At 39.3% G+C, this 92,536-nt stretch carries 83 protein-coding genes and 2 pseudogenes; 38 read left to right on the forward strand and 47 right to left on the reverse strand.

The annotated features are described in order from the left end of the window. Nucleotides 1-178 precede the first annotated feature (178 nt). A complete protein-coding gene (locus I6F53_RS06300) occupies nt 179-2,608 on the reverse strand; it encodes a zinc-dependent metalloprotease (protein WP_197238925.1) in 2,430 nt (809 codons plus the stop codon). Between the two features lie 153 nt (nt 2,609-2,761). On the opposite strand from I6F53_RS06300, the gene I6F53_RS06305 reads away from it, so the two are divergent. After that, the gene (locus I6F53_RS06305; protein ID WP_197238926.1) at nt 2,762-3,730 is read left to right on the forward strand and encodes a class 1 fructose-bisphosphatase; all 969 of its coding nucleotides are present in this window, start codon (nt 2,762-2,764) and stop codon (nt 3,728-3,730) included. 96 nt (nt 3,731-3,826) lie between these two features. On the opposite strand, the gene I6F53_RS06310 is transcribed toward I6F53_RS06305, so the two are convergent. Further along, on the reverse strand, nt 3,827-4,153 hold the full coding sequence (locus I6F53_RS06310) for a hypothetical protein (protein ID WP_197177979.1): 327 nt from the start codon (nt 4,151-4,153) through the stop codon (nt 3,827-3,829). Nucleotides 4,154-4,196: 43 nt separating this feature from the next. Here I6F53_RS06310 and I6F53_RS06315 point away from each other — a divergent pair, with 43 nt between their 5' ends. After that, entirely contained in the window at nt 4,197-4,556 is a 360-nt protein-coding gene (locus tag I6F53_RS06315) for a DUF5522 domain-containing protein (protein WP_197177980.1), read from the forward strand. A 286-nt stretch (nt 4,557-4,842) separates the two neighbouring features. Here the strand turns inward: I6F53_RS06315 and I6F53_RS06320 are convergent. The 8 genes and pseudogenes from I6F53_RS06320 to I6F53_RS06355 all read right to left on the reverse strand — a co-directional run bounded on the left by I6F53_RS06320 (nt 4,843) and on the right by I6F53_RS06355 (nt 12,746). Further along, nucleotides 4,843-5,676: pseudogene (locus I6F53_RS06320) on the reverse strand (sulfurtransferase). Nucleotides 5,677-5,679: 3 nt separating this feature from the next. Then, complete coding sequence (locus I6F53_RS06325; RefSeq protein ID WP_004335499.1) at nt 5,680-6,105, reverse strand: adenylyltransferase/cytidyltransferase family protein; 426 nt, start codon at nt 6,103-6,105, stop codon at nt 5,680-5,682. Between the two features lie 76 nt (nt 6,106-6,181). Next, a complete protein-coding gene (locus I6F53_RS06330; RefSeq protein ID WP_197177981.1) occupies nt 6,182-7,246 on the reverse strand; it encodes a CDP-glycerol glycerophosphotransferase family protein in 1,065 nt (354 codons plus the stop codon). A gap of 64 nt (nt 7,247-7,310) precedes the next feature. Next, nucleotides 7,311-7,730 carry a group I truncated hemoglobin gene (locus I6F53_RS06335; protein WP_197177982.1) on the reverse strand — a complete coding sequence of 140 codons (420 nt, stop codon included), beginning with the start codon at nt 7,728-7,730 and terminating at the stop codon, nt 7,311-7,313. Next, a complete protein-coding gene (locus tag I6F53_RS06340) occupies nt 7,730-8,563 on the reverse strand; it encodes a DUF3034 family protein (RefSeq protein ID WP_197177983.1) in 834 nt (277 codons plus the stop codon). The genes I6F53_RS06335 and I6F53_RS06340 overlap by 1 nt, the downstream gene beginning before the upstream one ends. Continuing rightward, nucleotides 8,550-10,865 (reverse strand): bifunctional diguanylate cyclase/phosphodiesterase, encoded by a 2,316-nt coding sequence (locus I6F53_RS06345; RefSeq protein WP_197238927.1) that lies wholly within the window; start codon nt 10,863-10,865, stop codon nt 8,550-8,552. The genes I6F53_RS06340 and I6F53_RS06345 overlap by 14 nt, the downstream gene beginning before the upstream one ends. Further along, nucleotides 10,858-11,520: a methylamine utilization protein gene (locus tag I6F53_RS06350; protein WP_197238928.1), complete on the reverse strand. Its 663-nt coding sequence runs from the start codon at nt 11,518-11,520 to the stop codon at nt 10,858-10,860. Before I6F53_RS06350 ends, I6F53_RS06345 begins: the two co-directional genes overlap by 8 nt. 122 nt (nt 11,521-11,642) lie before the next feature. Next, a complete protein-coding gene (locus tag I6F53_RS06355) occupies nt 11,643-12,746 on the reverse strand; it encodes a phosphoribosylaminoimidazolesuccinocarboxamide synthase (RefSeq protein ID WP_197238929.1) in 1,104 nt (367 codons plus the stop codon). Nucleotides 12,747-12,924: 178 nt separating this feature from the next. Here I6F53_RS06355 and I6F53_RS06360 point away from each other — a divergent pair, with 178 nt between their 5' ends. The 4 genes from I6F53_RS06360 to I6F53_RS06375 are packed head-to-tail and all read left to right on the forward strand — an operon-like array spanning nt 12,925 to nt 16,517. Then, nucleotides 12,925-13,995 (forward strand): CDP-glycerol glycerophosphotransferase family protein, encoded by a 1,071-nt coding sequence (locus I6F53_RS06360; RefSeq protein WP_197238931.1) that lies wholly within the window; start codon nt 12,925-12,927, stop codon nt 13,993-13,995. A gap of 7 nt (nt 13,996-14,002) precedes the next feature. After that, nucleotides 14,003-14,701: an ABC transporter ATP-binding protein gene (locus I6F53_RS06365; protein WP_197238932.1), complete on the forward strand. Its 699-nt coding sequence runs from the start codon at nt 14,003-14,005 to the stop codon at nt 14,699-14,701. Further along, complete coding sequence (locus tag I6F53_RS06370) at nt 14,698-16,002, forward strand: ABC transporter permease (RefSeq protein ID WP_197238934.1); 1,305 nt, start codon at nt 14,698-14,700, stop codon at nt 16,000-16,002. The genes I6F53_RS06365 and I6F53_RS06370 overlap by 4 nt, the downstream gene beginning before the upstream one ends. Before the next feature lie 14 nt (nt 16,003-16,016). Then, entirely contained in the window at nt 16,017-16,517 is a 501-nt protein-coding gene (locus tag I6F53_RS06375; RefSeq protein ID WP_197238935.1) for a DUF3299 domain-containing protein, read from the forward strand. 93 nt (nt 16,518-16,610) lie between these two features. On the opposite strand, the gene mutM is transcribed toward I6F53_RS06375, so the two are convergent. Next, the gene (gene mutM / locus I6F53_RS06380) at nt 16,611-17,420 is read right to left on the reverse strand and encodes a bifunctional DNA-formamidopyrimidine glycosylase/DNA-(apurinic or apyrimidinic site) lyase (RefSeq protein WP_197238936.1); all 810 of its coding nucleotides are present in this window, start codon (nt 17,418-17,420) and stop codon (nt 16,611-16,613) included. Between the two features lie 14 nt (nt 17,421-17,434). Next, on the reverse strand, nt 17,435-17,935 hold the full coding sequence (locus I6F53_RS06385) for a hypothetical protein (protein ID WP_197238937.1): 501 nt from the start codon (nt 17,933-17,935) through the stop codon (nt 17,435-17,437). A gap of 118 nt (nt 17,936-18,053) precedes the next feature. On the opposite strand from I6F53_RS06385, the gene I6F53_RS06390 reads away from it, so the two are divergent. Next, on the forward strand, nt 18,054-18,980 hold the full coding sequence (locus tag I6F53_RS06390; RefSeq protein WP_101216007.1) for a manganese-dependent inorganic pyrophosphatase: 927 nt from the start codon (nt 18,054-18,056) through the stop codon (nt 18,978-18,980). Between the two features lie 400 nt (nt 18,981-19,380). Here the strand turns inward: I6F53_RS06390 and rpmG are convergent, their stop codons facing one another. The 3 genes from rpmG to radC form a co-directional block, all read right to left on the reverse strand. After that, a complete protein-coding gene (gene rpmG / locus I6F53_RS06395; protein ID WP_004335545.1) occupies nt 19,381-19,536 on the reverse strand; it encodes a 50S ribosomal protein L33 in 156 nt (51 codons plus the stop codon). 11 nt (nt 19,537-19,547) lie between these two features. Further along, nucleotides 19,548-19,784 carry a 50S ribosomal protein L28 gene (rpmB, locus tag I6F53_RS06400; protein ID WP_004335549.1) on the reverse strand — a complete coding sequence of 79 codons (237 nt, stop codon included), beginning with the start codon at nt 19,782-19,784 and terminating at the stop codon, nt 19,548-19,550. Nucleotides 19,785-20,058: 274 nt separating this feature from the next. Continuing rightward, nucleotides 20,059-20,733 (reverse strand): RadC family protein, encoded by a 675-nt coding sequence (radC, locus tag I6F53_RS06405; RefSeq protein ID WP_024598926.1) that lies wholly within the window; start codon nt 20,731-20,733, stop codon nt 20,059-20,061. Between the two features lie 143 nt (nt 20,734-20,876). Here radC and coaBC point away from each other — a divergent pair, with 143 nt between their 5' ends. The 3 genes from coaBC (at nt 20,877) to I6F53_RS06420 (ending at nt 25,720) form a co-directional block, all read left to right on the forward strand. Next, nucleotides 20,877-22,070: a bifunctional phosphopantothenoylcysteine decarboxylase/phosphopantothenate--cysteine ligase CoaBC gene (gene coaBC / locus I6F53_RS06410; protein ID WP_197238938.1), complete on the forward strand. Its 1,194-nt coding sequence runs from the start codon at nt 20,877-20,879 to the stop codon at nt 22,068-22,070. A 111-nt stretch (nt 22,071-22,181) separates the two neighbouring features. Beyond that, nucleotides 22,182-22,769, forward strand: a complete 588-nt coding sequence (gene slmA, locus I6F53_RS06415) for a nucleoid occlusion factor SlmA (protein ID WP_007581932.1) — start codon at nt 22,182-22,184, stop codon at nt 22,767-22,769. 152 nt (nt 22,770-22,921) lie between these two features. Continuing rightward, entirely contained in the window at nt 22,922-25,720 is a 2,799-nt protein-coding gene (locus I6F53_RS06420) for a S9 family peptidase (RefSeq protein ID WP_197238939.1), read from the forward strand. A gap of 68 nt (nt 25,721-25,788) precedes the next feature. Here the strand turns inward: I6F53_RS06420 and I6F53_RS06425 are convergent, their stop codons facing one another. From I6F53_RS06425 to I6F53_RS20790, 4 genes are all read right to left on the reverse strand, one after another. Further along, nucleotides 25,789-26,946 carry an ROK family transcriptional regulator gene (locus I6F53_RS06425; protein WP_197238940.1) on the reverse strand — a complete coding sequence of 386 codons (1,158 nt, stop codon included), beginning with the start codon at nt 26,944-26,946 and terminating at the stop codon, nt 25,789-25,791. 74 nt (nt 26,947-27,020) lie between these two features. After that, complete coding sequence (locus tag I6F53_RS06430) at nt 27,021-28,262, reverse strand: glycerate kinase type-2 family protein (RefSeq protein WP_197238941.1); 1,242 nt, start codon at nt 28,260-28,262, stop codon at nt 27,021-27,023. A 10-nt stretch (nt 28,263-28,272) separates the two neighbouring features. Continuing rightward, a complete protein-coding gene (locus I6F53_RS06435) occupies nt 28,273-29,853 on the reverse strand; it encodes a sodium:solute symporter (protein WP_165727166.1) in 1,581 nt (526 codons plus the stop codon). 196 nt (nt 29,854-30,049) lie between these two features. Next, nucleotides 30,050-32,491, reverse strand: coding sequence for a TonB-dependent receptor (locus I6F53_RS20790; protein WP_197238942.1), 2,442 nt, complete (start codon nt 32,489-32,491; stop codon nt 30,050-30,052). A 195-nt stretch (nt 32,492-32,686) separates the two neighbouring features. Here I6F53_RS20790 and I6F53_RS06445 point away from each other — a divergent pair, with 195 nt between their 5' ends. The 4 genes from I6F53_RS06445 (at nt 32,687) to I6F53_RS06460 (ending at nt 37,689) form a co-directional block, all read left to right on the forward strand. Further along, nucleotides 32,687-33,988, forward strand: coding sequence for an MGH1-like glycoside hydrolase domain-containing protein (locus I6F53_RS06445; protein WP_197238943.1), 1,302 nt, complete (start codon nt 32,687-32,689; stop codon nt 33,986-33,988). A gap of 16 nt (nt 33,989-34,004) precedes the next feature. After that, nucleotides 34,005-34,982: a carbohydrate kinase family protein gene (locus I6F53_RS06450; RefSeq protein WP_166419668.1), complete on the forward strand. Its 978-nt coding sequence runs from the start codon at nt 34,005-34,007 to the stop codon at nt 34,980-34,982. Next, on the forward strand, nt 34,979-36,178 hold the full coding sequence (locus tag I6F53_RS06455; RefSeq protein WP_197238944.1) for an AGE family epimerase/isomerase: 1,200 nt from the start codon (nt 34,979-34,981) through the stop codon (nt 36,176-36,178). Before I6F53_RS06450 ends, I6F53_RS06455 begins: the two co-directional genes overlap by 4 nt. A gap of 236 nt (nt 36,179-36,414) precedes the next feature. Then, nucleotides 36,415-37,689 carry a purine-cytosine permease family protein gene (locus tag I6F53_RS06460; protein ID WP_197238945.1) on the forward strand — a complete coding sequence of 425 codons (1,275 nt, stop codon included), beginning with the start codon at nt 36,415-36,417 and terminating at the stop codon, nt 37,687-37,689. Between the two features lie 23 nt (nt 37,690-37,712). On the opposite strand, the gene I6F53_RS06465 is transcribed toward I6F53_RS06460, so the two are convergent. After that, complete coding sequence (locus I6F53_RS06465) at nt 37,713-38,243, reverse strand: Lrp/AsnC family transcriptional regulator (RefSeq protein ID WP_197238947.1); 531 nt, start codon at nt 38,241-38,243, stop codon at nt 37,713-37,715. A gap of 195 nt (nt 38,244-38,438) precedes the next feature. Between I6F53_RS06465 and I6F53_RS20795 the strand changes: the two are divergent. The 4 genes and pseudogenes from I6F53_RS20795 to I6F53_RS06480 form a co-directional block, all read left to right on the forward strand. Further along, a pseudogene (locus tag I6F53_RS20795) lies at nt 38,439-38,849 on the forward strand (TonB-dependent receptor plug domain-containing protein); the annotation flags it as partial. Nucleotides 38,850-39,541: 692 nt separating this feature from the next. Further along, nucleotides 39,542-40,579: a TonB-dependent receptor gene (locus tag I6F53_RS20580; RefSeq protein ID WP_331460760.1), complete on the forward strand. Its 1,038-nt coding sequence runs from the start codon at nt 39,542-39,544 to the stop codon at nt 40,577-40,579. 77 nt (nt 40,580-40,656) lie between these two features. Then, a complete protein-coding gene (locus I6F53_RS06475; RefSeq protein ID WP_197238948.1) occupies nt 40,657-41,763 on the forward strand; it encodes a DUF917 domain-containing protein in 1,107 nt (368 codons plus the stop codon). A 180-nt stretch (nt 41,764-41,943) separates the two neighbouring features. Beyond that, nucleotides 41,944-43,062 carry a GGDEF domain-containing protein gene (locus I6F53_RS06480; RefSeq protein WP_197238949.1) on the forward strand — a complete coding sequence of 373 codons (1,119 nt, stop codon included), beginning with the start codon at nt 41,944-41,946 and terminating at the stop codon, nt 43,060-43,062. On the opposite strand, the gene I6F53_RS06485 is transcribed toward I6F53_RS06480, so the two are convergent. Beyond that, nucleotides 43,059-44,243: an NAD(P)/FAD-dependent oxidoreductase gene (locus I6F53_RS06485; RefSeq protein ID WP_197238951.1), complete on the reverse strand. Its 1,185-nt coding sequence runs from the start codon at nt 44,241-44,243 to the stop codon at nt 43,059-43,061. The genes I6F53_RS06480 and I6F53_RS06485 overlap by 4 nt on opposite strands. Nucleotides 44,244-44,571: 328 nt before the next feature. Here I6F53_RS06485 and I6F53_RS06490 point away from each other — a divergent pair, with 328 nt between their 5' ends. Next, a complete protein-coding gene (locus tag I6F53_RS06490; protein WP_197238952.1) occupies nt 44,572-46,698 on the forward strand; it encodes a S8 family peptidase in 2,127 nt (708 codons plus the stop codon). A 104-nt stretch (nt 46,699-46,802) separates the two neighbouring features. Here I6F53_RS06490 and I6F53_RS06495 read toward each other — a convergent pair whose 3' ends face one another. The 7 genes from I6F53_RS06495 to rplU form a co-directional block, all read right to left on the reverse strand. After that, complete coding sequence (locus tag I6F53_RS06495) at nt 46,803-47,276, reverse strand: peroxiredoxin (RefSeq protein WP_024593606.1); 474 nt, start codon at nt 47,274-47,276, stop codon at nt 46,803-46,805. A gap of 188 nt (nt 47,277-47,464) precedes the next feature. Beyond that, nucleotides 47,465-48,349, reverse strand: coding sequence for a UTP--glucose-1-phosphate uridylyltransferase GalU (galU, locus tag I6F53_RS06500; protein WP_024593607.1), 885 nt, complete (start codon nt 48,347-48,349; stop codon nt 47,465-47,467). A 292-nt stretch (nt 48,350-48,641) separates the two neighbouring features. Next, nucleotides 48,642-49,019 (reverse strand): DUF3718 domain-containing protein, encoded by a 378-nt coding sequence (locus tag I6F53_RS06505; RefSeq protein ID WP_007586082.1) that lies wholly within the window; start codon nt 49,017-49,019, stop codon nt 48,642-48,644. A gap of 78 nt (nt 49,020-49,097) precedes the next feature. Continuing rightward, complete coding sequence (folA, locus tag I6F53_RS06510; protein ID WP_197238953.1) at nt 49,098-49,589, reverse strand: type 3 dihydrofolate reductase; 492 nt, start codon at nt 49,587-49,589, stop codon at nt 49,098-49,100. Between the two features lie 73 nt (nt 49,590-49,662). After that, on the reverse strand, nt 49,663-50,820 hold the full coding sequence (cgtA, locus tag I6F53_RS06515) for an Obg family GTPase CgtA (protein WP_007586086.1): 1,158 nt from the start codon (nt 50,818-50,820) through the stop codon (nt 49,663-49,665). A gap of 140 nt (nt 50,821-50,960) precedes the next feature. Further along, a complete protein-coding gene (rpmA, locus tag I6F53_RS06520) occupies nt 50,961-51,218 on the reverse strand; it encodes a 50S ribosomal protein L27 (protein WP_002957747.1) in 258 nt (85 codons plus the stop codon). A gap of 16 nt (nt 51,219-51,234) precedes the next feature. Continuing rightward, a complete protein-coding gene (rplU, locus tag I6F53_RS06525; RefSeq protein WP_002957748.1) occupies nt 51,235-51,546 on the reverse strand; it encodes a 50S ribosomal protein L21 in 312 nt (103 codons plus the stop codon). A 422-nt stretch (nt 51,547-51,968) separates the two neighbouring features. Here rplU and ispB point away from each other — a divergent pair, with 422 nt between their 5' ends. Next, on the forward strand, nt 51,969-52,940 hold the full coding sequence (ispB, locus tag I6F53_RS06530) for an octaprenyl diphosphate synthase (RefSeq protein ID WP_007586099.1): 972 nt from the start codon (nt 51,969-51,971) through the stop codon (nt 52,938-52,940). 86 nt (nt 52,941-53,026) lie between these two features. Here ispB and mdh read toward each other — a convergent pair whose 3' ends face one another. Beyond that, entirely contained in the window at nt 53,027-53,959 is a 933-nt protein-coding gene (mdh, locus tag I6F53_RS06535) for a malate dehydrogenase (RefSeq protein ID WP_007586102.1), read from the reverse strand. A gap of 225 nt (nt 53,960-54,184) precedes the next feature. On the opposite strand from mdh, the gene argR reads away from it, so the two are divergent. Beyond that, nucleotides 54,185-54,652, forward strand: coding sequence for a transcriptional regulator ArgR (gene argR, locus I6F53_RS06540; RefSeq protein ID WP_002957753.1), 468 nt, complete (start codon nt 54,185-54,187; stop codon nt 54,650-54,652). A gap of 7 nt (nt 54,653-54,659) precedes the next feature. On the opposite strand, the gene I6F53_RS06545 is transcribed toward argR, so the two are convergent. Genes I6F53_RS06545 through I6F53_RS06560 form a run of 4 tightly spaced genes read right to left on the reverse strand, consistent with a single transcriptional unit; the run spans nt 54,660 to nt 59,293 of the window. Then, nucleotides 54,660-55,559 (reverse strand): Dyp-type peroxidase, encoded by a 900-nt coding sequence (locus I6F53_RS06545; protein ID WP_165727152.1) that lies wholly within the window; start codon nt 55,557-55,559, stop codon nt 54,660-54,662. Between the two features lie 48 nt (nt 55,560-55,607). Then, on the reverse strand, nt 55,608-56,657 hold the full coding sequence (locus tag I6F53_RS06550) for an ABC transporter ATP-binding protein (protein WP_197238955.1): 1,050 nt from the start codon (nt 56,655-56,657) through the stop codon (nt 55,608-55,610). Further along, complete coding sequence (locus I6F53_RS06555) at nt 56,658-58,289, reverse strand: ABC transporter permease (protein WP_165727150.1); 1,632 nt, start codon at nt 58,287-58,289, stop codon at nt 56,658-56,660. After that, the gene (locus tag I6F53_RS06560) at nt 58,289-59,293 is read right to left on the reverse strand and encodes a Fe(3+) ABC transporter substrate-binding protein (protein WP_197160337.1); all 1,005 of its coding nucleotides are present in this window, start codon (nt 59,291-59,293) and stop codon (nt 58,289-58,291) included. Before I6F53_RS06560 ends, I6F53_RS06555 begins: the two co-directional genes overlap by 1 nt. A 937-nt stretch (nt 59,294-60,230) precedes the next feature. Between I6F53_RS06560 and I6F53_RS06565 the strand changes: the two genes are divergently transcribed. Then, nucleotides 60,231-60,746 carry a hypothetical protein gene (locus I6F53_RS06565; RefSeq protein WP_165727149.1) on the forward strand — a complete coding sequence of 172 codons (516 nt, stop codon included), beginning with the start codon at nt 60,231-60,233 and terminating at the stop codon, nt 60,744-60,746. A gap of 10 nt (nt 60,747-60,756) precedes the next feature. On the opposite strand, the gene I6F53_RS06570 is transcribed toward I6F53_RS06565, so the two are convergent. The 7 genes from I6F53_RS06570 to ampD form a co-directional block, all read right to left on the reverse strand. Then, nucleotides 60,757-61,437 carry a tRNA-uridine aminocarboxypropyltransferase gene (locus I6F53_RS06570; protein ID WP_197238956.1) on the reverse strand — a complete coding sequence of 227 codons (681 nt, stop codon included), beginning with the start codon at nt 61,435-61,437 and terminating at the stop codon, nt 60,757-60,759. A gap of 323 nt (nt 61,438-61,760) precedes the next feature. Then, the gene (gene lpdA / locus I6F53_RS06575) at nt 61,761-63,185 is read right to left on the reverse strand and encodes a dihydrolipoyl dehydrogenase (protein WP_007586124.1); all 1,425 of its coding nucleotides are present in this window, start codon (nt 63,183-63,185) and stop codon (nt 61,761-61,763) included. A 175-nt stretch (nt 63,186-63,360) separates the two neighbouring features. Further along, nucleotides 63,361-65,280, reverse strand: a complete 1,920-nt coding sequence (gene aceF, locus I6F53_RS06580; protein WP_197238958.1) for a pyruvate dehydrogenase complex dihydrolipoyllysine-residue acetyltransferase — start codon at nt 65,278-65,280, stop codon at nt 63,361-63,363. A gap of 10 nt (nt 65,281-65,290) precedes the next feature. Continuing rightward, on the reverse strand, nt 65,291-67,957 hold the full coding sequence (gene aceE / locus I6F53_RS06585; RefSeq protein ID WP_010553346.1) for a pyruvate dehydrogenase (acetyl-transferring), homodimeric type: 2,667 nt from the start codon (nt 67,955-67,957) through the stop codon (nt 65,291-65,293). Between the two features lie 90 nt (nt 67,958-68,047). Next, the gene (pdhR, locus tag I6F53_RS06590; RefSeq protein WP_008170672.1) at nt 68,048-68,797 is read right to left on the reverse strand and encodes a pyruvate dehydrogenase complex transcriptional repressor PdhR; all 750 of its coding nucleotides are present in this window, start codon (nt 68,795-68,797) and stop codon (nt 68,048-68,050) included. 1,123 nt (nt 68,798-69,920) lie between these two features. Beyond that, nucleotides 69,921-70,772, reverse strand: a complete 852-nt coding sequence (gene ampE / locus I6F53_RS06595; protein WP_165740943.1) for a beta-lactamase regulator AmpE — start codon at nt 70,770-70,772, stop codon at nt 69,921-69,923. A gap of 13 nt (nt 70,773-70,785) precedes the next feature. Next, the gene (gene ampD, locus I6F53_RS06600) at nt 70,786-71,340 is read right to left on the reverse strand and encodes a 1,6-anhydro-N-acetylmuramyl-L-alanine amidase AmpD (protein ID WP_197238959.1); all 555 of its coding nucleotides are present in this window, start codon (nt 71,338-71,340) and stop codon (nt 70,786-70,788) included. A gap of 233 nt (nt 71,341-71,573) precedes the next feature. Here ampD and nadC point away from each other — a divergent pair, with 233 nt between their 5' ends. The 3 genes from nadC to I6F53_RS20765 all read left to right on the forward strand — a co-directional run bounded on the left by nadC (nt 71,574) and on the right by I6F53_RS20765 (nt 73,779). Next, nucleotides 71,574-72,419 (forward strand): carboxylating nicotinate-nucleotide diphosphorylase, encoded by an 846-nt coding sequence (gene nadC, locus I6F53_RS06605; protein ID WP_197238960.1) that lies wholly within the window; start codon nt 71,574-71,576, stop codon nt 72,417-72,419. A gap of 489 nt (nt 72,420-72,908) precedes the next feature. Beyond that, nucleotides 72,909-73,334 (forward strand): pilin, encoded by a 426-nt coding sequence (locus I6F53_RS06610; protein ID WP_197238962.1) that lies wholly within the window; start codon nt 72,909-72,911, stop codon nt 73,332-73,334. Nucleotides 73,335-73,347: 13 nt separating this feature from the next. Continuing rightward, nucleotides 73,348-73,779: a pilin gene (locus I6F53_RS20765; RefSeq protein ID WP_197238963.1), complete on the forward strand. Its 432-nt coding sequence runs from the start codon at nt 73,348-73,350 to the stop codon at nt 73,777-73,779. On the opposite strand, the gene I6F53_RS06620 is transcribed toward I6F53_RS20765, so the two are convergent. Beyond that, entirely contained in the window at nt 73,760-74,371 is a 612-nt protein-coding gene (locus I6F53_RS06620; protein ID WP_197238964.1) for a fimbrial assembly protein, read from the reverse strand. The genes I6F53_RS20765 and I6F53_RS06620 overlap by 20 nt on opposite strands. Before the next feature lie 123 nt (nt 74,372-74,494). Between I6F53_RS06620 and I6F53_RS06625 the strand changes: the two genes are divergently transcribed. From I6F53_RS06625 to yacG, 5 genes are all read left to right on the forward strand, one after another. Beyond that, complete coding sequence (locus tag I6F53_RS06625; RefSeq protein WP_197238966.1) at nt 74,495-75,721, forward strand: type II secretion system F family protein; 1,227 nt, start codon at nt 74,495-74,497, stop codon at nt 75,719-75,721. Between the two features lie 148 nt (nt 75,722-75,869). Further along, on the forward strand, nt 75,870-76,763 hold the full coding sequence (locus I6F53_RS06630) for a prepilin peptidase (RefSeq protein ID WP_197238967.1): 894 nt from the start codon (nt 75,870-75,872) through the stop codon (nt 76,761-76,763). 1 nt (nt 76,764) lies between these two features. Continuing rightward, nucleotides 76,765-77,406 (forward strand): dephospho-CoA kinase, encoded by a 642-nt coding sequence (gene coaE / locus I6F53_RS06635; RefSeq protein WP_197238969.1) that lies wholly within the window; start codon nt 76,765-76,767, stop codon nt 77,404-77,406. Between the two features lie 126 nt (nt 77,407-77,532). Then, entirely contained in the window at nt 77,533-79,209 is a 1,677-nt protein-coding gene (gene pilB, locus I6F53_RS06640) for a type IV-A pilus assembly ATPase PilB (protein ID WP_197238970.1), read from the forward strand. A 128-nt stretch (nt 79,210-79,337) separates the two neighbouring features. Next, nucleotides 79,338-79,568, forward strand: coding sequence for a DNA gyrase inhibitor YacG (yacG, locus tag I6F53_RS06645; RefSeq protein ID WP_197238972.1), 231 nt, complete (start codon nt 79,338-79,340; stop codon nt 79,566-79,568). A gap of 71 nt (nt 79,569-79,639) precedes the next feature. Here the strand turns inward: yacG and I6F53_RS06650 are convergent, their stop codons facing one another. Then, complete coding sequence (locus I6F53_RS06650; RefSeq protein WP_197238973.1) at nt 79,640-80,128, reverse strand: periplasmic heavy metal sensor; 489 nt, start codon at nt 80,126-80,128, stop codon at nt 79,640-79,642. A 165-nt stretch (nt 80,129-80,293) separates the two neighbouring features. On the opposite strand from I6F53_RS06650, the gene I6F53_RS06655 reads away from it, so the two are divergent. Genes I6F53_RS06655 through I6F53_RS06665 form a run of 3 tightly spaced genes read left to right on the forward strand, consistent with a single transcriptional unit; the run spans nt 80,294 to nt 83,327 of the window. Further along, a complete protein-coding gene (locus I6F53_RS06655) occupies nt 80,294-80,983 on the forward strand; it encodes a response regulator (RefSeq protein ID WP_197238974.1) in 690 nt (229 codons plus the stop codon). Further along, a complete protein-coding gene (locus I6F53_RS06660) occupies nt 80,961-82,376 on the forward strand; it encodes an ATP-binding protein (protein WP_197238976.1) in 1,416 nt (471 codons plus the stop codon). Before I6F53_RS06655 ends, I6F53_RS06660 begins: the two co-directional genes overlap by 23 nt. 3 nt (nt 82,377-82,379) lie before the next feature. Further along, complete coding sequence (locus tag I6F53_RS06665; RefSeq protein WP_197238977.1) at nt 82,380-83,327, forward strand: alpha/beta fold hydrolase; 948 nt, start codon at nt 82,380-82,382, stop codon at nt 83,325-83,327. Here I6F53_RS06665 and I6F53_RS06670 read toward each other — a convergent pair. Next, nucleotides 83,287-84,153, reverse strand: coding sequence for a cation diffusion facilitator family transporter (locus I6F53_RS06670; RefSeq protein WP_197238981.1), 867 nt, complete (start codon nt 84,151-84,153; stop codon nt 83,287-83,289). The genes I6F53_RS06665 and I6F53_RS06670 overlap by 41 nt on opposite strands. Nucleotides 84,154-84,313: 160 nt before the next feature. Here I6F53_RS06670 and trmL point away from each other — a divergent pair, with 160 nt between their 5' ends. Beyond that, entirely contained in the window at nt 84,314-84,778 is a 465-nt protein-coding gene (gene trmL, locus I6F53_RS06675) for a tRNA (uridine(34)/cytosine(34)/5-carboxymethylaminomethyluridine(34)-2'-O)-methyltransferase TrmL (RefSeq protein ID WP_007582820.1), read from the forward strand. 69 nt (nt 84,779-84,847) lie between these two features. Here the strand turns inward: trmL and gpsA are convergent, their stop codons facing one another. Genes gpsA through I6F53_RS06695 form a run of 4 tightly spaced genes read right to left on the reverse strand, consistent with a single transcriptional unit; the run spans nt 84,848 to nt 87,099 of the window. Beyond that, complete coding sequence (gpsA, locus tag I6F53_RS06680; RefSeq protein WP_007582822.1) at nt 84,848-85,855, reverse strand: NAD(P)H-dependent glycerol-3-phosphate dehydrogenase; 1,008 nt, start codon at nt 85,853-85,855, stop codon at nt 84,848-84,850. A gap of 3 nt (nt 85,856-85,858) precedes the next feature. Next, nucleotides 85,859-86,344 carry a protein-export chaperone SecB gene (gene secB, locus I6F53_RS06685; protein ID WP_166420933.1) on the reverse strand — a complete coding sequence of 162 codons (486 nt, stop codon included), beginning with the start codon at nt 86,342-86,344 and terminating at the stop codon, nt 85,859-85,861. 34 nt (nt 86,345-86,378) lie between these two features. After that, nucleotides 86,379-86,636 (reverse strand): glutaredoxin 3, encoded by a 258-nt coding sequence (gene grxC, locus I6F53_RS06690; protein WP_165740928.1) that lies wholly within the window; start codon nt 86,634-86,636, stop codon nt 86,379-86,381. 31 nt (nt 86,637-86,667) lie between these two features. Continuing rightward, nucleotides 86,668-87,099, reverse strand: coding sequence for a rhodanese-like domain-containing protein (locus tag I6F53_RS06695; RefSeq protein ID WP_007376037.1), 432 nt, complete (start codon nt 87,097-87,099; stop codon nt 86,668-86,670). Nucleotides 87,100-87,379: 280 nt separating this feature from the next. Here I6F53_RS06695 and gpmM point away from each other — a divergent pair, with 280 nt between their 5' ends. Genes gpmM through I6F53_RS06715 form a run of 4 tightly spaced genes read left to right on the forward strand, consistent with a single transcriptional unit; the run spans nt 87,380 to nt 92,180 of the window. Beyond that, complete coding sequence (gene gpmM / locus I6F53_RS06700) at nt 87,380-88,924, forward strand: 2,3-bisphosphoglycerate-independent phosphoglycerate mutase (RefSeq protein ID WP_197238978.1); 1,545 nt, start codon at nt 87,380-87,382, stop codon at nt 88,922-88,924. A gap of 3 nt (nt 88,925-88,927) precedes the next feature. After that, entirely contained in the window at nt 88,928-90,067 is a 1,140-nt protein-coding gene (locus I6F53_RS06705; RefSeq protein WP_197238980.1) for a murein hydrolase activator EnvC family protein, read from the forward strand. Between the two features lie 35 nt (nt 90,068-90,102). After that, the gene (locus I6F53_RS06710) at nt 90,103-91,368 is read left to right on the forward strand and encodes a S41 family peptidase (RefSeq protein WP_197178023.1); all 1,266 of its coding nucleotides are present in this window, start codon (nt 90,103-90,105) and stop codon (nt 91,366-91,368) included. Between the two features lie 50 nt (nt 91,369-91,418). Then, nucleotides 91,419-92,180, forward strand: coding sequence for a divergent polysaccharide deacetylase family protein (locus I6F53_RS06715; RefSeq protein ID WP_197178024.1), 762 nt, complete (start codon nt 91,419-91,421; stop codon nt 92,178-92,180). Nucleotides 92,181-92,536 lie beyond the last annotated feature (356 nt).

Below are 92,536 nucleotides of genomic sequence, written 5' to 3' on the forward strand. Positions count from 1 at the left end.
TGCATTACTTTTGATAAGACATTCCATGTCGCGTCTGTTAACATTAATCTTGGCATGAGGGTTCGGTGTAACGTTTTTTAGCGAATTCAATTATACCTTATTCTCATGCTGTTTGTTTTTTATACCGCAAAGATCAACACGCCCTAATATTAAAGCTAAGCGCTTCTATTTTTTTATTCTAAATTGGTGAGCCCGGTGGGATTGGCAGCACTTTAAAGTTGTTTGGCCATTGCCCTTTAATTAAAAACTGATTTACTTGCTCAGCTAAATATTGCTTAAACGCACTCTCGCCAGTACTGGTATTGCTAAGCATTGAGTTTTGATTAAAGTCTTCACTCAACTTAACTAAGTAGTAACGTAGCTGCGCTTGCACTTCAGGGCTTGTGCTATCGCTTGCGACTAAATCAGCAAACGTTTTTGCAGTTAAAAATTGCACGCGCTGAGTTATTTTACCTGTCATTGTATTAGGCGATGACACGTTAAACACTTGGCTATATAGCTCCTCAAGTAACTCATCTAAACTATAAAAGTCGTTACTGCGTGCTTGCTGCTGCGCTAGGCGGTTTAAACGCTGTGCATTTAATAAAAGCGACAAGCTGTGCTGCACTGCAACCTCGGGTAATGCCATTGCATCGAGCGTTAACCCTGTGCGCCCAACTATGCTCTCGCGCGATTTAGACTCGCCATACGCTTTTGGCGGAATTAGCGATAATACTGACTCCGGCAATAATAAGTTACTTGGCTTAAGCGTTGCAAAAATAGCGTTTACCGCTTCTTGCTGTGTTTTTTTATTAACGACTTGTGCGCCTTTTACGGCTGAGCCGTCGCGTGTTTCGTATTCGTAATCAACACCGGCTATAAGCTTGACCGCAGCCTCAACCTGAAAACGGTGAAACAGATAAAGCGGGACTAGTTTCTCTTCTAATTGAGATAATGCATCGCCCGTTTTAATATTATTAATACCAAACTGCGAAAGTGCTTTTTTACGTACGTCGAGTACGCGTAAAAGCTCCTTAGAAGGATTAGTGCCGTTATCCCATAAATGAGCTGTTGGATGCGCGCCACCTTTAGCACGAGCGTCGCTATCTGATATAAACTCAAGGCCTTTAGTTTTGTTCTCCTTTAAAATAGCGGCAAGTTCTGCACTTTCATCTTGGTTAGTAAAATCGCTGTAGCCATATTTAATTACTTGGGTATCCCACACGCCCATACCTGTTGCATAGCCGCGTGTTACATCAAGCTTACCTTGTTCATTAAAACTAAGTAGCGGGTGTGGGTAGTCCATTACTGAGGCTCTATCCCCTACCGATGCCGCAAAGTTATGAGAAATACCTAACGTGTGGCCAATTTCATGTGCACTTAATTGGCGAATACGATCAAGCGCCATTGCTTGTAAGTTTTTAGCAACTTCATTGCCTTTTAAATAAGGTGCAGCAAGTGCTTCGGCTATTAATATATCTTGGCGAACACGCAATGAGCCAAGTGTTACATGCCCCTTAAGTATTTCACCCGTGCGTGGGTCAATTACCGAGCTACCATATGACCAACCACGCGTTGCACGGTGTACCCATTGAATTACGTTGTAACGAATATCCATCGGGTCGGCGCTACTTGGCAGTACTTTTACTATAAATGCGTTTTTATATCCTGCAGCAGTAAATGCGTCGTTCCACCATTTTCCACCTTCAAGTAAAGCACTTTTAACAGGCTCTGGAACGCCAGGATCAAGGTAATAAACAATTGGTTTAACAGCTTCGCTAATAGGTAAGCTTGAATCTTTTTTAGTTAAACGGTGGCGCGGTATATAACGCACGTACATAGAGTCACCAAGCGGCGCTGCGTAATCTTTATGTTCTATACTCCAAAAGCCAGATTGTGGATTAAACTTGCGCGGTGTGTAGTTATCATCTGGTAATTGAATCAGTGAATGATGCATGTGTACGGTAAGTGAGTATGGGTCGGCACTTACTTGACGAACAAACTCACCTGGTTTTGTGCCTTTAAATGTAAGTACAGCTTCAAGCTCGGTGTTTTTTACAAATGCTTTTGAGCGATTCATATAAACGGCGCTACGTGATTCATCAAGGCTAAAGTTACCTTGCTTACGTGCAGCAAGCGTTCGGCTTACGCCATGTACATCACTTAACAAATAAGGTGTGTAATCAATAAGTGCTGTGGCTTTATCTTCTGCGACTACTTTAAAACCAGCAAGTATGCTTGATGCAAATGCTTCTTTAATACTTTGCTGCTCAGCCTTATTACTTGTATTAGCACGATAGTAAGTGTTTACAGCACGTAGCATTACTTTGTCGCCAAAACGCTCAAACTGTACAAGGTGAGTATTACCAAGCTGCCCTCTATCAAGACCTATGTCGTTAGAGCCAATACCGTATGGCAAGCTTTGTTGCAGTAAAAATTGTTGTTCAAACTTATCAACTTTTAAATATACTTTTCCGTTTTGGGTATCGTAAAAAAACGAATAATAGCCCGGAAAATGATTCATTTGCGTAGTAAATTCATCAATTGACTTAATTGCTGCGTGCGCTTGGGTTATGATAGAGCACAGCACAGTAAAGAATATGTAACTTAGTAGTGGTATTTTTTTCATAATCTTATCTTTGTTATTTGTGTTTTAAGTACGATTAGGTGGCCCATTATAGGGTGCTATTTAAACAATACAGTTATTTAAGACGAATTTCAGCGCTCTAAGCTAATCTCTCTCACATTATGATTGGTTTTAACACGTTATCAGGAAAATAGAATGCGTAGACTCCCTCCAGTATTACTTGAAGATGGTTGTTCAAGAGAACTTTTATCATTAATTCGAACAGTTTTAGCGGCATGTAAAGAAATTTCGTTTCGCGTTGGTCAAGGCGAGCTTTCTGGCGTGCTAGGTTCAACACTTGATGAAAACATTCAAGGCGAAACTCAAAAAAAGCTCGATGTATTATCTAATCAGCTGTTAAAAGATATTTTACTGGAATCAGGCACGGTTAAAGCAATCGCCTCTGAAGAAGAAGACTACACAGTAGCAGGTAACCCAGACGCTAAATTTATAGTGGCATTTGACCCACTTGATGGCTCCTCAAATACCGATATTAACTCGCTTGTCGGTACTATATTTTCTATTATGGAAGCGCCTGAAGGCTCAGATGCCGCTGACGAAAGCATATTTATGCAGCCAGGTCATAAACAAGTTGCAGCAGGTTACGTACTTTACGGCCCGTCAACTATGCTTGCGCTGACTACAGGTAAAGGCACGCGCATGTTTACCCTTGATAAAACACAAGGCAGCTTTTTACTTACACAAGATTTTGCAAGCATTCCTGCTGATACTAACGAATTTGCAATTAATACGTCTAACCAGCGCCATTGGCAACCAGCGATGCAAAGCTATATAAATGATTTGCTAGCAGGTGATACTGGTCCTCGCGCTAAAAACTTTAACATGCGCTGGATTGCAGCAATGGTGGGCGATGTGCATCGCGTACTTAGCCGTGGTGGTTTATTTACTTACCCTACCGATACAAAAGATCCTAAAAAGCCAAATAAATTACGCTTACTTTACGAAGCAAACCCAATGGCTATGCTAGTAGAACAAGCAGGCGGTATCGCTTCAACCGGTACCGAGCGTATTATGGATATTCAGCCTGATGCAATCCACCAGCGCGTAGCCGTTATTTTAGGTTCTAAAAACGAAGTAGAAACGTGCTTGGGATATCATAAATAATCGCTTAAAACGATTGTCCTTAATTGTAAAAAAACCGCATTTAAATTAAATGCGGTTTTTTGTAAGTGAGGTTTTATACCTCGTTTTTTAAACAAATCAAATTTTTACTAACGCAACTATTTGAGCAAGCTTTTGATGATTAAGCTCTCCCATTTGCTCACTATTACTGAGCGCATAAATAACACCTTCGTACTCAGTGCAATCAATATCGCCTCGCGATTCAATTACGTTTGCCCAAAGTTCTAAATCATCTAAGTCTATTTCACTACTCAAACATCGCTTTAGCACATCAACTAAAACCTCGGTTGAGAGAGTATAATGAGCTTTATTGCTATCAGCAGGGCTTGAAACGATAACCGATATAGCTTCATCTCTTTGTTCACCAAACGTAATAAATTCAGCTAATGCTTTTTGTGTATTCATAATATTTGTTATTCTTGGCTCACTGTTACTAAAAAGAATTATAATGACTCAACTTAACTGCACTCAATGCCACAGTACTCTAATGTGTAATGTAGACGATATATCAGCGTGTTGGTGCAATGAGCTGCCAGCTATTTTACCGCTTGATAGTGCCGCAACAAGTTGTTTATGCCGCAAGTGCACACTTAATAAAATAAATACTTTTTTAGAGGGTGTTTATACACAACCTATTAAAATCCAAATAGACTTTGCAAAACAATTTAGAGGTAACGACAATTTAATTGAAGAGCTCGACTACACCATGCAAAACGGCTACATGGTATTTAGTAAGTGGTTTTTTTTAAAGCGTGGTTCGTGCTGCAAAAATGGTTGTAAAAATTGCCCTTATGGTTTTAGAAAGTAAAAACTATTTAATACAAATACGAGCAAACATTGGTTTTTACCTTCACTTTCACTTCTCCTTGTGAGTAATATTTTAAATACTGTTATTCACAAAGAGGTTTAGAGGCGCTGCGCTTTTAGAGTAAGCGATTGTGTAAAAATAGTATTCAAATACGAGTAAGCACTGATTTTTATCTTCTCATTTTCTTCACTTCTCCTTGTGAGTAATACTTTAAATGCTGTTATTCACAAAAAGGCTTAAAGGCGCTGCGGCTTTAACGTGAGCAGGCTCTAAACCCACAACACGTCTACTTTTCTCCCGTGGCGATGGGCAATGAATCACTTGCGCCCCACTCACTCCACGAGCCATCGTAAACACTTAAATTTTTATACCCACATTCAGTAGCAAATAACGCTAAAACACACGCCGTAATACCTGAGCCACAGCTAAATTGTAACTGCTGCGCATCACCGACTACGTCATTAAATATCGCTTTAATTTCGGCAAGTGGTTTTGCTTCACCTTCATTGAGTAAATCCATAAAAGGCAACGAGCGACTATTAGGGATATGCCCACTTCGCATGCCTTTTCGGGGTTCACTTTCTTCGCCAGTAAAGCGAGTGCAAGCACGTGCATCTAGCAATACAATGTTAGGCTCATCTACTGCGTCAAGCACTTGCTCGCTATTAATAAAGTAATCAGAATTATAGTTTGCCGTAAAATCACCTTTACCTAACGATTAGCTATAACCCTGCTGTGTGGCGTAACCGCTCTCTAACCACTTTTTAAGGCCACCACTGAGTACTTTAACATTGTGATGCCCCATAGCTTTAAACATCCACCATGCTCTTGCTGCACTAAATAAACCGCCATCTTCGTATACAACTATAAACGACTCGTTATTTACACCTGCATTTTGCATCACGTGGGTAAACTGCTGCTCACTGCATACCGTACTTGGTAAGGGGTTTGATCTATCAGCCAACTCGTTTTTTATGTCAAAACGTTTAGCGTTAGGCAGCACAGCTTGCGGCGAATAAGTACCCAAAACACCAGGGCGCAGCATACCTGCATCAAATATCACTAATGCAGGATTATTAAGTTGCTCGTGCAATTGCTGACAGCTAATTAGGTTTTTCATTAATTATTTAGCACTACATATTTTGTCTAATACGTTTCTTAATTTTGTACTAGATGTATGAGAGGTATAAGAGAAATAACATATTTCAACATTAAACTTTTTAAAGTCAGCTTCTATTTGGTTCCACTTATCGGTGCCCTTCCAATCATCACCCACGAACATTTTATCAAACTTTAAATTGTTCCAGGCTTCTTCTTTGTCATAATTAACCTGGGGAACAACTTCATCAACAAATTTTATTGCTTCAACTATTTCCATACGCTCCTGAAAAGGAATCACTGGCTCTTTATTTTTAGCTGACTTGCTTAACTCATCGGTAGTAATACCCACAATTAAGTAATCACACTCTAATTTGGCTCTTTTCAGAATATTTAAATGACCTATGTGGAATAAGTCAAAAACACCCGTTGTATATCCAATTTTTTTCATTTCTAAAGCCCAATTATAATTTAGAGTTTATAAATCCTTTTAGTAGTTCGATTACATCCAAATACTTTTGTAATAGTTACTTATTTTTTATTAAATATTGAACAATTCTGTTACTTGCTTTACCGTCCATTTTACCCGCTAACTTTTCTGATAAAGACAATCTAATATTAGCTAAGCTTTCTGGTTCAGCCAGTTGTTGTTCAACTAACTTTTTAAGGTTTTTATATTTTTTGGCGTGTATAGCAACATTCGCATACTCACCATAATCTTGATCCATTCGCTTTTTAAAACGATATGAAAATATTCCTTTGTATCCCCACCGCAACTTCAAAAAATCGCACCAAATGACCGGCTTGTTTAACAGAGCAAATTCAAATAAAGCTGATGATGCATCACTAATCAATAAATCTGCTTTATCTAAAAAAGGCACTAACGAATAATCTTCTACTTTTGCTAAATATACATTGGGATACGTTGACCAATGATCTAGCAATTTCACGTGTTTTTTATAACGCTCTTTACTAATAGAAAAGTAATGAGGTTTTATTAAGATGTTGTAATCGCCAAAATGTTCCGGCCAATTTTCAGGAAATAACTCTAAGCTGCTTGGATAAAATGTAGGAGCGTATAAAATAGTTTGTTTTTTATTATCAAAGTTAGTTAATTCTAACGTGCCATCAATTTTTTCTTTATTGAAAATAGGGTCTAATTTGCAAAAGCCTACATCAACAAATTCATCACTTGGATACATTGATTTTAAACGGTTTAGTCTGTACTGTCCTTCAACAAATCTAACCGTCATTGCTTGACTAGACTTAGTATAGTAGCTTGATTTAGGGCCTATTCCGTGTCCAAGCTGAGCGCTTTTAGATACTTTATGTAAGCGGTCTAGGTAACAAAAAGAGTTAGCAAAAAACACCCAATCAGCTTTTTCATTTTCGTAATAAGCAATTGATTGTTCTTGTTCGTTAACCCAGATATGATCTAAGTCATAGTCATCTATAACACGCTGGATTAAATGTTCATGGCTATTTTTATAAAATACAAATTTACCTTTGATGCCATTTTTACATAATTCTTTATAAACAGGGATATACTGAGGAAGATAGTAAAGGCTTTGTGTATCAAAAATTATATTCATATGGGATCACTATTATTTTTTCTTTATATTCTACCTTGAAAGCAGCATAACAAAAACAAAGTGATTACATTTTTATAATTTCACCACGAAGTGGCGCCATTCTAGAAAGAATATCGTTTTGTAAGCTATGGCTAATGTTCTGCTCATTCATTGCATTTATAAGTAAATCAACTACACGGTTAAAGTCTTTCTCTGTAATATGCATACCGGTATGAATTGCCACCATAGAGTCGCCATCGTATGTACATGGGCCTTCTACTAACATACACATATGAGTAATAAACCCTTGGCGAAAGTACGCTATATTACTGTGTTCAAAGTAATGAATAACTTGCTCATCATTACCTATCTGATAAATAAAACTATCGACTATTCGAGCCAAGCCCGCTTTACCATCCAGCTTTTGATAAAGTGATAACTGAGTTGAGCTCGCGCACCCGCAAAGTAATCCTACACAGATTAAAAAAATACCAACGCTTTTCATTACCAATACCCTGTTACCGATAGGTACCAACCTGTTTGATCGTCAGCCCCTGCAATGCTCCCTAAATCAAGGTAAGCAGCCGTTACACTCACATGCTTATTGGGCATCCACGCTACAAATAAGTCTTTCCAATCTTGCTCGCCTAAATTTAGGTTATTTGATTTTTGACGATACTCAACGCCAACGGCAACTTGGCGACTAAAAAATATAGCTGTACTACCTTCAAATAATACTTTGCCGCTACCATTTACTCCGCCGTAACCCAGTAAACCAAGCTGATTAGCCTCGCTGTATCGTGTGGTTACGTTCCAAAACCAGTTATAGCCAGCAATAGCCCCTAAATGTAATTTACTAGCAGCGAGATAGTAGTCAGTGCCGCTGGTATCTTGTGCGCCTACGAGTGTTGCAATGCTGCCATCATCCAGTGATTTATGCTGAATACCTAAGCTAAGTTGTGGCCAATCACTGTAAACAATATCGCCGTATAAACGTATTTTAGCACCTGTAATTGACTGCTCTATTTCAGCATCAAGTGCTGGTACATCAAAGCGCTGTTGGGCATAGCTCAGTTCAACACGATTAAATAAATTAAGCTGTGCACCACATACATCAAGTGTGTAGTCGGTTACATCTGCGCGGCTACAAAAGCCATTTACCGAAAACTCATCATCACTTGCGTATCCAGCAAGCTGTGCCCATGGCACAATCCCGCCGCCACCGCTGCCTTCTATTTGAGAGACTCCCGGCGTAGCTAGCAGTTTTCCATTGCTTGCAACACTCGGTAAAGTAAATATTAATAACAGGCTAGCTAATAAACATTTAATTTTTTTCATAGTATTCCTCTAGCCATTTCTCTAATAGCTCTGCTTTTAGAGGCCTACTTAGGTAATATCCTTGTGCATGGTCGCAATGCATACTTTTAAGTAGATTTAACGAGCCAAGCGTTTCAACCCCCTCAGCTACAACCGAGAAACCTAGCTGGTGCCCCAGCGTAATTGATGATTGCACTATAAATTGATCTTTTTGCGATTCATCAAGTTTTAGGATAAAGCACTTATCTAGCTTAAGCTCATCAATAGGTAACATTTTTAATCGACCAAGTGATGTTTGCCCTACACCATAATCATCTAATGATATTTTAACGCCAATTGCCTTAAGATTTTCGAGCGCTTTAATACCTTTCTCTTCGTTTTCGATCATATCGCGCTCAGTAAGCTCAATAGTGATCAATCTAGGATCTACTTTATACTTTTTAAGTGTGCGTACTAATGCGGAATGAAAACCTGGAAATGCTATATCTTGCGCAGATACATTTATTGCAGCCTGTAAGTTTATATTTTTAGATTGCCAATCAGCGACTTGTGCAATAACCGTATTAACTACCCACGCGGTTAGCTCAACGATAAGCCCCGACTGCTCCGCTAAGTCAATAAATAGCTCGGGATTAACCCAGCTTCCGTCTTTTCGTTGCCAACGAATAAGTGACTCAACTTTATCTATTTTTTGCGTTTTCATGTGTAGTTTAGGCTGATAAGTCATAAATAACTGGCCATCGTCATCACTAATTGCCTGCTTTAATTCATCAAGCATTATTAAGCGTTCTAAATGCGCTTCGTCCTCACCATTTTGATAGTGATGTATGCTTTCTTGATTATTGGCTGCACTTTCTACTGCGATCAGTACACGGCGCATTAAGTCATCACTCGCAATACCTTGCGTAGGATACTGCACAATACCCGCACTGAAGCGTAAATTAATTTTAAGTGTTTGAATTGTATAGCACGCTTGTAATTGTGCCATTAAACCCACAATACCGCTTTTTTGCTCACGTACTGCAGCAGTCGGAAATACCGTTAAAAACTCATCGCCACCAATACGTGCATGAAAGCCCCCTAACTCATCCGAAAACTCACTTATTCTGCAAGCAACCGCCTTTAGGCAGTCATCACCAATGCGCGGACCGAGCTTATCGTTTATATGGCGAAGACCTTTTATGTCTATTGCAACGAGCGTGTACTCGGCTGATAAATCTAACTCATCATCAAGCACCTCAAGCATGGCTGAGCGGTTATAAAAGCCTGTTAGGGAATCGTGCCTGGCTTGAAAGCTAATTTGTTGCTCGCGCTGATTAATATCATTACCCATGCTATCAAACGCTGCGACTAGCGTGTCTATTTCGGTACTTTGCCTTTGGCCTTTAAACTCAAAGGCATAATTACCTTGTGCAAATTGCCTTGCAATTACAGCTAGTTGAGTAAGTGGCGTAGTTAAATTATTTGCAAATATGCTGCTCGTAATAACACCTACAAACATAGTTAAAATAGCTAAAATAATAAGTGTAAATAAGAGCTTATCAAAGTCATTATAGCTTTGTGTTAAATCAGCACTCAGTAAAATAATTATGGGATGGGTCAATAACGATGGTAGGTCTATATCGCGGTTACGATACACCAAGTACTCACCAAAAAAACGCGATGTGGTTACGGTACTAAAATAGCTAACAGGCTCAAATTGTTCAGGGCGATTAGCTAATGAGCTAATAACAATATCGTCAGCACTGCCTATAAAACTTACATCCATGCCTGTTAAGCTTTTTAGTTCATGGGCTACATTGTCATCAATTTTAAAGCCGACTAAACTATAGGCCACTGTACGTGGCGCTTTTACAGGTAATAAAATAATTTGATACAGATCGTTATTAAGCACCACAAAACTAGACTCTTCTGGCGCACTTAAAAGCTCCTCCATTAGCGGTTTTAAGTCATGTGCAAAAGCACCTTCATTTGTATTAGCCGAAATTAACTTACCCGATAAATCAAGTAACAGCATTAATTCGGCATCAATACGCTGGCTATGATTAAACAACACACTGCTGATTGTACCTGCATCTCGCGTAGCTACAGCTTGCTTAAAACCAAAATCGGAGGTGAGTACTTTTGCTGCGGTTAGTAGTAGGCTTTCTTTTGATTTTAAATACTGCTTATAAACATTTTGCGCTACGGTAATATCTTGATTTACTTTTTGTTCTTGAAATTTACTCGTAGACCACCAAAAACTAAATAAGCTGACCATAGTAGTTAATAACACTAAGCCGACACATAAAATGGTTATTCGATTTCGTAAACTATTAGTCATTACCAGCCTTAAACTTACTACCAAAAGTGTTTCTAGGTGCTGGAGAGGATGTATTTACAGTTATCTGTAACTGTTTTTGAGAATTAATTGTTATCATTTTTTTATTCTCCAATGGCGCTGTTTGCAAAGGGTGCCACACACTCACTTGTGCAGGTAGTGTATTAATAGGCAAACTTACATGGCCTTTTTTATCTGTTTTATATACGGATTCACTACTCGCTACATAAATATAGCCCACCATAGAATCATGAATATTACACCCTAAAACAACAACCCCTTGTTGCTCAAACGTAATGGGCTCTTTTGGTTGCCCTGAATATAATCTTAGTTGAAAAGGCTTAGCTTGTGAAAAAGAATAAACATGATGGCGAATATTATCGCTGTTAGGAAAGTTAACTTTTTGACCCTGTTGTACAACTAATAATTCGGGTAAAAACTGCTTATGAACTTGATCCATTATAGCAATGGGCAAATTTGATGGTGTGGCTTGTTTGTCAGCAATATTAAGCTCAACCACTGCACCTGATAATTTTTGGCCATGTTGATCTTCTATTACTAAATCAATATTAGCACTTAAAGCAAACTGACTAAAAAACAAACCTATAGCTAAAAAGTAACTGCTTTTTACAATTTTTTGCAATGCCCGTTCAAACATAACAACACCTAAATATTAATGTTAGGTTAAGTTAATTAGAGACGAGCACTAATTGCAAGAATTATAACCCAGTAACTAAAAATAAAGACTTAGTTACTGGCTTTGTTAGCACTTAAGTGCTGCTATTTAACAATTAATCCGTAATCGTTATCTAAAATAGTAATTACTTCTTGGCGAGGATCTTCAGGGATCACAATATCTTTACCCACAATTTTACTCGCTATGCCAACATAGGTATTTGACACTTCAAGCATTACTGATTCTGGTAAAATATAATCTTTAGCTAACTGCTCACGCTCACTCATGCGATCTTTATTTAATAATACGTCGCTCTCTGGCACATTATTAATAAGTAATTGGCGAAAGCCTTCTTTAGAGTTTTCAACAATTTTACCGTCTTGATAAGCCGCTTCATCCCAAATACGTGATGAATCTGGCGTGCCTACTTCATCAATATAAATAAGCTGCTGTGCGCCATTTAAATCCTCTACATAACCAAACTCAAATTTCGTATCTACAAAAATCTGGTCAAGCTTAGCAAGCTCATCGCTAATTAATTTAAAACCTTCAACTAACAGTTTTTCGTATTTGGTTACGTCATCTGCTGACTTAAAGTTAAATACATCTAAATTATTAGTAATGTTAGCGCGGGTAATATTTACATCATCAACTGGCGGAATATCGGCAACACCTTCAATAATACCTTTTGTTGATGGCGTAATTAGAACGTTATCAAGTTTTTGATTGGCTTTTAAGCCCTCTGGTAAATCAATACCACAAAAATTACGTACGCCTTTAGCGTAATCGCGCCACATGCTACCTGTAATATACTGGCGAGCAATTGCCTCTACTTTTACAGTACTGGCTTTGCGCACAATCCATACATATGGATGCGGAATATCAACAATGTGATTACCCGCAAGGCCTGCTTTATCAAATAGCTTAAACCAATGGGCTGCAACCGAGTTTAACGCTATACCTTTACCTGGTACGCCATTTAAACCATTTTCAGCTTGCCAAATGCAATCAAATGCAGAGATTCGGTCTGAAATAACCATAATCGCAAGCTCAGTACCCTGTGGCACTTTGTAGCCTTTATCTTTAATTAGTCGCGCGCTATCTTCATCAGTTAACCAATAAACTGAACGAACTTTACCGCTGTGTACTTCACCTTTGGTACGAATGGGTAAATCATCGTTTACGTCTAAAACTTTATAGCTAGTCATGCTATCTCCGGGGTTAGGGATGCTCTTTGAGCAAAGTATGGTATGGGGTTATATAGACTGTATAATAATCTAGCCAACCTCAAAGCTCAATCGGATGCTTAAAACAAATAAAGGCATATATTTATAAGCGGGTCGCAATGGGGTAAACTTAATGCGCTAACCAGCCTGAGGAGATAGCTTGAACTACTTAACTGCCACTAAAAATAAAAAATACTTAATGTATATTTCTCAAAATTACTCGTACGCTATTTTGAGACCGTTGCAGGCGCAGATATTGGCACATGGTGGTGAAGTACGTTGGTTTTTAGCTGGTAGCGAAGTAAACCCCAACTTTTTAGCCGCAAACGAGCAGCGTTTAGATACAATTAAAGATGTTAAAAGCTGGACTCCAAACATTACATTTATACCAGGAAATATAGTCCCAGGCTTTATTCCGGGTAAAAAAGTAGCTGTATTTCATGGTTTTAATTCTGAAAAACGCAGCTCTGAAGGTAATCGTGGGCATTTTACTATTCGTGGTTGTTACGATTTATATTGCACGCAAGGGCCAAATACAACAACCCGATTTAAAGAGCTAGCTAAGCAGCATGGTTTCTTTAAAGTAGTTGAAACCGGTTGGCCAACACTCGATCCGCTTTTTAACGATACCTTAAATAACCCTTATATAAGTGACGACTCTCGCCCCACTTTACTTATATGCTCTACTTTTTCACGAAAGCTGTCACTTGCTCCTAAACTATATGAGCAAATAAAACATTTTAGTGAACAAGGTAAATGGCGTATTTTGATGCAGTTTCACCCTAAAATGCCTGCCGAATGGGTTAATAAATACAAAGCGCTGAGTAACGAAAATCTAACATTTATTGAAACCGATAATGTATTGCCGTTACTCCAAGCAGCCGATGTTATGCTGTGCGATACATCGTCAGTTCTTTTAATGTTCTTACTACTACGTAAACCGGTAGTCACGTTTTGTAATCAAAAGCCCCTTCCTCATTTACTCGATATTACCGACGCTGATGAAGTAGAAGCAGCTATTGAACATGCGCTTACTAAACCTAGTGATTTAATGCAAAACATAGAAAGCTATTGCCAAGAACTTCATCCGTATACCGATGGTCAATCTAGCCAGCGCGTATTAAATGCAGCTAATGAATTTTTACAAAGTAACGATAAACTAAAATCCAAACCACTAAATATAATAAGACAGCTTAAAATGCGTAAAGATCTAAACTATTGGGGTTGGTAACCAGATAATGATAAATCTAAAAAACGTTACTTTTAAATGGCATAAAAGCGACAGTTCACCCACGCTCAGTATAAACGAGCTAGTTATTGAAAAAGGTGAGCATATTTTTTTACACGGTCCTAGTGGCTCTGGTAAATCTACATTATTAGCGATTCTTGCAGGTATTAATACCGCTACCAGCGGTGATGTATCAATTTCAAATCAAAACCTCAGTACGCTAAGTAATACTGCCCGTGATGCATTTAGAGCCGATCATATTGGCTACATTTTTCAAAACTTTAACCTGCTTCCTTACTTAACTCCTATTGAAAATATAACGCTTGGGTGTGAGTTTTCAAAAAGCCGAAAACAAAAAATATTAAAGCAATCATCAAATAAAAACTCTGCCTTACAAAAAGAAGCGATGCAGCTATTAAATGCTTTAGGTCTTACTGTGCAGTATCACCATAAAGATGTTGCAACACTGAGTATTGGACAGCAACAGCGCGTTGCTGCAGCTCGCGCATTTATAGGCAGCCCTGAATTAATAATTGCTGATGAGCCCACCTCCGCACTCGATACAAATAACCGTGAAAGCTTTATAAAGCTACTGTTTGAGCAGGCAACGTTATCTGATAGTACGCTGGTATTTGTGAGCCACGATGAAACACTAAAGCCTTTATTTAACCGCTCTATTGACCTTATAAGCTTGCAGGAACAAGTATGATTCTCGCTAAACTCGCTTACAAAAGCTTATTAAACCGTCGTGCAAGTGTACTATTAACACTATTTACTATCGCAATTAGTGTAATGCTACTTTTAAGTATTGAACGTGTACGAATTGATGCTAAAAGTAGTTTTAGTAATACTATTTCGGGCACTGATTTAATTGTTGGTGCACGTACCGGCGACATACAGTTGCTGCTTTCGTCAGTATTTAGAATCGGCCATACTAATAACGGCGTAAGCTGGAAAAGTTATGAATACATAACAAGTCAGCGAGGCGTAAAATGGAGCATACCTATAAGCCTAGGCGACAGCCATAAAGGCCAAGCGGTACTAGGCACAACACTTGATTATTTTAGCCATTATCGTTTTGCAAAAAAACAAAATTTAACCTTTAACAAAGGCCACCCTTTTGCTGCAATTAACGAAGTGGTGCTAGGTAGTGAAGTTGCAAATAAATTAGGTTATAAACTTAACGACTCTATTGTTATATCCCACGGTATGGGGAACACCAGCTTTCATCATCATGACGACAACCCATTTAAAATCGTCGGCATTTTAAATCCAACAGGCACGCCTGTTGATAAAACATTGCATATACCTTTAGCTGCAATCGATTTAATTCACGGCGGTTCAAGTCTAGCTCCCGCTGAACACGCTGAACACGCTGAACACGCTGAACACGCTGAACACGCTGAACACGCTGAACACGCTGAACACGCAAAGCATAATGATTTAACAGGTCATCCTAAACAAATTACGGCATTTTTAATGGGGTTTAATTCGCCTTTATACACACTACAAATTAGGCGCAATATAAATCAATATAAGCAAGAAGCCCTGCTTGGGATTATGCCAACCGTAACACTTAAAGAGTTGTGGGAAATGCTCGCCATAGTAGAAAAGATACTGTTACTATTCTCAGCTGTTGTCGTGTTAGTAAGCCTACTTGGCATGCTAACGACATTGCTTGCAAATTTAAGTCAGCGTCGTCGCGAACTTGCTATATTACGTTCGGTAGGCGCTCGCCCTTGGCATTTATTTACACTTATAAGTATTGAGTCACTAATGACCACTTTACTTGGTTGCCTAGTAGGTAGTGCACTTTACTATTTAGTTATTTTTTCAGCCAGCGGTTACTTACAAAGCCATGCCGGTATAAGCGTAAATATCACTATGCTCTCTTACTATGAACTGGGCTTAATCGGCGTTATTATGGCAGCCGGTTTTATTATTGGCTTAATACCCGCTACTCGCGCTTATTTTTATTCACTCAGCGATGGCATGAGTATAAAAGCATAATTTTTAGGTACTCTATGACATTTTTTAAAACAGCAGTTAATTACAGCTTGTGTATTAGCTTATTATTTATAAGCTTTATAAGCAGTGCCAATCCACCAAAAGAAATTTTTTGGGAAGACTTAATCCCTAAAAACCACGTGCAAATAGACACTCAAGCACAAGCTAATCACGAAGGTAGTGATCAAAACTGGGTGCAACCCGATTTAGATGCACCAGTAGTAAAAGCACTTGATGGGCAATCGGTAAGCTTACCCGGCTTTGTTGTACCGCTTGAGGGCGATAGCGAAGTCATTACCGAGTTTTTACTCGTCCCTTATTTTGGCGCCTGTATACACGTACCACCACCACCGCCAAATCAAATAGTCCATGTAACAATTAAAGGTGGAGTACCAATAGATAGCCTATACGACGCAATTGTTGTAACTGGAATAATAAGTACACAAACATGGTCGGGCGAAATAGCGCAGGTAGGATATAAAATGAAAGCGGTCGGTGTAGCACCGTTCGAGCTTTAAACTAAAGGGCCAGCTTTAAAAGCTGGCCCTTAAATATCATTAAATTTAGAATCGATAAAATTCAAATAACTAAATATTCAAATAACTAGATAACTATTTTTGGCAATTTGAGCAAAAAATAGTACTGCGCTGCCCCAATCTAATTTCTTCCAATTCGTTTTCACACGTCATACATGGCTTGCCTTTGCGCCCATATACTAATAACTCTTGAGCAAAATACCCTGGCTTACCATCACTTTGTGCAAAGTCTTTAAGCGTTGTACCACCTTGTATTATAGCCGCAGCAAGCGTGTCTTTTATAATAGGGATAAGTGCTTGATAACGTTTGAGCGATACTTTTCCCGCTTCTCGCTTTGGATGTATACCCGCTTTAAATAACGATTCATTCGCGTAAATATTACCAACACCAACCACCACTGCGTTATCCATAATAAACTGTTTTACGGGTACTTTTTTATTGCGCGATTGCTCATACACACGTTTAGCAAAAAAATCATCAGTAAGCGGCTCAGGACCAAGCTTAGAGAGTAGCTTATGCACTTCACCTGGCTCTTGCCATAAGCAGCAACCAAAGCGACGAGGATCGTTTAAGCGCAGTGCTTTACCGTTGCCAAAAATAAACTCTACATGGTCATGCTTTTTAAGCGGCTCACTTTTATCTACAACACGTAAATTACCTGACATACCCAAATGTAAAATAGCGCTCCCAAGCTCACAGTGTAAAAGTAAGTATTTAGCTCGTCGTTCAATACTAGTAACAATTAGCCCTTCAAGCTGATACACGTCATCAGGCACTGGCCAGCGCATACTGGCATTGTAAATATTTACCTTAGTAACTACTTGGTTTTGTACGTGGGGAGTGATGCCCATTCGGCTCACTTCTACCTCTGGTAATTCAGGCATTAATTAGACTCACTTTATGAAAAATCAAAAATAGGAAATAACTGCTGTGCAGTTTTTAAATCGAGTGCGAGTATTCGTTGGCTACTCTTTTCGAGTAAGTAATATTGCCCATCACCTTTATAAAGCAAATAAACCCAAGGTAAACTCTCGCCAGCCAACTCAAATGTAGCAACATATAAAGGCTCATTAGGATTAAAAACAACAGATTCGCTAACGCCCATTAACTGCGCGCTTTGCCACTGATTAATTAAATCACTAAGTTGCTGCTCAGAGGCTTGCCACACAAGCGGTATATCTTTTTGTAGCGGGGCTGTACGCCAGCTTGTTCCTATGCGCTCAATTTTTTGATCAACAAATTGCAGTGTGAGTACAAAACTTTGCTGGGGGAGTACGGCTTGTAATGTTGGTTTATCCTCCCCTCCAAAAAGTTGCTTATGCCAGCCATTTAAGAAGAAGATCATAATCAACATCGAAAATATTATAACGTTGTTCCAACCTTTACGGCCCAGTCGCATATTAATACACCTAGTAAATTCAAGATTTTAAAGTGTAACTAAAACTTAATTGCGCTGTCTATATGTTAAAGGCCGCAGACTTTGTTAGAATATCGGCAAATTTAAAGGAGTTCCGTCAATGTCTATGTATGTAGTGGGCCATAAAATCCCAGATTCAGATTCTATTTGTGGTGCAATTGCACTGGCTTATTTAAAAAACCAAATCGATGAGCCAGCAATTCCAACTCGTCTTGGTGAAATTTCACCTGAAACCCAATTTATCCTTGATAAATTTGGCTTCGAAGCACCAGAGCTTAAATTAAGCTACGCGGGTGAAGATGTGTATATTGTAGATCACACAGAAAAAACACAAGCACCTGATGATATCGACCAAGCTCGCGTTGTTGGCGTGGTAGATCACCACAAATTAGGTGACTTAACATCATCTACTCCGCTTGAATGCTGGATTCGTCCTGTTGGTTGTTCAAACACCATTATTAAAATGATGTACGACTTCTACAGCGTAGAAATCCCTAAAGACATCGCGGGTATTATGATGTGTGCAATTTTAAGCGACACAGTCATATTTAAATCACCAACATGTACCACTGCCGATATTAAATGTGTTGAAGCGCTAGCTGAAATTGCAGGCATCGAAGACTTTAAAGAATTGGGTATGGATATGTTCCGCGTTAAATCTGCGGTAGAAGACACACCAGCACGTGATTTAGTAATGCGTGACTTTAAAGATTTCAACATGAACGGTAACCTGGTAGGCATTGGCCAACTAGAAGTAATCGACCTTGCTGTTTTTGACGATATTAAAGCAGACCTTGCAGCCGATATTGCTAAGCTAAAAGTTGAGGGTAATCGCCACTCGGTATTTTTACTGCTTACCGATATAATGAAAGAAGGCTCAGAAATGCTAATTGTATCTGACGATGCAAACTTAGTTGAGCAGGCTTACGGTGTAAAACCAGAGAATGATAAAGTATGGTTAGATGGTGTACTGAGCCGTAAAAAGCAAGTAGTTCCACCACTACAAGATGCATTCACAAAAATCTAATGTGTTTTCGCTAATTAATTTAAAAGCCTTGTTGGTTATGCCAACGAGGTTTTTTTATATCAATTTGTTAGGGCGTGTTGTTCTTTGGTGGTTGAATTTGCAGCAGCATGTTTGGTATCAAGGCAAGGCAGAGCCTATCGTGTGTGGTTGCTCCCCATAAATAGGCGATAACGCAGCATAAATGCCAAACATGCGCTGCCCGGAGGGTTCTTTCTAGGGACGATTAACTCCTTGTTGCTCGATTTTTACTTAGCCCACTAGGTTACAAACCTCGCGCCGCGATTTAATTGCCCCTAGATTGAACAAATTTCAATCCACAAAGATTAACACGCCCTAATCATATTTTTAAAAACAAAAAACCCAGCCTAAGCTGGGTTTTTAAATTCTAAAAGAACTAAAATTACTTAATTTTAGCTTCTTTAAAAAGAACATGTTTACGAATCTTTGGATCAAACTTTTTGATTTCCATCTTCTCAGGCATGTTACGTTTGTTTTTGTCAGTAGTGTAGAAAAAACCAGTACCGGCAGTTGAAACTAAACGGATTTTATCGCGCATGATTCAGATCCTTAAACTTTAACGCCGCGAGCACGGATTTCTGTAAGAACCGTGTCGATGCCTTTTTTATCGATAATACGCATACCTTTAGTAGTAGTGCGTAATGTTACAAAACGTTTTTCACTTTCAACCCAAAAACGGTGTGTTTGTAGGTTAGGTAGGAAACGACGTCTAGTCGCGTTTCTCGCGTGTGAACGGTGATTACCAACCGCAGGACGCTTACCTGTAACTTGACATACTTTAGACATGTCTATATATCTCCAATAACTTCGCTCGAGCTTAATTTAATCTAAGGCCGTGTATTTCCGCCCTAGAGATAAATCGAAGGGCGCTCTTTATACAGCTTTTACAGGCAAAGATCAAACACTGATCTATCCAATCAGCTCATATATGTAAATTTGATAGCGGCTAATTATAAAGATCGAATGCCCTTAGGGAAAGTAAAAACTGCATTTAAATTAAACTAATTTGCCAAAACACGTTAAACAGCTCATTTTTAACACACTTCTGTATCTAACAAAGCTAAATCAGGCCTCGCTCGGCAAACGAAACACACGTTTCTCCACCAACAATGATGTGATCAAGCACACTTATGTCGACCAATTGCAGTGCTTGCTGCAATTTATTAGTAATAAGTTTGTCTGCTTGACTCGGTTCTGCAATACCACTTGGATGATTATGCGCAAAAATAACAGCGGCTGCATTATTTTTAAGCGCTGCTTTTACCACTTCACGCGGGTACACACTGGCAGAATTAATAGTGCCATAAAAAAGTATCTCGTCTTTTACTAATCTATTTTGACTATCTAGGTATAACACCATAAATACTTCTTGCTGCAAGCCTCGCATTTGAATAGTCAGGTAATCGTAAACTGAGTTTGGCGAATTAAACACGGCGTCTCGTTGGCAACGCTCCTGCATATAACGTTGGCTTAGTTCTAACACAGCTTGTAGCTGAACATACTTAGCGGTCCCTAACCCCTTTTGAGAGCAAAACTCCTCAATGCTGGCATTAAACAAATTATGCAGTGTTTTATTCTCGTTTAATAAATGCTGAGCCAACTCAATTACATTCATTCCTGGCAACCCTGTTCGTAAAAATATAGCAAGAAGCTCTGCGTCACTGAGTGCTTTAGCCCCTTTTGCGATCAATTTTTCACGAGGTCGAAGTGAGTTTGGTAGTGAAGTAAGTTGCATTATTCATCCTTGAGAGGCGAAAGTGTCTTATAAATGTAATGCAAATTTGAAATTTAGCCTGTTATTTCGAATTAAAAAACTTCGCTGTACGGGTAAAGATTTGTTATTTTAAGCGCAATATTTAATAAGACTGATGAACAACCATGACTAACTTAACAAACAAAAAAATTGTACTAGGCATTACCGGCGGCATTGCAGCTTATAAATGTGCAGAGCTCGTTAGGCGATTAAAAGACTCTGGTTGTGAAGTAAAAGTAGTTATGACTGAATCAGCTAAGCACTTTATTACCCCTTTAACTATGCAAGCCGTTAGTGGCGAAACAGTCTCAGACTCGTTACTTGACCCTTCTGCTGAAGCTTCAATGGGGCATATTGAATTTGCAAAATGGGCTGACTTAATTTTAGTCGCCCCAGCGACGTGTAATATTATTGCTAAAATGGCAGCCGGCATTGCTGACGACCTACTAACAACGTTACTGCTAGCAACGCCTGCAAAAGTAGCCGTTGCACCAGCCATGAACCAGCAAATGTATGCACATGCAGCTACACAAGCTAATTTGGCCGCATTAAAAGCACGTAACGTACTAATTTGGGGCCCAGGTAAAGGTGAGCAAGCGTGTGGCGATGTAGGCGCTGGACGCATGTTAGAGCCACATGAGCTAGTTGCGCTATGTACAGCGAAAGAGCGACCGCAATTACTTGCAGGAAAAACAATTACAATAACGGCAGGCCCAACGCGAGAGCCTCTCGACCCGGTACGTTTTATATCAAACCACAGTTCAGGGAAAATGGGTTATGCACTGGCAGAAGCTGCTTTGCAACTCGGTGCAGAGGTTAATTTAATTTCAGGCCCTGTAAACATTAAAGCCCCTACTGGCGTAAACCTTATTAATATAGAAAGCGCTGAGCAGTTATTAAATGAATCATTAATTTATGCACCACAATCAGATGCATTTATAGGCTGCGCTGCTGTTGCGGATTATCGAGCTGCAAACATTGCGACTCAAAAAATGAAAAAGCAAGGCGACGAACTCACTCTTACTTTAACTAAAAACCCTGACGTAATTGCAGCTATTGCCAACCTTACACAAAACCGCCCTTATACGGTTGGATTTGCCGCCGAAACTCAAAATGTAGAAAGCTATGCTAAAGGTAAACTAAAAAATAAAAATCTAGATATGATTTGCGCTAATGACGTATCACAAAGTGGCTTAGGGTTTAATTCAGATCATAATGCTTTAACACTGTACTGGCATAATGAACAACTAGAATTACCAACAACAAGTAAAACAGAAATAGCGCTCAAGGTGATCGAACAGCTGGCTAAACATCTATAAAAAGGCTGGAAACAAACTGAATAAAACATTAACATACGCCATTCATTTGAACAAAAAATGACTAGGGTTCTTAACTGCGCCACTAAGAATAACTAATAAAAAGGAATGTTCATGCCTGCGACAAAAAGAAGTAATCGCAAAGAGCAAATACTGCAAGCACTCGCACAAATGTTAGAAACTAATTTAGGTCAACGCATCACTACAGCAAAACTAGCTGCTGAAGTAGGCGTATCTGAAGCCGCGCTATACCGCCATTTTCCTAGCAAAGCGCGTATGTTTGAGGGCTTAATTGAGTTTATTGAAGATACCCTTTTATCGCGTATAAATATTATTATTGAAAACGAAAAAGAAAGCCAAACGCGTATTTACAACATTTTATTATTACTTCTAACCTTTGCTGAAAAAAATCCAGGCATTACCCGTATTTTAACCGGCGACGCATTGCAAGGTGAGCAGGAACGTTTACGCGAGCGGGTACAAAGCTTGTTTGAAAAACTAGAAACTCAGTTTAAACAAGTACTTCGTGAGCGTAAATTGCGTGAAGGTAAAAACTTCCAAAGTGATGAGCTTACTCTTGCAAACTTTTTACTTGCCTACGTTGAAGGCAAAATGAATCAGTTTGTACGTAGCGACTTTAAAGCAAAGCCAAGTGTTCAATTTGAAAAACAATGGCTTGAGCTACAAAAAATTTGGCTGTAATTACTGCTAAATTAATAAATTAAATACTAAATTAAATACTAAAAAACGACCTACGGGTCGTTTTGTCGTATATAGCTGCCATTTATCTGATCCGCTCGAATTATGAACCAAACTCGTTACAATGAAACCATGTCATAATACGAGAATCAATAATGAAAACAAAACTCACCCTATTAAGCACAGCACTCATTGCTAGCTTAACTAGCGCCGCCATACACGCTAAAGAATCGCTACAATTTAAAGATGTATTTGGTTTTAAATCAGCTAAAAGCACGCAACTGTCTGACAATGGTCAAGTACTCACTTTTAGTGCAACGCCGTATCGTGGTAATGCAACAGGCCAAGTTTACTCACTACAAAGCAATACACTCATTGCAGAAGTAGAGCGCGGCACTAAACCTCATATTAATAAAGCAGCAAACTGGGTCGCTTTTACACAAGTACCTACCTTACTTGAAAAAGAAACAACCAAAAAAAAAGACACCCTTAAAAATAATTTGGTACTCGTAAACACACAATCAGGTGTCCTACAAAGCTTTGCTGATGTAAAAGATTACACGTTATCTGATGACGGAATGTGGCTTGCTTATCGTTTAAATAAAAAAGACGATGACAAAAAAGCAGACGATAAAACCGAAGGTACTAAAAACGATAATACTAAAAGCGATAGCACTAAAAACGAAGAAGATAACGCTATCACGCCCGATAAAAAAGATAAGAGCTATGCGCTTGTTATTGTAAATTTATCTGATAAACGTAGCCATACAATCGAAAACGTATTTAGCTACGCTATTAACTCAGCTAACAGCCAACTATTAGTGAGTCAAAGTTACAGCGACGGTAATAACAACCAAATAGCGTTAATTGAGCTAGGTGACTTTAATAGCAGCGTATTAATTGACGAACCGGGCGTAATCGCAAATAAAATAGCGTGGCACCCAACTGACAACATTGCAGCGTTTACATTGGGTAATTATGTAAATGATGACACGCGTCGCCGTAGCTACAGTTTACAGCTATATAAAAACGATAAACTTTCAACAATAACTTCACCAGATAAAACATGGACTCTAGGTAAAACAGCTTCCCTTAAATGGTCAGAAAATGGCGAGCGCTTATATTTTGAAAACCATCCAAAATTAGCAGCTAAAGTAAAAGCCAAAGAATATACCGACGAGGCCTCATTGTACGACTTTGATACCATACGTGAGCATAAAGGTTTAGATGTATGGCATAACAACGATGCGCAAATAAAACCGCGTGAAGAACAACAATGGAACGAAGTTAATAAAAATCGCCATTACAGCGCGGTATATCACGTTAACTCGCAAAAAGTGGTACAGCTAAGTACCACTAATATGCCTGAGGTTGCACTGAACCCTGAGCGAGATGCCTCTTTACTTGGCTCATCTAACATCCCCTATCTAGAAAAAATAATGTACGGCGGTTTTTTTGCTGATTACTTTGCAGTAAATATAAATACAGGTAAGCAAACACCCATTATTAGCAACTACCCGTTTAGACCAAGCCTTGCACCAAGTGGTGAGTTTGCGGCTTATTTTAGCGATAGCCAAATACAGTTAAAAGATTTAAAAAATAATAAAGTAACACCGCTTACAAAAGCTATTCAGGCAACCTTTGCTGATGACAAACACGACTACCCATCTACCCAACCTGGTTATGGTTTTGCTGGTTGGATGACCGATAGCAGCCAAGTGCTTGCTTATAGTAAGTACGATATTTGGGCATTTGACGTAAAAACGCAGCAAGCTAAACGCCTAACTAATGGTAAGCAAAGCAATACGCAGTACCGTGTTATTAAGCTTGATAAAACCCAAGTGGGCTTTAAAAAAGGCGATACATTACTTGTCTCTGCTATTAACTTACAAACTAAACAAAGCGAAGTTGCAAAGCTCGACTTAACCACTAACACACTAACTAAGGTGCTTAGCGGTAATAAACGCTTTGATATGGTTAAAAAAGCCAAAAAGGCTGACAAGTACTTATTTACCTCGCAAACTTATAGCCAATTTCCTGATTACTACCAAACAGATTTTAGCTTTAGCGCACCAAAACAAGTGACCACGCTAAACCCACAAATTAATAATTTTGCGTGGGGCGAAAAGCCAGAGCTGATAAGCTATAAAGGTTTTGATGGCGAAGACTTACAAGGCGTACTTATAAAACCAGCGGGCTATAAAAAAGGCGATAAAGTACCTGTGGTTGTGTATTTTTATCGTTACATGAGTCAACGCATGTTTGATTTTCCTAAGATGGAATTAAATCATCGCCCTAACTTCCCTATGTTTACCTCAAACGGTTATGCGGTATTTTTACCTGATATTCGCTTTGAAATAGGTCACCCTGGTAAATCGTCAACGCAAACCATGATAAACGCTACCCAAAAATTAATAGATTTAGGCATAGCCGACCCAGATAAAATAGGCTTACAAGGTCACTCTTGGGCGGGTTATCAAAGTGCGTTTATGATCACCCAAACAGATATGTTTAAAGCAGTTGTATCGGGTGCGCCAGTATCTAACATGACCAGCGCGTATAGTGGCATTCGTCTTAAATCGGGTCTTGCACGTCAATTTCAATACGAAACAGGGCAAAGCCGTATTGGCAAAAACTTATTTGAAGCACCAGAGCTTTATATAGAAAACTCACCGGTATTTTTTGCAGACAAAGTTAATACGCCTATTTTAATCATGTCTGGCGACAAAGATGATGCAGTGCCTTGGCATGAAAGCGTGCAGTATTACCTAGCGCTACGCCGTGCAGGAAAAGACGCTACATTTTTACAATACGAGGGTGAACCACACCACTTGAAAAAATTTCCTAATCAGGTCGATTTTTCAGTGCGTATGATGCAGTACTTTGATCATTACTTAAAAGGCAAACCAGCTGCTAAGTGGATGACACAAGGTGAGGCATTCGTTGAAGAGTAAATAACCCACACTAAAAAGCCGATATTGCATAAACAATATCGGCTTTTTGTTTTTAAATTCCTCTTAAACTACAAACACAGCTCTCTAAATGGCAAAGTAGCTGCGCCAATTGATACCGGAAAATTATTAATATTAGATACCACCAACTTAGGCATTGGCCGCTTGGCGCCACGTCTAAATTGTGCATAAACCTCAGTACGTGCAATAACTTTTTCAGCCAACTCTTTTGGAATATGGCCACCAATAATAATCGCTTCAGCATCTAATAATGCAGAGCAACAAGTTGCCACTAAATCAAATGAGTCTTGAACTTTAAACAGCCACTCTTCAACGCCGGGCCAATCGGGGTCAAAGTTGTCGTGCAGATCGTAAATAGAAGTAACGGCTACGCCATTTTTTTTCAAAATACGTTTTAGTAATTCAAGATTAGGGTGCGCATACAATTTAGGCGGTAGCATGTCGCCAAGCTCACCTGCGTTTCCGTAAGTACCACGCAGTACATCGCCATTATTTACAATACCGCCACCAAATGCGGCCGACACAAACATATAAACAAAGTTTTTGTACTCACGACCAATACCAGCAACGCCCTCGCCTGCAGCTGCGCCTGTTGCATCGTTAACAACCCAAGTAGGAAGCTGAAAATGCTGCGACACAATATCGATAATATCAACCTGCGACCACTCTTCTAGCATATGATGGGTATTCATTTTCCCATCCATTGAGCTAAAAAAGCCAGAGATACCCACGCCCATTCCCAGCACTTTTTCACTTGGGATGTCCCGCTCAGCACTTATATCTTCCACCAGCTTTTGTGCGCATTTAAGCACATTATTAATGCTCATATCCGACATTAGCTGCATATGGGTGTAAACCACCTTGCCGGTAAAATCCATTACAGCAATCGAAATGGCATCAAGCAAAATAGCTAAGCCAAAGGTAAATCCGTAATCGGGGTTAAGAGCAATGCCAAACCCCGGCTTACCTTTTTTATTTGGAATTAGCGTATCGCTTTGCACTATTACGCCGTGCTGGGTTAACGACTTAAGTAAACGCGACACAGTTTGTTGTGGAATACGAGTGGCGCTCACAATATGGCTTTGTGTTACGCACTTCTCCCAAAACACCACTTTTATAATATCGCGCTCAATATCTTGAAATAGCTTTTCGCCTTTTCCAAGTTCAAAACCAGAGCGTAATAAGTTACTGTTGTTTAACGAAAACATAGGTATTAACCCTAACAAAATTGGAGCACAAGATTACGTGAAACCATTATAAAGAACAAGTAGGTAAACTGCGCCTATTCAATCACTATCACTCTAAAATCATTCACATTTGTGTTAGTTGGCCCAGTAATAATTAAATCATCAATGGCTTTAAAAAACTGATGGCTATTATGCCCTTCTAACTGTGCTTGAAGGCTCTCTCCGGCGTTTTGAGCGCGTGTAATTGTGGTGCTATTTATGTAAGCACCCGCTACATCTTTACTACCATCTACACCATCTGTATCACAAGCAAGTGCGTAAATACCCGCTTCGCCATTAAGTGCCTCAGCCAGCGCCATTAAGTATTCTTGATTTGGCCCGCCATCTCCATAAACATCAGCAACGGTTACGGTAAGCTCGCCACCGGAGAACAACATAACGCGCTTGCCTTGGGCTTTTTGCTCAAGTGCGATAGCCGCATGTTGCTTTGCTACCTCTTTAGCCTCGCCTTGAATATCATATCCTAGTACCAGGGTTTCCCAGCCTTGATGCTGTGCAACACTTATAGCGTTATCAATAGCATGCTGCGCGTTTGCAACAACAAAGTGCTCACCTATAGTATCGGCAGCTCTTTCTTGCTCAGGTTTTAATAAATGCGCTTGAACCTCTTTAATTACCGGCCAATTGTACTTTTGTAAAATAGCCAGTGCATCGGCTTTAGTACTGCCATCGCTAATAGTAGGACCAGACGCTATATCACTTGGTTTATCCCCTACTACATCTGAAATAATGAGCGTAACGTAATCCGACTTAGCGGCCTGCGCTAACTTGCCGCCTTTAACAAGTGACAACTGCTTACGCACTACATTAATTTCATCAACGCTTGCACCACTTCTCAGTAAAAATTGGTTAAGCTTTTGCTTTTGTGAAAAAGGTACATCATCAACAGGTAGGCACATCAACGACGAACCGCCACCCGAAATAATAAACAAAATAGGAATATCAGCCGGATTGTTTTTTACAAGATCCAATAACTCTTTACCTGCAGCTAAGCTGTTATCATCTGGTGTTGGGTGATTTGCACTAAGCACTTTAATTCGCCCAGTATCGCTGCTACTTTCGTATCCGTAACGCGTTACCACTGCGCCAAAACATCTATCACCATAAAAGCGATTAACTTCAGCGGCCATTTCGGCGGCGGCTTTACCTGCCCCCACTACACACAAACCTTTACTTGCATCTATATTTTCTAAATACTTACTCATGCAAGCACTCGGTTTACAGGCATTTACCGCAGTGGTAAATAAATCAATTAAAAACGATTTTTTAGAATCCATTAGTCACAGCTCACGAAAAAATTGAAGGAATAGCTAAACAAATTAATATCATCACAATAAACATGCTAAGTAGCATAACGATATCTTTGCCAGTTAAAATTGAGTTTGACACTGTCTCGGCATTTTGTACTTTTGTTACTTCGTTTACTTCTCGTGGAATTAAACGACTCGTCACATAAATAATCACAGCGGCGCTTACAAAACCTATAAAGTTCCACCAAAACCAGAAAATATCAGGCGCAAATACCGACACCAACAAGTTAATTAATACACCACTAATTAAGCCAATATTGGCATGCAATGCAGCACTGCGTTTACTTAGTACAGCAACTAAAAATACCGCCAGTATTGGGCCATAAAATAACGAACCTACCTTGTTAATCGCTTCAATAATGGTTGGTGCAATATCGCCAGCAAAAAGTGATAGCACAAGTGTAATTGCGCCCCATGCTAAACCTAAGTATTTAGCTAACTTTAAGTAAGATGGTTGGTCGAGCTCTTTGTTAGATATACGGCTGTAGTCTTCAATACTTACCGCCGAAAGTGAATTAATCGCAGAGCTTAGTGACGACATCGCTGCCGACAAAATAGCAACAACTAACAAACCAATTAAGCCATGCGGTAGGTAATCTAAAATAAATATAGGCATCATCCAATCAGGGTTATCTGCTGGAATTTTTGCTAAAAATTCAGGGTTACTCATTGCCAGTGTGCCAACAATTAAACCCGACACACAATATAAAATGGTAATTGGGAAGCGCACTACGCCATTTGCTAAAATCATGTAGCGTAGGTTTTTAGGATCTTTTGCACTAAGCGCACGTTGCGCTTGCGTTTGGTCACACCCATAGTAAGAGGCGTAAAGTACCACACCACCAAAAATCATCGGTAAAAAGCCAAAGCCATCACCACTAAAACCAAATGAATCAAACTTAATCGCTTCTAATCGGCTCGAGTCAACATTACTAATAAACGAGTCAACCCCACCCAAGTGATATAGTCCAAACCCAATACAAGCAATAGTCCCCAGAACAATGATGATCATTTGAATCGCATCACCATATACTACGGCTTTCATCCCGCCTTGCAGTGAATATAAAACAGTTATAACACCAGTTAATACAATGGCCTGCCATGCTTCTATTCCCATGGTGCCTTGTAGAATAAGCGATACCGCGTAAATCATAATACCGGTGGCAAACGCACGACTAAATTGAAACACCACACTAATAAGTACACGGGTTGAGCGACCAAAGCGCATTTCTAAATAATCGTAAATACTAACAATGCCGCTTTTATAAAGCTTGGGTAAAATAGTTGCTAAAATTAAAATCATCGCCAGCGGAACACCCAGCTCATACGAGAGCCATTGCATACCACCACCTTCACGCAAACCAACAAATGCAGGAGCCGAAATAAAACTAATAGCCGAAAGCTGAGTGGCCATTACCGACAAAGCCAAAGGTTTCCAACCTAAGCTTTTACCCCCTAAAAAGTAATCATTTTTATTGGTTTGTTCGCGTAGCATAAATCCCATTACCAATAAGGCACCAAGATAAAGAGCAACTATTGAAAAATCTAATATATTCATAATTAATTCGCGTATTCACAATATGAAAACACTGCGCCTTTTCAAAAATAAAATACCAAATGGTTACCTGCCCTTATCTTTTTAATAAACGAGCCTAGTCAAAAAGATAAACCTGTAGCTAACTTAGCTGAAAAATGCATCACAATGCAAAAAACCTATTAACCCCAAAGTGAGTTAATAGGCATAAAGCATTTATTTAAAAGTCGTATTTAACTCTTAAAGTAACGCGTCGTGGGAGAATCGGGCGACCTACAAAGTATGGATTATCTGCCGTTTGGCTATTGCCTAAACGTGGCGAACCTTCAGTAACACCGTCAGAATCAAACAGGTTAAATACCCCAACGCTCAAGCGTACTGTTTGCTCTGGTGCAACTTGCCAGTTATAACCTGCATCAAATCTAAATAAATGGAATGAATCAAGTTCTACAGAGTTTGCATCGTTAGCAAAGTTTTTACCTGTAAAGTTATGATAAATAGAAGCATCCCAATCATCTGTGGTATAGCTTATAGATGTATTGAATAGTATTTTTGGTTTACGACGTAACTCGTTACCAATAATAGAAGGGTCTGAATCAAATTCAGTAAATTCGTGATCGGTGTAGGTCATGTTGGCATCAACAGCCCACTCATCGGTAATATCGTAACGACCTGTAAGCTCAACACCGGTTGCTTTAGTTGACTGCATTACTGGCAGTTCTAATACGCCACCGTTACCATCGTTTACAAAGTCTACGCTGCGTCTATCTTTTAAGTCAGTTCTAAATAACGCAACACTGCCGCTAAAGTCGTTATCAAAAAACTTAACACCTAGTTCGCCCTGCTCTACAATTTCAGCTTCGTAGCTGGCAGGCTCGCCTAAGTCATTAAACTGAATACCTCTAATTTCTGGGAAGAAAAACCCGCGTGATGCATTGGCATATACATTTAAATTATCAGTTAAGCGATATAATGCCGCACCCGATACAGCAAATTCAGACGTATCTACTTCACCGTAGGTCATTACACCACTACCGGTTGTATTTACTTGTAAGTTAGATGCGAGTGATGGGTCATTATTTATTTGTACAACTTGGCTGCCTTCGCGGCTAATTTTTCCTTCAATTTCTTCGTAGCGAACACCAAAGTCAAAAATCCAATCGTCACTTTCCATTTGATCCGCTATATAAAGTGCTCGGCGGGTAGCGCTAATGGTTTGGTTAGTATAAGAAATACCTGGCCCACTAATGCCATTTTGTGTGTACTGAATTTCGTCGCCATTAACATCGGTATACGTTAAGTCGATTAAGCGAGGGTTGTTATTAAATTCACCTAAGTAAGTCGTAATAACGTTATCGTCGTCGGCTTCACTGTGAGAGAAAAATGTACCGACTGTAATATCATGGCTAAAATCACCTACATAAATACTTTTGATGATATTAAATTCTGCAGAAAAATCTTCAGCTGGGCGGTCGCGGTCTAAAATGCGGTTAGCAAATAGTAAGTCATCGCTTGCAAGTGCGATACCTGAATTAACATAAGAAAACTCAGCGCCGCTTGCATCACCTAAGCCACGGTTAGCTAAAAAGTCGTCTTGGCTTTCAGGTACATTAATAATACCGTCGCCATCTAAAAATAAATTAAATTCGTGTTGATACTTAGCGTACTTACTGCGCATGTTAATAGCAAAATCGTTAGCGAGTTCTTTTTCAAACACCACTGACACAGAGCCACCTTTAGTAACCACACCATCGCTGATTGGCGATTCATAACGACCATTTGCTGTATCGTACGTTAAGTTAGATACTTGCGCTGTTTGCAGTGATTCTACTTCACGACCATCGTTACCAATTAAGCGCTCACGGCTTTCGCCATCAAGTGGAATAGGTAAATAAAACTGAGCTTGGTCGTCAATGTACTGTCCGTAAATCGTAAATGATCCAGAGCCATCATCAAATTCTTTACGAATATTACCACGTAACTGAGTACCTTTAGTCTCAAGGCCTGTATCTAACGGGCCCTCGTCGTAACGGTAAAAACCAGAAAGTGCGTAATATAAGCCGTCTTCATTAAGCGGACCGCTCGTTGCAAAATCTAAGCGTGTACGCCCTTGATCAGAAAGCTCCATTTGTACGGTACTTTGCGGATCATCACTGCCCGTTTTAGAAATATAGTTAATAATGCCGGCCACAGAACCTTGGCCAAATAAATTAGATACACCACCACGCACAAACTCTACGCGTTCAATACCCAGATCGTTACGGTAATACACATCAAACGCCGATGAGTTCAAACCAAAAACACTCAGTGTAGGTGAACCATCATACGACAGCGGCGTAAATTGAAACTGACCCGATGAAGGTAAGCCTCTTACTTGTAGGTTAGTAGCGACTTCACCGCCACCGCCTTCTACTTTAATACCCGGAATATAGCGAAGCACATCTGCTTGGCTACTTGAAGAAAGCTTTACCAGCTCGTCTTCGCTAATAGATGTTACTGATTGTGGAGTGTCTGAAATAACACGCCCTTTACTGGTACCAGAGACGATAATACGCTCAACGTTGTTAGCTTTTTTTGCTGTATCTGGTGCAGTTTCTTCTGCTGCATAAGCGCCCTGTGCAAGGCATAAAGATACAATAGAGGCGATCGTAGTTTTATTCACGGGTATTCTCCATTTGTGCTAGTTGTCTGTGTGTATTTACTTAGAGTGTGGCTAAGTAAAGCCGAAATAATCAAGTGAACATGTTAGTTTTTTGTTACTTCGAACAGAATTTAAGCACAGAAAAAAACATTTACAACCCATAATGAGTGCTTTAATATTATCCAAATCGAAAATAACACACAAAGAGCACCCAATATGACTACTATAAACAGCGGTAAAATTGACTCAGCAACGGCTTCATCGCTTGCAGACCTTGCTACTAAAACACTTATAGCAAACGACTTAGGTGGCTATACAGTACCAACACATGGCCTATACCCGTTTCAGTGGAACTGGGACTCAGCCATTACAGCGCTAGGTTGGATGAAGTCTGACGAAAGCCGCGCATGGCAAGAAATTGATGTGTTATTTTCAGGCCAATGGGATGATGGCATGGTGCCGCACATCTTGTTTCATAAAGATTCAGATACTTATTTTCCAGGTCCTGACGTATGGGGATCAGATAAAAAAATCAAAAGTACCTCTATTTCTCAGCCGCCAGTAGTTGCTACTGTAATGAAGGAGATGCTTACCAGTGCGAAAGACAAAACACTTGCAGAACAAAAAGTTAAAGCATTATTTCCACAAGTAGTTGACTATCATTTATGGTGGTACAACGACCGAGATCCTGAAAGTACTGGTTTAGTAGTGACATATCACCCGTGGGAGTCGGGCATGGATAACAGCCCATCATGGGATGACGCTCTTCAAGCTGTGCCATGTGTGGATTGGGAATATACGCGCCGTGATACAAGCCATGTAGACTCTTCTCAACGTCCACATAAAAGTGAATACGACCGCTTTTTATACCTTGTAGACTTTTTTAAACGTAACAACTTTGACAGTAAAGTAATTTACGAAACCAGCCCGTACAAAATGAATGACCTAGGTATTATTGCTATTTTGCACCGTGCAACCAAAGATTTACTCAAAATGGGTGAACAACTTGGTTTAAACGATGCCCGCACTGATTACTTAGCACAGCGTTTACAAAAAACAGAGCAAGCCATAAACACTTTATGGTGTGAGCAAAGTCAGTATTTTTATTGTCGTGATGTATTAACTAACAGCTTAGCGAAAGTTAAAACATCAGCCGCGCTATTAACTGTATATGCAGGCTTAACAAGCGATGAGCAAACTAAAATAATTAATACAGCCACTGAAGATTTTATTGAGTCGAGCCAATTTAGTGTGGCTTCTACCCACCCTAAAGAAGAAAAATACGAGCCACAACGCTACTGGCGCGGCCCTATTTGGTTACACATTAACTGGATGATAGCCACAGGCCTTAAAGAAGCCGGCTGTGTAACAACGGCTGAAAAAATTCAAGATGATACGCGCAACCTCGTTGTTAAGTCAGGCTACTACGAATACTTTAACCCAGAAACAGGCGCAGGCTGTGGTGGTAAAGACTTCTCGTGGACAGCTGCAATAGCATTACATTGGCTACTTGACTAACAACTAAGGCAACATCATGAAACACACAATATGCTTTGGTGAAGTACTGGTTGATTTACTTTCAAATAAATTGAGCCAAAACAGCAACGAACACGAAGCGTTTACAAAGTTTGCAGGCGGTGCGCCTGCAAACGTAAGCGTAGCTATTGCAAAGCTAGGCGGTAATGCCTACTTTGCAGGAATGCTAAGCACTGATAGCTTTGGCGACTTTTTACATAACGCATTAAAAGAGCAAGGTGTAAAAACCGACTTTATGCGCTTTACTGATCATGCTAAAACGGCGCTTGCGTTTGTGTCACTTGATAACGACGGCGATCGTACGTTTGAGTTTTATCGTGATAACACCGCCGATCTGCACTTTAGTAATAATGACTTTAGTAGCGAATGGTTTGAGCAATGCGATATTTTTCATATTTGCTCAAACACGTTAACCGACGAAAACATCAGAAACACCACCGCTTACGGTGTTAAATTTGCAAAACAAAATAACTCAATTGTGAGCTTTGATATTAACTTGCGCCTTAATTTATGGCCAAGCGATGCTAACCCTCGCGAACATATTTTACCATTATTAAAAGACTGCTCAATTATTAAAGCCTCAAAAGAAGAGCTTGAATACCTTGCGGGTGAGCAATCGAGTGATGAATTTATTGCCCAAACACTGAGTAACGGCTGTGAGCTATTTGTAGTCACAGATGCAAGTAACCCAATGTATTGGTTTACTAAACACGGCAAACAAATGCTTATCCCTAAAAAAGTAACTATGGTTGATGCTACTGCCGCCGGCGATGCCTTTGTAGGTGGCCTATTATATCAGCTAGGCTTACAAGCACTTACACCTGTGAGCTTTAGTACGCTTTGTGAAAATAATTCAAAGCTAAATACTATTTTTGAATTTGCTTCGTTATGCGGTGCCCACGCCGCATCTTACAAAGGGGCATTTAACTCCTTACCTAACCAAAAGTCTCTACACGATTTTAGGAGCGAACTATGAAAAGTACACCTGATAACTTTAAAAGCCATGAGTTTTTAACGCAGCACATTAGCGACACCTTAGCGTTTTACGAGCCAAATATTGACGACGAACACGGTGGTTTTTACCAAAACTTTTCTGATAATGGTGAGGTGTTTGATAAACAAACGCGCCATTTAGTAAGCTCTACTCGTTTTGTATTTAACTATGCACGCGCGTATCAAACCTTTAATGACGAAAAATACCTTACCCGTGTTAAATCGGGTATTGAGTTTATTCGTAAGCATCATCTTGTTGAGCAAACTGGCGGCTACAACTGGTTATTAAAAGTTGAAAACGGCCAAGCAACCGTACTTGATAACACTAACCATTGTTATGGCTTTGCGTTTGTTATTTTAGCGTACAGCTGGGCATACCGTGTGGGCGTTACAGAGGCGCGTGAATACCTCAACGATACATTTCAAACAATGGAAACACATTTTTGGGATGCAAAAGCCGGGTTATATAAAGATCAGCACAACAGCGACTTCACAAAGTGCGATTCATACCGTGGCCAGAACGCCAACATGCACACTTGCGAAGCACTTATTGCTGCTTATGAAGCAACAAAAGACGAGATATTTTTAAACCGTGCGCTTACTCTTGCCGACAACATGGTTAACCGCCAAGCTAATTTAATGGGCGGATTAATCTGGGAGCATTACGATATAAATTGGCAGGTCGATTTAGAGTACAACAAAAACGATCCTAAAAATTTATTTCGTCCGTGGGGCTTTCAGCCTGGTCATCAAACAGAGTGGTCAAAACTGCTTATGTTTTTAAATAAGCATAAGCCACAAAAATGGCTTATTGAACGCGCTCAAGCATTATTTGATAACTCAATAGATGTAGCATGGGATAAAAAACACGGCGGTATTTGCTACGGTTTTGCCCCAGATAAAACTATTTGCGATGACGATAAGTACTTTTGGGTTCAAGCCGAAACACTGTGTTGTGCTGCCTATCTTTATCAAGCAACAGGTGATGAAAAATACCAGCAATGGTACGACAAAATTTGGCAGTATTCGTGGCTGCATTTAGTTGATCATCAATACGGTGCGTGGTTTAGAATTTTAACCGTAGATAACAAAAAAATGGATACCGAGAAAAGCCCTATTGGTAAAACTGATTACCACACTATGGGTGCCTGCTTTGATGTGTTGGCGTTATTAAAATAACGAAAAAATAGTTATATTTTGTTGTGTTGTGTAGACCTTTTAACCGCCATTTTGGCGGTTTTTTTTTGCCTAATTGGTAGTGCCTTTGAATACACAATAATAATTACTACAAAATATAATTTTGTACACGCCCTACTTTTAAAACCTAATATTTTTAATAACACGCCAATAGTAAAAAATTTTGCACGCCAGCGGCGTATAGTAATATTAAAGATAATAAAAAAGAGAAACAGGTAATGCCTAACGGGAACGACCGCCACACAATTAACGCCAAAGAACTTGTTGCTTGGCCGCGCATTGCAGCCATAGCCGCAATGCTAAGTTTTTCACTGCCCACCTTTATTACCGGCTTAGAAATTCATCAAAATTCGAGTGTAAGCAATACGCTTTGGGCATTAGTTATTGGCTCAATTATTTTAACCATCATTGGCGGTGCCATGGGCTCGATAGGTGTAAAAAGCCGCTTAAGCTCTTATTTGTTAGTAAAAATAGCGTTTGGCAATGCCGGTGCTGGCATTGTAAATATAGCCTTTGCTTTGTCATTAATTGGCTGGTTTGGGGTAAATATAGACTTATTTTCGAATGCAGTAGTACGCCTACTAAGTGCTGAATTTAATATTATTATGCCTGAGTGGCCAATTGATATAGCTGCTGGCTGCGCCATGCTTATAACCACGTTATACGGATTTAAAGCTATTAATGTATTGGCTTCTATTATGATCCCCATTTTAGCTGTAGTGACCGCAATGATGCTATTTGGCGCATTAGATAACATGCCATTCGTTGATTTTATAAACTTAGAAAAGCCGGCTGACTTATCACTTGAAGATGCTGTAGCCGCTATTGTTGGTGGCGTTATTATTGGCGCAATTATCTTGCCCGATATAACCCGTTTTTCTAAACAAAAACGTGGCGGCGTATACACCTCTTTTATTGCTTATATGATTATTGAACTGCTCGTTATTTTTGTTGCTGTATTTGCAGCAGCCGCCATGCAAGAAACCGAAATATTGAGTTTAATGCTAGCGCTTAATTTAGGTTTTTCGGCATTTTTTATAGTAATTGCAGGAAGTTGGATTTTAAATTCGTTAAATCTATACAGTACCGCACTCAGTGTGGAGGCTACTTTTCCGCACTGGCATAAAAAGTGGGTTATTGTTTTATTAGGGCTAGTAGGAATTGGTGCCGCTTTTATAAATATTTTAGATATGTTTATTAGCTTTTTGGCTTTTTTGTCAGATATTTTTGTGCCCGTTGCAGGCGTTATTATTGTTGATGCATTATTTATAAAACCTCACGCGTACAACGCAAATACGCTCACTAATAACGCGCGCTTTTCTGTACCTGCATTTACGGCTTGGTTTGTAGGTGCGGCATTTGCAGTGTGTAATGGGGCGATATTTAACGTGTCATTGAGTGGCATTACCGTTATTGATGCCATTATTTTAACCGCAATTATTTATACTTTTTTTGTAAAATTGATCAAGCCAAAACCAGTTAACAAACCATAAGCACTTATAACTAAACAAGGCGCTTAATCAGCGCCTTGTTCGTCTTCTTCTATTTTCATTTCGTCTCGCCACTTTAGTTTTTCAAGCGGGTAGCCCAAAAAGAACTTGGCTCGCTCAAGCACGATACGTGTAGTTAATTTTTTAATCGTATAATTACTACTGCCCGTTAACTTATCGCACATTGCGTTAAGCGCCTGAATATCGGCAAAACAACAAAACGAAATATAATCAATATCACCACTTAGCTGCATGCAATCCATTATTTCGGGGATATCGTGTATTTCGGCTAAAAACTTACGCCTAGCTGCTAAGTTGTTGTCCTCAAGTGTAAATTCCATATAAGCAAATACATGTTCACATATTTGTTCAAGATTTATATCGGCATGAAATGTACGAAAATACCCGGCTTCTTTTAATGCTTTAACGCGTTGAAAACACGCACTAGGAGAAAGGTTTACTCGCTCAGCTAACTCTACATTAGTGAGATCGGCAGTAAGGTGCACTATCGCTAATATTTTTTGGTTATATCTGTCTATTTTTATTGTTTTTTTCATAACTGGTTTCACATTGAAAAATAATTAATTTTGTAAACCTATTGTCAAAATGTACATAAAACTTAGCGCCTGTTAGGTATTTTCACAATATGTTTGTGCTCATTTAAGGTTTTACAAAATATTATTTTGTCTGAAAAAGCGACAATGTTTGTACGTTAAAAACATTACCTTAGTCGTGACATTAGGACATATAACATGAGCAGATACAATAGAACAAAATTCCATAAAACGCTTTTAGCATCGGCGGTGAGTTTATCGTGCTTGTCACACGTTAATGCACAAGAACAAAATAATACAGCCAGCACTATCGAAAAAATTTCTGTTATTTCTCGAGGACGTGTTGAGTCAATTCAAAACGTGCCAGACTCTGTTACCGCCTTTAGCGCCGATACTATTGAAAAATCTCGTATCACCAGCTTTCGTGATGTTGCTAATTTAACGCCTAATCTATCGCAACTTGATAACTTTAGACCCGGCCTTGCGCGCATAACTATTCGTGGGTTAATTACACCGCAAGTAGGCGATCCGCCACTCGCATTTGTTGTTGATGGTGTAACCGCCCCCGATTTAGAGTTTATTAACCAAGACTTAGTAGATATTGAACGCATTGAAGTTATGCGTGGCGCACAAGGTGCGTTGTACGGCAGAGGCGCAATTGGTGGTGCGGTGATTGTTACGACAAAAAAACCGATTGAAGACTTTGAAGGTAAAATTAAAGGCTCAATTGGTAATGGTAATACCTATAACCTAAATGCAGTTGTGTCAGGGTCGTTAAATGATGAAAACACCGCTTATTTTAGAGCCGGTGGTTATATAAAAGATACCGATGGCCTTATTAAAAATACTTACACGGGCGATAAAGCCGATCCATTAAAAGAACAGTCTGTATTTTCGCAATTAGAATTTGAATTAACTGAAGACACATCAATAAATCTTAAAGGCAAATACACGTCAAGCGAAGCGGGTTTTGCTTACTATCAAGGCGTAAACGATGACACCATTGAAGACTTCTCAATTAATACCTCGCAAAATATTATTAACGAAGACGAGCGCGATGTATATGAGCTAAGCGCTAAGCTGACCCAGCATTACGATCTGGGTAAATTTGAATTTGTAACCGCCTACAGTAACTCTGAAAATGAGCATTTTTACGATGGCGACTACTCAGCCGATGCGACGTTTATAGATGAAGATGGCTTGTTTAGAGCCCCATTTGGAACTGAGGGATTATACGATGTTGAATCATTAACTGTTGAGTCTCGTTTATATCTCAGTCAGATCAGGAATTTAGATGGTCTGTGTCGGCATTTTATCAACAGCGCGACCGCGACACTGCGGTACTTTTTTATGATGACTTTACTGATGCACAAATACTCACCCGTAAAGATTTTGCAAACGATGAATCTTACTTATCTATTATCGATAATAACAGCAGCGATGCATGGGCCCTTGCGGGGCAATTTAACTACGACATTACCTCGCAGTTAGAGCTAACCGCGGCTCTACGCTACGATCATGATACGCGAGAATCGTTTGACCCAACCAATAAAACAGATACTTACGCTAAAAAGTCGTTTAGCCAATTACAGCCAAAAGTAACTTTAGGATATCAAGTTACTGATGACTTTTTGCTATATACGGGTTATTCGCACGGATTTAGAAGTGGCGGTTTTAACGAACCAGCAGAAGGGATTAGCCGTACATTTAATCAAGAAGTGTCTGATAGTTACGAAATGGGCTTTAAAACGTCCTTGTTTGATAACAAAGTAACACTCAATGGTGCCGCGTTTATAATTGATCAAGACGATGCCCAATTTACGCAATTTAACGTAGATTCCTTCACCCTCGAAAACTTATCAATTGATGAAGTACAAACCAAAGGCCTAGAGCTAGAGGCGGCCTATGCAGCCACCAGCAACTTAAGCATAAACCTAAGCGCCGGTATTATTGATTCAGAAATAAAAAGTTTTGAACTACGTCCCGACCTAGCTGGCAAACCACAGTTTTGGGTACCTGAATACAACTACAGTATATCGGCCAATCATAATACGCAATTAAACGGCCAGTGGTCATTGTTCTCCCGCACCGAACTATTAATTGAAGGCCCTAAAACCTTTAGCATTGATATTCCAGATGTAGAGTCATCACGTTACACCTACCTAAATGCAGGTATTGGCGTTAAGTCTGAGCAGTGGACGGTGCAAGTTTACGTCGAAAATCTCACTGATGAACGTGCCATTGAAGATATATTTTTATATGGCGACGGGATTACTGAACTTGCGCGCCAACCTAATAAACCACGTAGTTACGGCGTAGAGCTAAGCTACGACTTTTAATCTCAATTCTCAAATAGCTGCTTTAAATACCCTTAAAGCAGCCTCTTATTTTTTATATAACTAATAGCGATACACACATGCAAATTCTTAATCGTGAACAACTTATAGATATTTTATACGGCTGCGCCATTTTAGGTACTGGCGGTGGCGGTGAGCTAAGCGAAGGCATAAATTATATTGACGAAGCCCTTGCACTTGGCAAAACGTTTAAACTTATTAGCGCAGATGAAGTACCCGCAGGCGAACTTGTATGCACGCCTTATATTTTAGGGGCTATATCGCCTCTAACTGATGATGAAGAACACGCTTATGCTAACCTCCCACGTACAGGTAGGCATTCTATTTTAGCAGCTTACGAACGCACCCTTGAGTACATGAATAAAGAGTCTATTTACGGGACTATTTGCTGCGAACTAGGTGGTTCCAATACTGCGGTATCTTTTTATTTAGCGGCTATGTTTGACGGTTATATTATTGATGCAGACCCTGCTGGGCGAGCAGTCCCTGAAATAACCCACTCAACCTATTATTTAAACAACTTACCTGCAGCACCAATTATTACCGCTAACGAATTTGGCGAGTGCTTTATTTGTGAAAACGTAATGGACGACTTACGCGCCGAGACCGTAGTGCGAGCATTGGCTAAAATAAGCCGTAACGACATAGCAGCTATCGATCATATTCTTCCTATTGAACAAATGAAAGATGCAGTTATTCATGGCACTATAAGTAAAGCATTAAAGCTTGGAAGAGCAATGCGTGAAGCCAATAACTCAAATGACAATACGATTAATGTAGTTGCAGAACAAGGTAAAGGGTTCGTTGCGTTTGAAGGCGTTGTTAGTGCCTTTGAATTTAAAACACTTGAAGGGTTTACTATAGGTGAAGTTATTCTTACTGGTACTGGTGAGTTTGTTGGTAATAGTTATAAAATTACAGTTAAAAACGAAAATATGGCAGCGTTTTTAAATGATGATGTCCACGTTACCATCCCTGATTTAATTTGTTGCCTAAACACACAAGCGGGTACGCCAATCACCAACCCAAATTATGAAGTAGGTATGCCTGTATCCGTTATTATTTTGCCAGCACCTGTTGAGTTTACAACGCCAAAAGGGCTTTCTATATTTGGCCCTAATTACGCAGGCGTTAAGAGTGATTATCGCCCGGCTATAAAGAGTTAACTATTCAGCTATAACCTGAATTATTATAAAGCTTAGCGCGGTTAGCACTTAACCCGTTAAGCTTTCATATAAATAACTCGCTTCCAATCTGTAATACCCTTTTTATCAAAGTAAAAAACTATAATAAAAGCCTAATATAAGTAATAATCACTAAATTCAGAGGTTAAAGAGTCTTTCATTATGCTAGGTTTTTGGTACAAAGAGTTTCCACAATACCCAAAAGACCATAAGGATTTTTGGCGTACTCGCTTAATAGCCCACTCTTTACTAATAACTACATGTTACTTTTTAGTTTTAACACTCCTCAATCTTTTTTATTTTGAAAGCTATGACATTGCTTTAATTGATGCCTTAGGACTTACTGTATCGTTAGGTATTTATACCTGGTTTAATAAAACAGCCAATGTAAATGCAGCAGCGTGGGCCGTTACATTAATGGTCGTTAGCTTAATAATGATGTTTGTAGTTTCTGTAGGTGGGCATGCGCATTCTTTATTTTGGGCAACGTTAATCCCGCCTTTTAGCTTTTTTTTAGTTGGAAGAAACTGGGGAAGCCTATTTAGTGCAGTCGCCTTTACTATTTGTGCGTATCTTGTGTATTTACAACAACAGCAAACCGTAACAATTGGCTTAGGCTCTTTATTTAATCTTATAGAGGTAAGCCTTGCTCATATTTTAATTTTTAGATTTTACGAAAAAACACGGTTTTCGGCATACACTCGATTATCTATCCGTAACTTGGAAATTCAACACTTAGCAGAAACCGATAAGTTAACGGGGCTTTATAACAGACAAAAATTTGATTCTGAATTATCTCAGTTAATTGCTAAAAATGAAGTGTCAAAAGCATCTAACTGCTTACTTATTTGCGACATAGATTACTTTAAAAACATTAACGATACTTATGGTCATTTAGTAGGTGATAGCGTTTTGAGTGAATTTGCCAATATACTAAAAAATAAAATGCCAAAGAGCTCTCTAATTGCACGATGGGGAGGTGAAGAGTTTACTGTTATTTTATCAGGCACCTCCATAACCGATGCGATGGCACAAGCTAATGAGCTAAAAGAGTATGTGGGCACTCATCCAATTGTAAATATATCTCTTACTATCAGTATAGGTTTAGCCCCTATTCAAACGGGTGATACTGTACTAAAGATATTGGAACGGGCTGATAAAGCACTATACGAAGCTAAAAATAATGGCCGTAATTTAGTCTGTTGTAGCGATAACAATTTAACTATTACCGCTTATCCAGACTATATAAAACAGCTAAATCTAAATAAAGTTAACGCCTAAGCATACTGCCCACAAGCAAATCCACAGCTCCAGGCGTACTGAAAATTGTAGCCCCCTAACCAACCCGTTACGTCGGTTACTTCACCTATAAAGTATAGGCTTTTGGCTTTTTTGGCTTCAAAGGTTTTTGAGCTCAACTCATCGGTATCTACACCGCCTAATGTTACTTCTGCTGTTCTATAGCCTTCAGTGCCATTGGGTTTAATTTGCCAAGCGTGAATATAATTTACTAACTCATCTATTTGAGCATGTGTGAGCTGATTAATATTACAATCTGGTATCGCTTTGCTTTCGTGCAGTATTTCTATAAAGCGTTTAGGTAAAATAGTCGCAAGGCTATTTTTTAACGACTTTTGGGCTTGTGTTTCACGCCAATCAGCAAGTTGTTGCCTTAAATCTATTTCAGGTAATAGGTTTATAGTAACAGCCTGCCCTGCTCGCCAAAATGAGCTTATTTGTAATATTGCAGGGCCCGATAACCCTCGGTGAGTAAAGAGGATATTTTCTTTAAATACGGAGCCGTCTTCGCTTGAAACTTCACATGGGATACTAATTCCCGAAAGTCCTTCAAAACGGTCTTTATCGTGCTGGTGCAAAGTAAATGGTACAAGTGCAGCCATGGTTGGCAATACATTTAACCCAAACTGCTCTGCAACCTTATAGCCAATTGGTGTTGCACCCAGTTTAGGCATAGTTAAGCCACCCGATGCAATAACTAGCGACTCACAGCTTAAGGTTTCTTGCTCTGTGATAACGCTATAGCCGGTTTCGGTTTTTGATACGCTGATCACTTCGTTGCGTAGCTTTATATTTACTCCGGCCCACTCACATTCGGTCAGTAAAATATCAACAATATCTTGTGCATTGTTGTCGCAAAAAAGCTGGCCTAGTGTTTTATGGTGATACGCCAAGCCATGCCTGTCTACAAGCTCAATAAAATCATGCTGTGTATAGCGACTTAAACATGATTTAACAAAATGAGGATTGCCGCATAAGTAGTTATCCGGTGTTGCGTTTTCATTTGTAAAATTACAACGCCCACCACCACTTATTAAAATTTTACGACCTGGTTTTTTCCCCATATCAAGTACTGTAACGCTTCGGCCACGGTATCCAGCTTGCGCTGCACACATTAATCCTGCTGCTCCCGCACCTATTACAATTACATCTACTTGGGTCATTTATTTATCTCATTAAAAAATTTGCTCGATTATAGCAAAGTTTGATAGCTAACAACGCAGCATTTGAATTATTAGCAATAACACAACAAAAGCGCATCAGTAATAAGTGGGGAATAATTACCCGCACAAAAAAACAGTCCTTTATGCTTGTTTTTAATTTATACGACAAATACTAAACAACGAGTAAACCGCTAAAACCCTGAGTTATAACCAAATGAAAGAGGTACATACTAAATTGATATTTTAACCTTATTAACAGGTCGTTTACTTTCGTTCCCGCATCGTGATCTTACATCACGAAATAATAAATAAAAATCTAGGGATAATTATGACAACTAGTAAAACTTTTAAAAAATGCGCAATTGCACTTACAGTTAGTACGCTTTTTGCTGCAACATCAGGCATCGCTCAATCGGTTTCAAGCTCAATGGCTGAAACATCAGCTAAGCTACAAAGCCAAGGCGGCTTTGAAACTCAGTTCATTATTAAATATAAAAATAATAACGAAATGGCGAGTTTTTCAACTGCAGACGCAAGCCCGTCTAGCATGAAAAAGCGCGCACAAAGCTTTGTTAAAAACTTCGCTTCTAAAAAAGGCAAAGTAAAAGCAAAATATATTCGTGCAATGGCACTTAATAACCACCACGTCATGCGTGCTGATAAAAAATTAAGTACAGCAGAAGCGCAAGAATTTATGCAAGAAATGGTTGATTCAGGCAATGTGGAATACATTGAAGTAGATCAAATGTTAAAGCCGTTTTCAACTCCTAACGATCCACGCTTTGATGACCAATGGCACTACTACGAGCAAGCCGGTGGTTTAAACTTACCTACTGCATGGGATACCGCAACGGGTAGCGGTGTAGTTGTAGCTGTACTAGATACGGGTTACCGCCCACATGCCGATTTAAATGCTAACATTTTACCGGGTTACGATATGATCTCTAACCTATCGGTAGCTAACGATGGCGGTGGTCGCGATAGCGATGCACGTGATCCTGGTGATGCAGTTGCTGCGAATGAATGTGGCACTAACGGTGCACAAAACTCTAGCTGGCACGGCACGCACGTAGCCGGCACAGTTGCTGCGGTAACCAATAACGGTGAAGGTGTTGCAGGCGTAGCTTATAACGCAAAAGTAGTGCCTGTTCGTGTACTTGGTAAGTGTGGTGGTTTAACCTCTGATATTGCAGATGGTATTATTTGGGCATCTGGCGGAAGTGTTTCAGGCATTCCTGCTAACTCAAACCCTGCAGATGTAATAAATATGAGTTTAGGTGGCAGCGGTTCATGTAGCTCTACAACTCAAAATGCAATTAACACCGCGCGTAGTAACGGCACTGTGGTAGTTATTGCTGCAGGTAACGATAACGATAACTCCGCAAACTACAACCCAGGTAACTGTAATGGTGTAGTAAACGTAGCATCAGTAGGTCGTAATGGCGGTCGAGCTTATTACTCAAACTACGGTAGCAATATTGATGTTGCAGCACCGGGTGGCGCGCAAAGTTTTGCAAACGACTCCGAGGGTGTTCTATCAACTTATAACTCAGGTTCGTCTACACCTTCAAGCGACAGCTACGGTTATTCGCAAGGTACATCAATGGCTGCGCCTCACGTAGCAGGTGTTGCGGCACTTATTAAGCAAGCAAAACCAGATGCAACGCCTGACGAAATAGAAAGTATTTTAAAATCAACAACCCGTTCGTTCCCTGCTACATGTACTAGCTGTGGTACGGGTATTGTTGATGCAGCCGCAGCTGTTGCAGCTGCAAGTGGCGGCACTACTCCGCCTACAGGCGGTGATAGCGAGCTTATTAATGGTGAAGCTAAAACAGGTTTAAGTGGGGCTGCAAATGCACAAGCGTTTTACACTATGACCGTACCAAGCGGTGCAACTAACGTAACATTCACTATGAGTGGTGGTACTGGTGATGCTGATTTATACGTACGTGCGGGCAGTAAACCTACAACTACTACCTATGACTGTCGCCCTTATAAAGGCGGTAATAGCGAAGAGTGTTCTATTGATAACCCTACTGCGGGAACTTACCACGTAATGCTTAACGGCTACTCTGCGTATTCAGCTGTGAGCTTGGTAGGTAATATTACTGGTGGTTCATCGTCTGGTGGCGGTACAGGCACTCCACAAGCAGGCGGCGGCACTATAAGCGATGTGACAACCAATACTGGTCAGTGGAAACATTACACGTTAGATGTACCTGCAGGAATGAGTACGTTTACAGTAACAACGTCGGGTGGAAGTGGCGATGCAGACTTATTTGTAAAATATGGCAGCCAACCAACAACCACTACGTACGATTGTCGCCCTTATAAAAATGGCAACGCAGAAACATGTACATTTACCAATCCACAAGCAGGTACTTGGCACTTAAGCGTTAACGCCTATAGCACTTTCTCTGGTTTAACACTTAGCGGACAATACCAACCGTAATTTAAAATTTGAGCCGTAAATAAAAAACCGATGTTGTTTCCAACATCGGTTTTTAAATAGTAAGTAGCTGATTAATTAAAGCTAAAACCTACATTTTATTACTGTTATAGCTTCTCTAGTACTGATTCTGCACGGCTTACAACAAACTCTTTGTCTTGCTCTACAAATAAACCAGTTACTACTGCATTTTCAACAATCATAGCGTAACGCGTTGAACGTAAACCACCAAAACTAGCGGTATCTTTATCAAGCCCTAACGATTTAGTGAAACTTCCATCGCCATCGGCAAGCATTGTAATTTCTTGCGCGTTTTGCGAGTCGCCCCATGCTTGCATAACAAATGCGTCATTAACAGATACACAGTAAATAGCATCAACACCTTTTGCTTTAATTTTATCAGCAAGAGTAATAAATTCAGGTAAATGTGCATTTGAACACGTTGGTGTAAATGCACCTGGCACTGCAAATAACACGACTTTTTTACCTTCAAACAACTCTTTATTTGTAAGAGATTGCATACCGTCGTCAGTTAATTGCGTTAACGTAACCGATGGTAATTCTTGGCCTTGCTCAATCATGGTGGTTCCTTTAAAAGATCAATACAGAATAAGTAACAATCATACTACGTAACCTATTACAGTGTAGGTAAAGTGTAACTAACTTAGTAACTCAGAGTAGTCTAGCAAAGGTTTGTAGACCGCGTTCACTACATTTTATGAAAACTATTTTAGCTTCTATAGTTTTCATAAAATTTATTGCTCTGTAGTTAAGGTAAATTCAAATCATTTATAAAGCGAGAAAAGTCATTACCTAACTTTTTATCCCGCATGCTGTACTCTACAATTGCTTTTAAATAGCCTAACTTATCTCCGCAATCGTGAGAGCGACCACTCATATGGAATGCTTCAACGGTTTCTTGTGCCATTAATGCGTCAATAGAATCTGTAAGTTGTATTTCACCGCCAGCACCTACAGACGTTTTTGCGAGTAGAGGCCAAATATTCTTACTCAGTACATATCGCCCTACAACAGCAAGATTTGAAGGTGCTAAATCTGCATCAGGTTTTTCAACCATTGCTTTAATTGCAGCACTTTTACCTGGCATTAACTCAACACCGTTTATATCAGCAATACCATATTTACTAACGTCTTCTTTAGCTACTGGCTCAAGCATTATTTGACTTGCTTGAGTTTCTTTAAAGCGTTTAATCATGGCCGCTAAGTTTTCAGTTTCTTGATCGGCAGTATAAGCATCAAGTATCACGTCTGGCAGGAGCACGACAAAGTTATCGTCACCAACTATTGGCTTAGCACACAAAATAGCATGCCCTAGCCCTTTAGCTTCACCTTGGCGTACACTCATAATGGTGACATCAGGCGGACAAATAGAGCGAATCTCATCTAATAAAGCACGTTTAACACGTTTTTCAAGAGTAGCTTCTAGCTCGTAACTTGTATCAAAATGGTTTTCGATTGCATTTTTAGAGCTGTGTGTAACTAATACAATATCTTTAATACCGGCAGATACACATTCGCTGACAATATATTGAATTAGAGGTTTATCAACTATAGGGAGCATTTCTTTTGGAATAGCTTTTGTCATAGGGAGCATTCTCGTCCCTAAGCCTGCTACTGGAATTACAGCTTTCATATCTATCCTTAGTGATTAAGTTAGTAAATAAACTAGCAGATACAAAATAGATACCAGCTGAATAAAGTTACCTCTTTTGAAGAAGTAAATTTGAAGCTGCTTTTAAAATGAAGACTCTACACTTTAGGAATATAAAATAGATAGGTAAATAGTGAACTTATTAATGATTTTGTTAGAGGTGAGATTACATTAGCTAAATAAAAAAGTCTGAAGTTGTTATTAATAAAAACTTCAGACTAATCAATATTTAACAATACCTTACTGAAGGTAGAGTTATAAAACCTTTTTATAATTAAAGACCAGCGCGATCTTTAATCACTGCAATAAGTGGTGAGCTAGCAAAGTTGCCTTCAGCCCAAGCAATATCAGCACCATCTGTTAACGCACTTTTTGATAAGTTTTTAACTATATACTCACCAGTATCCACTGCATTACTAGCAACAGCATGACGTAATAAGTTATTACCATTACATTGTACTGCATCATAAATATTACGAATTTTTACACGAGAGCTTTTAAGCTTGCTGCGTAATCGGTTTTTATCGTCTGCCGCAATATATTCACAAATAGATACTGCTAATTGATCTTCAGCATTTGCAGGTGCTGTATACGAAAAAGAACTTACAGCGACAACAGCAGTAAGTGCAACTAGCTTTGGTAATTTAAACATGACAAACCCTTTATAATACTTTGTTCTTATATAGACTATCAAATATTATATCAATCTATCAAAAATTACGCAATAATGTTAATGTTCTTTATACAAAGTTACGAATTTATAACTAGATTTGTTTTTTTCATCAGGAAGGTTTTCTTGCTCTTCTTTCACGTTCCAATTAGCAACTTTATTGTAATCAGGAAACTGTGTATCGCCTTTAATATCTAAATCAATAAAGGTTAAATATAAGCGTTCTGCTTTTGGTAAAAATTGCTCATAAATATTACCGCCACCAATAATCATTACTTCTTCAACAGCACAAACTAGTTCTAGTGCGGCCTCTGGTGTGGTTACCACTTCAATACCCTGTGCAGTATATTCTCTGTTTCGAGTAATAATAATATTACGACGCCCAGGTAAAGGACGGCCTATTGACTCAAAAGTTTTACGACCCATGATCACCGGCTTACCCGTAGTTACTTTTTTAAAATGCTGAAGATCGGCAGGTAAATGCCATGGCATTTTATTATCTAGGCCAATTACACGGTTATTTGCCATTGCTGCAATCATTGAAATTATCATAATAAACACCTAGTACTTTATTCTTAAACAAAGAAAAAGGAGCATAAGCTCCTTTTTAATAAATTCTATTTAATTAACGCTCGTAGACAACTTCTACGTCGTAATCATCTTCATCCCAGTCGTCCCAATCATCATCATTGCCTTTACCTTTAGTGGCTTTTTCATGATAGGTATCCCACTTGAATTCAACTTCTTCATCTTCAACTTGTACAAACTTCTCTTTAGGCATGCTATCAAGTAGTGTCATTATGTTGTGGATTAAAGGTTGAGTATTAAGTTTATTAATTGCTGAAATGTGATAAATATTTTCAGTTTCGCCCAGCTCTTCTGCAATCGCTTCGCATAGCGCTTTTGCTTCATCTTCTGGTAATAAATCTATTTTATTAAACACTAACCAGCGTGGTTTTTCAGCTAATTTAGGGCTGTATTGGTGTAGCTCGTTAATAATCGAAAATGCATTATCAACAGGGTTTGAACCATCTACCGGCATTACATCAATAATGTGCAATAACACACGACAACGCTCTAAATGCTTCAAGAAGCGAATACCTAGCCCTGCACCATCAGATGCACCTTCAATTAGACCCGGAATATCGGCTATAACAAATGATTTATTTGCTTCTGGACGTACCACACCTAAATTAGGAATAAGCGTCGTGAATGGGTAATCAGCTACTTTTGGTCTTGCTGCAGATACACTGCGGATAAACGTAGATTTACCTGCATTTGGTAATCCTAGCAAGCCCACATCAGCTAATAATAGTAACTCTAACTTTAAGTTACGTACTTCACCGGGTGTGCCCAATGTTTTTTGACGAGGTGCTCGGTTAGTACTTGATTTAAAACGTGCATTCCCCAAGCCGTGGAAACCACCTTTTGCAACCAAAATTCGTTGACCATCTTGAGTTAAGTCGCCAAGTCCCTCTTGGGTATCAACATCCATGATGCGCGTGCCTACAGGCACCATAACAAATAAGTCATCGGCTTTTCGGCCTGTACAGTTACGGCTACGACCGTTAGTACCACGTTCAGCTCTATGAAAGCGCTCAAACTGATAATCAATTAGGGTATTTAAGTTTTCATCAGCTTGTAGATAAACACTACCACCGTCTCCACCGTCACCGCCGTCTGGTCCACCATCTGGAACATATTTTTCACGACGGAAAGACACGATGCCGCTGCCACCGTCTCCAGCTTCTGCGCGAATTTCTACTTCATCTACAAACTTCATGATTACTCACTTTAGGGATTGGCTTGTTTAATAACTCTATTATATACCCAAGCCAACACAAATGCAGGCTTGGGTATATATTTTGACTGACTACAAAACAAAAAACCCCGCAAAGGCGGGGTTTTTAACTACCTTACTGATTACTCAGTTACGATAGTTACGTATTTACGGTTTAAAGGACCTTTTTGTTCAAACTGAACTTTACCATCTGCTTTTGCGAAGATAGTGTGGTCTTTACCGATACCTACGTTAGTACCAGGGTGGAAACGAGTTCCACGCTGACGAACAATGATGCTACCCGCTAGAACTGATTCGCCACCAAAACGCTTAACACCTAGGCGTTTGCTTTCTGAATCGCGACCGTTACGAGTACTACCAGCTGCTTTTTTATGTGCCATTTCTAAGTACCTCTAATTAAGCGCTAATGCTAGTGATTTTAACTTCAGTGAACCATTGACGATGGCCCATTTGCTTACGAGAATGCTTACGGCGTCTAAATTTAACAACCTTAATCTTCTCACCGCGACCATGTGAAACAACCTCAGCTGTTATCTTGCCACCGTTTACGAACGGTACACCGATCTCGATTTTCTCACCATCAGCAACTAAAAGTACTGAATCAAATTCTACTGCCGCACCAGTTTCAACGTCTAATTTTTCAAGACGAATCGTTTGACCTTCAGTCACACGATGCTGTTTACCACCACTTTGGAAAACCGCGTACATAATTAACTCCGTCTGTGCACCCTCAAATCGGCGCAACTAAAATATTCTTCGATAGGGCGCGAAGTTTACGCTAACGCGAAATAACTAGCAAGCCTATTTTGTAATTAAAATGAATAAAAAGTAGCTGCTTTGAGAGCAATTCAATATTTACCCCATTTTATATTAATTAGCCCTTTTGCCAAGCGCTTTTTAACTCTTAGTCGAAATAAATTAATGCACTCAAATATGACCCTCACAGCTTAATATCTAAGCACACCATAAACTGTATATTGATTATCAATTAATCAGTTATCTTGGCTAATTCAGTCTAAATTAAGTACTTTAATAGTGTTTTTTCAATCAATCGTCACAAAATATCGAGCTAGTGCATTTTTTGTTGTACAATCTGCGCCGTTCACACATAAAAATTGGCTCGGAGATCAATGGATATAAAAGCTATCCAGGCGTTAATCGAAAGCGATATGAATGACGTCAATCAACTTATACATGCGCAAATGCGCTCAGATGTGGCGTTAGTTAATCAGCTTGGTTTATATATAGTTAGCAGTGGCGGCAAACGCGTTCGTCCAATGCTGGCGATTTTAGCAGCCAAAGCGCTCGGTTATCAGGGTAAAGATCACATAACACTTGCAACAATTGTTGAGTTTATTCATACAGCAACGCTATTGCATGACGATGTTGTAGATGAATCAAACTTACGACGTGGCACACCTACAGCAAATGCTGAATTTGGTAATGCTGCTAGCGTATTGGTTGGTGACTTTATTTACACTCGTTCATTTCAGCTTATGGTTGGCCTTGGAAAAATGCAGGTTATGCAAGTACTTGCCGATGCAACAAACATTATTGCTGAAGGTGAAGTATTGCAGTTAATGAACTGCAACGACCCAGATACAACCGAAGCCAGTTATATGCAGGTTATTTACTCTAAAACAGCTAAGTTGTTTGAAGCAGCGACAGGCCTTGCTGCCATTATTACTGAGCAAGACCAAACTACTCTCGATGCACTAAACCTATATGGTATGCATTTAGGTACTGCGTTTCAGCTAGTAGACGATGTACTCGATTACAATGCAGATGCTGAGCAGTTGGGTAAAAACATTGGTGATGATTTAGCTGAAGGCAAACCAACGCTTCCACTTATTTATGCTATGCAACATGGTAGCGAGCAGCAAACGCAGCTTATTCGTGATGCAATAGAGCACAGTAATGGTATGGAGCATTTAGAAGACATTCTATCGGCACTAAAGCAAACTAATGCGCTTGAATTTACAATGCAAAAAGCAGAGCTTGAAGCTGACAAAGCTATTGCGTGTTTAGACTTTTTAGCTGAGTCTGACTATAAGCAAGCACTCATAAGCCTTGCTCGTATTGCGGTTGACCGCGACCACTAGTTTTAACTAGTTACACAGTGTGAAATTAATTCTGAGCAATAAAAAAGCCTGCAAATGCAGGCTTTTTTGTTATTCTACTTTGGCTATTACGCCATGAAATCAACACCTTCTTTGATGTCTTTTTTCAGTGTTTCAAGCATGTCATTTTTTGCTTTTGTTTCAAATGCGCTTAGTTCGCCGTAAGAAAGAATTTCTTCTACGCCGTTTTTACCTAAACGTACTGGATGTGCAAAGTACTCTGCATCGCCATTTTCAACAGCAACGTAAGCGTAATCTACAACTTCTTCACCCTGTAGGCCTTTAACTAAAGACATACAAAAACGAGCTGCAGCAGCCCCCATAGATAGCGTAGCTGAACCACCGCCTGCTTTAGCATTTACAACTTCAGTACCCGCATTTTGGATACGTGGAGTAAGTGCAGCAACTTCTTCATCAGTGAAAGAAACACCTTCAACTTGAGAAAGTAGAGGAAGAATAGTTGTGCCTGAGTGACCACCAATTACTGGTACTTTCACAGTTGCTACGTCTACGCCTTTAAGTTCAGCAACAAATGCTTCTGAACGAATAACGTCAAGCGTAGTAATACCGAATACGCGTTTAGCGTCGTAAGTACCTGCTTTTTTGAATACTTCAGCAACGATTGGAACTGTGCCATTTACTGGGTTAGTAATAATACCTACTAACGCTTTAGGACAGCTAGCAACAATGCCTTCTGCTAAAGTTTTGATGATACCAGCATTTACATTAAATAAATCAGCACGATCCATACCTGGTTTACGTGGCATACCCGCTGGGATAAGAACGATGTCAGAGCCTTCAAGCGCTTTGTTTAATTCGTCTGCGCCAAAGCCTGCTACTTTAACATCTGTTGGGATGTGAGAAAGGTCAACCGCAACACCTGGTACTACTGGTGCAACATCATAAAGTGATAATTCAGAGCCAGCTGGTAAGCCTGTTTTTAATAATAAAGACAACGCTTGGCCGATACCGCCTGCAGCACCTAATACAGCAACTTTCATTGGAATTCTCCGTAATTTGAGGTAGGAAACATTTGTGGCTCTTAAGATAATGAAATTAGCGACTAAAAACAAATTTATCCTGTCTATTTCAAGTATATTTTCGACCATAGTCGTAAACTTTTGTGATTTAACGCATCAAACTGGCAAGTTAACTAAACAACTGCTGCATAATTATTCATTTTTGTGTAGAATTTGCGGCATAAATAACAAAAACGAATAAAGACTATGCAACCACAAGATAAACAAGAAGCATTGGTAAAAGCATTTAAATCACTATTAAAAGAAGAAAATTTTGGCTCTCAAGGCGAAATAGTTGATGCATTAAAAGATCAAGGCTTTGACAATATAAGCCAAAGTAAAGTATCGCGCATGCTAAGTAAATTTGGTGCTGTACGCACACGTAACGCCAAACAAGAAATGGTTTACTGCTTACCAGCTGAAATGGGTGTACCTACGGCTAAAAGCCCATTACGCCAATTAGTAATCGACATTATGCACAACGAAATGATGATCATTATTCGTACCAGTCCAGGCGCCGCTCAGCTTATTGCGCGTTTATTAGATTCATTAGGTAAAGCAGATGGCGTACTAGGAACAATTGCAGGCGACGATACTATTTTTATCGCTCCTGCTAAAATATCTGAAATAGATGTAACACTTGAACGTGTTCGCATTTTATTTGATACGGTTTAATAGCAAACTAAATTTGTTTTAAAAACCCGACTGAAGGCGCAAAGAAAGCAGAACCCATATCGGCTTGAGTAAAATCAAGCCAGTGGTCGTAGCAATCACCTTCTCCTAAACGACTTTTAAGTACTTTTTCAAATGCAGTACCCGTACTAGCGCATGTAATTGATAACATTCCCTGCTCATACACATCGCCATAAGGCATGCTCTGATTTAATAATAGCGGTTGTCCGTCTTCGTCTTTTAGCTCACTACGTGAAGCATGGCTGGTTTCAATCGCGGGGATAATTAGTGTGTTATCAAGGCGCGTACGCCCCATTATTTGTTCTTGCTCACTCAATGATAAGTGCTGCCACATAGTTAAATCATGCTTATAACGCTGTACATGAATATAACTCCCCTGATCTTCAAAATTGCCAGGGTTACTAATTAAAGCCGTAGCGCGCTTTTTTCTTCCATGTGCGGTGTCGCCACCATAAATAAAACCATTAAAATCACGACCATCTAAAAAGCGAAAATTACGAATTTGCTCCACCAGCTCAACATCGGGGGCAAATAGTTTTAAAATTTGCAGCGCAAATAAATGGTTAACGTCTTCACGGTCAGAGCGAATTTGCACAAATAAATCGCACGGTTGTACGCTCATTTGATGATCGCTATGGTTTATATTAGGAAAGCTCTGTAATTCGCTTGGGATGTATTCAGGGAGGATATGCGGCCAATATTGCGCACCAATAGCAACCATACAAGAGAGCATTGATTCTGAAAATTGATCGCTAAATTCTTCTTCAATAGCGCTTACTTGTTTTAACTTTGCGCGAAGTGATTCATCTTGACCATCAAACACATTAAAAAATAAGTGCAAACCGTGTAAGTTTGCTTCAGCACAAATCCCTGATTGCGCTTGCGCCATTGTTATTCCTTAATTTTACAGATAAAAACACAGCGAATAACAAATTAATTACGATTCGAAAAAATTCACCGTGTGAGGTTTTATTTTTATTATAACCTGTTCATTATTTTCAAATGACTGGCCATATTGTGCTGCAACTTCAATTTCTTGCTCATTAATAACAACCGAATAAATATATGCCGAACCTATAAAGCGACGACTTATGATTGTAGCTCGCTTACTAAATTTGTCACTTTGGTTATCTGCCACTAATTCTATTTGATGCGGACGTACATATATCAGCCCTATGCTTACGTTATGCTTACTTTCAACATAAGATTCGACTAAACCAAATGGCGTTTTATATTCAGTTGCTGTTAATACTTCTGCGCTCAAGTATATGCCCTGACCCAGAAACTCTGCAACCTCCTTTGAACATGGCGTTGCAAAAAGCTGCTCAGGCGTGCCTTGTTGCTCAATTTTACCGCGATGCATAATGGCAAGTGTATCTGAAAACGCAAACGCCTCTTCTTTTGAGTGTGTAACAAACACAGCAGATACTTGAGTTGCCTTAATAATTCGACGTATATCGGCAATTAATTCAAAGCGTACTTGTGTGTCGATATTTGAAAAGGGCTCATCAAGTAGCAATAAACTAGGCTTATAAGCTAATGCACGAGCAATAGCTACACGCTGCTGTTGACCACCCGATAACTGATGCGGGAACCTGTCAGCACAGCCAATTAAATGTACCAGCTTAAGCATTTCATCAACGCGTTGCTGCTTTTGAGCTTTACTCATTTTACTAAGCCCAAATGCGATATTATTTGCCACCGTTAAATGCGGAAACAATGCATAATCTTGAAACATCATGCCGATGTTACGGTGCTCAGGCGAGACAAACGATTGCTCATCACTCACTAATTTACCGTCTATAAAAATAGACCCTTGCTTAGCTTCAATTAAACCTGCAATCGCTTTTAACGTGGTCGTTTTGCCGCACCCACTCGCTCCGAGTAGACAAACAATTTCATCCTTACCCACTGTTAAATCTAAATCGTGAATAACCTGTGTACCGTTATAGTGATAGCTCACGCCTTGTAAAATTAAACTACTCATTTAACTACGCTGCTCCATAGAACGATTAATAAAATACAAAGGAATAAACCCAACAATAACAATAAATAATGCCGATATTGAAGCAAGCTCTAACTGCTCGTCACTCACATACTGAAATACATGAGTAGCTAAGCTTTCAAAATTAAACGGCCTGAGCAATAGTGCAGCTGGCAGTTCTTTCATACACTCAATAAATACCAATAACGCAGCAGTAAGCAATCCTCTTCGCAGTAAAGGTAGATGCACTAAACGCAGCGTTTGCCCTTGGCTTTTACCCATTGATTGGCTTGCCATATCAAGTGATGGGCTAATACGTAAAAAACTCGACTCAATTGCTCCGTGTGCAATGGCGTAAAACCTAACAATATAAGCAATAATAATAGTAAGAATGCTACCTGTAAGCAGTAAGCCAATATCTAAATTATACGGCTCGAGCGCTGTGTTAATGGTGTTCTCTAATAATGTAAGCGGTAATAAAACCGCAATAGCGAGTACTGTGCCAGGCAACGCATATCCTGTGCTTGCTAAACGCCCGGGAATAAGCGGATACGTTTGCTTTGCCACACGCTGATAAAAAACGACAAAAATACTCAACGTAATCGTTATTAGGCTCACAACCCCAGCCACTTTTAAACTTTGCCAAGCGTAACTAAAAAACTCTACATTCCATGCTTTATCAAAGTAGGTAATGGCGTAATTTATAAGTACTGCAATAGGGATTACAAACGCGATAAATAAAATAAAGCTGCAAAATGCCGTTGCGAGCCAAGCTGACTTTCCTTTTAATACATAGAGAGATTCACTATTTACACTTGATTGGCGCTCAAATACCGCTTGGTTACGACGACTAAAGCGCTCTGCCATTAATGCTAAAAATAACAGTAATAACATCACACCCGATATTTTAGCTGCCGCTGTAAGTGAGTAATAACCAAACCACGTATCGTATACGGCAGTCGTTAATGTACTTACGGCAAAATAACTCACTGTTGCAAAGTCAGCCATGGTTTCCATACTTATAAGCGCAAGAGCCGCCACAATAGCCCCACGAGAGAGTACTAAGCTTACTTTAAAGAAACTTTGCCAAGGAGATAATCCCATTAACTGGCTAGCTTGTACTAATTTGAATGACTGCTCGCGAAGAGCCGTTTTAAAAATCAAAAATAAATACGGATAAAGCACCAAGGCAATCATAACGATGGCCCCGGGTAATGTACGTATATCAAAAAACCAATAGTCATTAGGCGATTGCCAGCCAAACCATTCTCTCAGCGCTATTTGCACCGGGCCCGCATAATCTAATAAATCAGTGTATACATAGGCAATAATATAGGTGGGCATAGCAAGGGGCAGCATAAGTGCCCATTCAAACTGTTTTTTACCCGGGAAACTACAGTAAGCCGTTAGCCACCCAAGTGGCAAAGCTATGGCGCAGCTAAGGACGCAAACACCTAAAACAAGCAATACGGTATTGGTTATGTAATCCCAAAGCACGGTATCCCACAGGTGGGAAAACACCTCAGAGCTACCTTGTAGAGATTCAAAAAGAAGAAAAAACAACGGGGCCGATAGAATTAAGCCAGTCGACCACGCAAAGAGCTGCCATTTAGACAGCTTAAATTTATTAGTCATTAAAGATCGAACTTCACCTCATCAATTAGCTTAAGCGCTAACGGACGATATTTACTAATCTCATCAAGTGGCAAGCTGTCTTCTTTAAAACTCCCCCAAGAGGCAACCAAACTTGATAGTTCAACACCCGACTTAACTGGATACTCCATATTTAATGAGGCATACATGTTTTGTGCTTTGCTGTCGGTCATATATTCTATGAGCTTTAATGCATTTTCAGGGTTTTTAGCATATTTGGTAATAACCGCACCCGAAACATTTATGTGTGAGCCACGATTAGTTTGATTTGGAAAGTTAATATTTACGGCCTCTGCCCAACCTTTTTGCTCTTTATCTTCTAGCATTTTACCAAGATAGTAACTATTACCTAATGCCAAGTTACATAAACCTTCTTTAACTGCTTTAACTTGAGCACGATCGTTACCTTGAGGTTTACGTGCTAAATTAGCCTTAACACCTTCAAGCCACTCTTTGGTTTGCGCTTCACCATGGTGTGCAATCATAGAAGCCACTAAACCTAAGTTATATGGATGTTTGCCTGATCGCGTACAAATTTGTCCTTTGTATTTAGGATCTGCTAAATCTTCATAAGTGAGCTTAGGTAACTCACCAACTCGCTCTTTTGATGAATACACATTACGCACTCGCTTAGTGAGCGCGACCCATTGGCCATCACCGTCACGAAAAGCTGCAGGCACGTTATTATTTACACTGTCACTTTTTATAGTTTGTGTTAATTTTAAATCTTCTAATTGAATAAGCGCACTAAAATTAGAGGTTAATACTAAATCGGCTTTACTGTGCTTACCTTCACGTTTAACACGCTCAATTAACCCTTTTTTAGCAAAAACAACATTGGTTTTTATTCCCGTTTGTTTTGTAAAATCTTCTAAAATTGGCTGAATCAAAAACGGCTGACGAAAAGAATAGATATTAACAACGTCACTTGCAAAGGCTGGTGCCGATGCTGCTAATCCTAAAAAAAGTGTAAATACTGTCTTCATTATTTCACCTAAATAATTGTTATTATCATCGAATTCTACCGCGCTCATTCAAAAAGTGCACACTTTAAATAAATGTAAATATGTAAATAACGCCCAAAAAGGAAATGCAGTGTAAGAGATGTCTCACGGATGTGACAGCTAATGAGTAAAAATCAAGATAAAAAACACACAAAAACCACCTAAGCAACTGTATTTATTGAACATTTACATTATTACTATTGCATAAATACTAATTGAATGTAGTTTTATCCCTATTTTAGTTGCTCTATTGCACTATAATTTACGCATCAACCAAGCAATGACGCTTATTGAGTAAAAGGAAATGGACTGCTTACTCAACCAACCAATGATTAGGTTACCAGGACAACACGGATTTTAGGACAGGCTCAGGATGAGTATCACAACGCAATGTTGTAAAAAGGACAGTGTCAGGAAGATGCGAGAAGGATAACAACACGGCTAAGTTGTTTAACAGGATGTTTAAGGAATAAATGGACAGGCCTTTAAGGCAACACAATGGATTGGTTAAAATAGGGATACACTAGGAAGTGTAATTAAGGATTTGGTAATAGTATTTACCCTACAGGATGTTTAGGAATTTAAGGATACAGGCCCGGATGGTCTACATTACATAGAACTAAAAAGTAATATAGTAATAAACATGGATTAGTAAAAATTGGAGTTGATTAAGTTCAATTGCAGGATGCAGAAAATTAGAAGATTCCGCAAGCGCGCCTAGAGATAGAGCGCGCTTTTCTTTGCCTAAAATTTGGGTTTAGTAAAGCTCTAAGCAACTACCACTAACTTTTGCAGGGTAATACTGCATCCCAGCTAATCAATATTAATACCTTGAAATACTTTATTAATATTTTAAATTTCGCTAAGTTTTTCATTAATTGCGCCGATAACTAAGTAACGCAAGGATCATAAATACTCAATGGATATGAATTTTAAAACGCCGCAAAGCAATACCTTTTTATGTAAAGTATCAGACGCAAGTACAGCAAAACCAATTGGCGTTTTTAGTGCCCAAACTCCCAACGAAAATCCGTATAAAGCTTTATTTAGCCCCAAAGGTTATAACTTTTTAAATATGCCAATGAGTGAGTTTAAAAACATACTTAACGTAATTATCCAGTTAGAAAGCGATATTTCTATTAGTAAATGGGGTGAGGGTTCTCGACCTGATGAATTTAGTTATCAGCTTAATAGAATATCTAACGCTATTGCGACTACTCACTTTAAAGGAAAAACCGATATTAGCTGTTACTTTTTAAAGCGAGTCGAAGAGGCTAAGGATATGATTGGTGAGGACTGCACCTCGTTTATTCAGGCTCACAATAGCGTAAGCCAATTATATAATACGGTTTTACAATTAACATCTGAAGAAGGCTTCAGAGCAATTCAAAATAAAGCACTTGCTCACTTAAAAGAGCAGCAAGCTTTCGCTTAACTGCGTAAAACTACTCTTCTAGCGGTCGGCCTTTATTGCGCTTACCAAGCAAATACGCATCACGAAACTTAATAAAATGCTGTTCTAATTTAGAAGATGCATCCATTTCTCCCGCAAGTGCTAATACCATAATCCCCACTTCAGCAGTGCCTAGCTGATGCGCATGAGGGGCAACACGTAAGCGGTAATCAGATAGTTTATCAGCAGTGACAGAAAGTACCGGTAAATTATCTAGATAAGGGCTTTTACGAATCATTTTTTTAGCTTCGCGCCACGTACCATCTAAAAATATAAATAGTAACTTTTTACCCTCTTCAATATTAACTTCAGTAATTGCTCTGCCCTCTTCTACGTCTTCAGCAGGAAATACTACCATTGGTTGATATTGGGGATCGTTTATTAAAGCTAAAAAAGCAGGAGCTGGGTCTGTTCTATCCCATCTAAATGCATAGTTATTAGGAACAATTTCTGCGATTAATCGTCCTGTATTAGAGGGCTTAAAACTTTCATTATGGTACATCAATAAACATACAGCAGCGTCGCACTGAGCGTGCTCAACACCTTTACAAATACAGTAATGTTTGGCTATTAAGCATTGTTCACAGCGATCTAATTTACCGCCTCGCGCATTGAATTCACGGCGAGATTCACTTATTTGCTGAGCGCGTAATGCCAAAACTGAGTTTTTCACTGTATTTACCTTCAATTAATTAAGCGCGCATTGTAACGACTTATCGCTATTTAATCTTATATTTATAGTCATACCAACCTGCATAAATCTTTGATCAATTTAACGAATTAAATTGCACTATAACTTCGTTAAAAATTTTTTATTTAGAACAACTAGATACAAAAACTTTTGCCTAGTTCTAGCGTAATTTTCTTAACGTTAAATAGACCCCATATATAAGCAGATTGGTATTATTGAATTAATTCAACATCTCTTAAATTAAAAACCAGACATAAAAAACCCAACCGAAGTTGGGTTTTTCAAACAAATGCTAAAAAGTTAAATTACTTCTTTTTAACTGCTTTTTTGTTTGGTAAGTCAGTGATCGAACCTTCAAAAATTTCAGCTGCAAGGCCGATTGATTCATTCAATGTAGGGTGAGCATGAATAGTAAGCGCTAAGTCTTCACCATCAGCACCCATTTCAATACCTAAACCGATTTCGCCAAGCATTTCGCCCGCGTTAATACCGATCATAGCACCACCGATTATACGGCCACTTTCTTTATCAAAGATAAGTTTAGTAGAACCTTCAGTACGAGATGATGCAATAGCACGACCAGAAGCTGCCCACGGGAATACCGCAGTTTCAATTTTTAGGCCTTGCTCTTTTGCTTCTTTCTCAGTAACACCTACCCAAGCGATTTCTGGGTCAGTATACGCAATCGAAGGAATACATTTAGGGTCGAAGAAATGCTTCTGACCAGAAATAACTTCTGCAGCAACATGACCTTCATGAACCGCTTTATGCGCAAGCATAGGCTGGCCAACTAAGTCACCAATTGCAAAAATATGGCTTACGTTAGTACGTAATTGCTTATCAACATTAATAAAGCCACGCTCATCAACGTTTACGCCCGCTTTTTCAGCATCAAGTAAGTTACCGTTTGGAGTACGGCCAACTGCAACAAGCACTTTGTCGTAACGTACAGGTTCTGCTGGTGCGTTTTTACCTTCAAACGTTACGTATAAGCCATCTTTTTTAGCTTCAACACCAACAACTTTAGTTGAAAGCATTACGTTGAATTTTTTGCTTACGTATTTTTGGTAAATTTTGATAATGTCTTTATCAGCTGCTGGAACTAATTGGTCAGCAAATTCTACAACATCAATTGCAGAACCTAGTGCACGGTAAACCGTACCCATTTCAAGACCGATAATACCACCACCAAGTACAAGTAGTTTTTCTGGTACATCTTTAAGCTCTAGCGCGCCAGTTGAATCAATTACACGGTCATCTTGTGGGATGAAAGGTAAGTTAACTGGTTTAGAACCTGCTGCAATAATCGCGTTATCAAACGTGATAGTTGTAGAGTCTTTCTCGCCTTCAACTACTAAAGTATTGCTGCCAGTGAATTTGCCGTAACCAGATACAACTTTCACTTTACGCATTTTAGCCATGCCCTCTAGTCCACCAGTTAACTGGCCAACTACAGAATCTTTCCAAGTACGAACTTGGTCAAGATCGATCTTTGGTGCGCCAAAAGTAACACCATGAGATGACATTTCAGCTGCATCATCAATCACTTTAGCTACGTGTAAAAGTGCTTTTGAAGGAATACAACCAACATTAAGACATACGCCGCCTAATGTTTCACGAGATTCTACCAATGTAACTTCTAAGCCCAAGTCAGCAGCGCGGAATGCCGCAGAGTAACCACCAGGACCACCGCCTAGTACAACAACTTGAGTTTTTAATTCGTTGCTCATGCTATTACCTTAATTGTTTGAACGGGACACTGCCCTAAAGTTTAACTGCCATGTTTCTGCAAGGCAGAAAGTGAGAGCAGATCACAAATTTGTGCAAAGATTGTATCATTGCAAATGGTAAAAATCCCAGCTAAAAACAACTGGCTGGGATTTGATTCTATTCATTGTCCAGCGATTACATCACCAATTGGCGAATATCGCTCATGTAACTTGCAAGAGTCACAGTAAAGCGTGCAGCTAAGGCTCCGTCAATAACCCTATGGTCGTATGACATAGACAGCGGAACCATTAGTTTTGGTTCAAACTCTTTGCCATTCCATTTAGGTTTCATTTCAGATTTAGACACACCTAAAATAGCCACTTCTGGTGCATTAACAATCGGCGTAAATGCCGTACCGCCAATACCGCCAAGGCTAGAAATAGTAAAACAACCACCTTGCATATCAGACGATGTAAGCTTCCCGTCACGTGCTTTAACAGATACTTCCATTAATTCGCGTGATAGTTCAATAATGCCTTTTTTATCAACATCTTTAAACACTGGTACAACTAAACCGTTTGGCGTATCAACTGCAACACCAATGTTAATGTACTTTTTAAGGATTAAGCTTTCGCCGTCCTCAGAAAGCGATGAGTTGAATTTTGGAAATTCAGCAAGTGCTTTTGCAGCTGCTTTCATTACAAACACAAGCGGCGTAATTTTAACACCCAGCTTTTTCTTCTCGCTAAGCACATTTTGCTCTTTACGGAATACTTCAAGGCTTGTGATATCAGCTTCGTCAAACTGTGTAACATGTGGGATTTGCACCCAGTTACGGTGTAAGTTTTTGCCTGATAGCTTTTGAATACGAGACAGCTTTTGCTCTTCAATTTCGCCAAACTTAGCAAAATCAACTTTAGGCCATGGAATAAGACCAAGCTCGCTACCACCAGCGCTACTACCTGCAGATAATTGACCCGACTCAACTTGCTTAACTAAGTTTTTAACGTAGTTTTGCACGTCTTCTTTAACTATACGGGCTTTGCGACCAGTGCCTCTAACATTAGCTAGGTTAATACCAAACTCACGCGCTAAACGGCGAACAACAGGTGATGCATGAGCATACGCGCTGTTTTCTGTGAAGCTTTCATTACTTGCTTTTGCTGGTGCCGCTTGAGCCGGTGCCGACTCGGTTTTAGCCGCAGCTGCAGGTGCTGATTTTTCAGCTGGTGCAGATACTGCTACTGGCGCGCTGCCTGCAACTTCAAATACAAAAATTAATGAGCCAGTCGATACTTTATCGCCAGCGGCTACTTTAATTTCTTTAACTGTACCGGCAAATGGAGCAGGTACTTCCATTGCAGCTTTGTCGCCTTCAACGTTTAAGATTGATTGATCTTCTTCAACCGTATCGCCAACTGCAACCATAATTTCAGTTACTTCAACTTCATCGCCACCAATATCAGGTACATTTACTTCTTTAGTACTTGGTGCTGCGTTTGCTGTTGAGCTAGCTGCTGGCGCTTCTACAGGAGCCGACTCTTTAGCCGGTGCTGCAGATTCACTTCCTGCTACTTCAAAAACAAACACTAATGAGCCTGTTTTAACTGTATCGCCAGCGGCGACTTTAATTTCTTTAACTATACCGGCAAATGGAGCGGGAACTTCCATTGCTGCCTTGTCGCCTTCCACGTTTAAGATAGATTGCTCTTCTGAAACGGTGTCGCCAACAGCAACCATGATTTCAGTTACTTCAACTTCATCATCGCCAATATCTGGTACGGTTACTTCTTTAGTTGAAGAACCTGTAGAAGCAGCAGGTGCTGCCTCTTCAGATTTAGCTGGAGCAGCGGCTGATGCTTTTTCTTCACCAGTGCTTTCACTCTCGCCTTCAAACAAAAATACTAAAGAGCCAGTTGTAACGGTGTCGCCAACGTTTACTTTAATTTCTTTAACTGTACCCGCTTGCGAAGCAGGTATTTCCATTGATGCTTTGTCGCCTTCAACATTTAATAATGATTGGTCCACATCTACTTTGTCGCCAACGCTTACTAATATTTCGGTTACTTCTACTTCATCGTCACCAATATCTGGTACTTTAATTTCAATACTCATTGCAAACCTCTTATGCGTACAGTGGGTTAAGTTTGTTAGTGTCGATGTTGAACTTTTTAAGTGCTTCAACAACTACTGACTTCTCAACTTCACCGCGTTTAGCAAGTTCAGATAACGTAGCAACAACAACGTAGCCCGCGTTAACTTCAAAGTGACGACGTAGGTTTTCACGGCTATCAGAACGACCGTAACCATCGGTACCTAACACTTTGTAGTTGCTGCTTGGAATGAATGAACGCGCTTGTTCTGCGTAGTTTTTCATGTAATCCGTTGCTGCAACAGTCACAGAGTCGTTTAATACGCTTGTGATGAATGCTGTTTTTTGCTCGCCTTCAGGATTAAGCATGTTGAAACGTTCAACATCTTGACCTTCACGCGTTAATTCGTTGAAAGACGTTACAGAGAACACGTCAGACGCAATGCCATACTCTTCGCTTAGAATCGTAGCGGCTTTACGCACTTCAGTCATAATAGTACCTGAGCTTAATAGCTGTACGTTGGCTTTTTTACCTTCGTAACTTTCAAGCTTGTAAATACCTTTACGGATACCTTCTTCAGCGCCTTCTGGCATAGCTGGCTGATGGTAGTTTTCGTTCATAAGCGTTAGGTAGTAGTAAATATTTTCTTGGTCATCACCGTACATACGACGAATACCGTCTTGTACAATAACAGCAACTTCAAACGCGTAAGTTGGGTCATATGAAATACAGTTAGGAACCGTATTAGCAAGAATATGACTGTGACCATCTTCGTGTTGCAAGCCTTCACCATTTAACGTTGTACGACCCGCAGTAGCACCTAATAAGAAACCACGTGCTTGTTGATCGCCCGCCATCCATGCCATGTCGCCAACGCGTTGGAAACCAAACATAGAGTAGTAAATGTAGAATGGGATCATTGGTAAATCGTTAGTGCTGTATGAAGTTGCAGCAGCAACCCATGACGACATTGCACCTAACTCATTAATACCTTCTTGAAGCACTTGCCCTGATACAGTTTCTTTGTAGTAAGAAACAATATCACGATCCTGTGGCGTATAGTTTTGGCCATGCGGATTGTAAATACCGATTTGACGGAATAAACCTTCCATACCAAATGTACGCGCTTCATCGGCAATAATTGGTACGATGTTTTTACCAATGCCTTTATCTTTTAATAAGATATTAAGTGCACGAACAAAACCCATAGTCGTAGAAATATCACGTTTTTGTTCTTCAAGTAGCGGCTTAAATGCGTCTACTTCTGGCAACGTAAGTTTTTCACTAAAACGTGGAATACGCTTAGGTGTATAACCTTTAAGTTCATCACGACGAGCATGTAGGTATTTATACTCAGGTGAACCTTCTTCAAGTTCTAAATAAGGTAGTTCTGCAAGTTGCTCTTCAGATACTAAATCATCAAGACCAAGGCGTGAACGTAAATGCGCAACATGCGACATGTCCATTTTTTTCACTTGGTGCGCAATGTTTTTACCTTCCGCTGCTTCACCCATGCCGTAACCTTTTACAGTTTTAGCAAGAATTACAGTTGGACGGCCTTTAGTGTCTTCTGCTTTTTTAAATGCAGCAAATAATTTTGATGACTCATGACCACCACGCTTAAGCGCGAAAATTTCGTCATCTGTCATGTCAGCAACAAGTGCAGCTGTTTCTGGGTAACGACCAAAGAAGTTTTCGCGTACGTACGCGCCATCTTTAGCTTTATATGTTTGGTAATCGCCATCAACAGTTTCGTTCATTAACTGTAGTAATTTACCCGTTGTGTCTTTAGCTAGAAGAATATCCCAACCGCTGCCCCACACTAGTTTAATTACGTTCCAGCCAGCGCCTTTAAACAAGCCTTCTAGCTCTTGAATAATTTTACCGTTACCCATAACTGGGCCGTCTAAACGCTGTAAGTTACAGTTAACTAAGTAACAAAGGTTATCTAATTTTTCACGTGCAGCAAAAGAGATTGCACCGCGTGATTCTGGCTCATCCATTTCACCGTCACCTAAAAACGCGTATACACGTTGGTTTTTAGTATCTTTTAAGCCACGACCATCTAAGTATTTTAAGAAGCGTGCTTGGTAAATAGACGAAATAGGACCTAAGCCCATTGATACCGTAGGGAACTGCCAAAATTCAGGCATTAACTTAGGGTGTGGGTACGATGGTAAGCCTTCGCCATCAACTTCTTGGCGGAAGTTATCTAGTTGTGCAGCAGATAAACGACCTTCAACAAATGCACGTGCATAAATACCAGGAGAAATATGACCTTGGTAATAAACTAAGTCACCACCGTCTACATCATTTGGTGCTTTAAAAAAGTGGTTAAAACACACTTCATAAAATGCAGCAGATGATTGGTAAGACGCCATATGGCCGCCTAAGTCGAGATCTTTTTTAGATGCACGTAGAACGATCATAATCGCGTTCCAACGTATAATTGAACGAATACGACGCTCAAGATTTACATCACCCGGGTAAGCAGGTTCTTGATCTACAGGAATAGTATTAACGTAGTTCGTGGTAATACCCGTTGGCATATCAACGCCGTCTAAACGGGCTTGCTCTAATACTTGCTCAAGTAAAAACTGAGCTCGTTCAACACCTTCTTCGCGCACAACTGATTCAAGAGCTTGTAACCACTCTTGTGTTTCTAGCGCGTCTACGTCAATTTTATTGACTTCAGACATATGGAGGTTTCCTTATGTTTAAAATACGAATATTGTTAATTTAATATCACAGCTACTTAATTTGTGTGTTCAAAGTAGTTATGTACTAACTTAATTTTGTTTAGTGCGTCTTAAACTACGTTCAATTCGCGAATGTTCTTTGCCTGCTTCAAGTAGTGCTTCTTCGATAAATGCTAAGTGCGCATTACTTGCTAAACGGGCTTGTTCTGGATTACCGTCAATAACGGCATCCATTAATAAACGCCTGTGCTCGGCTAACTGACTGCTAATATCTGACTTTTTTAATAAAACAGTTAAATTTTGCAATACATTTTGCTCAAGCAGCGCTTTCATGCCTCTTACTAAATGCAGTAACACCACATTATGCGAAGCTTCTGCCACGCTAAAGTGAAATGCATTAATTGCTTTTGCTTTTTGCTGTAAATCATCATTAACTAGGGCAATTTTATCAAAGCTTTCTTTCACTTTGCTAAAATCGTTGCTGGTCCCGCGCAGTGCCGCGTAGTAAGCAGCAATCCCTTCTAATGCATGACGAAATTCAAGTAAATCAAACTGCGACTCAGGGTGTTTACTAATCAAATCAAAAAGTGGATCAGTAAGCCCTTCTTCGAGCTGATTTTTTACAAACGTGCCGCCACCCTGGCGACGCGTAACTAAACCTTTCGCTTCTAATTTTTGAATTGCCTCACGCAGTGACGGGCGAGACACTTCAAATTGCTTTGCTAGTTCACGCTCTGGTGGCAACTTTTCACCTGGTGCTAACGAGCCTTCAAGAATCATGTTCTCGAGTTGCTGTAAAATAACATCAGATAACTTTGCTGCTTTGATCTTTAAAGACATGAATCAACGTCCGCGTTGTATAAATACCAAGAGCCCATAAAGCGGGGCTTTGAGTAGTATGATTTACCCAAAAGGTAAATTGGTCATACCAAAAATTTTCAATACGGTATCAAAAACCTTATTAGCTGTCAATTTACAGGTAACTTGAGCAATTAAAGTAGCGTAACGCATTTTGAACGAAGATTAAACAATGCGCAATTTACAAAAATTGTTATAACGTTAATAGGATGAAAACAACTGGTCTGACCAGAAAAATAGAGTGTTAACTCTAGTTGAATTTATTAAAGAAATTAATAACAGGATAAAAGTACCAAAGAAATAGCTGCAATTTACACACGATCAGTCCACTAAATATAAAACATAATACGCGCTATAAAATTTCGATCACGCAATATCGTAGCAGCGGGTTTACCCCGCGACATTTGGCAACTAATCTCCCAACCAAAAAAACACGATGCGCGATATAAAATCGCGACTACGCAATATCGTAGCAGCGGTTTTACCCCGCGACTATTGTGCAAGTAATTACCTAAACGTAAAACACAATGCGCGATGTAAAATCGCGACTACGCAATATCGTAGCAGCGGGTTTACCCCGCGACTATTGTGCAAGTAATTACCTAAACGTAAAACACAATGCGCGATGTAAAATCGCGACTACGCAATATCGTAGCAGCGGGTTTACCCCGCGACTATTGTGCAAGTAATTACCTAAACGTAAAACACAATGCGCGATGTAAAATCGCGGCTACGCAATATCGTAGCAGCGGGTTTACCCCGCGACTATTGTGCAAGTAATTACCTAAACGTAAAACACAATGCGCGATGTAAAATCGCAATTACGCAAATATCGTAGCAGCGGGTTTACCCCGCGATATTTGGCAACTAATCTCCCAACCGAAAAACACAATGCGCGATGTAAAATCGCGACTACGCAAATATCGTAGCAGCGGATTTACCCCGCGACATTTGACAACTAACCTCCCAACCACAAACCACAATGCGCGATATAAAATCGCGACTACGCAAATATCGTAGCAGCGGGTTTACCCCGCGACATTATAGCGATATTAACCGACCAATGACCCAACCACAAACCACAATGCGCGATGTAAAATCGCGACTACGATAGCCCGCCAAATAATGTCAGCAACGCTATAAGTACTAAGTAAAAAAGCACATTACGCTTAACCAGCTTAATCATACAAGTGGCTTCGTAGGTACAGCCGTAATAACGCTTTTCAACTTGCTCTGCAGCCAGCGCAGTACATGTTACTACTTCTCGGTTTGGAGATTTAAAGTTAAGTACGTAACGTAACCAACAGCTCGTGCCTTTATTAAAGTTACCTATTACTAAATAACCAAAGCTTGTAATACGCGCAGGTAACCAATCGAGCCAAAATAGGAGTTTATGTATAAGTTTAAAACGCTTAGCAAATATTACTTTATGATCTTCTCGTACTAAATCAGCTAAAGTACGTACCAGTGCATATAAAACCGCACCTGGAGCGCCTAAAACAACAAACCAAAAAATAACCGCACAGTAAAATCTAAAGTTCACCCACGCCAATGTTTGCCCAAAGGTTTCACCGTTTTCTTCGCCTTCAGTACGCTTTTGCCCTATTTGCAGCGCATATAATGATGCAGCAGTACCGTCATCTCGCGTTAACGCATTTAAATACGACTTATATAAAGCACGCTGCTTAGCACAACCAAAGCAAACCAAAAGCACCGCGATATTAATGCCCAACTGCCACAAAACAAAATCAGATAAACAATAAATTAGTGCCATAGCTATTACCGGGAGTAGTAGCCAAATTAAAAAGCCCGGTGCAGAGCTAAATAAGCCCTTATCACCAAGTAATTTATTAGAGCGATTTAAATAACCATTTGCGTAATAACTTATCTGCCAGTAATTAGACCGAGCCCCTAAGCGCTCTAGTATTAATGCAATTATTATAGAAACTAAAATCATGGGAATAACTCTCTTAACTTAGTTGTTCAAGCATATTAAAAAACAATGGCCAATTAAAGCTACTGCCGGGATCGGTTTTACGTCCAGGGGCAATATCGCAATGCCCCACAATACGCGAAGGGGTAATTTTTGGATAGCGCTGCATTATATGTTTACTAAGTGTAGTTAATGTTTTGTACTGCGCTAAAGAATATGGTGTGGTGTCGGTACCTTCAAGCTCAATGCCAATACTAAAGTCATTACAAGCAGGCACGCCCTCAAACTCAGATTGCCCAGCATGCCAAGCACGCTTTTCAAAAGGTACATATTGTATAACCTCACCGGTGCGCTTTACAAAGCAATGGGCCGATACACGTAACCCCTTTAAGTCGCTAAAGCTCGGGTGTGCGCTACAATCGACATTCCCCATAAATAACGCATCAACGAAAGGCGTTCCAAACTGCCCGGCTGGCAAAGATATATTGTGAATTACCAATAAAGAAATTTCAGCCTCAACAGGGCGCTCATCAAAATGCGAACAAGGCCGCTGCGCTACCGTAGTTAAAACACCGCTTAAATCTATTTTCATGATACGTTTATTATATAAATACCAAGATATACATAGCGCTGATGCTAAAGGATTTATTAAAAAAATGATAGTAACAAGCGAAGTATAAAACCTCTCCTACAAATAATTTAGCCCAACGCGTAGGTGCGAATTTACTTTGCGTTTATATTTAGATTGGCGAAAAGGCAATCGCTTCTCTTTCTTTTATAAACATAGTAAAATTTGCTTAATTTATTAACGCTTATGAGCATCCTATGTCTATTTCGCACTCCCTTATTACTCAGCTTGTTACTCTTGCACTTGACGAAGATTTAAATTATCAAACCGCGCAAGAAGGTGATATTACTGCGCAACTAATCCCACAAAACGAGCAAGCAAGCGCCAAAGTAATCACTCGAGAAGACTGTATTTTTTGCGGAAAAGACATCATCCTTGAAGTATTTGAACAAGTAGACCCAAGTGTTGAAGTTAATGTACTCATAAATGATGGCGACTCAGTTAAAGCAAACAGCACATTATTTACCGCTATTGGCTCGGCTCGTTCAATATTAACCGCCGAACGTACTGCACTTAACTTTGTGCAAACTTTATCAGGCACTGCAACTACTACAGCACATTATGTAAAAGAGTTAAGTGGTACAACAACGCAACTACTTGATACACGCAAAACCATACCAGGTCTGCGCGCTCTTCAAAAATACGCAGTAAAATGTGGCGGGGGTGCAAATCACCGAATTGGTTTATTTGACGCATTTTTAATTAAAGAAAATCATATAGCGGCTTGTGGCACAATAAACAAAGCCGTTGCTCAAGCTAAACAAAATCACCCAAACAAACCTGTCGAAGTAGAAGTAGAATCACTCCCAGAACTTAAGCAAGCAATTGAAGCTGGCGCCGACATAATTATGCTAGACAATTTTAGCGTAGAACAAATTAAGCAAGCCGTAATTTTAACCAATAAGCGCGCAAAATTAGAGGTTTCAGGCAATATGACCCTAGAAACGCTCAGAACTTATTCACAAGCAGGTGTCGATTTTATATCAAGCGGGGCATTAACAAAAAACTTACAATCAATCGATTTATCGATGCGTTTTGAGTGATTTTAAAGCAATAATGGGTAATTAATACCGCTAATTAATTGACAAGTTAAGTAAAAAAGCATTAAATAACCCAAAAGGCTTACTTTGTAACAAATTGTTAAATAACATCGCTTTTTTATAATATGATACGTGCTAAATACTAAAATAAAATGGTAGACTAGTTCTGTTGTACTATTTTATTTAAAAAGGTAGTCATAAATAATTAGTACTTTTAGTTTTTAAAGACATAATTAAAAACTAAAACAACTAAACTACTTACTTTATGCCTATACTATCTGTTGCTACAACATGTAGTGCACTTAGTAAACTTTTATAATTAGTACTAAACATAATGAATTCACATTCGGCTTTTGTGTTTCATACTCTAAAGCTAAAGTGTAATAAAATTAATTTTAAGTAAAACTGTAAAGTAAATCAGTTAAATTAAGTGAGGCATTTTGCCGCTTAAGTGATTTAAGTTACAAAAATCTATCCTTTAGGAGAGGAAACATGAAAACAATGACTCAAAAACAACAGGGTTTCACCCTAATTGAATTAATGATTGTTATCGCAATCATCGGTATTCTTGCTGCGATTGCTTTACCGCAATATCAAACTTACACTAAAAAAGCACGCTTCTCTGAGGTTGTACTTGCTGCATCATCAGCTAAGGGTTTAGTTGATGTTTGTTTTCAAACTCGTGGAGCCGGCGATTTGAAAAATTGTGATACACCTGCAAAAATTGGCTTAGATGAAGCAGGTGCTAAAGCAGGGACTCATGTTGCCTCTGTTGGCTTAACAGCTGAAACAGCTGTTGTAACGGCTACAGGTGCAACAACTGTAGATGGGAAAAAATATGAATTAACTCCGAAAGCAACAAATGGTACCCTAGTTTGGACTCAAGCTGGTGATTGTGTTGCTGCTGGTCTTTGTTAATTAAGTTTTAAATATGAGAAAAGCCAACGGCTTCTCTTTAATAGAGCTGATGATAGTTATCGCTATAATGGGGATATTAATATCATTAGCTCTACCTGCTTATAACAATCACTTTAAACGTTCTAAATTTACCGAGGTTGTTCTTGCTTCTAACGCACTTCAACGCCAAGTAGAGATTTGCTTTTATATTAAGCATGCTCTTAATGAATGTGATTCTTTTGAAAAAACAAGCTCTAAAAAATCGGACTATATAGCACCTAACTACATATCTGATATAGAAATATCCAACTCATCTGGTACTTATCAAATAAAATCAACTGCAACAAGTGAAGCATCTGTATCAAACTCTGGAGATACTTATATTATGACTGCAACGATAAACTCCAATCAGTTGCTATGGGAGGTTTCCCCCCTTAGTACATGTATCAATGAAGGGACTTGTTAAAAGCTAGCTCTTTGTTTTCTTTTGTTACATTTACAACACCTTTTTTTGTAATGACCCCACATATTGTTCCGCACTCTTTTTCAAAACTTGATTTTTCAAAAAACTCAAACATTTCAATTGGCGAAATTGAGCTCTTGATTTGACTTTCATAACTAGCTCTCAGCTCACTTCCAACTGCAGGTTCTTTAAATGTATAAAATTGCTCTTGGTTATCACCTTTCCTTGAATCGCTTTTAGTAACAGCAAAGTAAGAACCTTGCCATTTTATGATGTACGCGAGCCTTTGGCTGTCTATTTGCAACACTCCATAGGCTAAAGAGCTAAACTGAAGTAGCAAAATGACGCTAATATTAATTACATTTTCTTTAAATGATTTAATTGGTGAAAGTAACCATAAACTCAATAAAGGCCCTAGAATTAAGTCTAATGATAAAATGATTACAGCTAAACCAAATAAATCAGTTAATAAATAACGCCCATTATCAAACCAAACATTTATAATAAATAATCCAAGTAAGCATAATAAAATAACGCCTGTAATAAAGTGTATACCTGACCACTTTAATTTTTTATTAATATTTTTAGAAAACACTTTAAATTCTCCGTAATTTATTTAGTACTAAAAGTAGCTGCATCAATTGTTTAAGTTCAACTTTGTAGCTATTATATATTATTCGATTAAATCTTATACCTCATACTTATATTCAGGATCATAATGGCTAAACAACAAGAAAAAAAAGGGCAAGATACCTTTGTATGGGTTGGAGTAAGTGCAAGAGGCAAAAAACTTGAAGGCGAGCTTACAGGAAATAGTATTGCTCTTGTAAAAGCTCAACTTAGAAAACAAGGTATTACACCATCAAAAGTAAAACGGAAACCTAAACCTCTTTTTGGAACTCGCCTTCAAAAAATAACCCCCAAAGATATTGCAATGGTCACAAGGCAAATTGCAACTATGCTCATGGCTGGCGTGCCATTAATCCAATCAATAGAAATGATTGGTACTGGAGCAACAAATAAAAGTCTCGGTAAATTAATGGAAACTATTGCTGATGAAGTAAAAGCAGGCCAACCTTTATCTACAGCGCTTAGAAAACATCCTCGTTATTTTGATGATTTATACTGTGACTTAGTTGCCTCTGGCGAGCAATCAGGCGCACTTGATAAAATATTTGATCGTGTCGCTTTGTACAAAGAAAAATCAGAAGCTTTAAAATCGAAAATTAAAAAAGCAATGTTCTACCCTATAGCTGTATTAGTCATAGCACTAATTGTTACATCCATATTATTAATTTTTGTTGTTCCACAATTCCAAGATATTTTTGCTGGTTTTGGAGCTGAGTTACCTGCATTTACTCTACTCGTGATTGCAATATCTGAATTCATGCAAGAATATTGGTGGGTAATTGCATTAATTATTGCTGCGTTTGGTTATGGCTATAAAGAAGCACTGCTGAAAAGCCAAAAATTAAGAGATGCAACTGATCGATTAATACTTAAACTCCCTGTTATCGGTATGATTTTAAATAAAGCAGCCGTTGCTCGCTATGCGCGAACGCTTTCGACTACGTTCGCCGCTGGTGTTCCATTAGTTGATGCACTTGATTCTGCTGCCGGTGCTTCAGGTAATGCTGTTTATCGTTACGCTATTTTAGATATAAAACTCGAGGTTAGCTCTGGTAATCAGATGAACTGGGCAATGCGTAACTCAAAAATATTTCCTGATATGGTAATACAGATGGTCGCGATTGGTGAGGAGTCTGGCTCATTAGATAGCATGCTCGCAAAAGTAGCCACTATTTACGAGCAAGAAGTTGATGATGCAGTAGATGGCCTATCGAGCCTGCTTGAGCCACTTATTATGGCCGTACTCGGTGTACTTGTTGGTGGTTTGATTATTGCAATGTACTTACCTATTTTCCAATTAGGTTCTGTAATTTAATTACCAAAAATAATAATTTACAGGAAATAAAAGAGAAGCTTACTTTTTTGATAAGGTATAGCTATTAATGTTTTCTCATTTACTCTCTTTCAATTCTCTTTGTGATAATAATTTCACTTAATTTTTAGAACAGTATTCAGGTAGTATGATGCAAAGTATTATAGAAGTAATGCAAAGCCAACTGTGGTTTTACTTAACCACAATTGGCTTAATGAGTTTATGTATTGGTAGCTTTTTAAATGTAGTTATTTACCGCTTACCGTTAATGATGCAGCGCGAGTGGCAAAGTGAATGCAGACTACTGTTAGTAGATGAACTTACAGGGAATAAATCTAAACAAGCCAATATCAACGAGCCTTTTAACTTAGTAAAACCCAACTCTACCTGCCCTAAATGTAAAACAGCCATTAAGCCTTGGCAGAATATTCCTATAATTAGTTGGTTAATATTAAAAGGTAAATGCGCAAGTTGCAATAATCCTATTTCGGCCCGATATCCTGCTGTAGAGCTAATTACTGCCGTATTAAGTTTAATTGTTGCCTATAGCTTTGGTGCGACCGAGCAAGCCCTTTTATATATTTTTGTAACGTGGATTTTAGTAGCACTAACCTTTATTGATATTGACCATATGTTACTGCCAGATCAACTTACACTTCCGCTTTTGTGGCTTGCACTTATTGCCTCGGTATTAGGTTACACAATTACACCTACTGATGCCATTATTGGTGCGGCTTGCGGTTATTTAAGCTTATGGAGCGTATTTTGGTTATTTAAGTTATTAACCGGTAAAGAGGGCATGGGCTATGGCGACTTTAAACTGCTTGCTGTATTTGGGGCGTTACTTGGCTGGCAGTCCCTGCTTACTATTATTCTGCTTTCGAGCGTAGTAGGTGCCATTATTGGTATTGCACTGTTGAGTATTCAAGGTAAAGACAAAGCGACCCCTATCCCTTTTGGGCCTTATTTAGCGATAGCTGGATGGATTGCAATGCTTTGGGGCAACCAAATTCAAGGCGCTTATTTTAATTTAATTGGTTATTAAAGTGAGTGAGCAAATTACTAAAGTAAACAGCTGGGTATTAGGTTTAACAGGCGGTATTGGCTGTGGTAAAACAGCCGTTAGTAATATGTTTGAAGAGCTTGGTATTACAATAGTTGATGCTGATATAATTGCGCGTCAAGTAGTAGAGCCAAACAGCAAAGGTCTAAAAGCGATTACCCAACACTTTGGTGAACATGTTTTATTGCCTGATGGCACATTAAATAGAGCAGAGCTTCGCGCAAAAATATTTACTAACAACAATGACAAAGAATGGCTTAATGCGTTACTGCACCCTCTTATACGGATAAAAATACTAAACGATTTAAATAATGCAACTAGCCCTTATGCTGTTTTAGTCGCGCCATTATTGTTTGAGAATAACCTTGATAAGTATTGCGACCATACCTTACTTATTGACGTGCCAACCTCTGTTCAAATAGCGCGTACAGCAAAACGTGATAACACAAGTATTGAGCAAGTTAAAAGTATTATTGCCTCGCAAATGTCACGTGCCGATAAACAGCAAAAAGCGGATGATATTTTAAATAACGACCGTAGTTTAAACCTAGTGCATATAGAACTTGTTGATCTACATAAAAAGTATCTACAATATGCATTACACAACAAAACTAACTCACATTAACACTGTCCTAACTCACACAAACTCGTATTTTAGTTAGTAAAATCACAACAAAGAATGAAAGGTGATGTAATCCCCTTCTTTTTTCTGATAAATTGCTTACTATTGAAGGAATAAAACAGGTGCGCAATGAATATTAACTCACCGTTATTGAGAAAATTTATAACCCTTGGCCGCATTGATGCCGACACGGTTAAAAACAAACAAAATGAATTTGCCTCAACAGCTGAGCTTATTTCTAAATGTGGAAAAATCGATAGTAATGATCTAGCTGCACAATGTATCGATTTGTTTCGCGTACCCTATTTTGATTTAAAAGATTTTGATCCTACAAAAATCCCGGCCGATCTTGTAAAAGAAAAACTTATTCGCAAGCATCACATTTTGCCGCTTGTTCAAAAAGATCGAAAAGTTTATATAGCAGCATCCGATCCTACAGATTACGGCGCATTCGAAAACTTTGAATTTAGTACCGGTCTCTCATGCGAAGTTGTTGTTGTTGATTATGTTCAACTCGATGCCAAAATTGAGCAATTACTAGATGCCGCTGGCAGTTTAAATTTAACCGATGACGAATTTCAAGAATTTGCTGATTTAGATACAGAAAGCCAAAAAGATACAACCCAGCAAGATGACGATAAAGATGATGCGCCTATCATCGTATACATCAACAAAATTTTAATGGATGCCATTAAGAAAGGCGCCTCTGATTTACACTTTGAACCTTACGAGCACAAGTACCGTATTCGTTTTCGCATTGATGGCATTTTGCATGAAGTGGCAAGCCCACCTAATACATTAGCTACCAAGCTTTCTGCGCGAATTAAGGTTATGTCACGACTCGATATTGCCGAAAAACGCAAACCACAAGATGGTCGTATAAAGCTAAAAATTACTGAACGCAAAAGTATCGATTTTCGTGTGAGTACTATGCCTACCTTGTGGGGCGAAAAAATAGTAATGCGTATCCTTGATTCATCAAGCGCCATGTTAGGTATTGATGTATTAGGTTACGAGCCTGAGCAGAAAAAGCTCTATATGGATGCGCTTGCCCAGCCTCAAGGGATGATATTGGTAACCGGGCCAACGGGTTCTGGTAAAACAGTATCGCTATACACAGGTTTAAATATACTGAATCAGCCAGAGCGAAATATTAGTACTGCGGAAGATCCGGTTGAGATTAACCTTGAAGGTGTAAACCAAGTACAAATTAATATTAAAGCCGATATGACTTTTGCCAACGCACTGCGTGCATTTTTACGTCAAGATCCTGATGTAGTTATGGTAGGTGAAATACGTGACCTAGAAACCGCAGAAATATCAATAAAAGCGGCGCAAACAGGTCACTTGGTTTTATCAACATTGCATACAAACTCAGCGCCTGAAACAATTACCCGTTTATTAAATATGGGTGTACCTGCATATAATGTAGCAAGTTCTATCAGCTTAATTATAGCCCAGCGTTTAGCACGTCGTTTATGCCCTAAATGTAAAACGCCAGAACAACTTCCGAGTGAAGAACTAGCTCGCCAAGGATTCAGTACAAAGCAAATTGAAGAAATGACGTTGTATACTCCTAAAGGATGCGATAGCTGTACCGATGGTTATAAAGGCCGAGTGGGTATTTACGAAGTAATGCAAATTACCCCTGAAATTGCCCAAATTATTATGCGCGGTGGTAACTCGCTTGAAATAGCTGACGTATCCCTTAAAGCCGGGTTTAATAATTTACGTTTATCAGGTTTACGCAAAGCAGCCGATGGCCTTACGTCCCTTGGTGAAATTAATCGCGTAACTAATTTTTAAAAGCCCATAGCAATGGCTACAAGGTTCTGAACACCAAGTTCAGAGCCTTACTTATATCTAGAGACTTATACCTAGAGACTCATATCTAAGTAATGTAAAATGCAGAAAAAGATTGTAGAGAGTAAATTATGCCTACTGTTGTAAACTGCCCGACCTGTAAAACTAAAGTTGAATGGTCAGAGCAAAGCCCGTTTCGCCCTTTTTGCTCAAAGCGCTGTCAGCTAATTGATTTAGGTGAATGGTCGTTTGAAAATAACAAAATTTCTGCGCCAATCACCTCTGCTGATGAGTTCAGCCAAGACATGATTGAAGATATTGAAGCTATGCTGGCGAAAAATGAAGATGATTTTTTTAAGTAATTTATCTTCATAATGTCCTAAATACAAAAACCAGCATTAAGCTGGTTTTTTAGTCTTTACAAAAACTATAATTAACTTTTTTGTTTGCGGTGCTTTTTATTCATACGCTTTTGCATTTTAGCAAATTTCTCTTTTTGCTCCGCATTAAGTACTTGCATTACTTGGTGCTGAGTTTTAAGTTTAATTAAACCGAATTGCTCACCTTTTTCATGGCGTTCGTTTAACAATTCTTTTGCTGCATTTTCGTCAAATGTTGCCGCCGAAAGTAATGCATCCATTTTTGCTTTATGCGCTTCACGCATCGCTTTACGGGCTTCTTTATTGTCGCCACGTAATGCTTTCATTTGTGTTTTTTGCGCTTCAAAAATAGCCTTTAGCTTAGTTTGCTGCTCATCTGTTAGGTTTAATTTTTCAACGCCGCGATCAGAAAGTAAAAAACGAGCTTGAGAATGGCCTTGCTTATGCCCGTCGCCTTTAGCTAATACGCTACCAGCACCAAGAGTTGCTGTTGCTAAGCCACAGATAAGTACTAATTTTGAAAGTGTGTTTAATTTAGTCATAATCATTACCTTAATATTGGGTTGGTTGTGGCTGCTAAGCCAGTGAGTTAACTATACCTAACTCAACGCAAAGTAACGCAAAGCAGTGTAAAGGTTGTGTAAAGATTCACCTTTGCACTATTTAGCGGGTAAAATAACGCTATAAACAACTCTAAGGGTTTGTAAATGAAACTATTAATGATTGATGACGATACGGGCCTTTGTGAGCTATTAAGTGAATATTTAACTGCCCAAGGCTTTGAAATACAAAGCGTACACGACGGTGAGCAAGGCCTTAAACTAGCACAAGTAAATGACTACGCACTTATACTGCTAGATGTAATGTTACCAACGCTAGATGGCTTTGAAGTACTTAAACAGCTTAGGCAAACAAAACTCACACCGGTAATAATGCTTACTGCAAAAGGTGAAGACTTTGACCGTATTTTTGGCCTAGAGTTAGGCGCCGATGATTATATTCCAAAGCCTTTTAATCATCGTGAATTACTAGCCCGCGTAAAAGCAATAACACGCCGTATAGAACACATTAATAGCTTAAATGCAGCCACAACGAGTAAGTTACTAGTGAATGGTATTACTGTTAACCTAGCTGCGCGAGAGGCCTCAATAGACGGCTCTACATTAACCCTTACTGGTACAGAGTACGAAATACTTACGCTATTGTGTAAGAATGCAGGCGAAGTGGTTAGTAAAGAGCAAATTAGTGAAGAAGTACTGGGTAGGCGTTTAGCCTCATTCGACCGCTCTATCGATATGCATGTTAGTAATATTCGTAAAAAAATAGCAGAACATATTACAGGCGAGCGAATTAAAACGATGCGAGGTACAGGTTATGTCTTTATCCAAGGCGAATAAAAGCACTTACTTTGCGTGGTTAAAACATCCTGGGCATTACCTGTTTTTTAAAATATTTATTTGGTTTTGGTTAACTATAATCGGCACCGTTGCAGCGCTTATATTTTTAAGTAATATTACCGCGATTAATGCGGTAACTAACGAGCCGCTTTATGGCCCTATGAAAAAAAACTTAATATATACCGCCAAAAGTATTGAGCGGACTGCTATTAAACATAAGCGCAGCCTAAGTGATGTATTAGTACACCCTCGCCTCTCAAAGCGTAAACTTTTATACTTAAGCGCAGCTCAAAGCGAAGACTCTCTTAGTAGTAAAGAGGTGCCTGATAGCATCGATTTAAGTTTATTAAACTTTACTCAAAATATGTCACCACAGATTATTTTTACTGAAAAATATCAAGCCTTTGGCCCTGTTAATATAAACGTGCCTGAAGGAAGTTTTTATCTTTATGAAATAGATATTAACCATCAACCACCGCTAATAATGCGCTTTAAGCTAATGCCTAATTGGATGAAAATAGTCATCGCGATTGTTGCCTCTCTTATTTTAAGCTTTGTATTTAGCCGTAACTTAATAGCTCCTATAAATAGTCTTAAAAAAGCCGCTATTAAATTATCTGCAGGTAACTTAAGTGCAAGAGCCGATATTTCTGTAAACCGAAAAGATGAGCTAGGAATACTTGGGCGAGATTTTAACAGCATGGCCAATCAGTTAGAGCTTTTAATTAGCTCGCAAAAGCGCTTATTAGCCGATATATCGCATGAGTTACGCTCGCCTCTTACACGTTTAAAAATGGCTACCGGCCTTGCACAAATGCAAGCTAACGATGCCAGCCAATCGTATTTATTACGCATAGAAAAAGAAGCTAACCAACTCGATAAAATGATTGCCGACGTACTGCAAGTGTCTCGCTTAGAAGCAAAAAGCCAAGCACTTTCACTGCAAAAACAATCATTACAAATAATTGTAGATCACGTTATTAACGATGCGCAGTTTGAAGCAAAACAAAATAATAAGCAGCTAAATATAGTGGGCGCTGTAGACGTAAACATTGATTGTGATGAAAGCCTTATTGCCAGTGCACTCGAAAACCTACTTCGCAACGCTATCAAGTACGCGAATAACACCATTAGCATTACTCTAAAGCACACAGATGCCATTTATATAGAAATATGTGATGATGGCTGTGGTGTGCCAAATGAGCAACTAAGCAAGCTTTGCGAACCCTTTTTTAGGCAATCTGATGCGCGCGACCGCGTAAGTGGTGGTACAGGTTTAGGGCTCGCGATTGCTAAAAATGCTATTACTGCGCATGGCGGTGAATTAGTGTTATCTAATAAAACAGAGGGTGGACTTTGTGCTAATATCACGCTGCCATTAATAAAAGAGTAAACCATGTTTTATAGTAGTGAGCGTGAGCTTAAAAGTAATCAAATAACAATTAATAACTTTTATAAAAACACGCTAATTAAAGCTTATTTAGATACGCCTAACGGGGAATTATTTTATGCTTATGCCATACCTGAAAAAGCTCAAACTGCCATTGTTATCAGTTCGGGGCGCCTTGAAGGGTTAGATAAATATAAAGAGTTGTTGTGGGAGCTTTATAACAATAATTTTGCCGTGTTCATAGCCGATCACCAAGGACAAGGCCGCTCTTATCGCCACTTAATAAATAAGCATAAAGGCCACGTTAACCAATTTAACGATTACAGTGCCGATCTAAACTTATTTAATAAACAAGTTGTGGATACTTATTGGCAGGGCAAAAAAGTATTAGTGAGTCATTCAATGGGCGGCGCTATTGCATTTGATTACCTTGCGCATTTTGAACACAATTTTAGTGGCGCGTTTTTATCAGCCCCTATGCTTGATATTTACACAAAAAACACACCAAAACCTTTAGCTAAATTAATAGCCAGTACCGCTACCCTTTTGGGTCAAAAAGACAACTACGCGCTAGGGCAAACCGATTATATACCTGATGAGTTTGCTACAAATGTATTAACCAGCAGTCCAGTGCGTTACGAGTTATTTAGGCAAACATATCAAGAAGAGCCATTACTACAGCTGGGCGGTGTTACTTACGGCTGGTTAAATGCAACGTTTGCATTTATAACTTCGATGGATAGCTTAAGCGTGACTATTCCACTTTATATTGCCAGTGCGCAAAACGACGAAGTAGTCGATAACAATGCCCAATATAAATTAGCAAACAGACACGCAAATACAGTACTTAAAAGCTTTGAAGGCGCTAAACACGAACTGTTTTTTGAACGTGATGAAATACGCCAGCCATTGCTTAAAAGTTTGTATCAGTTTTGTGAGTCGGTGACGGCTTAGCAAGTACCGATAAAGGGTCGAGGTGGATCAGTATATCTACCTCAGATTCAAAACGTTCTTTAAGCATTGACTCCACTTCATCAGCTACGTTATGAGCACGTATTAAACTTAAATGATCATCAAGCTCTAAGTGCATTTGGATAAACTTAACTTTTCCGCCTTGGCGAGTACGAATATCATGCACGCCGTATACATCTGCATGGGCTCTGGCTATATCAAATATGCTTTGCTTTTCATCATCTGGCAGTTCTTTATCCATTAAGTGATCGGCGCTATCGCGAGCAATATCCCAACTGTTATAAAGTAAATAACCCGCTACACCTATCGCAAAAACAGGATCGGCATACAACACACCATAATAAGCTAATAAAATAGCTAATAGCACAGCGGCATTTAATATTAAGTCGCCTTTGTAATGTACCGAGTCGGCTTTAATTGCAATTGAATCGGTATACTTAACCACCTTGTTTTGCACAAATACAATTACCAGCGTACACGCAATAGCAAAAATACTTACCCATACACCTAATAAAGAATGGCTTAACTGTATAGGATTAAATAACCGCTCAATACCATGAAAAGCAAGTAAGCAACCTGAGCCTGCAATAAACGCGGCTTGTCCAAGTCCTGCAAGTGCTTCGGCTTTACCGTGTCCAAATCGGTGATCGTCATCTGCTGGGCGCAGTGCGTAACCTAAAACTAAAAGGCTCATAGCGGTAGCTGTTATATCCATTAACGAATCAGTTAACGAGCCAAGCATTGAGGCCGACCCCGAAGCAAGCCACGCCCATGTTTTTGCGCCAATCATTAAACTAACCATTACCATGGTAACAATGCTGGAAGTTTTAACCCAAAATTCGTAGCTACGGTTATGCACGTTTTAATCCGATAATTAGGAGTACTCAATAGTGTGAGTATATCATTTTTTTGAAGGGTTTCGTGTATACTGAAAATCGTTAAACTACAGATTATTTAAAAGGCTCACTATGCTGGATATTGTTTTATACCAACCTGAAATCCCACCTAATACAGGTAATATTATTCGTCTGTGCGCAAATACGGGCTATGCACTGCATTTAATTGAGCCGTTAGGTTTTGAATGGGACGACAAACGAGTAAAGCGTGCTGGCCTTGATTACCACGAATTTAGCCATGTTCAACGCCATGCTTCTTTTGAAGATTACCTTGAGAAGTGCAAGCCTAAAAAAATATATGCATGTACAACCAAAGGTAGTCAGTTTCACCATGAAGCAAGTTACGAAGCGGGTGACTGCTTGGTATTTGGCCCAGAGACTCGCGGCTTGCCTGACGATATGATCCAAGCACTGCCAAAAGAGCAGCGTGTGCGTATTCCTATGCAAGCCAATAGCCGCAGCATGAACTTGTCAAACGCAGTAGCTGTGTTTGTCTACGAGTCTTGGCGCCAGTTGGGTTTTCCTAACGCGCAGTAAATAGCTTTGAGCTAAACAACAAAAAACCGACATAACGTCGGTTTTTTAGTTTTATAAACGCTTATAAAATTATTCAGAACGTTGCTCTCGGCCTAATAGCGCCATTGCTGCTTCTTTCATATCTTTATTTTCATAAAGCACTTTATAAATTTGCTCGGTAATCGGCATTTCTACACCGCTACGCTGCGCTAATAAATACACTTCTTTGGTATTTCTAAAGCCTTCAACTACTTGGCCAATAGACTCAATAGCAGCATCGACGCTTTCGCCTTTACCTAGTGCTAAACCAAATCGACGATTACGAGATTGGTTGTCGGTACAGGTGAGTATTAAATCACCAAGACCCGCCATTCCCATAAAAGTTTCTGGTTTTGCGCCCAAAGCACAGCCTAATCGCGTTAATTCAGCAAGACCACGAGTGATCAACGCAGTACGCGCATTAGCACCAAAACCAACACCGTCCGAAATACCGGCACCAATGGCAATTACATTCTTAACCGCGCCACCAAGCTGTATACCAATAAAATCATCATTGTTATAAACACGGAATGAGCGACCACAATGAAGTAAATCAGCGAGCTGCTGAGCAAACTCTGGTGACGTAGAAGACACTGAAATAGCTGTAGGTGAACCCATTGCCATTTCTTTTGCAAATGTAGGACCCGACAGTACCGCAAGCGGAATATCGTCACCTAACTCTTGTAAAGCCACTTCTTGTAACAAACGTCCAGTATTAGGCTCGAGCCCTTTCGTTGCCCACGCAACTTTAGCACCGTCTTGCAATGCTGGTTTAATCTGCGCAAGTGTGTCGCCAAAAGCATGGCTTGGTACAACAACAAGTACAATAGCGCTGCTAGCAACGGCATGTTGTAAGTTAGCTTCAAGAGTAAGAGTGTCTGGGAAAGGAGCATCAGGTAAGTAACGTTGATTTTTCCGCTCAGCTGCAAGCGTGGCAACGTCGTCGCTATTTCTTCCCCAAAGTGTCACGTGGTGACCATTTCGGGCTAAACAAATAGCAAGGGCGGTGCCATAAGACCCCGCCCCTAATACAGTAACAGCTGTAGTTGCTGTACTCATAGGTTATGCGTCTGCTGTAACCTGGTCAGCTTGCGCAGTACGTTGTTGCATGTATTGTGCAAACAGTGCGTCAAAGTTAACTGGCGCAAGGTTAAGCTGTGGAAAAGTACCACGGTTAACAAGATTTGAAACAGCTTCACGTGCATATGGGAACAACACGTTAGGACAAAATGCACCAAGCATGTGTGCAAGTTGCACTTCTTCAACTTCAGCAATAGTAAAAATACCTGCTTGTTGAATTTCACATAAGAACGCAGTTTCTTCACCAAGAGAAGCAGTTACAGTTAGTGCTAAAACAACTTCAAATACACCTTCGTCTAGTTTGTTAGAGCGTGTATCTAAGTCTAGCTTAACTTCTGGCGTCCATTCTTTTTGAAAAATGGCCGGAGAGTTTGGCGTTTCAAACGATACATCTTTAGTGTAAATACGTTGAATAGTAAATTGTGCACCGGCTTCTGCAGCTGCTACGTTTTGATTTTCTTCGTTCATTGTTATTCCTAACTTGTTCGTTATTATAATTAAATTAAGCGTTTAACTTAGCGTCAAGTTTACCTTGCGCTTCAATAGCCATCATGTCGTCGCAGCCACCGATATGTTCATCATTAATAAAAATTTGCGGTACTGTGCTTGCGCCACCAGCTTTAGTAATCATTTCAGCACGTAGCTCTGGTTGTACACCAATATCATAATTAGTGTATTCAACGCCTTTGCTATTTAAAAGCGAAAGAGCACGCTGACAAAATGGACAATACGCCTTGGTGTATAAAACAACATTACTCATAATAAATCCTCTATCGGCCTAGCTAAACTGATTAGCGACCTGTTGTAGTTGGTAAGCTGGCAGATTGCCACGCACCCATGCCACCTGCTAATAAGTAAACTCGTTCAAAACCAGCTTTACTCATAGCGGCTGCAGTACCTTGGGCAGTCATACCTGTAGTACATACAACTATAATGGGTTTAGTCTTGTACTTTTCAAGGCTTGAAAAGTCAGATTTTTTCGCATTCTCTGGGCTTAAGTGCTCAGCGCCAGAAATACGCCCTGCATTAAACTCTTTTTGCGCACGTATATCGATTACTTGGCCGTCATCACGGTTAATAAGTAACGTAAGCTGCTGAGGATTTATTTGACGAACAGCTGAAAACTTACTTTTTATCCAGCCACTAACAATAAGGAAAACAATACCAACCCAAGCAAGGCTTAAAATGGGATGATTTGTAATAAATTCAATATATTGATCCATTCTACTTCCACTATGAAATTATGTTTTAAAACGTGATGTTTTAAGGATTTTGTACTTTAGCCACGCAAGTATACCCAAACCAACCTAAAATGCGAGTTTAGGAGCACTTAGAAACGTTTAAAAAACGATAAAGCCTCCCATATATAAAGTAAGTGAAAAAAATTAATATCTTGTTTTCAATGCTGATCCTAGCTTAAAAACACGGTATGCTAAAACTACGCTAATAAACCTTTTTAGGTGCACAGTATCCATCAACAGATACTAATTTTCAGGAGCTATTATGACAGAGCATAAAAAACCACTGGTATTAATGATTTTAGACGGTTGGGGATACCGCGAAGATACGCAGAGCAATGCTATTCTTGCAGCTAACACACCGGTATTAGACAATTTATGGGCAACACGCCCTCACACATTAATATCAGCTTCGGGTTTAGATGTGGGTCTTCCTGATGGCCAAATGGGTAACTCTGAAGTTGGCCATGTAAACTTAGGTGCTGGGCGCATCGTTTATCAAGATTTTACTCGTATCACCAAAGCAATTAACGATGGCGAATTTGATTCAACACCAGCCTTAGTTGAAAACATAGATAAAGCCGTAAAAGCAGACAAAGCCGTTCACATAATGGGACTTTTAAGCCCAGGTGGCGTACATAGTCACGAAGATCACATTGTTGCTAGTATAAAACTGGCTGCAAAACGTGGCGCTAAAGAAGTTTACTTTCATGGCTTTTTAGATGGCCGCGACACACCTCCACGTAGCGCTAAAGCATCAATCGAACGTATTGAAGCATTGTTTAGCGAACTTAAATGCGGTCGTTTAGCGTCACTTATTGGCCGTTATTACGCAATGGACAGAGACAACCGCTGGAACCGAGTAGAAAAAGCTTACAATGTAATAGCGCTAGCCGAAGGCGACTTTAATTTTGATAACGGCGTAGAGGCACTTAATGCAGCATACGAGCGCGACGAAAACGATGAGTTCCTAGCTGCTACAACTATTATACCAACAGGTGCAGAGCCAGCCGCAATTAACGATGGCGACACTCTAATTTTTGCCAACTTTAGAGCAGATAGAGCCCGCGAAATTACTCGCGCTTTTGTTGAGCCTGACTTTGATGGATTCGCAAGAAAAAGAACACCAAAGCTTAGCGCATTTGTAATGATGACAGAATACGCAGCTGATATAGATGCACCTATTGCCTTTGGTTCAACACCGTTAGTAAATGTACTTGGTGAGTGGTTTGAAAAAAATAACAAAACACAGCTTCGTATTTCAGAAACCGAAAAATACGCACACGTTACGTTTTTCTTTAGTGGCGGGCGCGAAAGCGAATTTGAAGGCGAAACACGCGAACTAATTCCTTCGCCGCAAGTTGCAACTTACGACTTACAACCTGAAATGAACTCAGAAATGCTGACCGACAAGTTAGTAGCTGCAATTAAAAGCGGTAAATACGATGCTATTATTTGTAACTACCCTAACGGCGATATGGTTGGTCACTCTGGCGTGTTTGACGCTGCAGTTAAAGCCTGTGAAGCGGTAGATAGCTGTATTGGCCGCGTTGTTGATGCACTTGAAGAGTTTGGTGGTGAAGCACTAATAACAGCTGATCATGGTAATGCAGAGCAAATGGCAGACCTTAAAACAGGCCAAGCCCATACAGCTCACACTAGCGAACCTGTACATTTTATTTATGTGGGTCGCGATGCAGAACCAATGCAAGGTAAAGCATTAAGCGATGTAGCCCCTACAATGCTTCACTTAATGGGCATGGAGCAACCAAATGAAATGACTGGCACGCCTATCATGATGTTGAAATAACGCATGAATAGACGTATTAGCCGGTTAATTAAGTGCGGTTTAATACTCACTTCATTAGTGACTGCATCTGCAGTTGCTAATGAAGATCGTACTAAAAAAGACTTATCAGAAGTTCAAAATGCACTTGAGCAAAGCCAAGCTGAATATAACGCGCAAAGAAAAAAAATAGCTAAACTCCAAAAAAACCTCAAAAGTCATGAACTCGATATAGCTAAAAATGCCAAAGCACTTAACATGGCAGAGCAATCAGTAAAAGAAACTAAAACACAGCAAAAAGAGCTACAAAATAAAGCCGATGAGCTCGATAAAAAGCGCACTCAATTTCAGAAAATTTTAGCCGCGCAGCTTAAAAGCGCCTATATGGCCGGTGGCGACGACTACTCTAAAATGCTGTTAAATCAAGAAGACACTGCAAAATTTGAGCGCACACTTAGTTATTACAACTACTTAAATAAAGCCCGTATTGAACAAATTGAAGATCTAAAAGACCTTCAACAGCAAATAGTACAAAACCAAGAAGAGCTTGTTAAAACACAAGAAAAACTAGCGCTTTTATTTGATGAGCAAAAAAGACGTCAAACTGCATTGCTTAATGCACAAAGTGAACGCCAAGCTAATCTTAAAAACTTACAAGCTCAGCTCAACAGCACCAAAAGCTCAATAAACTATTTAAAAGAAAACCAACAAACGTTAGTAACAACGATTGAAGAACTCGAAAAAGAAAAAACACAAAAAATTGAATTACTCGGCCTAAATAAAAGCAAAGGCAAATTAGACTGGCCGAGCAAAGGCAAGTTAGAGCACACATTCGGCCAACGTAAACATGGTGGTATTGATTGGAAAGGCGTATTAATTGGTGCAAAAGAAGGCACTAATATTAATAGCGTCCATAACGGTCAAGTTGTATTCGCCGATTGGCTAAAGGGCTATGGTTGGGTAATTGTTGTAGATCATGGTGAAGGTTTTATGAGCCTATATGGCCACGCTCAAACACTACTAAGAGATGTAGGCGATATGGTACGTGAAGGTGAAACATTAGCCCTAGTTGGCCAAAGCGGCGGACAAGCTACTTCTGGTCTATACTTTGAAATACGCCACAAAGGACGCGCAGTAAATCCTGTAAAATGGTGCAGACGCATTTAATTGAATAAACCGCTGCACCGCATTAGGAGCAGCTGATGACAACTAAAAAAAACGTAATAAATACCATCAATCAAAAAAATACAGGCTTATATATAAGCCTGTATTTACTTGTATTACTAATCTTAATCACCTTTACTAGCAGTGTATTAGCAAGCTCGATTAAAGATCTTAAAAGACAGCAAATCGACGAAATACTTTTTAATATTCACGCCTACTACGTTGAAGATCTCACCTTACAAAATAGCCACCACATTAAATATAATAACCAACAGTTTGAGCGCTTATATTCAAAGCTCGATTCTTACTCTAAATACTTAAATGAACACGAATTAACCTCATTATTTGATAACACAAACGGGCGCTATACAGGCATTGGTATTGAAGTTAAAAATATCGACGAGAATATGACTATTGTTAATGTGGTTGATAATTCCCCCGCAAAAGCAGCAGGTATTCTGCCTGGCGATATTATTGTAAGTGTAAACAACCACACAGCTCAAAACCGTACAATCGATGAAGTAGCAACATTAATACGAGAAAGTAAATTTGCAAATATAGATCTAATTATAAATCGCGGTAACAATAAAAATGCAATTACGTTTCATGTTGCACGCCGCCAAATAAACCTCGAAAGCGTAACAAGCGAACTGTTAGATTTTGGTACGGGTTATATAGCTATTAATAGTTTTTCTAACCACACCTTACATGAGGTTGCTCTGCAAGTGGCCGCCCTACAAAGTCATTTTGGTTACCCACTTAAAGGCTTAGTCATTGATTTACGCGACAACCCTGGCGGTACATTACAAAGTGCAGTGGCAGTATCAGATCTATTTTTACAAAGCGGTACTATTGTAACCACCAAAGGACGCTTTTACGATGCAAACCAAGCTTTTTACGCTAAACGTGGCGACATTCTAAAAAATGCCCCCATTGTTGTACTTATAAATGAAAACTCTGCCTCAGCAGCAGAAATACTAGCCGCAGCCCTTAAAGATAATAAACGAGCAACCGTTGTTGGCAGCCAATCTTTTGGGAAAGGATCGGTGCAATCGCTAATCCCACTCGGTGATGGCAATACTGCATTAAAGCTCACTACTGCTAAATATTTTACGCCGCTAGGAAAGTCGATTGATGGGATAGGAGTAACCCCAGATGTGGCTGTTAATCAAACAACCCTTTCACAAAGTAATAAAGCCGTTATAATAAAAAGTGAGCAAATTAACAGTAACGCGCAATTACTCACGAGTAACTTAGCCGATTTACAGTTAGTTAAAGCAAAACAATTACTCAGCATGCAATAGCTTGTATAAGCTGTATAAATAAAGCTAAAAAGATAATAAAAACTATAAACGTGAAAATAATAAAATGGCTAATATTAGCTATTTGTTTTAGCTCAGCAACAATTAGCGCTAAGCAAATAGCAATAGTGATAGACGACATAGGCTATCATCAACGGGACTTAGAGTTCCTTTCCTTACCAGGGCAATTGTCGTATTCAATTTTGCCCCATACCCCTTATTCGCAAATTTTTGCAACGCTTGCCAGTCAATCAAATAAAGAACTATTACTCCATGTACCTATGCAGGCACTTAACGGTAAAGAACTAGGACCAGGCGCGCTCACTTTAAATATGAATAAAGAGCAGCTTCAGCAAACTTTAGGAACAGCTCTCGCCAGTTTGCCGCAAGTTAAAGGCGTTAATAACCACATGGGCTCAGCACTTACGCAGCAAAGCCAAGCTATGAAGTGGACAATGGAAGTGCTTAAAAAGCGCCATTTATATTTTTTAGATAGCCGCACAACCGATTTAAGCCAAGCACAAAATGCTGCTAACTTTTTAGGTGTTGCCAATATTAGTCGCCAAGTGTTTTTAGATAATATAACTACACCAGAACAACTGCAGCTAAGGCTTGAAGAATTAAAACAACTAGCCACCATCCATAATTCTGCTATTGCAATTGCTCACCCCTACCCAGAAACAATCGAATTTTTACGTCATGCCTTACCCGAGCTAACTAAGCAAGGTTTTGAGCTCGTGCCGGTTTCGCAGCTGGTTGAGCGTAAATACATTCAGTTAGCGCAGGCTGAGGGTAAAGGGATTAGTGCTCGATGAGATGATGAGTGTCCAGACTTAGTCGTGAGGTATTTAAGTTAATATAATTTAAACTATTAAATGATATAATTATTCATAATAAAAACACTAGCTGCACCTCAGCTATTAAAGCTTGTAACCTCAAACCATAATTTAGGGATATCAATTGTTAAAAACAATTATTGCTGAAGCAAGGAATCAACCTATTTCATTTGTGGGCTCAATTGCGAGTATCATAGCAATAATAAATACCTTCTATGCAGTTCCTACTATTATTTTTGGATATAACTTAATACCCATTCATAGGTTGGATCTTAAGGAATAAAACTTGAAAACATGCTCTGAATTTGATCTGATAGTAATCGCCAAACCACTAT

Source organism: Pseudoalteromonas sp. SWN29 (assembly GCF_015864465.1).
GTDB lineage: Bacteria > Pseudomonadota > Gammaproteobacteria > Enterobacterales > Alteromonadaceae > Pseudoalteromonas.

What these genes read in the sequence shown, in the direction of transcription:
- I6F53_RS06300 (WP_197238925.1), bottom strand. Translation starts at nt 2,608, where the DNA reads ATGAAAAAAATACCACTACTAAGTTACATATTCTTTACTGTGCTGTGC.
- I6F53_RS06305 (WP_197238926.1), top strand. Translation starts at nt 2,762, where the DNA reads ATGCGTAGACTCCCTCCAGTATTACTTGAAGATGGTTGTTCAAGAGAA.
- I6F53_RS06310 (WP_197177979.1), bottom strand. Translation starts at nt 4,153, where the DNA reads ATGAATACACAAAAAGCATTAGCTGAATTTATTACGTTTGGTGAACAA.
- I6F53_RS06315 (WP_197177980.1), top strand. Translation starts at nt 4,197, where the DNA reads ATGACTCAACTTAACTGCACTCAATGCCACAGTACTCTAATGTGTAAT.
- I6F53_RS06325 (WP_004335499.1), bottom strand. Translation starts at nt 6,105, where the DNA reads ATGAAAAAAATTGGATATACAACGGGTGTTTTTGACTTATTCCACATA.
- I6F53_RS06330 (WP_197177981.1), bottom strand. Translation starts at nt 7,246, where the DNA reads ATGAATATAATTTTTGATACACAAAGCCTTTACTATCTTCCTCAGTAT.
- I6F53_RS06335 (WP_197177982.1), bottom strand. Translation starts at nt 7,730, where the DNA reads ATGAAAAGCGTTGGTATTTTTTTAATCTGTGTAGGATTACTTTGCGGG.
- I6F53_RS06340 (WP_197177983.1), bottom strand. Translation starts at nt 8,563, where the DNA reads ATGAAAAAAATTAAATGTTTATTAGCTAGCCTGTTATTAATATTTACT.
- I6F53_RS06345 (WP_197238927.1), bottom strand. Translation starts at nt 10,865, where the DNA reads ATGACTAATAGTTTACGAAATCGAATAACCATTTTATGTGTCGGCTTA.
- I6F53_RS06350 (WP_197238928.1), bottom strand. Translation starts at nt 11,520, where the DNA reads ATGTTTGAACGGGCATTGCAAAAAATTGTAAAAAGCAGTTACTTTTTA.
- I6F53_RS06355 (WP_197238929.1), bottom strand. Translation starts at nt 12,746, where the DNA reads ATGACTAGCTATAAAGTTTTAGACGTAAACGATGATTTACCCATTCGT.
- I6F53_RS06365 (WP_197238932.1), top strand. Translation starts at nt 14,003, where the DNA reads ATGATAAATCTAAAAAACGTTACTTTTAAATGGCATAAAAGCGACAGT.
- I6F53_RS06370 (WP_197238934.1), top strand. Translation starts at nt 14,698, where the DNA reads ATGATTCTCGCTAAACTCGCTTACAAAAGCTTATTAAACCGTCGTGCA.
- I6F53_RS06375 (WP_197238935.1), top strand. Translation starts at nt 16,017, where the DNA reads ATGACATTTTTTAAAACAGCAGTTAATTACAGCTTGTGTATTAGCTTA.
- mutM (WP_197238936.1), bottom strand. Translation starts at nt 17,420, where the DNA reads ATGCCTGAATTACCAGAGGTAGAAGTGAGCCGAATGGGCATCACTCCC.
- I6F53_RS06385 (WP_197238937.1), bottom strand. Translation starts at nt 17,935, where the DNA reads ATGCGACTGGGCCGTAAAGGTTGGAACAACGTTATAATATTTTCGATG.
- I6F53_RS06390 (WP_101216007.1), top strand. Translation starts at nt 18,054, where the DNA reads ATGTCTATGTATGTAGTGGGCCATAAAATCCCAGATTCAGATTCTATT.
- rpmG (WP_004335545.1), bottom strand. Translation starts at nt 19,536, where the DNA reads ATGCGCGATAAAATCCGTTTAGTTTCAACTGCCGGTACTGGTTTTTTC.
- rpmB (WP_004335549.1), bottom strand. Translation starts at nt 19,784, where the DNA reads ATGTCTAAAGTATGTCAAGTTACAGGTAAGCGTCCTGCGGTTGGTAAT.
- radC (WP_024598926.1), bottom strand. Translation starts at nt 20,733, where the DNA reads ATGCAACTTACTTCACTACCAAACTCACTTCGACCTCGTGAAAAATTG.
- coaBC (WP_197238938.1), top strand. Translation starts at nt 20,877, where the DNA reads ATGACTAACTTAACAAACAAAAAAATTGTACTAGGCATTACCGGCGGC.
- slmA (WP_007581932.1), top strand. Translation starts at nt 22,182, where the DNA reads ATGCCTGCGACAAAAAGAAGTAATCGCAAAGAGCAAATACTGCAAGCA.
- I6F53_RS06420 (WP_197238939.1), top strand. Translation starts at nt 22,922, where the DNA reads ATGAAAACAAAACTCACCCTATTAAGCACAGCACTCATTGCTAGCTTA.
- I6F53_RS06425 (WP_197238940.1), bottom strand. Translation starts at nt 26,946, where the DNA reads ATGTTTTCGTTAAACAACAGTAACTTATTACGCTCTGGTTTTGAACTT.
- I6F53_RS06430 (WP_197238941.1), bottom strand. Translation starts at nt 28,262, where the DNA reads ATGGATTCTAAAAAATCGTTTTTAATTGATTTATTTACCACTGCGGTA.
- I6F53_RS06435 (WP_165727166.1), bottom strand. Translation starts at nt 29,853, where the DNA reads ATGAATATATTAGATTTTTCAATAGTTGCTCTTTATCTTGGTGCCTTA.
- I6F53_RS06445 (WP_197238943.1), top strand. Translation starts at nt 32,687, where the DNA reads ATGACTACTATAAACAGCGGTAAAATTGACTCAGCAACGGCTTCATCG.
- I6F53_RS06450 (WP_166419668.1), top strand. Translation starts at nt 34,005, where the DNA reads ATGAAACACACAATATGCTTTGGTGAAGTACTGGTTGATTTACTTTCA.
- I6F53_RS06455 (WP_197238944.1), top strand. Translation starts at nt 34,979, where the DNA reads ATGAAAAGTACACCTGATAACTTTAAAAGCCATGAGTTTTTAACGCAG.
- I6F53_RS06460 (WP_197238945.1), top strand. Translation starts at nt 36,415, where the DNA reads ATGCCTAACGGGAACGACCGCCACACAATTAACGCCAAAGAACTTGTT.
- I6F53_RS06465 (WP_197238947.1), bottom strand. Translation starts at nt 38,243, where the DNA reads ATGAAAAAAACAATAAAAATAGACAGATATAACCAAAAAATATTAGCG.
- I6F53_RS06475 (WP_197238948.1), top strand. Translation starts at nt 40,657, where the DNA reads ATGCAAATTCTTAATCGTGAACAACTTATAGATATTTTATACGGCTGC.
- I6F53_RS06480 (WP_197238949.1), top strand. Translation starts at nt 41,944, where the DNA reads ATGCTAGGTTTTTGGTACAAAGAGTTTCCACAATACCCAAAAGACCAT.
- I6F53_RS06485 (WP_197238951.1), bottom strand. Translation starts at nt 44,243, where the DNA reads ATGACCCAAGTAGATGTAATTGTAATAGGTGCGGGAGCAGCAGGATTA.
- I6F53_RS06490 (WP_197238952.1), top strand. Translation starts at nt 44,572, where the DNA reads ATGACAACTAGTAAAACTTTTAAAAAATGCGCAATTGCACTTACAGTT.
- I6F53_RS06495 (WP_024593606.1), bottom strand. Translation starts at nt 47,276, where the DNA reads ATGATTGAGCAAGGCCAAGAATTACCATCGGTTACGTTAACGCAATTA.
- galU (WP_024593607.1), bottom strand. Translation starts at nt 48,349, where the DNA reads ATGAAAGCTGTAATTCCAGTAGCAGGCTTAGGGACGAGAATGCTCCCT.
- I6F53_RS06505 (WP_007586082.1), bottom strand. Translation starts at nt 49,019, where the DNA reads ATGTTTAAATTACCAAAGCTAGTTGCACTTACTGCTGTTGTCGCTGTA.
- folA (WP_197238953.1), bottom strand. Translation starts at nt 49,589, where the DNA reads ATGATAATTTCAATGATTGCAGCAATGGCAAATAACCGTGTAATTGGC.
- cgtA (WP_007586086.1), bottom strand. Translation starts at nt 50,820, where the DNA reads ATGAAGTTTGTAGATGAAGTAGAAATTCGCGCAGAAGCTGGAGACGGT.
- rpmA (WP_002957747.1), bottom strand. Translation starts at nt 51,218, where the DNA reads ATGGCACATAAAAAAGCAGCTGGTAGTACTCGTAACGGTCGCGATTCA.
- rplU (WP_002957748.1), bottom strand. Translation starts at nt 51,546, where the DNA reads ATGTACGCGGTTTTCCAAAGTGGTGGTAAACAGCATCGTGTGACTGAA.
- ispB (WP_007586099.1), top strand. Translation starts at nt 51,969, where the DNA reads ATGGATATAAAAGCTATCCAGGCGTTAATCGAAAGCGATATGAATGAC.
- mdh (WP_007586102.1), bottom strand. Translation starts at nt 53,959, where the DNA reads ATGAAAGTTGCTGTATTAGGTGCTGCAGGCGGTATCGGCCAAGCGTTG.
- argR (WP_002957753.1), top strand. Translation starts at nt 54,185, where the DNA reads ATGCAACCACAAGATAAACAAGAAGCATTGGTAAAAGCATTTAAATCA.
- I6F53_RS06545 (WP_165727152.1), bottom strand. Translation starts at nt 55,559, where the DNA reads ATGGCGCAAGCGCAATCAGGGATTTGTGCTGAAGCAAACTTACACGGT.
- I6F53_RS06550 (WP_197238955.1), bottom strand. Translation starts at nt 56,657, where the DNA reads ATGAGTAGTTTAATTTTACAAGGCGTGAGCTATCACTATAACGGTACA.
- I6F53_RS06555 (WP_165727150.1), bottom strand. Translation starts at nt 58,289, where the DNA reads ATGACTAATAAATTTAAGCTGTCTAAATGGCAGCTCTTTGCGTGGTCG.
- I6F53_RS06560 (WP_197160337.1), bottom strand. Translation starts at nt 59,293, where the DNA reads ATGAAGACAGTATTTACACTTTTTTTAGGATTAGCAGCATCGGCACCA.
- I6F53_RS06565 (WP_165727149.1), top strand. Translation starts at nt 60,231, where the DNA reads ATGGATATGAATTTTAAAACGCCGCAAAGCAATACCTTTTTATGTAAA.
- lpdA (WP_007586124.1), bottom strand. Translation starts at nt 63,185, where the DNA reads ATGAGCAACGAATTAAAAACTCAAGTTGTTGTACTAGGCGGTGGTCCT.
- aceF (WP_197238958.1), bottom strand. Translation starts at nt 65,280, where the DNA reads ATGAGTATTGAAATTAAAGTACCAGATATTGGTGACGATGAAGTAGAA.
- aceE (WP_010553346.1), bottom strand. Translation starts at nt 67,957, where the DNA reads ATGTCTGAAGTCAATAAAATTGACGTAGACGCGCTAGAAACACAAGAG.
- pdhR (WP_008170672.1), bottom strand. Translation starts at nt 68,797, where the DNA reads ATGTCTTTAAAGATCAAAGCAGCAAAGTTATCTGATGTTATTTTACAG.
- ampE (WP_165740943.1), bottom strand. Translation starts at nt 70,772, where the DNA reads ATGATTTTAGTTTCTATAATAATTGCATTAATACTAGAGCGCTTAGGG.
- ampD (WP_197238959.1), bottom strand. Translation starts at nt 71,340, where the DNA reads ATGAAAATAGATTTAAGCGGTGTTTTAACTACGGTAGCGCAGCGGCCT.
- nadC (WP_197238960.1), top strand. Translation starts at nt 71,574, where the DNA reads ATGTCTATTTCGCACTCCCTTATTACTCAGCTTGTTACTCTTGCACTT.
- I6F53_RS06610 (WP_197238962.1), top strand. Translation starts at nt 72,909, where the DNA reads ATGAAAACAATGACTCAAAAACAACAGGGTTTCACCCTAATTGAATTA.
- I6F53_RS20765 (WP_197238963.1), top strand. Translation starts at nt 73,348, where the DNA reads ATGAGAAAAGCCAACGGCTTCTCTTTAATAGAGCTGATGATAGTTATC.
- I6F53_RS06625 (WP_197238966.1), top strand. Translation starts at nt 74,495, where the DNA reads ATGGCTAAACAACAAGAAAAAAAAGGGCAAGATACCTTTGTATGGGTT.
- I6F53_RS06630 (WP_197238967.1), top strand. Translation starts at nt 75,870, where the DNA reads ATGCAAAGTATTATAGAAGTAATGCAAAGCCAACTGTGGTTTTACTTA.
- pilB (WP_197238970.1), top strand. Translation starts at nt 77,533, where the DNA reads ATGAATATTAACTCACCGTTATTGAGAAAATTTATAACCCTTGGCCGC.
- yacG (WP_197238972.1), top strand. Translation starts at nt 79,338, where the DNA reads ATGCCTACTGTTGTAAACTGCCCGACCTGTAAAACTAAAGTTGAATGG.
- I6F53_RS06650 (WP_197238973.1), bottom strand. Translation starts at nt 80,128, where the DNA reads ATGACTAAATTAAACACACTTTCAAAATTAGTACTTATCTGTGGCTTA.
- I6F53_RS06655 (WP_197238974.1), top strand. Translation starts at nt 80,294, where the DNA reads ATGAAACTATTAATGATTGATGACGATACGGGCCTTTGTGAGCTATTA.
- I6F53_RS06660 (WP_197238976.1), top strand. Translation starts at nt 80,961, where the DNA reads ATGTCTTTATCCAAGGCGAATAAAAGCACTTACTTTGCGTGGTTAAAA.
- I6F53_RS06665 (WP_197238977.1), top strand. Translation starts at nt 82,380, where the DNA reads ATGTTTTATAGTAGTGAGCGTGAGCTTAAAAGTAATCAAATAACAATT.
- I6F53_RS06670 (WP_197238981.1), bottom strand. Translation starts at nt 84,153, where the DNA reads ATGGTAATGGTTAGTTTAATGATTGGCGCAAAAACATGGGCGTGGCTT.
- trmL (WP_007582820.1), top strand. Translation starts at nt 84,314, where the DNA reads ATGCTGGATATTGTTTTATACCAACCTGAAATCCCACCTAATACAGGT.
- gpsA (WP_007582822.1), bottom strand. Translation starts at nt 85,855, where the DNA reads ATGAGTACAGCAACTACAGCTGTTACTGTATTAGGGGCGGGGTCTTAT.
- secB (WP_166420933.1), bottom strand. Translation starts at nt 86,344, where the DNA reads ATGAACGAAGAAAATCAAAACGTAGCAGCTGCAGAAGCCGGTGCACAA.
- grxC (WP_165740928.1), bottom strand. Translation starts at nt 86,636, where the DNA reads ATGAGTAATGTTGTTTTATACACCAAGGCGTATTGTCCATTTTGTCAG.
- I6F53_RS06695 (WP_007376037.1), bottom strand. Translation starts at nt 87,099, where the DNA reads ATGGATCAATATATTGAATTTATTACAAATCATCCCATTTTAAGCCTT.
- gpmM (WP_197238978.1), top strand. Translation starts at nt 87,380, where the DNA reads ATGACAGAGCATAAAAAACCACTGGTATTAATGATTTTAGACGGTTGG.
- I6F53_RS06705 (WP_197238980.1), top strand. Translation starts at nt 88,928, where the DNA reads ATGAATAGACGTATTAGCCGGTTAATTAAGTGCGGTTTAATACTCACT.
- I6F53_RS06710 (WP_197178023.1), top strand. Translation starts at nt 90,103, where the DNA reads ATGACAACTAAAAAAAACGTAATAAATACCATCAATCAAAAAAATACA.